A 115343-nucleotide genomic window follows, 5' to 3' on the forward strand; every position below is an offset into this window, starting at 1 on the left:
AAATTCAGTTGAAGAACATTTTTAGAAAATTGGACCCCAAATTTGTAATGTAACATCTTTTCATATTTGTCATAATTTTGAGCCATTGTCATCATTTTTCGTCTGTAATTTTCATTAGGAGACATATCTAATGTCAATAAATCTAAAAGACCATCATTATTAATATCTGCAAAATCTGATCCCATAGACGAGAATGAGGTATGACTGAAGTAAGACTCAATCTCATCTTCAAATACATTGCCTCCTTTGTTTATTAATAATCTATCAGACATCATATAATCGTTACACACATAGATGTCGGGTTTGAAATCATTGTTGAAATCACCAATTACAGCACTCAAACCAAAAGCATCATTTAAAACGCCTGCTTTTTCAGAAATATCTATAAACTTGCTGTTTTTGTTTTCGTAAAGGCGATCCGTTTTATTATCATATGATTTAGGTTTAGCTATTACGATTTGTCCATCTTCATTTTGAGTAACTTTTAAAGTGTTTGATTCGCGCATATTACTTGAGTGATTTAAAACATATACGTCTAAATCATTATCACCATCAGAATCAAAAAAATAAGCTTGAACCGAATAACCACTATCATCTAAACCATAGTGTTTTGCACTTTCAGTAAAAGTTAGGTCACCATTATTAATATAGAGTAAGTTACTTCTATAAGCTGTTTCACTTAATGCAGATTTACAAACATAAATATCTAAAAAACCGTCATTATTAACATCTACCATGGTTACTCCAGTTTTAAAACCAACGCCACCATTGACATGAGCTGAATTAGTAATGTCTTTAAATTTAAAATCACCTAGATTTAAATACAGTTTATTTTCAACAGTATTTCCAGAGAAATAGATATCATCTAAACCATCATTGTTAATGTCACCAATAGCAACTCCACCACCATTGTAGAGGTATTCATAGAGTAAAAAATTAAAAGTTTCGGTTTCTACAATTTTATTTTTAAAAAGAATATTTGTTTCAGAAGACTCTAAAAACTCAAACAATGCAGGCTCAGATGTAAAGCTAGTATTTTCAATTTGAGTATTTATGGCGTTATTTTTTTCGTTTTTTTTACAATTTAAAAAAAAAATAAGACCACTTAAAACAATGACAAGTCTGAGATGATACACGATGTTATGGTTTAAGTTTTTTTAATATGAGATTAGCTATATAAGTACCTTGCTTTCCACCTTCTTCTACACCTTGCCTATAATGTATTCCGCCATAAAAGCGACTCAAATTAACTTGATGAGCAGCTTCCTTAAAGGAAGGGAAAGAACGTTCTTCTAAGCCAAATCTTAATTGTGTATGGTCTGTAAAGGCGTAGTTTTCTCCAAATATATGTGTCAAAATTTCCGCTGCTGAAGCTGATGTAGCACTATGTCCACTAGTGTATTCAGGAAAAGGAGGTGTTTGTAAAATAGGATTCCAATCGGGATCAATGTACTCTTGGATATAGGTAACAGGTCTTACTAAATCGGTTTTATACTTTACATGCCATGATCCAATAATAGCATCAAACATAGCTGTAGAAGTCAACGTATATGCTTTAGTTGCTGTATAATAATCTGACTGATCTTTGTTTGTAATCTGACTTATAATATTAAGCCAATGACCTGGAGGCGTGAACTTATGAATAGTAGTTACCATATGGCCTTTGTGTATAGTTAATATAGGATTACAGTCCCAAAACCAAGCAATTTTACCTTTGTCGTCAGTCGTATTTAGAGATTCATCATATACTTCATACACCATTCTATAGAAGTCAGAATTTTTATTGGTATCATATGCAGGAAGTGGTTTAGGCTTATAGACATTAGCACTATCAATAACTAATGTTCTAATATTATCCCAATAAGGTTCTAAAGCACTCGTGTAATCTGGAGGCGTTTCTCTCCAATTTTCAGGTTTTTTGGTACTGGTAAAATGAGGGTAGGTTCGGGTTATAGTATACATGTCTTTATCGATCCAATCACTAAGTTGTGTGGTAATATTTAATGCATATGTTTCAGAGTTTTTTATAAGTTCTTCAGTCAACCCTTTTTCTAAAGCTGTATCTTTTAAGTTCTTGCTAAGATCATTAAAAAATTGCTCAGAGTAAATTAGTTTTTTTCCAATTGAAGAAAAAGCAAGTAATGCTGAAAGTTTTGCATCTACTTCAGTATTTACCGGAATAGTAAAATGATTTAGACCATTTATTTTAGAAGTAATTTCTGGTAAACTGTCACGATACACACTTTGTAAAGTAATATAATGTGCAAGATGTGCATATGCATAAATTCTACTTGCTACAGGAGGAGTGAAAGCATCTTCCATGACACTTTCTAGCAATACCTTATTTGCATAATTTAAATCGTCTATATGAAATACGTCTAAAGGCTGTTGTTTAATCTCTTTATTACAAGAAATCAATAGTATGGAAGCAATTAGTGTAAGGAGTTTCAATATCATGATTACTTGCAATATAGAAAGTTTATTGTAAATATCACAAAATTAGTTATTCGTTTTTATGCTCATATTTTAAAACATTAACGATGTTTATATAATAAACTTGATTGCTATAATTCCAATTAAAATTAGAAGAACAGTAACTATTGCTAACCAGAATACAAGATTTGGTGAGTTTTGTAGCGTAATAGGAGTAGTATCTTCAATTAATACTAGACCTATCTAATATTGAGGCGCAATAGTTCTTCCGCTTGCTGTGGCAAAATAATCTAATTTTGCTTTTTGTAAAGCTTCGTCTTTTGGCAAACCTTTTTTGATATAACCATAAAAGTTTTCAATGATTTGAGCACTTGATTGCTCATCAATTTTCCAAAGACTTGTGAGAATACTTTCGCTTCCAGCATAATTAAAAGCATGTGCAAGTGAAATCAGTCCTTCGCCTAATAGGTTGGTTTTTCCGTTTCGCAAGCTTTAAGGATGGCTAAATTAGACGATAAATTCTCATTATAAATTTCATGGGTGTAAAGCGAGTTATCTTCCGAAGAAATAGAATCTGTAATGGCTAACTCATAAACAGGAACTTCAAAACCTGTAACAAGAACTTCACGGGTTTCACCTGCTTCAGGAAAACTATTTATAATCCAATCTCTGGCATTTATAGTTAATATTATAGTCTCAGGTTCTGTTACAAAAAAGAAATCGGTTAGAGAGGTTCCACCATTTCCATCATAACTAGTCTCAGGATCTAAGTCAGTAAAGTTGTAAGTCAAAGAGGTTCTTCCAGTTGAAATTAATTGATCATCTAAATAAATAGAGTAGGTGACTGCATCATCATCATCATCAATAGCTTCAGTCCATTCAATATTTGCACCATCCATACGAGTTTCTAAAATGGCAACCGAGAACGGTCTTAGTACTATGTTATTTGGGTTGTTATTATCATCATCTTCCGAAGAACAATTAAATAATAAAAGTGTTAATGCGAATACGTAAATGAGATTTTTCATCTGTTGAGTTTTAGGATTATATATTGAGACATCGAAACATTATTAAAATGTCATCATAATTTTTTCTTCGGAAGTTTTTAAAACTTCCATTTATACTCAAGTTTGTATCTTTGCAATATGAGTAAAGCCTTAACATTACAAGAATTACATAACTTAGCAATGAACCATGTTGGGAAAGATTTAGAACAACGTGGTTTTGAGTTTATAGCCATTAATAGTAAGTTGAAAAAACATCCACAATTTGTTTGTATAGATAAGAATAGCCAATATTTTTTTGTGATTGTTAGAGCTGTAAAGCTTCCAGATAATCCTAATAATTATGATGTAGTTTGGATGGAAACCTTCAAGAAACATGCTTTTGAAAAGGATGCTAAAGTTTTATACGCAGGCGTAGGTATTGGGAATCCAAATGGTGAACATTTACCAATTTATTTAAACGAAGAATACCTTATAGAATACAACGGAATTCAAGTTTTAGATATCCCATTAAATTAAGCAGTTTGAGCTGTATTTGAGGAGCTAATTATTTAAGAATGATAAATTCACAACGTCTATTTATAGAGTGTTCCACCTCAGTACAATTATCACCACAGTTTACTAAAGGTAGAGTCTCTCCAAAACCTTTAGATTGCAATCGTGTCTTATTGACTCCTTTTGAAACAATATAATTTAAAGTGGCTTTGGCGCGATTATTAGATAATACTAAATTATAACTATCGCTACTTCTAGAATCTGTATGAGCTCCAAGTTGAATCTCCATTCTAGGGTATTTAAGGAGAAGATTAGCTAAAACATCTAATGTGTTTGCTGCTTCTTGCTTAATATCCCATTTATCTAAATCAAAATAAATATTTTCTAATTCTATATAAATATAACCGTCAGTTTTGGTCACTACAATTTCTTCGGCATCATCATAAGATTCAATTTCTAGTTCTAAATCAAACTCAATTTTCCCTTCTTCATTAGTGTTAAGGTCTTCAATAGTAGGTATATAAAAACTTCTATGGCCTTCAATTTTATAAGATGTATTAGGCTTGGTTTCAAATTTATACATCGCATCATCTCCAACGACAATCTGTTTTACGATGCTCCCATCTTCATTCAATAAAGTAACTAAAGATCCAGGTAAAATCTCTTTTGAGTTTTTATCGCGTACTTGTCCTTCTACGAAATATGTTTGTACGTTTGGTTCTCTGGTAAATGCGTATAAACGATCTTTTCCATCTCTATTTGATGAGAGGAATCCTTCTTCAAGAGAATCTTTCAAAACAAGGCCAAAATCATCCATTCCAGAATTTATCGTATGTCCAAGATTTAACGCCTCTTCAAATTTTTTGTCTTTATTTTTTGACATAAATAAGTCTAAGCCACCTAGTCCATTGTGACCATTAGAAGCAAAATAAAGTGTTTCTTCATCTGTAATAAATGGGAATTGTTCTCTTTGTTTAGTGTTTATTACGCTTCCTAAATTTATTGGATTACCATAGCCAATGTTGTTATAAATGTCAACATAAAATATATCAAACGAGCCTAAAGAACCTGGCATATCACTAGAGAAGTATAATTTAGTATTATCTTTATTTAAAACAGGATGTTGTGTAGAGTACACGTCACTTGAAAAAGGTAATACTGTAATATTTGCCCATGTGCTGTCAACTAGTTCAGCACGATAGATTTTAACCACTGCAATTTTTTCTTCACCAATTTTTATACGTTTTTTATTCGTTCTAGAAAAGTACATCGTTTTTCCGTCACTACTAAAAGTCGCGTTGCTTTCGTGAGTCTTACTATTTATTTCTTCGGAAAAAGGCTCCACGTTTTCGAGGTTTTTGTCTTCTGAAACTGTAGCTTGGTATAAATCTAAATACGGATTTTCATTCCATGCATATTTTGGGTTTTCTACATTTCTTGCAGAAGCAAATACAACCTTGTCTTCAAAATAAGTAATTCCAAAATCACCAACATTTGAACCGCTTTTCACCTGGTTGATTGTATAATTATAGGGGACTAACGATTTAAGATCTTCTATGAATTGAGGCGTATTTTCTGGGAGTTTTGAGTATTCGCTCATTATTTGATCTCCAGTATCATAATCTTCAATACCTTTTAGAGCATTTGCATATCTAAAATAAACTTCAGAAGATAGACTGTCTTTATAATTGGTGAATAATTTTTTATAGGCATCACTAGCCTTCTTCATATCAAAATTAAAGTAATAAGAATCTCCAAGCTTTTCAAGGGACTCTGGACTATCATCTAATTGCTTGTAAATTGCTGCAGCTTCAATATAAGCTTTATTAGCAAAGAGTTTGTTAGCGTATTTTAGACTTTTCTTTTGTGCGAAACCAAAACTGCAAACACACAATAGATATATAAGAATGTAATATTTGTTCATAAATTATGAGTTTAGAAAAATCTTGGTGATTTATCGTATCCGTTACCTAATTTTCCAATGTCAAAAAGTAAAATAATTTCATGTGATCCTGAATTAAATTTACCAAGGTTTGAGAGTGTATAGTCATAAGCATACCCAATGCGTAATGAGTCAATAACTTTAATATTAAATAAGCCACTTATAGCATCGTCAAAACGGTAACCAATACCAATTTCAAAAAGATCATTTATTAAAACATTAGTTGTTAAATCTAATGATATTGGCGCGCCAGAAACTGCTTTTGCCATCAAAGCTGGTTTTATTTTTAATCTTTCATTGATGTCGTAAACATATCCTGCAGTAAAAAAGAGATGTGTTTCTTCTTTTCTTGATGTTACAATACCACTATCGTTATCTAAATGTTCAGACTCTAATAAATTAGGAGCAGATAATCCTACATAAAATTGTTTTCCGAAGTAAAAAGCACCAATACCAATATTAGGAGATGTTTTACTCAAGTTATTTGCAAATGCAGGATCTGGTAAATCATCAGAATAAACAAACCCATTAAAGTTGGTGCTAAAAAATGTGGCACCAGCTTTTACACCAAAAGAAAGTTTTGTGTTTTCACTGAGAGGAATGGCATAAGCAAAATCGACAAATAAATTGGTCTCTTTTACAACATCGCCAATTTGATCGTGTATTGCAGAAATTCCACCTTCCATTCTGTTACCTATTGTGGTGTGTGCAAAAAACGTACTTGTTGTTGGACCACCAACTGAACCTACCCATTGAGAACGATGTAATAGTCCCAGGTTTATTAAGTCTGGATCGTCTGTTGCATATCCAGGATTAATAACGCTCATATTATACATGTACTGTGTATATTGAGCATCTTGTTGTGAATACACAAGTGTACCTATAAGTAGGATGATGATTTTTATGCTATATGTTAGGAATCTTTTAGTCATATTATTTTGAAATTACTACCTGCTTAAATATACTCTTCCTTGGATTGGGTTTCTGTTACCATCATTAAATTCTAGAATAAAGAAGTATACACCAACTGGTAGTTTGGAGTCTCCGAGAGTTATACCTTTTTCTGAAGTACCATCCCAATCTCGAGTGTTAATATCGCCTTTGTATAAAATGTTTCCATAGCGATTATAAATTTCTAAAGTGAAATTAGGATATAAATCTCTTAAATTTTCTATTGTAAATTCATCATTTATAGTATCGTCATTAGGGGAAAATCCGTCAGGAATTATAATGTCTAAAGGACAATTTTCAAATATTACTGTTACTTCTAATCTATTTGTGCTTTCACATCCATCATCTGATAAAGCAGACGCATAATAAGTTTGACCATCTACTAAGGACTCGTCATTAGTATAACTATTGCCATTATTAGGAGCATCATACCAAGTAATATCTTCTGTATCTATAATGTTACTTGATAGATTTTCTATCGTTGGTTCATCTTGGAGACAAAAGATGTTTCCATTTTCAATAAGCTCAGGTGTTAGACTATTAAGAACCGTAAAATTAGAGGTCAAAATTGCTGAAACATCTGCGCTACAAATTGAACCTACATTGGTAATTGAAGTTATTGTTACTGTTGTTAATCCTACACTTGTTAATAGATTTGCTGGGATATTAAAAAGAGAGGCTCCACTAAGAATATCAATTGTTATGGTGTTATCAGATTGATTTGTTCCAGATAAATTATAGGTTAGAGTATATGGACCATCAATCAGAAGGGTCGCATTTATAATTGATATATCATTTGAAAGCCCTAAACAGATGTCTTCAGATGAAATTTCTAAGCCAGTTGCATCTGGACTTGATTCTATTGTTACTGTAACTGTAGAGTTATCTGACTGGTTGCAGGCTATTGGACCATTGACTGTATAGGTATATATTCCAGCGATGTCTATGTTAGGGTCAAAAAGTCCAGTTCCGCTAGCAAGCGCAGGACTCCAAGTTCCACCAGAATCAGGATTACCATTTATATAATTAAACAAATTCTGAGCACCATCGTCGATACAAATTACAGCGTTACTATCTTCTCCAGCGTCAGGAGGAAGAATAATAGTAACGGTTACCGTTGCAGATTGATCACCACAAGGAGAAGTTCCTGTTAATGTATATGTGTAAGTACCATTGACATCTACGTTAGGATTAAAAAGCCCAGTTCCACTAGCGAGCGCAGGACTCCATGTTCCACCCGTTTCCGGAGTGCCACCAAGTAATGTAAATAAGTTTATTGCTCCACCATTATTACATAAATCTGCTACAGCATTAGTTCCAGGATCTCGAGGAGTATTTGTTGTTACTGTAACCGTTGCAGAAGAATCTTCACAAGGAGGATTTGCAGGAATTGTATAAGTGTAAACACCAGATGTATCTGTACTAGGATCAAAAAGACCAGTTCCACTAGCGAGTGTAGGAGACCAAGTTCCACCAGTTTCAGGAGAACCACCAAGTAGTGTGAATAAATCTATAGGGTCACTATCAGTACATAAATCTACAGCACCATCAATTCCAGCATTTGGAGTAGGAATAAAATCTACGGTGACTGTTGCAGATTGATCTTCACAAGGAGGTGTTCCTATTAAGGTGTAAGTATAAGTTCCAGCAGCATCTAAAGCAGGATCGAAAAATCCTGTTCCACTAGCGAGTGCAGGAGTCCATGTTCCACCAGTTTCAGGAGAACCACCAAGAACTGTGAATAAATCTATAGGATCATTATTTGTACATAAATCAACAGTTGCATTAGTTCCAGGATTTGGAGGAATATTAGTTGTTACTGTAACCGTTGCCGAAGAATCTTCACAAGGAGGATTTGCAGCAATTGTATAGGTAAAAACACCGGCTGTATCTGTACTAGGATCAAAAACTCCAGTTCCACTAGTAAGTGCAGGAGACCAAGTTCCACCAGTTTCAGGAGAACCACCAAGTAATGTGAATAAATCAATTGGATCACTATCTGTACATAAATCTATAGCACCATCAGTTCCTGCATTTGGAGTAGGAATAAAATCTACGGTAACTGTTGCCGATTGATCTTCACAAGGAGGTGTTCCTATTAAAGTATAAGTGTAAGTTCCAGCAGCATCTAAAGCAGGATCGAAAAATCCTGTTCCACTAGCAAGTGCAGGAGACCAAGTTCCACCCATTTCCGGAGAACCACCAAGAACTGTAAATAAATCTATTGGATCGTTATTTGTACATAAATCAACAGTTGCATTAGTTCCAGGATTTGGAGGAATATTAGTTGTTACTGTAACCGTTGCAGAAGAATCTTCACAAGGCGGATTTGCAGCGATTGTGTATGTGTAAACACCAGCAGCATCTAAAGCAGGATCGAAAAATCCAGTACCACTAGAAAGAGCAGGAGACCAAGTTCCAACAGTTTCAGGAGAATCACCAAGTATTGTAAATAAATCTATAGGATCATTATCTGTACATAAATCTATAGCACCATCAGTTCCTGCATTTGGAGTAGGAATAAAATCTATAGTTACCGTTGCCGATTGATCTTCACAAGGAGGTGTTCCTATTAAGGTATAAGTGTAAGTTCCAGCTGTATCTAAAGCAGGATCGAAAAATCCAGTTCCACTAGCAAGTGCAGGAGTCCATGTTCCACCAATTTCTGGAGAACCACCGAGAACTGTAAATAAATCTATTGGATCGTTATTAGTACATAAATCCACTGTTGCGTTTGTTCCAGGATTTGGAGGAATATTCGTTGTTACTGTAACCGTTGCAGAAGAATCTTCACAAGGCGGATTTGCAGCGATTGTGTATGTGTAAACACCAGCAGCATCTAAAGCAGGATCGAAAAATCCAGTACCACTAGAGAGAGCAGGAGACCAAGTTCCACCAGTTTCAGGAGAATCACCAAGTATTGTAAATAAATCTATAGGATCATTATCTGAACATAAATCTATAGCACTATCAGTTCCAGCATTTGGAGTTGGAATAAAATCTACGGTAACTGTTGCAGATTGATTTTCACAAGGAGGTGTTCCTATCAATGTATAGGTGTAAGTTCCAGCAGCATCTAAAGTAGCATCGAAAAATCCAGTTCCACTAGCAAGTGCAGGAGTCCATGTTCCACCAGTTTCAGGAGAGCCACCAAGAACTGTAAATAAATCTATAGGGTCGTTATTTGTACATAAATCTATTGTTGCATTAGTTCCAGGATTTGGAGGAATATTAGTTGTTACTGTAACAGTTGAAGATGCATCTTGACATGGCGCATTTCCGGAGATTGTATAAGTGTAAACACCAGCTGTATCTGTACTAGGATCAAAAAGTCCAAGTCCACTAGCGAGCGAAGGAGACCAAGTTCCGCCAGTTTCAGGAGAACCACCAAGTAGTGTAAATAAATCAATTGGGTCATTATCTATACACACATCTAAGACACCATCTGTTCCTGCATTTGGTGGAGGAATTATGGTAATGGTAACTGTTGATGTATTACTACCACAAATCGTTGCTGAATCCACTTCATATGTGAAAATATATGGTCCACCATTAACAGTTAACGAAGTAATATCTAAAGTTCCAATACTACCATTTGTAGTAGGTAATGGTCCACTCCAAGAGCCATCAGTATCAGGGTTTCCTAATAAGCTATCAATTAAATCAACAGACAAAATCGTATTGATATCTGTTTCGCAAATTTCTAAGGTTCCATTTGCTCCAGAGTTAGCTGGAGTGTTTATGATGACAGTGACTTCAAGTCTGCTGTCACTTTCACAAGGTGGATCTACAGAGGTTGCAAAATAGTTTTCTCCATTAATTAACGGTTCTGTTAACTCTAAAGGTATAACAGATCCTAAATTAGCATACCAATTATTAGATCCTATAGCTACTAAGTCTGCAACAGTTGGTATTTCATCAGAGCAAAATTCTTGAATAAAATCACCAGTTGGTACAGGAACCAAACCAATGTTAACTAATACAGATAATCGTGATGTTCTACAGTTTGTATCTGGGTTTTCTTGATCTGCATAATATATCGTATTATCGTTTAGAATTGTCGTAGGTGATAAGGCAGTTCCATCTGAAGGGACACTATACCATTGTACATTATTTCCAATTGCATTTAAATCTGAAATTGTAGCGTCATTCATGTCATCTACGCATACTCCTTGAAAATTTAGTCCTAAAGGAGCACCATAAATTAAAACATCTACTCGTTCTCTTGTACCACAAGTACCAGAATTATCATCTGCATAATAATCCTCTCCAGAGATTAAGCCTTCTGTGTTTCCTATTGGTGTTGTTGAAATTGGTGTATCATACCAAACGACACCATTACCATTGTCTGTTGCAACTAAATCAGATATAGTTGGTCCATCCAAGTCACAAAAACTTTGATTCGTATTTGTAATTGTAGGACATTGAGAATGAATTTGTAATATACCAAATACAAGTAAAATTAATGTAATTAGCTGTTTATGGCTAAATTTGATAGATTGTTTTAGCATAAGAAAGGGGATACTTTTAAGTAGTAAATCTACTAATTAATTAGCAATATCTAAATTATTAAACTCACGAATGATAATTTCATGATTATCATAAACCCCATTATCATTTTTTATGTAATAAAATTTAAGTAAAAAATACTCAGTTTTGACTGTTTTTACAGACTCTTCAAAACTCATGTCTTGAGATAATCTTAACATTGTGTCAAACGTTATATCAAACCCTTGAAGTGCCTTATTTGTTGGGTCAATATTATATTTTAGTTTGTAATCATCAAAGTATTGTAACGTTTGTGCGGTATTTGTAATTTGATTTATATCTGGATAAATTAGTTTTAGTATGCTAAATCTTTTAGATGAAATTTGCTGATTATTAGGTAATAAAGAAGATTCTAATACCACTAGTTGAATGTCATAATTTGATACTTGACCTAATAGAAATGTTGTAGAACTTAAAAATACTCCGTTTTTGTTACTATCAATAATGATGTAATTTGTTGTGTTTTTGTCTAAACTAGAAATGATACTCTCATTAGAAAACTCACCATTCTCATTAGTTATAATTATTTTAGCGTTAGGTGAATTTTTAGTAATAAATGATCTACTCTCAATATTATCACTATCACTTATAACAATAATATTACCTTTTTTGTCATTTAAGTATTGCAACGTTTTCAATTTTTGGGCATTTACACTTGGTATTGCTTGATAAATTGAATTCATATTGTAAGTGAGATATTCTGATTTGGTAGCAATTACAGGAATAGATTTAGACGTTTTTAGCATCATTGCTGTTTCAATGTCTTTATTGAAATTAGAAGTGATAATGGCATCAAAAGATTCTAGATCAATATCTTGAAATGTTTTATTAATTAGATTGTTATCAATTTTTATTAAGCTTATTTCAGTTTCTATACCCAACTTACTAAGGCTGTCTATAGCTGTTAAAGCTCCTTTATAAAATTGAATATCGTTTCGTAAATCTGGATTTGAAATCGCTTCGTAATTACTTGTGTTTTTTGTGTAATAAGTGAACTCTAAATCATTAAAAGATAATAGCATTAATACTTTTTTGTCTTTCACATTAGTAATCGATGTGCTTAAGTTTGTATATGAACTATTAGTTTTAGGTTCGCTAGTGTTACTAGAATTAATGAGTTTTGTATTTGGATCAAAACTTGTAATTGGCATTTTTATTATGGTCCCAACAATTACAGATTCTGATAATTTAGGATTTAATTCTAGAAATTCAGGTATGGTCATGCCTGCTTTTTTGGAGAGACCATAAAGTGTTTCTTTAGGCTCAATAACATAGTTTTTGTAAGCAATATTACTGTTTTGATTGTTTGTAATGGATGAGGTGGTTGTAGGGATCGAGTCAACTGGATTGTTGTTTTCGGTTAATTCAGGATCAATTAGAACATTTGTTTTAATCTCATCTATTTTTGTTTCTACATTGTCTTGTATTGAATCAGTAGGAGTTTGTATGGCTACAGTATTACTATTCTCTTTTGTAGTTTCAGTTTTAACTTCTTCTTCTTCTTCTTCTAAATTTGGTTGTTGTTCTACTGTGTTATTTTGGACAACAGTGCTGTTTTCAGTTGAAGGTATTTTTATTGTAATTCCGTAACGTAGCATATCTACAATCTGAGGATTCAAACTTTCAAGATTGGCAATAGTCGTATTGAATGTTTTTGCTAGGCCAAATTTGGTGTCTCCTTTTTTGACAAAGTATTCTGTTTTGTTTTCGAGAGGCGTATTAGAGAATCCTTGGTTTGGTAGTTTAACCTGTATCCCAATAGACATCTTCTCAGGGATTATTGAAGAATTAGCACTAATTAGCGATGCTAAATCAACAGAATACAGTTTTGAAATACTATAAAAAGTATCACCTTTGACAACCACGTGAGACTTATTTGTCTTAGTATTTTCAGGAGTGGAAGTGTACTCAGGTTGCGATTGAGATAAATAATTAGAATTATTTATATTAAGAACATGACCAGCTTGTAAAACTAGTTTTATATGAGGATTTTGGTTCTCTAAAGAGCTAATGGTAATCCCAAACTTTTTTGAAAGACCAAATTTAGTATCACCTCTTTTTACTTTATAAACAAAAGAACTACCGGTTTTTACTGGGCTTTGTTCCTCATTTTCTTGTGCATTTGATGTTTCTTCGGAAATTGGAATCTTTAAAATTTCGTCAATGTAAATTACTTTAGCAGCATTTGGGTTTAATTCAAGAATAGCATTGACAGATACACCATATATTTTGGATAACTGGTAAACAGTTTCTCCTTTTTTAACGGTATGGTTTTTAGTTAATGTTTGAGCATTTCCGTAGAAAAAACAGAACGAAAAAAACGTCAAAGACATGAAAAAAACTCTAGTCATTCTACAAGGGTTATAACTTCGGATTACTGATTTATAATCAAAAAAATAAAAATAATATTTTTTTTTACTTAAAAACGCTTAGAACGAGGCGTTATGAGCATGTTATTAACAATCGTTAGTTAATAAGAAGTGATTTGTTTAGATTAAATTTGCTTAAATCTCTAATTCAACAATCTTTTATGCATAGAATTTTTTATTACGTAGTCCTTTTTTTATGTCTTTTATCTTGTAAAAAAGAGACAAAATCAAATACTCAAAGCTCTATAAATATAAAGTTATCTGGACCTGTTTTTGGAACTTCATATTCTGTTATTTATGACTCTGAAATAAATTATTCTAAGCAATTTGATAGTTTGTTTGAAGTTGTAAATCAATCGATGTCTACATATATTCCTACTTCAGAAATTTCTAAACTCAATAGAAATGAAGCTTATAAGATAGACAATCATTTTCAGAATGTTTTTTTAGCATCAAAGGAAATCTACAATGAAACTAATGGTGCATTTGATCCAACAATTGGTAACGTAGTTAACACATGGAGTTTTGGTGCAGATAAAAATAAATTCCTAACAGATAGCATTACCATTGACAGTCTAATGCAGTACGTAGGTTTGAATAAAGTGAGTATAATTGAAGGGAAAGTATCAAAATCACCTAATACATATTTAGAGTTTAATGCTATTGCTAAAGGCTATGGAGTAGATGTTATTGGAGAATTTTTAGAGACAAAAAATATAGAGAATTATCTTGTTGAAATAGGAGGAGAGATACGTGTTAGGGGTGAAAACAAAGATAAAAATAGCTCATGGAAAGTTGGTTTAGATGAACCTCGTTTTGATGGTGAGCAATCTGTATATAAAGCGATAAGTCTAAGAGATGAAGCCATGGCAACATCAGGTACATACAGAAAATTTAAAATTGATGAGAATGGAAATCGCTATGCGCACATTATAGATACAAAAACAGGTTATCCTTCTAAAACTAATATTTTAAGTGTATCTGTATTAGCAAAAGATTGTATGACTGCAGATGCTTATGCAACCGCATTTCAGGCTATGGGAATAGATAAAGTAAAAACATTTGCAGAGCGACATTCTGAATTAAAAGTGTTTATTATTTTTGAGAATGAAGCAAAAGAGTTTGAAACCCTTTCATTAAATAACTTTCCACAATAGAAACAACGACCTTCAGCAGTTAAAAACACACTTTTAAAAGCTTATAGGCTTACAATTTGTAATTTATTGTAGTTTTATCTACAATTTTTAAATGTTGAAGAAAACACTACTTTTTATTGTATTGCTACTAGGCTTGCATTTTTTGTTTGCGCAAGAACCTGTGTCTATTCATCTTACTGAAAAAGATGGCTTACCAGATATTGAGTTTTATAATGTTTTAGAAGATAGTAAAGGGTTTATTTGGTTAGCTTCAGATACGGGTTTATATCGTTATGATGGCAAAACGTATACCCAATATACTAACGCAGAAAAACGAGGCCTATCCGTTTTTGGACTTTTTGAAGATACACAAGGGCGTATATGGTGCACTAATATTTCAGGACAGTTCTTTTATGTTGAAAACAGCCAACTCATCACCTTTATAGATTTAAAAGAGGAATTAAAAGGGCAGTTGGGAAATTACAGTATACAAGACAATAAACTTTTAATTACGACAAGTTATTCGTTATATATTATTGATTTAATTACCAAGAAAATTCTTTTAAGAGAACTTCATGGAATTGGTGGGGCAAGATTGATGCCTCTAGATACGGGCTACATGTTGATTAGTTTTGATGCTGTAAAAATATTCAATAATGATTTTAAGGAGACCAATCAGTTTTTGCTTAATATCCACTATCGTGGCTCTAAAGGTATGACTACAGCACAAGGTCAAACTCAAGTTTTTAAACTAAATGAGATTTTATTTTTTTCTCAACAATTTAAGTATAAAAACATGTTTAGAAGTATCAACCTAAATACAGGCACTACGGATGCTACAATAGGATTAGAACTTCTGAAAAATAAAAGGATTATTAGGATAAAGATCATAAAGGACAATATGTGGGTGTTAACCCATACCGGAATTTATATTTATGAAAACGATAAAAATGAATTCACACTTAAAAACCAAATATTAGAAGATGAAATCGTTACTGACGTTATCATTGATAAAGATCAAAATTTTTGGGTGTCCACACTTACTAATGGTGTTCATTTAATTCCGAATATAGAGGTTATAAAACATAAATTACCTGAAAACAGCGATGATATTATGGCTATCGATAAGGTGAATGATTCGCTTGTGTTTTTTGGTTCTAAAAGTGGAGTCGTAGGGTTTTTAAACGTTGATGCTTCTACTTATAAAGCATCTGCTAACCTGGGTAATAAAGTCTCTGCAATACAGTATAATTCTAATATTGGATATAGTTATGTAAGTATCGACGATGGTGCTTATTTTGTAAATAACAAGACATTAGAAACCATAAAAAAATATGAATTTCTTGGTGTGAAAAGTTTTTCTCGTGTTAATGAAACGATGACACTTTTTGGGACGTATAGCCAATTGGCTTTTTTGAATAATAATGCAGAGTTAGTTAAAACATTTTCTGATAACAAGCGGATCTATACAACCTACTACAGTGAAAATAGCAATACTATTTTTATTGGGTATGTCGATGATTTATTAGTTTTAGATAACGATTTTAAGTCCACTACAATACGCTATAACGAGAAAGAGATTTTAGCCATTTCTATTACGGAAACTGCAGATGGCATCGTTTGGGTGGGAACGTTTAAAAATGGAATTTTTGCAATAAGGGATAATCAAGTTATTGCGCATTACACTACAAAAGAAGGCTTGTTGTCTGATCAGATTAAATATTTAAAGGCTGATGAAAATTCGGTTTGGATAGCGACACCAAAAGGTTTGCAAGTGTTTAATACGGATAGGAAGGATTTTAAAAATTTAAACAAGACAGATGGTATTTTGTCTTACAAAATTTCTGGAATTGAAGTCTTAAACAATCGTGTGGTTTTGTCTTCAAACAAGGGTGTTTTTTCTTTTGATAAAGAGAAGGTGTTTAAAAAGACGTCGCAACCCGAAATTTATTTTAATGATATAAAAATTAATGAAGAATCGACTGATCTAGGAACGGATTATGATTTAGATTATAATCAGAATTCAGTACAATTTAGTTTTAATGTCAATGGTATTTTATACAATATAAATAAAACGTATCAATACCGTTTAGTTGGTTATAATAATAACTGGATTACCACAGATTTAGGTGTGAATACCGTGAAATATAGTAGCCTACCAGTGGGGAAATATACATTTCAGGTAAGGCCAACATCGATTAATGAGGGGACTGAGAGTAAAGTTAAAAGCATTAAGTTGAATATCAAATTACCATATTGGAAAAAGTGGTGGTTTATTTTAGCCTACAGTTTATCTTTTATAGGTCTCATTATTTTGTATTACAAAAGGAAATTAAAAAAGAAGGAAATAGCGAAAGAATTAGAGATTAAACAACTCTCTTTAGATAATGAGTTAATCGCTTTAAAACTAGAAAATTTACGCTCGCAGATGAATCCGCATTTTATATTCAATGCGTTAAATTCGATACAAGAATATATTGTTTTAAACCAAAAAATATTAGCAACTATATATTTGGGAAAGTTCGCAGATTTAATAAGAACTTACTTAAACCATAGCACCAAGGGGAAGATTACCTTACAAGAAGAAATTGATTGTTTGGAAATGTATTTAGAATTAGAGAAGTTACGTTTTGAGGATAAATTACATTATAGCATTTCAACATCTTGCAGTTTAAAGCCAGACGAAGCTAATATTCCTACCATGCTTATTCAACCCTATGTAGAAAATGCTCTAAAACATGGATTGTTACATCGTAAAACAGATCGGAATTTAAAAATCAATTTCTTTATAAATGATGAATCAAAAACAGTACGATGTATTATTGTAGATAATGGTGTTGGTAGAGCACAAGCTGAAAAATTTAAATCGAGAAGTCGTAAAAGTCATCCGTCTTTTGCTACTAAAGCTACTCAAGATCGATTAGCATTATTAAACTACGGAAAGGAAAAACAAGTTGGTGTCATTATTACCGATCTGTTTGATAAAGATATACCAATAGGTACACAAGTAGATATTACAATTCCGTATACCACAGATTAATCATAAAAGGAGCTCTTATAAAATAAACAGATATGAACGTAGTAATTATAGACGACGAACCTAAAGCAAGAAAATTGCTTAAAATATTAATAGAGGAGAATTGCCCAAAAGTCACTGCTATTTTTACAGCCGAAGATTTGTTAAGTGGTATTGAGATAATAAAAGAAAAACAGCCACAAATTGTATTTTTAGATATTGAAATGCCTGAGCATTCTGGTTTAGAAATTTTTGATTTTATAGATGAAACGCATCGTAATTTTGAAATTATATTTACAACTGCTTACAGCGAATACGCTGTTAAGGCTTTTGAGCTTTCTGCAGTAGATTATTTATTAAAACCGCTACGATTAGATAAGCTTAATGACGCCATTGAGAAAGCGATTGTTAACATCGGGAAATCTCATATTAATATAAAATTAGATGAGCTTCAAAAAAGTTTAAAAACATCTAATTTCAAAAAAATAGCACTTCCGGTGGCAGATGGAATCAAATTTGTCAATTTTGAAGATATTATTCTTTTAAAAGCAGATGGTATGTACACTAAGGTTAATGTTTTGAATACTTCGGAAATTTTAATTAGCAAGCCACTTAAGCATTTTGAAGAATTATTGGATACCATTCCTATGTTTTATAGACCGCATCGCTCGTACTTAATTAACTTAAAGTATATCAAGGAATATTATAAAAAAGATGGAGGTTACATTATAATGGACAACAATGAAAGTGTATCTATTTCAAAAGATAAAAAAGAAGAGTTTTTAACTATCGTTCAAAATATAGGGTAGTTTTCTTTTAGAAACTCAAAAGAGCATTTCAGAAATTGACTCTATTTTATTCTAGCTTCATAGTAGACCTTTGTTTTCATAAATCTAAAAACAGAACCTATTATGAAAACAAAATTACTTTACGTATTCTTATTTATTAGCACATTTGCTTATGCCCAATTTCCAACAAACGATTTAATTGCTTGGTACGACTTTGGTGATGGGTTTTTGTTAGTTGATGGCGCAAATGGACAAGACTTCACCCAAACAGGTAATGCACTAACAGAAATTAATAACCGTTTTAGTGACCCATCAACAAGTGCCATAGATTTAAATGGCGATTATTTAACTAGACCAGATATAGCAATTAGTGGTAACACAGGATTAGATTTTGCTGTCACTTTTTCTTTTTGGTTAAAATCTAATACTAATACCAATGATGTTAAAACTGTTATTGATGACAGTACAAGAGATACTAGTATTGGTTTTGATGGTAATGATGTTGGGTATTATATCTTTTATAGAGATGGTAAAATAAGCCTTTCAAGTAGGTTTTACACAGCTAGTCCTGGTGTTAGTTCTCCTGTGCCAGAAGGATATGGCCATGCTCACCCACAAGTAATATCAGATGGTAATTGGCATCATATAGTAGTTTTATATAACCCAACATTTATTAGTGGGATCCAAAGAATAAATTCAAAAATCTATATAGATGGTGTTGTAAATTCTAAATCTGTTAACAATGGTACTTCATCATTTACTACCTCGCCAAATCAAGCAGGTAATGTAACGATTGCTAATAGTAGGTTTAATCATTTAGCCTTAGCTAATCAATATACAGATGTAATTGATGATATTTTAATTTATAATAGAGCATTGACTCCTGCCGAAGTGACTTCAATAGGAAATTATAATAATTACTGTTTTACACCCTCTTCATCTATCCTAAGTGTTTCGGGAATTACAGGAACAGAGGCAAACATTGATATGGTTAATAATAGTAATACTTTTGACCTTGCCTATCATAAAGCTTCAGAATCATTTTCTAATGCAATAATTATTTCAGGTATTACAAGTGCTACACCAACTTCTCAAGCTAATTTAACAGGTTTAGACATATCTACAGATTATTTAGTTTATGTTAGAGAACAATGTGCCAATGTTACTGATTGGTCTCAAGCTGTAATGTTTAGTACAGTAAGACCTTATGGTAAATTATATGTTAATCAAAATGCAACTGGAGCGAACAATGGATTATCTTGGACAGATGCTTTTACCAATTTGCAAAGTGCATTGACAGAGGTTATTGCAGGTGAAGAAATATGGATTAGTTCTGGAACTTATACACCACATGCATCAAATCGAGGTATATATTTTGTCATAGATAAAGAAGACTTAAAACTCTATGGAGGTTTTGATGGTACAGAAATGCAATTAGCAGATCGTACAATTGGAGTAAATGAAACCATTTTATCTGCAGATTTGCAAGCTAACGATGTTAATGTCTCAGATTACCCAGGAAACTATGCTAATACCACAAGAAATGCAGATAATAGTTATCGTGTTGTAAACATTACAGCAGCAGGAAATAATTTGCTTTTAGACGGATTAACTATTAGTGATGCTCATAACAATGCTAATGCAACAACGAGAGGAGCAGCTATAGCAAAAGATAAAACGATATCACATTTAACTTTAAGAAACTGTATTGTAAAAAATAATGTGAGTAGAAATGATAATGCAGGTTTAGTTGCAGAGTTTGAGTTGAATAATACATCAGGAACAAGAGGTGAGTTAATTATAGAGAATTGCCAGTTTGTTAATAATATGTCGCGATGGGCAAGTGGTATTTATAGTTTTGTAAGAGGAAATACTAATGTTGATATAACTGTTGCAAACACATTGTTTGATGGTAACATTGCAGCAGATCTTAGTAGTACTGTAACTGGTATTAGCGGAAGTGCTTCATGGTTTAGAGTATTAACTAACGGATCAAATATTACTTTGAATCTAACAAATAATACCTATGTCAATAACATAGATTTAGGAACAGCACAATCTGTAAATAACTTTAGTCGAGCAACCGTAGCGATAAGTAAAGCAGCTGGAATCTCTAGTGTGTTCAATGCTTCAGTTAATAATTGTATTTTTTGGGAGAATACAACTGCAGGAGGAGTCACTACGAGATCTATCACAGACCAATATACATCTCCTGCAAATTCATTAATAATTAATAATTCTTTAGATCCACTAAGTTTTAATGATGATAGTATTACAAGTACTAATACCATAATTAATTCTAATCCATTGTTTACTAATTCTGCAAATAATGACTACACATTAACTTCTATCTCGCCAGCAGTAGATACAGGAGATAATGTTTATGTTTTAGGAGCTACAGATTTATTAGGTAATCAAAGAATTCTCAATTCTACAGTAGATATGGGTGCTTATGAGTTCGATTCATCAACTTTAGGTGTTCATGATATGAGTTTAGGAGAAAACGATATAAAACTCTATCCAAACCCAACGAGTTCTATATTAAATATTGAAATGAATACGATTCTGAAAAATGCAATAATATTTAATATACAAGGTCAAAAAGTTATTGAAAGTGTATCAAATCAATTCGATGTTTCTAGACTATCAAATGGTCTGTATATTATTAAAATTGAAGATGAGAATGGTAGTGTTTCAACAAAACGATTTATAAGGGAATAGGGTCTAGTTTAGTTGTTGTTACAAATCTCGTAAGTGTAATACTTACGAGATTTTTTTGTTTAGAAGTTGAAACTAGAATTTCAGAAATTCAATCCATTTTACTAAGGCTTCATACACGACATTTGCTTTCATGAATTTAAAAATTCAACCTATTATGAAAAAAATAATGATAACGGTTGCATTGATTTTTACCGCAACCATAGCGCAAGCTCAAAAAAACCTTTATGAAGCTATTGAAGCTAATGGGGAAACAGCAACCTACGAAGGTTTTTCTGGAATATCTATAAATGACGATGGTACCATAGGTATTGTAAGAGGAAAACCAACAGTAACTATAATCGTAACAAAACTAGCTGCAGGACAACCTGTAGGCTTTGAGGCTACACCAGTTTCTGAAAATTATGGTAGTTTTGGTATGTCAGAAATAAGCGATTATGGGAGAGTAGATAGTTACCCAAATGTAATGACTATAAAGAATACTCATAAAAGAGGGTTGGATGGTTATATGGTCATTGACGATATGTTATTTGAGATTAGTTATATACCAAGTAACGGTATTCCAAAAGTTGAAGATGTTACTGCTGTATATGTCATGGTTAAAGATCGTACAGGAGAAAAAGATGACTCCGGAAAGAAGAAAGGTGGTTTTTTAGGAAGAATGAAGGCTAAACTAGAATTCTCAGGACAGTCACCAACATATAAGTATATTCAAACGGTAAATATCAAAAAAATATTCAATGAGTACGTTACTGCTATGAAAGCTAAACAAGCGAGTCCAAAAACTTCAAAAGATAGAACAGATATTGCAAGAATTAAGCGTGCTAGAGAAGCTGGGGACGAAGAAATAAAACGTTATAACGATTCTATAAAAGCAACACCAGAGTATAAAGATCTAAAGAAAAGAATAAAACAAAATGAGGTAAATTATCAAGCGTCTAAGTCAAAAAACACGGTAACGCTTCGTAACAATTCAAGCAGTGCAATTTATGTAGGTACTGATGGTAGTGATAATCCTGGAACAAGAATAAGTGCAGGTGGTACTGCTTCATGGGATTGTGGACGCGATGGGTATTTGCAAAGAATCACTAAATCTGGAGGAAGTAATGCTTATAGCTCTACAAAAACTAAAGTGTATAGGTCAAATTCAGGCTGTGGATCCACAATAAATATCAATTAGATACACGATAATAAGTTTGAGTTACTCAATTATATTTTAAAAAGAAACTGAATAAGGTGATAATGTTTAAGGTAAAATACTTGTATAGTGAAAATCTAGAATCAAGTTAAAAGCATTTATCATTTTCAAAATGTAAAGAATAAGTTTTGAGAGTTAAAGTCTAAAAAGTTTTTCAAAATATATAGTGTCTTTAAAAATGCTATTAATCTATTTTATAAAAAGTTGATCTAAAATTATTTAGTTCAGCTTTTTTTCTTCGGAAACATCTACTCTAAATACAATCCCATCTTATTGTATGATAGTGTTATAGACCGTTTAAAGAAATAAAATGTCACTTTGCCGAAAAATCTGACGTATAATTTAAATTCCTGCAAAAGAGTAGTAGTTTAGGGTCTAATCAATTGACACAATACCTTTTAAAAGGTATTGTGTCGTCTAGACTAAACTATTTTATTTGCAGTATGAAAACCATCCTCACCATCCTATTCGTAATTTTTAATGTCATAAATATTAACGCTCAAACAGATCTAGAAATAGGTTCAGTACATCTAGATAGAGCAGAACAAAGTTATTTAGATAATAACATGCGTGAAGCACGCAAGCATTTTGACAAAGCCATCTTATACATAAAAGAAATTACAGATAGTCGTGTAGCTCGTTTAGGTACTCTATTGAGTTATGATATTAAGGATTATACAAAAGCCAAAATATTAGCAAAACGCTATTTTGAATTAGAGAAAGACAACACTAAAGATAGTTATAAAGAAATGTTAGTGCTTTATGTAACTATAGATGATGATATAAAATTGAGAGAAATTGAAGAAGAACGTTTGAGATTAGAGCGTATTAAATTAGAGAACGAAAAACGTCATTTAGATTCTATAACCAATCTTTGGACACAAAAATCTAGTGCCTTCTTGCTAGATATTGATGATGTAAAAGCTTTTAACAAGTATAATTTAGCAATATATAGAAAAGCAGGAAAACTAGGTTTAATTGATGATCGAGGTACTATCATAATAGAAGCAAATACCTATGAATACGCTATAGATCATGACGGTTATATATTATTTACAGATGATGAAATGAAACCTACTCGAGTATTTTGCTACAATATCAGTACTAAAGAAGGGTATCAATTACCAAGTGTAACACAGTTTGACAATCAAGCTTATGATTATGGTAAATTCATGTTGCCAAGAACAAACGGTCTATTGGTTACTTATCCTACAAACACAGCAAATGTTCTTGTATTTGACTTAAATACAAAGCAGTTTCAATCTATCGAAGATAAAAAAGAAATGCTAAAAACGTTAAAAAAGAATGATATCATAGATAAGTATAATAAAGAATTACAGATAAAAATAGAGAAAGATTGGTTTGAGTTAGGAAATACTGTTGGTGGCGGAATTCACGCCATATACAATGAGAAAAACGAGTTACATGGGTTTTTAAGTACTTCAGAAGGTAAAATATATAGCTCAAATTATTACAGCCATTTAGGGGCTTTTTGTGACGGTAAATTTCAAATCATAGAAAACGGAACTAGTGGTTGGATGGATGCTGAAGGTTTGAAGTTTGATTCAAAACCCAATGAAAGTGGGAACTATTCTGGTAACTCTAAATATGTGAAAGTTAAAGCAGGACAATTTAAGATTTTAGAAAAAAATAATGATAGCGAAATGCTGATTTTAGAAGATGAAAAATTGTTGTTGCTCCAAGATTTTATTGAGAAACATTCAGTAAAAAACTAAATTTTATTTGAAAACAGCAAGGTGTAATCTCACGTTTTGCTAAACAATATTTTCTTCGGAAATTGTAACAGTGTAATCTGCCTCGTCAATTTTTAAAATGATTCAATAAAACGTATAAAATATGCTTTTTTTAAAATGCATTAATCAGTAAAATCAACCAACCAATAACCAAAAGTAAACCTCCTATTGGAGTAATAGGTCCTAAAAATCGAAGCTTTTTTCCTTTAGCGTCAGATAAGATTAAACCATAAATACTAAAAGAGAATAATAAAATCCCAATGGTAAAGCACCAATAAGTTGCAGAGCTTATAGTGCTAGAGTTAAAACCTAAAGCGATTAATACTATGGCGTGATACATTTGATATTTTACACCAACTTCAAAACTATGCAATTGATCGTTAGATAAAATTTTCTTTAAAGCATGAGCTCCAAAAGCACCAAATATTACAGATAACATACCAAAAAAGGCACCTGTAGCAATTATAATTTGTTGTGTCATTATAGTAAGTTATTCTATTTGTAAACCACAGGTATGATTTCTCCTTTAGCTAAACAGTATTTTTCAATTTGTTCTTCGGAAAGTTTAGATGTATAATCCACTTCATCTACTTTAAAACCAATACTACGAAGCTTATCAAAATAATCACGACCATAAACGCGAACATGATCATATTGACCAAAGATTCTCGCTCGCTCCTTTTGATCTGTAATTGAATTGTCCTCAAAAGTTTCAGCACGAGATAAATCTTGCGGAATTTGAAAAACACCCATTCCGCCAGGTTTCATAACACGATATAATTCTTGCATGGCTTTTGTATCATCAGGAATATGTTCTAACACATGATTACATAAAATGATATCGTAACTGTTATCCTTAAAAGGCAAATCACAGATATCTGCTTTTACATCTGCAATTGGAGATAATAAATCAGTTGTGGTATAATCTATGTTTTTAAGCTTTCTAAAACGTTTTAAGAAACACTGCTCAGGAGCAAAATGAAGTACTCGAACTGGAGAATTCCTTTCGAATAAATTTTCCGAAGAGAAAAAATCGGTTTCATTTTGTATATACAACCACAATAATCTATGTCGTTCTAAACTTAATGTAGAAGGCGAGAGGACATTATTGCGCTGATTTCCGTAGCCATAAGGCAAAAAAGATTTAAAACTCTTGCCATCAATTGGATCTGTAAACTTATCTCCTCTTAAAAAAAATGCTAGAATTGGACGAGCAACATAACTCAGCCTTATTAATAAAGGTCTAGGAATTGTGTTTAAGATAAATTTAAAGAGTTTTTTCAATGGCTATAAACTAGTTTTGAGAAGGAACATGATTTTTAAATTCAACTTCCTCATCGCTAGTAATACCAAGAGCTTCATGAACGTAATCAAACGTTGATAAAATCTCAGGTTTACCATTAATAAGTGCAATGTCATGTTCAAAATGTACACTAGGTTTACCGTCTTGAGTGACGATTGTCCAACCATCTTTAAGTTGTCTTACTTTGTGAGTTCCGCCATTTATCATTGGCTCGATAGCAACTACCATTCCGTCAATAAATTTCTTACCACGACCTCTACGACCATAGTTTGGCATTTCTGGATCTTCATGCATCTTACGACCCAAACCATGACCTACAAGTTCTCTAACAACACCATAGCCTTGAGCTTCACAGTACTGCTGAATAGCAAAACCTACATCGCCAACACGGTTTCCAGCTTTAAATTCTCTAATACCAACGTATAAAGATTCTTTAGTGATTTGAACCAGTTTTTTCGTTTCTGGAGCAACATCTCCAATTTCAAAAGTGTAAGCATGGTCTCCATAAAAACCATTCATTAATGCGCCACAATCTATAGAAACAATATCTCCATCTTTAAGAGGTTTGTCTGTTGGTAATCCATGAACTACAGCTTCATTAACACTGCACAATAATGTCGACGGACAATCATACAATCCCAAAAATCCAGGTAATGCACCTTGAGCTCTAATGAAATCTTCTGCTAGTTTATCTAATTGCATTGTGGTAACGCCTTCTTTAGTCTCTTTAGCAAGCATGCCTAAAGTTTTAGAAACAACTAATGCGCTTAGACGCATCAATTCAATTTCTTCTTTTGTTTTTACTATAATCATGTTATTTCTTTAAAAATGAAAAGAACCCCTTTTTTTGTTTAGGAATGTTCATGTTGGGTTCTTCGTTAGTGATGAGTTGATATACTTCTCCCCAGCCTAAGATGCCACCAATGTTTCTATCATCTATGTAAATATCTGCATAGATTTTTCTACTCACAGAATTGTCATATTTCTCCTCAGGAAAACTTTGGTTAACTGCATAAAATGTGATGTCATTTTCTTTACAAAAAGCGACAGCTTCATCCAGTTTTGAACCACATCTATAGGTCCAAAGAATGATTCTATGGCCATCTTGTTGGAGACGTTTCATAGTTTCAAACGCAAAAATACGAGGTTTCCCAACTTTTGGGTAAGCATCTTCAACTATGGTTCCATCAAAATCAATTGCTATGACAAGTTTATCTTGAAAATTCATTAGTGAGTTTTTGTTAGGTGCAAAAATACAATTTTTCGATTTTAATTAAACCAAAGAATGTTGAGTCATCTTGTCTGGTTGTTCAACTCCCATTAGTTTTAATATCGTTGGAGCAATATCACCTAAAATACCATCCTTGATTGTTAGTTTTTCGTTATCAATTAAAATCACAGGCACAGGATTAGTTGTATGTGCTGTATTTGGAGATCCATCTGGATTTATCATTGTTTCGCAATTACCATGATCTGCTATTAAGATAGTTGTGTAATTATGATCTAGTGCAGTTTCAATAACTTTTTTAACACATGTGTCAACAGCTTCACAGGCTTTTATTGCAGCTTCCATAACTCCTGTATGACCAACCATGTCGCCATTTGCGAAATTTAAGCAAACAAAAGCGACATCTCCTTTTTCAAGTTCAGGAACAAGAGCATCTGTCAATTCAAAAGCACTCATCTCTGGTTTTAAATCGTAAGTAGCCACTTTTGGTGAGTTTCTTAACAGTCTAGTTTCTCCTTTAAAAGGTTTCTCTCTTCCGCCAGAAAAGAAAAAAGTAACATGAGGATACTTTTCTGTTTCCGCAATTCTAATTTGTGTTTTGTTATTTTTCTCTAAAACTTCACCTAAAGTTTCGGTGAGGTTATCTTTATTGAAGACGACGTTTATACCTTTATATGAAGCATCATAGTTAGTTAGAGTCACATAATGTAAATCTAACTTATGCATATTTTGTTCATGGAAGTCGGTTTGTGTTAACGCTTCAGTTAATTCACGACCACGATCTGTTCTAAAGTTAAAAAAGATAACAACATCACCATCTTTAATTTTGGCAAGCGGTTGATTGTCATCACCAACCATGATAATTGGTTTGATGAACTCATCGGTTATGCCATTATTGTAATTGTTTTCAATACTATGGGTTGCATTTTGAGAATGTTCGCCTTCGCCATTTACTAAAGCATCATAAGCAAGTTTTACACGTTCCCAACGTTTATCTCTATCCATTGCATAATATCGACCAGTGATAGATGCAAGTTTGGTGTTCGTGTTTTTGATGTGAGTTTCTAAGGATGAAATAAATCCAAATCCAGATTTAGGATCTACATCTCTACCATCTGTAAAGGCATGAACGTAAGACTTTTTAACTCCGAAGTTATTAGCAGCATCCACCAATCCAAATAAATGATTGATATGAGAATGAACTCCTCCATCACTTACAAGACCTAAAAAATGAACTGGTTTATTATTGTTTTTTGCATATTGAAATGCATCAACAAGTGTTTTCTCATCTTTTAATGTATCGTTTTTAACTGCTAGATTTATTTTTACTAAATCTTGATATACAATACGACCAGCACCAAGATTCATGTGTCCAACTTCGCTATTTCCCATTTGACCTTCTGGTAAACCAACATGTAAACCATCAGTTCTCAACGTAGCGTGAGAATAATTGTGATAAAGTGAATCTATAAAAGGCGTTTGCGCATTATCAATAGCAGATACTTTTGGGTCAGGAGACATTCCCCAACCATCAAGAATCATTAATATAACTTTCTTGTTCATTAGAATGAGTTTTATGAAAAATCAAAGATAAAAGTTTAATACTGTTTATAAGTAATTGATGTTATAAAATGTAAGTATTTATGATTTAATTAATAGAAAATGGGTCTAATCGTCTTATCCGTAATTTAATTATGATAGCATTAACGTATTTATTTACAAATAGTTAAAAAAATGTTATTAAATGTTTTTTGTGTAACATTTCAAAAGTTATGTCGTCTTTATAATATGAACTGGTTTAAATCTGTTCAAAATCAAAAAACATTAATCAATTAATTTAAAATCTTTCATCATGAAAAAATCAGCAGTAATTATCGCAATCGCATTAGGGTTTTTATTTACAACCTTACATGCATCAAACAGCATTATGCCAACTTCAACTTACGAAACCGTAACTAAAAGATTGGTAGATCCATTTTGTATCTCTATTGTAAAAGGAGATTTAGATACTGTAAAAAAACTTATTGAATTAGGACAAGACGTCAACAAAAAATCTAATGGTTTAACACCTGCAATGTATGCTGCTAAGTATAACAGATTAGATATTTTAAAACTCTTAGTAGATAAAGGAGCCAAGTTAGACGTGAAATCAGCAAAAGGTATGACAGCAGAGAAGTATGCCGAATTATCTAATGCAAAAGATGCATTAGCCTACATTAAAGAATTAGATTCTTAACAAAATAGGTTTCTTTTTAGAAACAAATATTTGAGTTAGTTAGTTTGAAAACGCATCTTTTTAAGATGCGTTTTTATATTTTTGGATAGACTCTCTAATTTTTTCTATTCTGTTTTCTGGATCTGGATGCGTACTTTGCATTTCTGGAACGCGATTTGGTCCTGCAGCTGCTTTTAAAATTTCCATGACACCAATCATTTCTTCAGGATCGTAACCAGCTTTAAGCATGAATTTAACACCCAAATCATCACTTTCTAATTCATCATCACGACCATTAGTTAATAAAGTGTTTTGTCCAATACCACTTACCAAACCTCCAGCATCTGCTCCAACAGAACCTGCAGTTGCAAGTCCTTGCCAATATTCACTTTCTGCTATACGCTCAGCACTATGACGACCAAGAACATGACCAATTTCGTGTCCTAAAACACCTGCAAGTTGATCTTCGTTATCTAATTTAGAAAACAAGGCATAGGTGATAAAAACTTGTCCGCCAGGTAATGCAAATGCATTTATAGTATTGGGATCTGCAAGCAAATGAAATTCATATTTATAAGGTGTATTTCTTGCTATACTATTATCAACTAGTTTGTTTCCAACGTTATCAACCATAGCTTGATATTCGTTATTAGGATGTAATCCGCCATGTTGTTGTGCCATTTGTGGAGCACTGGCAAGACCAATTTGAATTTCCTCATTAGAAGACATAGAAATGGTTTGCATACGACCAGTATATGGATTTTCTTCTCTTTGACTACAACGTTTTACGACAAAAAACAGGGCGATGGCAACTCCAATAAGTAGTCTTATTTTAAAATTCTTTCCTCTCATGATTGTATTAATTAATGTTTTTAAATTTACAAAAGTTCCGGATTTATATCCAAAATATTTTGGTTGAGGTAATTAGTAATAAATTCTTCGGAAAAATGATCACATCCCATTAATTGCTCTGAAATGATAATATCTATCAAATTTAATTTTTGATACGCTTGCAAATATCCTTGTGAAAGCGGTTTGTAACTATAATGCCAAGGTTCATATTTAAAACCTTTTCTATTGGTTTCATTCGTGTAAACTAAATAGAAACCAAAGGTATTAGCATGAGCATCCATCCAAGTTTTAAATTTTGAAAAACAACCAGTGCCATCAAAATGTTTAGGATTCAAAACACTACTAGGTTGCGCAACATTTCCATCTATTAAATCAATGTCTGTTGCCCAATGATGTCTTGATGTTCCAGGTATTGTTGAGTATTCTATTATTTTCTTAATGCTTTCTTGAGCGCTTAAATCGTTATTAATATTTTGTTTGTATTTACGTTCCCAAATTCTATTTTGATGAGCGAAGTTCCTATAACTAGACACAACTTTTATATTAATGTCACTTTTTAAAGCCTCTTTACTCATTTTTATAAACGCATCATAAGCCTCTTGTCGCAATTTGTAACCATTGCCAAACAACTCAGGATTACCTTTGCCAATCAATTCATCATAAGAAATATTGGTTTTAGAATCTTGAAATGCAATCTGCGGAAAAACTGCTAATCCCAATCCAAATGCTGTTGTCCCTTTTATAAATGTGCGTCTCTTCATAATACTTTTGTCATTACATAATGCGTGCCAACTTTATCTATTTCAAAAGGCTGTCCTACGGTTTGGTATTCATTTTTTTGATAAAAGCGTACTGCAGTTTCTCTGGCATTAAACCAAATTCTCGCTATATGTTTTTCTTTTAAAAGATGTTCGCCATATCTTAAAAGGTGTTCTCCAAATTGTTGACCTTGAAATGTTTTTAAAATTGCCATGCCACGAAGCTGATATTGTTTTTCTTCGGAAAATTGCATATTACAATTTTTAAGAAAAGTAGCAATCCCAATGAGTTTCTCATCAACATACAAACCAAGGTGAATGGTGGTTTCTAATTCATCATCTGTAAATTGACAGTCTTCAATTGGTCGTCCTTCTCTTAAAACGGGATGTCTAACAGCATAAGTTTCTTTTGCTGAAATTTCTCGAATATAAAAATCGTTAGTATGATTATCTGTTTTCATGGGGTTTTACTAAATCACAGAATCAAACTTAAACAAAATTATTTAACTTCACTCTAAAATTAACGCCATGTCATTCCAATTCAAAATTCTCGAAAATTCTCGTATCAATGAGATTATTCCTTTAGTGCAAGAGCTTACGAGTTTTAAAGTTTCCGAAGAACTATTAAAAGAACGTTTTGCAGAAATGATCACTCAAAATTATGAGTGTGCTGTCATTTTTGATGACGAAAACTTAATAGGAGTGAGCGGAATGTGGTTTTGTACACGACATTATGTTGGTAAAAGCGTAGAAATTGATCATGTTTATATAGATGATGCTTATCGTAGTAAAGGGCTTGGAAAAAAATTTCTCAATTGGATCTATGAGTATGTGAAAACTAAAGGCTGTAACACAGTAGAGCTCAATACTTATGTGCACAATTATCCGTCGCATAAATTTTACTATAATGAAGGTTTTGAAGCTTTAGGTTATCATTTTTTAAAGAAGTTTTGATTTTGTGCTTGTAAAAAAGTAAAGTTATACTATATTTGCGCCCGGAATGCGAGAGTAGCTCAGTTGGTAGAGCGTCAGCCTTCCAAGCTGAATGTCGCCAGTTCGAACCTGGTCTCTCGCTCAAAAAGCTTTATCTTAACAGATGAAGCTTTTTTTATGGATACAACTTAGATTAGAAGTGAAAGTTAAGGTGAGAAGTTAATACAGAGAAAAGTCGAAGTAAACCTGCTTTCTAGCTCAAAAAAAATCCTCATCAATGCGATAAGGTTTTTTTTGTTTATAACGAATTTTAGTACAATTTTAAAAAGGAAATTACTTCAGTTCACTCAATAAACTTCCCGTCTCAATTTCGTAAGGAGCTTTATTATATTCAAAAATGCGAGCATCTAAGTTGCCTTTTAAAGTAATCGTATCACCTTTGACTTCTAGCCAACTTCCTTCTCTAATTCCAACAACAGGTTGTGTATTAAATTTATGAAACTCCTTAATTCTTGTTTCACGTGTTTCTCCCATATGTTTACTGGTTGGGTCTGGATCTAAATAATGTGGATTGATATTAAAAGGCACAAACCCAAAGGTTTTAAAACTTGGTGGATACACAATTGGCATATCGTTGGTTGTGTTCATTGTGAGTCCGCAAATATTACTACCAGCACTTGTGCCAAGATAAGGGGTTCCATTTTTCACTTCGGTTTTTATAATATCTATCAAATTGTTTCTATACAATTGATTTACTAAAACAAATGTGTTACCACCACCTGTAAAAATACCTTTAGCATTTTCTATAGCTTCTTTTGGGTTATTAAATTCATGAATCCCAATGACTTTTTTATCAATTTTATTAAAAGCGATGTTTACTTTGGCTGTATATTCATCATGAGTTATTCCTCCAGGTCTTGCGTATGGGATGAATAAAATTTCTGAGGTATTTTTAAAAAACTCACGAAGTTCTTCCAATAAATAATCTAGTGATTCTCCACCATGAATTGTTGATGTACTTGCTATAATAATATTTCTCATTGGTTACAATTTTTTGTAAATTTATGTAAAGCGTTAATTTAACAAAAGTTTAGTTGGGCTTTATTAAAAAATTAAGTTTTCAAATCCTTTATTTACATATCTAAACCAAAAACTATGAAAAAATTACTACTCTTATTTTTACTTTCTGTGTCTTTTACAATGACCTCACAAATATCAAAACGTATAAAGGTTGATGGTAAAATTATTGTTGAAGGTCAAGATGTTGATGCAATTACAGTCTTCAATACATCTTCTAATAAAGGTGTTATTACAAATGTCAATGGCGAATTTACAATAGAAGTTGGTTTAAATGATTTAATAGAGTTTAGAGCATTACAGTATCAAAATTTTGATTTACGTGTTACAGAAGCCATAATGCAATCCAAGCGTATGCGCGTGTTTTTAATTGAAGAAATTAATAAACTTGATGAGATTTTGGTCTTAACAAAAGGATTATCTGGCGATTTGCCAACAGATGTTTCAACAGTAAAGACCTTCAATCCTAAATTAGATGCGCTTTACTTCGGAATTAAAAAAAGCGACGAGTATGAGTTTACAGATGATCCACGTTCTGGTATTGAAAATGAAGTGATGCATTCTCAATCTACAACTATGGTTAATGGTTTAAATATAGTGAATGTTGTAGACCAATTATTATTGCCTTTATTTAGGTCTAAGGTTGAAAACAAGAAGACTGTTGGTGTACCAGATGTACCAGTAAGCTCTATAAAATACTATTTTGGATCTGAGTTTATCATTGATAATTTTAATATTCCAGCTCATCGTGTTGAGGAGTTTATAAGATTTGTACAAGATGATGTAGATTTTGATTACACACATTTGAATTACGGTAAAGAATTAGAGTTTTTAGAAGTTCTAAACACAAAAAGTAAAGAATTTTTAAAAATGAATAGTGATAAAGATTAAGTGTTTCCTTTTTTTATTAATTGTCCTTTTTTCTTCGGAAATATCTGCTCAAACAAAAGATATCAAAGGAAAGATTATTGCTGATGGTGATCTCGATAGGATTCATGTTATTAATAAAACAGTGAGTAAGTTTACAATTACAAACGATTTAGGTGAATTTGTAATACCTGTAAAACAGAATGATACACTTGTGATTTCAGGAGTTCAATATGTGCCAAAAGAAATTCTCATCACAGATATTATAATGCAAACTAAAGCGGTTACTATCAATCTTGAAGATAATATTAACCTATTGGATGAAGTTGTAGTAGGTAAGATTTTAACAGGAAACTTAATGACAGATGTTGAAAATAGCGATGCCAAAAGAGAAATGAATTTCTATGACATAGGCATTCCTGGTTACACAGGTCCTAAAAAGACGCAAAGTGAAAGACGTTTGTATGAAGCGCAAACTGGAGGTGGAATAGTTCCTTTAAACCCGTTAATTAATTACATAACTGGTCGTACTAAACGTCTTAAAGAACAGATTGCACGAGAGGAATTATCAATAGCTATTGAAGAAGCTAAAGCAAAATTCTCTAAGTTAATTTTTGAGCATGAAACGTTTAGTGAAGTAATGCAAAATGAATATTTCTTGTTTTGTGGAGATGATCCAGCTTTTATAGAATTGAGTGACTTGGGTAATGATATTAAGATGCTACAGTTTTTAAAAGATAAATTAGAAGCCTTCAAAGTACATGTTGAAAACGATTAGGAACATATTATTTCTTTTTATCATGCTATTGACGTGTCTATTCAATGATGCGCAAACTATTAATTTGAAAGGTAAAGTTATAGCAAGTTCAGATTTAGGGAGTATCCATATCCTCAACATTACCGCTCAAGAATTCACAGTTACTAATGATAAAGGAGATTTTGTAGTACCTGCAAAATTAAATGACACGATCCTTATTTCAAGCATTCAATACATACCTCAAAATATTGTTATTACAGAAACCACTTTAAAACTACAATATCTTACCATAAATTTAGAAGATAGAGTTAATGAATTAGATGAGGTCGTTGTTGGTAAAATACTAACAGGAGATTTGCTTTTAGATATTGGAAATAGTGATGCAAAGCGTGACATTAATTTTTACGATGTTGGGATTCCAGGTTATGTAGGGAAACCTAAAACTCAAAAAGAGAGAAAATTATACGAAGCAGATGCAGGTAAGACTTTTGTGATTTTACCATTGTTTGTTGGAATTAATATTCATAAAATTTTAAATAAAATTTCTGGACGTACCAAAAAGTTAAAAAGCGCAGTAAAATTAGAAGAGCAAGTCACTTGTATGAATAAAGTGAAATCTGAATTTTCAAACATGTTATTTGCAGATTACGAGATAGAAGAACATTTAAAAACCGATTTTTTCTACTACGTTGCCGAAGATCCTAAATTTGAAATCCTTTGTAAAGCAGATAATGATTTTGAAATGTATGAGTTTCTACTTCAAAAACTCTATATGGATGAGACAGAGAATATAGAACTTAAAGACTAATTGAATTAGAATTTATTAACACTTTTTAAGAATAAAAATTTTCTTAAAATAGCTACATTTACAACTTATTGATTGATATGAATTCTATAAAAGTCACTTTATTAGCGCTTGCTTTTCCGTTATTTTTATCTGTTGCACACAAATATTATGTGAGTGTAACACAGATTGAGTACGTGAAAGAGAAAAAATCTGTTCAGATAATTACAAGAATAGATGCAGATGATCTGGAGCGTGCCTTACAAGAACGTTTTGATAAAAACATAAATTTAACAACCATTGATGAAAAATCTACAGTTGATGAATACATCAAAAAGTACCTAAAACAAAAACTTCAAATTAGGATTAACACAAAAGAAGTTGCTATTAATTTTGTTGGAAAAGAATATGAAAACGATCAAGTTGCTTGTTATTTAGAAATCGAAAATATTACTGCTATAAATACTATTGAAATAAGTAATACAGTTCTTTATGACTTGTTTCCGAAGCAAAAAAATATAGTTAAATCTAAAATAAATTCTAAAGTAAACAATCTGATTTTTACTAAAGAAGATACAAATCAATACATAAATTTTAAATAAATTACCTTTTTAATAATAGCTATGAGAATACTAAAATCCCTTTGTTTGGCAATTGCATTTATCTCTTTAAATGTAGTGGCTCAAGAGCAAGAAGCGCGAAAGTCTAGTCACACTAATCAGAATAAGTTTAAGCAACTTTATGATGAATTTGCAACGCCTAATATGTTTAGAACAGGGTCTGGAGCACCAGGACCAGCATATTATCAGCAACAAGCAGATTATAAAATGGATCTTGAAATCAATGATGAAACAGCAGTATTAAGTGGATACGAAACCATTACTTATACTAATAATTCTCCTGATGAATTAACGTATTTATGGGTTCAATTAGATCAAAATGTTAGAGCAAAAGATTCACCTTCAAAAGATATTAATTCAAGCACAATAACACCTGCGCAATCTGCTTCTAGATTTACGTCATCTTACATGAGTGAGAGTTTTGATGGAGGTTTTAATATAGAAAGTGTTACGAGTACAGACGGTAAAGCATTATCACATACTATTAACCAAACTATGATGCGTGTAGAATTGCCAAAAGCAATGAAAACAGGAGATAAATTTTCTTTTGACATCAAATGGTGGTATCAAATAAATAATCATGTTACAGATGGTGGACGTTCTGGTTATGAATTATTTCCTGACGGAAATAGAAACTACGTGATTGCTCAGTTCTATCCAAGAATGGCAGTTTACAATGATGTAGAAGGATGGCAAAACTCACAGTTTTGGGGACGCGATGAATTTGCATTACCATTTGGTAATTTTGAAGTAAACATTACAGTTCCTGCAGATCACCTTTTGGATGGTACAGGAAGATTAATGAATAGAAAGGATTTGTTTTCTAAAGATATGATGAAGCGTTATGAAAAGGCTAAAAAGTCTTATAACGAACCTGTCGTAATATCAACTCAAGCAGAAGCAGAAGCAAGAGAAAAAGGACGTTCTAAAAAGAAAAATACTTGGAAGCTTTACGCAGAAAATGTAAGAGATTTTGGATTCGCAACCTCTAGAAAATATATTTGGGATATGATGGCTGTTAAGCTTGGAGATAGAGACGTTATGGCTGTGTCATTATATTCCAAAGAAGGAAACCCATTATGGGAACAATGGTCAACAAAAGCAGTAGCAAGTACACTTAAAACGTACTCTCGTATGACATTTGATTACCCTTACCACAAAGCAATTTCGGTTCATGCTAAACGTCAAGGAATGGAGTACCCAATGATTTGTTGGAATTATGGTCGACCTGACGAAAATGGCAAATATGATGATCGTACAAAATACGGTATGATGAGTGTGATTATTCATGAAGTAGGACATAATTTCTTTCCAATGATTGTAAACAGTGATGAGCGTCAATGGACATGGATGGATGAAGGATTAAATACATTTATGCAGTACGTGGCAGAGCAAGATTTTGGAGCATGGAATCCTGGCGCCTTGTCAACTGGAGATGCATCATATCCATCACGTCGTGGACCAGCAAAAAACATCACTAAATATATGGGTGGTAATCAAGATAAAATTGCTCCAATCATGACAAAAGGTTTAAACACGTATCAGTTTGGAAATAATGCCTACGGAAAACCAGCGACCTCATTGAATATATTGAGAGAAACAGTAATGGGACGTGAGTTATTTGATTATGCTTTTAAAGAATATACACATCGTTGGATGTTTAAGCACCCAACACCTGAAGACTTTTTCCGTACTATGGAAGATGCCTCAGCATTTGATTTAGATTGGTATTGGAGAGGATGGTTTTACACTACAGATTGGGTAGATATCGGATTGAAGGATGTGAAAAAATATTATGTATCATCAGTACCAAATCAATACGCTAAAAACTATGCAGCAACTAACAATAGAAATTTAGATGATTTAAATTGGGTGTATCTTGTTGAAGAAGGTAGTGAAGAGTTTGATGAAAAGTTACGTGAAGGTACATCTGCTGATAATTCTCCTACTTTAAAAGAGTATATGATGGATAATTTTTCTGCGGAAGAACGTAAAACTATTAAACAACCAAAGTACTTCTATAACATTACATTTGAAAAACCAGGTGGTTTAGTGATGCCGATCATTGTAGAATTTACTTATGCAGATGGTACAACAAAAACTGAAACATATCCTGCACAAATTTGGAGATTTAATGATAACGAAGTAAGCAAAGCAATCGCTTCAGAAAAAGAAATTGTATCCATAAAAGTAGATCCAAAATTAGAAACAGCAGATATTGATACATCAAATAACTCTTGGCCTAAAGAGGTTAAAGAGAGTGATTTTGATGCATTCAAGAATAAAGTTAAAGGCTAATGTTAGTCTAAACTAGTCTATAAAAAGAGCTGATAGAAATATCGGCTCTTTTCAGTATAAATAAAAAAAATATAATCACAATTAGTAAACAACTCGTTATATTTGCATCGTGATACAATTAGCAACATTCTTATTTATTGGTACTCCAGAGGTTATTTTCATACTCCTCATTGTGGTTATGGTTTTTGGTGCAGATAAAATTCCAGAAATTGCTCGTGGTATGGGTAAAGGAATGCGTATGCTTAGAGACGCGACAAGTGATATTAAATCTGAGATTTCTAAAACTGCCGAAAAACAAGGCATTGATACAGATGTTACTAAAAATATCACAAAAGAAATCAATAAGGTCAAAGATGACCTAGAAGACTTTACAGGCTCTGTGAGTAGAGGTCCGAAATTGTAATATTCCTATTTTTCAACCATTTATTTTGATAAAATCGTAAAATTGAGTGCGATTATTTTTTAATAATTTAATATATTTAGAAAATCATTAACCATTCTAAATCATATTCAATGAAAAAAATGTACTTAAAGGTATTGCTGCTTCTTGCAATTACCATGGTATCTTGTTCTAAAGAAGATGCCATAATTGAAACAGAATCTCAAGAGATTCAATTCCCAACAGACCCATTAACAGTCCAAGAAATCAATAATCGAATAAGCGAAACTATAAGAGCTACTGGAGATTTTGATTGGAGTAAAGAAGATGCTCATTTTCTATGGAGTGCAGTTGTACATGGTCAAAATGTATTGACAATTGGTTATGGGAATGAAGGCCAGAGTTTTAGTGAAACTAGAGATACAGAATTAGAAGCTAAAAAAAATAACATACTAAATATCGTTCTAGATAAAGAAAAAATTGATAAAAGTGACCTCAAAATTGTTGAGCAAGATATTTTAACAGTTATTGATGTAGGTGTTGAAAATATAGCTACCATTATTGCTTTGAGAAAAAGTGGTGATGTACGTTATTTAGAGCCAAATGGATATAATCTATTTACTTATAATGAGGACCAACAGCGATCAAGTTCAGGATGTGATAAAAATGGAGACTCCATTAATTCATCACATTACAGTACAGTAAGTCCTAATAATGCTCAAGTGTCATGGCATTTTGATGAGCATAATATTCAACAAGCTTGGGGATTATCTACAGGATCTGGAGTTACAATTGGATTGATTGATACTGGAGTTTCAGCATCACAATCATTATTAAATTCATCTGGTTTTAATGATGGATATTCGACAGGTCGTTTTGTTCAAAAATATGGAACATTTATAGATTCTAATTGGTGGTGGTCTAGTAATTATGATGGTCCACATGATAAATGTGGTCATGGTACTGCTATGGCATCAACAATGGCTTCTCCTAGAAATGATAACAGTATGCCAGTTGGTGTTGCTTATAATTCAAATTTGGTTGCTTATAGAGCTACAGAAGATGTTTTATTAAATGATTATCATGAACGTAAAGGAGTATCTAAGGCTTTAACGCAATTAGGTAATAGGAGTGATGTTAAAATTATTTCTATGTCAATAGGCTATGTATGGTCAATAGGTAATATTAAAGATGCAGTGAAATATGCCTACAGTAAGAATAAGCTAATTTTTGCAGCTGGAGGAACTTCAACAAGTTTCACAAATGGTTTTGGTGTTATTTTTCCTGCAACGATGAGTGAAACAGTTGCGGTTACAGGTGTTGATGATGGTAGTAATTATGATCGTTGTGAAACGTGTCACAGTGGTAATAAAATTGATTTTACTATTATAATGGAAGGTGATAATAATACTAGTAAAGCGCCTCCGGTTTTAGGATTTTATAATGGTGATAGACGTTATACAGGAGGTTCATCTGTAGCAACAGCGACTACTGCAGGAATTGCAGCATTAGTTTGGTCAAGACATCCAAGTTGGAGTAGAACTCAAGTTTTAAACAGATTGAAACAATCGGCAGAATTCTATCCAAACAAAAATAGTAGTTTTGGTTATGGTAATATTGATGCTTTACAAGCAGTTCAGTAGAAAAATAATCATAAATAAATTGAAAAGACCTCATTACAAAGCTGTAATGAGGTCTTTTTTTATAATGATAATTGTAGATTTGAGATGAGCTTTATATTTTTCTACTAATTGTAAGACCATCTCTAATTGGAAGTAAAACTGTTTCAATGCGCTTATCATTTTTTAAAAGCGTATTAAATTCTAAAACTGCTTTTGTAGAATTGTCTTTCTTGTCTAAAGGCTCAATGACTTTTCCATGCCATAGCACATTATCAGATAGAATAATGCCTCCAGGATTTAGTTTGTCAATGATTAAATTAAAGTAGTTGACATAATTAGGCTTATCAGCATCAATAAATACTAAATCAAAAGTTTGATTAAGCTTAGGGATGATATCCAAAGCACTTCCTAAATGTTGATGAATTTGTAATCCGTATCCAGATTTATCAAAATATTTGCGCTGAAAATCTTCTAATTCTTCATTGACATCAATAGTGTGTATTTCTCCATCACTTTGTAATCCTTCAGCTAAGCAAAGTGTCGCATAACCAGTAAAAGTGCCAAGTTCTAAAATAGTTTTCGGACGAATTAACTTTGAAATCATACTCAATACACGACCTTGGTATGGTCCACTAAGCATAATTGGTTGCAATATTTTTTGATATGTTTCTCTTGTAAGTTGTTGTAATAACTCAGGTTCTTCTTCAGAATGAGCAACAATATAATCATCTAGTTTTTCAGGTAAAAAGTACATAAAGAATGTTTAACCTATAATTTTATTAAATAGAGTTTTAGCTATAAGAGCAATGGCCAATACTATTAAAATAATAACTGGAACAATGGCTCTAAATTTCATATAATTTGTAAAGCTATCCCAAAAGGAATCTTTTTTCATTATCCCAATATACGTTTTACTAATTTATCTTTAGCTGCTTGGTCATCACCACAGAGCCATTGTATTACATTGTCTTCCCAGATCGCATCACGTTCGGTTTCTGTAATAATTTTACGCTCAATTGCTAAGTCTAATATTTTACCAGGATAAGAAGATTGTTTTTCGCTTTCCATTTCACCCAAAGGATATGGATCATCGAGTCCCATTAATACTTGTTTTGAACCTTGATTTCTAATCAGTAATTCCAAACCACCTGTATCATGAACCAATGTGTCAAAAAAGATATTTTTATGACCAACCGCTTTTCTTGGGTGACTTTTGCCTTCAAATAAATCTGGTCTCCCATCAAAACCTTGAATACGTCGTCCTAAATTTATTTGTGCTAATTGTCCGCCATGAGCAAAGCAAGTACGCATATTTGGATATTTATCTTGATAACCATTTAAAGTTAAAAAGTGATAAGCATCTGCACATTGTGCTAGCATCCATATGAGATGAAAACGCCATGATGTATTTTCTAATTTGATAAATTTCTCACCATCATAAGGATGGATCTCAACTGCTAAATTATATTTATTAGCTAATTCAAAAATCGGTTCATTTTCCTCATCAAAAATACATCGCCAAGTACCAATAGTATCCATGTAATGGGTTGGTAAGCATAGGAGTTGCATTCCTAACTCTTCTACACAACGCTCAATTTCCCAACAAGCACCTCTTACAAATCCAGGATGCACTACAAAACCACAAGTAAATTTACTAGGATTTTCTCGTTGTACTTTCGCATTAAAATCATTCTGAAAACGTAACGCTTGCTTCATTTCTTCCACGCGTAAACCGTTTCCGTAGAGCTGAGATAAATTGAGTACAACAGCATGGTCAATTTTAAAATTTTCCATCCAAGCTAGTTTCTCATTTAAGAAGAAACTAGAATCTGTAATAGGACGATTCCAATCTTTTTGAAGCATAAACTTCCTGTCTTTGTCAACCCAGAAAATCCCTTTATCTTGCATAAATTGTGGGATTTCCTCAGGATAAGGAAGTAAGTGAGAGTGACCGTTTATTCTAAGTTTGCGTTTTTCCATGTGTGCGTAATTGCTAGCCTTTAGACGTAGCAATATTTAGTTGTTTATATTTATTTCTGTTCATTTTGCCTTGATGCAAAACGAACCAAAAAATCAAGACCAAGCCAAGGAATTTTGCAGTTTTTTAAACTGAAAACCGATTTAAAAATTCTGCGTCGAACTTTGTTCTCCTGTTCTCGGAAATTTTCTTCATCTATTCTTCGCTTTGGCGTTCAATTCTCCGAATTGATTTGGGACATGAATTTTTAAAATGTTTTACTCTTATCCCAATGTTAATTTTGGCTAACAGCTAATCATTTACTCAATCTGAACCTTCTTTGGTGGTTGCATAATGTCACCACAATTTGGACACGTACGTTTATCTTGATCTCCATAATATTTATCAAATATTTTTGGCATATCAGTTTCAATATTTTTCACAGTAAAATCCTCTTCGTATAATTTAGTTGTGCAATTTTCGCAAAACCATAGTAAGGCATCCTGCACACCTTTTTCTCTTGGATATTCAATAACCAATCCTACTGTATTTGCGCCACGTTGAGGAGAATGCGGTACTTTAGGAGGTAATAAAAAGATGTCACCTTCTTTGATATGAATGTCTTTAGGAGTGCCTTTATCAATCACTTTTAGAACCATATCGCCTTCCACTTGATAGAAAAATTCTGGAGTTTCATTGTAGTGATAGTCTTTTCTGTTGTTGGGTCCACCAACGACCATAACTATGAAATCACCATCTTTCCAAACCACTTTATTTCCAACTGGTGGTTTTAATAAATGACGGTTTTCTTCAATCCAAGCTTTAAAATTTATAGGTGGAAACAATTTACTCATAGTTCAATATTTTGGGCGTTACCCTAAAAAGGGTCAGGCTTTTCACTATATCTTTTTTTGCCATATATGGCAGCAAAAAAAGGATGTCGTTGCAATCCTTAACGCAAATTCGTCAATTCAATAAAATTAAGAATAATAAATGAATTTTTAGCATCTGTCATTCCGCACTTAATGAAGAATCTTCTTTAATGAGATCCTGAATCAAGTTCAGGATGACAAAAGGCTTTCAATTATATTTTTTTGATGTTTACAAACTCTTCGTTCTTCCTCCATCAACGGGTAAATTAATACCATTTATATATCCAGCACGCTCACTCGCTAAAAATGTGATAGCATCTGCTAATTCCTCTGGCTTTGCAAAACGTTTTGCAGGTACAGCACTTTTCATAGCATTCGCAGATTCTTCTTCTGTGTTTCCAGATTTAGCCGATTTATTTTTAATAATTTCAGCTAGACGATCTGTTCCAGTTGCTCCAGGAAGCACATTGTTAACTGTAATTCCAAATTGTCCTAACTCATTAGCTAATGTTTTACTCCAATTGGCAACAGCACCTCTAATCGTATTACTTACACCTAATCCATCCAAAGGTTGCTTAACCGATGTTGAAATCACATTGATGATACGACCAAAGCCTTCACTTTTCATAAACGGAACAACCGCTTGTGCCAACACATGGTTACATTTTAAATGTTGCGTAAACGCAATTTCAAATTCATCTATTTCTGCAGAAAAAACGGGTCCAGCTTTCGGTCCACCTGTGTTATTTACTAAAATATGAAAACCATGATTAGCTTTTATGTAAGCTTCTACTTTTGCTTTCAATTCCATAGGTTTAGAAAAATCTGCAATGATGTAATCGTGGTTTCTATGCTGAGGTAACTCAGCAAGTGTCGCTTTTAATTTCTCTTCGTTTCTTGCAATTAAGGTAATTATGGCACCTTCTTCAGCTAATGCTAAAGCTGTTGCTTTTCCTATTCCTGCGGTACTTCCGCAAACTAATGCGTGTTTATTGTTTAGTTCTAAGTTCATAACATTTCCTGCGAAAGCAGGAATCTTTTTAATGTGATTCTGAAACAAGTTCAGAATGACGTTTTATTAATAATATTTTTTTTTCAATTTATTAGATTCCTGCATTCGCAGGAATTAGTCAGTATTTAATACAAACATTCTTAGCCTCAGTAAAAAAGCGTAAGGCTTCAAAACCACCTTCGCGTCCAACTCCACTTGCTTTTACGCCTCCAAAAGGTGTGCGTAAATCACGAAGCATCCAGGTATTTACCCAAACGATTCCTGCTTGTAACTGGTTGCTCATGCGCATGGTACGTTTTAGATCGTTTGTCCAGAGTGTTGCTGAGAGTCCGTATTTGACTTTGTTAGCCATTTGTAATACTTGATCTTCATTAGTAAATGGCATAATGGTAACTACAGGTCCAAAAATTTCTTCTTGGTTGACTCTACATTCGTCACTTTGTACTTCTATAACTGTAGGTTCTAGATAATATCCGTTTTCGTAATCTGTTATAGTTACTTCATTTCCACCACATAAAACAGTTCCGTTTTCATCTTTAGCAATTTGGATGTATTCTTTTACTTTTTCTAAATGTGGTTTAGAGACTAATGCTCCAATATTGGTGTCTTTTTCAGACGGATGACCAACTTTAAGTGCTTTTACTTTGTTGACAAAATCGGTTTTAAATTTTTCATATATAGAGTGTTCTACAAAAATCCGACTTCCGCAGAGACAAATCTGACCTTGATTAGCAAATGATGATCGAACCGTTGTAGCCAACATATCGTCATAATCACAATCTGCAAAAATGATGTTTGGGTTTTTTCCACCTAATTCTAAAGATAATTTTTTAAACATTGGAGCTGCTACTTTAGCAATATGTGCTCCTGTTGCTGTTCCACCTGTGAATGAAATGGCTTTGATGTCTGGATGCTCAATAATGGCTTGACCGGTTGAACCTCCAAGACCATAAACAATATTTAAAACACCTTTTGGTAAACCTGCTTCATTACAAATTTCTCCTAAAAGATAGGCAGTCATTGGTGTGACTTCACTAGGTTTTGCGACGACGCAATTTCCTGCTGCAAGTGCTGGAGCGATTTTCCAAGTAAATAAATAGAGTGGAAGGTTCCAAGGTGAGATACAGCCAACAACTCCAATAGGTTGACGCAAAGTGTAATTTATGGCTTGTTGGCCAATACTTTCATGAGATTCACTAGCAAATTGAGTGATTGCATTTCCGAAGAAACGAAAATTACTCGCTGCTCTTGGGATATCAATCTGCTTGGCTAATGACACAGGTTTACCATTATCTTTACTTTCGGCTTCTGCAAAACGCTGTAAGTTGGCTTCTAGTAATTCGGAAATTTTAATAAGAATACGACTACGTTCATCTAAAGTGGTTTGAGACCAACTAGGAAAAGCAGATTTTGCAGAGATGTATGCATTCTCTACGTCTTCTTTGGTTGAATCTGGTATTTGTCCATAAATTTTACCATTAGAAGGGTTGTAGTTATCCAGCCAATTATCTTGGATTGGATTATGGAAGTTTCCGTTGATGTAGTTTTTTATGTTCATATTTGAACTTTTGGTTCGTGACGACAAGTTAAAGGTTATTTGATTTAATTCTTAATTTAATGTTTACAGAGTTTGATCATAATTTATTTCTTCTAAATAAGACTCTATTGTGATTTTTAAAACTTTAGCTTCATCGATGTTGCTTGTATTATAATCTATATAATCTTGATAAAATATTTTTTGGTAGGTCAAAATATTCTTAAATTTTACTTGTGTTAATAGACTTCTTGCTACACTAGGATTAACTAAATTTTTTTCAATAGGGATTAATTTGAAGTGCCATTAGAATTCCAATAATGACAAGAATAATTTCTCCAATAGCGTAAAGTAGATATTTACTGAATTTGTTTTCAGAAAGTAGTGATTTACGAATATGTCTGAAGAATTTAATCATTTGCAAAAATTATCTCATCCAACTACTTATTTCTAAATTGAATATCCAGCCTTTATTTGTTTTTTTATAAATCATAGATTTACCACTAAATTCTTTATAATCAACTTGAATATAAGCTAAATCAAGAGTTTTATTAAAAATAGGTTTTAATATTTGAATATAATTATGTTTTTCTATAAGATTAAATATAGCATCTAATGAATCTTGTGAAACAAGTTTTTTTTCTATTAAACTGTCTTCAATAAAAGATCTAGATATTAATCTATCATAATCAACTGTTTTAAAACCTGCTTTTACTAAATCATCCATGTTTAATGGATTTAATTGAATTTGGTCATGTACAAATATTGTGTCTTTGGTATTTAAATATTTTGAAATCAATTCTACTTGTGAGAACCACCTTGTTTTTTTGTCTTTAGTTATTGGTAGTTGTGTATTTGTAAACTTTTTTTCAAATACATAAGCATTACTGTAAAAATCAGAAAAAATTTGTGTCGTATCCTTTGATATAGCGGATAAAAATTCTAACTGAATATCTTTAGTGATTTTAGTTTCTGAAATTTCTTTTTCAGTGTTTTCACTACAACTTAAAAACACGGTAATTATTAAAACGAAACAAAATACTTTTAAAAATCGTATCAATTTATTAGGATTTTTGTTCAAATCTATGAGATTCCTGCCTTCGCAGGAATGACAGTTACTGTTTCCTATAAGCCATCACCTTAATCTCAACAACCAAATCTGGATGTGGTAATTGGTGCACTGCAACTGTGGTTCTTGTAGGTCCAGTTTCTTTTTCAAAAAATTCTGCATATGCTTTATTATAGCCTGCAAAATCATTCATGTTTACTAAAAAAGAAGTCACATCTACGACGTCTTTTATGCTTGCTCCAACTTTTTTAAGATTGGTATCAATATTTTTTAAAACTTCTCTAGTCTGCACTTCAGCATTGAGGCGTTTTGTACCCATGTCGTCAATGATGTCAACTCCAGCAATGGTGTTGTCTGCTCTTCGAGAACTTGTGCCTGAAACGAAAATGAAATCGCCAACTTGTTTGACATGTGGATAGGCTCCTCTTGGTGTTACTTTAGTTCCTTCGTTCATTATTTTTTTATTTTGTCATCCTGAACTTGATTCAGGATCTCATAATTTAATTTTTTTGTCATTCCTGCTTTAACAAGAATGATAAATTAACTTAATCCAGCAATTTTATCATCTTCTAAAATCGCTTCGGTTTCTGTTTTTACTTTGTCTAAAATATCTTTAAGATCATCTGCAATTGAAATGACTCCATCTGCTAACATATTTAATATGGCTTTGTCTTGTGCTCGCCCTCTCAACATAGCTTCTCTATAACCTATGTTTTCATTAAAGGTAACTAAACTATATTTTGAGGAGTAATCTTCAGGGAATTCCTTTTCTAAAGCCATCTCTATTTTACGTTTTTCTTGAAATATGGCTTGACCAACATGATCTTTCATTTCATGAAAATTATCAATAGCTAAATCTGCAATAGCATCTGTGTCTTTCTTTCTTGTTTTCTCGTAGGTTGTGAAAATGGTATCCCAATCTGCATCTTTATGAGTGTCTAAAACTTGATCAAATTCTACAACATCCTCAAAAGAGGCGTTCATTCCTTGTCCGTAAAATGGCACAATAGCATGAGCAGAGTCTCCCATCAACAATGTATTGCCTTTATAATGCCAAGGTGAACATTTTACCGTTCCTAAAGGTGCTGTTGGGTTTTCAAAGAAATCTTCAACTAGGTTTGGCATCAATTCTAGTGCGTCTGGAAATTCTTTTGTGAAGAACTCAGTAACAATTTCTGGAGTTGTGAGGTTATTGAAATTATATTCTCCTTCAGCAAAACTTAAAAATAAGGTTACTGTAAAGCTTCCGTCTAAATTTGGAAGCGCAATGACCATAAAGTCGCCTCTTGGCCAAATGTGCAATGCATTTTTATAGGTTTTGTAGTCTCCATTTTCCGTAGGAAGAATAGATAATTCTTTGTAACCATGAGTGAGATAGTTTTGAGAAAAACTAAACAAGAATTTCTTACCTAAATAGTAGCTTTTGCGCAATGCAGAGCCTGCACCATCTGTTGCAATAATTGCATCTGCATCTTCTATAAACTCGTCTTTAGTTGTGTAATCTTGAAAATGTGCTGTGGTGTTTTCAAAATCTACCGATTTGCATTTTTTATTGAAGTGGATGGTAACATTATCATGTTTTTCAGCTTCTGTTAATAGTAAACTATTGAGTTCGCCTCTAGAAATCGAATTTATATATTCATAATCACGACCACTATAGTTTGATAGAAACGTATTGCCCTCTTTATCATGAATCATGCGACCATTCATTGGGATGCAAAGCTCTTTTACTTTTTGTTCTAAGCCAACAAGTTTGATGGCTTTATTACCACGATCTGAAAAAGCTAAATTTATGGATCTTCCTGCGGAAATATCTGTTCTACGTAAATCGGGACGCATTTCGTAGACTGTGACGTTGTAACCTCTTTGTCCTAATCTTAATGCGAGGAGGCTTCCGCAGAGTCCTGCGCCAATGATTAGTATGTTTTGTTTTTTGTTATTCATTTAATTTACTTTTAAGATATTGAATTTCTTCATAAGTTAATCTAAGACGACTTAAATTTAAATTCCTGTTTTTATTCTCTTTGTCTACAAAATGAAGAATTGAAGAAGCTGAATTAAATTTGATTATTGAAAAATCCAAGTATTCTGATTTTTTTATCAGCTTATCATCTAATAGGAGAACTATTTTATTTTCTGTAATAACAAAAAAATCTTTTCCTCTATTAAAAAATATACTTAAAAGTCCTAAAAACTGATAGTTCCAGAAACTAATGTCAGATTTCTTTATTAGCTTGAGTATTATTTTCTCGTTTGATAAAACGGAAGATATATAACTCAAATTATTCATTCAAAATAGTCTTCAATCGCTCTACAAGTTCATATACATCCACAAATGAATTATAGAGTGGGACAGGAGCGCATCTAATGACATCCGGTTCTCTCCAATCTGTTATAACTCCTGCTTCTGTAAGTTTATCGTGTAAGTTTTTGTCTGCGTTTTTAACTTGTATTGAGAGCTGACATCCACGTTCATCAGGATTGCTTGGTGTTATGATTTTAATATCTGAATTATTGAGTTCATTGATTAGGAACTCGAAGTAACCTGTGAGTTGTTTTGATTTTTCACAAAGTTTATCAAAACCTGCTTTTTCAAATACATCTAAAGAGGCACGAATTGCTGCCATTGATAATATTGGCGGATTGCTGAGCTGCCAACCTTCTGCACCTGCTAATTGATCAAATTCATCACGCATTCTAAAACGTGTTTTTTTATTGTGTGACCACCAACCTGTAAAACGATTTAAGTCTTTATTGTTTGCATGACGTTCATGAACAAAAGCTCCAGATAAGCTTCCTGGTCCTGAGTTTAAATATTTATAACTGCACCAAACTGCAAAATCTGCATTAGAGTCGTGAAGATTTAGTTTTACATTTCCTGCGCCATGAGCACAATCAAAACCAACCATGCAACCATGTTTGTGACCAAGTGCTGCAATACGTTTTAAATCAAAAAACTGACCTGTATAATAATTAACACCTCCAATCATGACAAGTGCTATCTCGTCTCCATGTTGCTCAAGTATGTTTTCTAAATCATCATAATTTGCTAATTCTTCACCTTTGCGAGCTTTCCATAGTATTAACCCGTCATTATCATCATAACCATGATGACGTAATTGAGATTCTACTGCATATTTATCACTAGGGAAGGCATCTGCTTCTATTAAAATTTTATAGCGCTTAGGTGTTGGTTTGTAAAAGCTCACCATCATAAAATGAAGATTTGCTGTTAAAGAATTCATCACAACAACTTCTAATGGTTTTGCACCTACGATATCTGCCATAGTTTTGGTTAGAAACTCATGGTAATGTAACCAAGGATTTTTACCATGTGTATGACCATCTACTCCTAGATTTGCCCAATCTTCTAGTTCTTGATTGATGTAACCTTTTGTGATCTTTGGTTGAAGACCTAAGGAATTTCCAGTCATGTAGATGAGCTCTTTTCCTTGTGAATCTTTAGGAATGTGGAATTGTTGTCTGTAGTCTGATAATTCGTCTAATATGTCTTGTTGCTTTGCATAATCAAGACCAAGTTTATAGTTGGACAAAGTGAGTTTGTTTTCGGTTGCTAACAAAAATAGCATAATTATATGATATTTCCATTAATCAAATAAAGTAGAAAGAAATAGAGAATTAAAAAGGAATTAAATAATTTTGTGCTTATATTACTAATGAATTTATTGTGAATAATTATTTTTTAAATGCTAAAAAAACTCTGGTTATCCTATCACCAATGGTATATTAAGTATAGTGGTTTTTCGAACCAAAGCGAAAAAGATACCTTATCTTTTTTTAGAGATAAATTGTTTGTTTCAATTTTAATATTAACACTTGCGTTAGGTTATTTTTCTTATTTCCCTAGTACAGGTATGGCTATTTTATTAGGCAAATGGTCTGTGGTCTACATTAATACTTTAGCTGTTTTGGTTGTGACAATTTTGTTTTTTAATAAACAAATGACTTTGAAAACAAAGAAAATAGTGTTTTCTGTAAATTTCTTCGTTTTGTCTTTTGTTCTAGTTATAGATTTAGGACTCAATGGTAATGGGACTCTTTTGCTTTTTTTACTTAGTATTTTAATGACGCTTTACAGTGGAACAAAAGCAGGTGTGATTTCTGTTTTAGTAACTACTGTTTTTTATATAATTATTATATGTGTTTATTATTTTGAATGGGTTGATTTACGCTTTTTTGAAGAATCATCATTTGAGGTCGTTCTTATTGTTTTTATTAACAATGTACTTTTTAGTTTACTTACAGTTTTCTCAGTTTCATTTTTAATAGACCAATTACACAATGCTTTATTAAAAGAAAGTCAATTGCAAGAAGAACTTCTAGAGAAACATAAAAATGTAATAAAAGCCAAGGAGAGAGCAGAACAATCAGATAAGTTAAAGTCTGCTTTTTTAGCAAATATGAGTCATGAAATTAGAACTCCAATGTATGGTATCCTAGGTTGTGCAGAACTTTTGAAATCATACAATCTAGAAGATGAAGATTATAAGGAATATGTGAGTGTAATTGAATGTAACGGAAAAGAGCTATTAGATATTATTACAGATATTTTGAGTATCTCAAAAATAGAAACAGGCTTAATGAACATTACAAAAACTGAATTTAATATTAATGAAAGTATAGATGATGTTTATAAAATGTTTTTAGAAGATGCCGAAACAAAAAACATCCATTTTACCTTAAATAATTTTATCTACAAAAGAGATTTTATTGTAAATTCAGACCAGAATAAGTTTACTGAGATACTAAGACATTTGATTAAAAATGCTATAAAATATACCTCAGAAGGAGATAGCATTACCCTTAGTTGTAGTTTAGATGGTAGTAATACTTCTCAACTAAGATTTCATGTAAGTGATACAGGTATTGGTATTCCTGCAGATAAAGTAAAAACTATTTTTAACTCTTTTTATCAAGTAGATGTTGCTAATAGAAGTACGCTTAATGGCTCTGGTGTTGGTTTGTCTATATCAAAAGCTTACGTAAAGATGTTAGGAGGAGATTTGGAATTAGAAAGTATAGAAGGTGAAGGTGCTTCTTTTTGGTTTAGCATCGATATTGATTTACAAAATGACTAAAACAACGGTCTGTCTCTAAAATTTTAGAAAAAATAAAGCGCTTCAACTAAGTAGATGAAGCGCTTTGAATATATATAGGCGCATAGTGCGGAATATTCTTATAAGATATATACGTCTATAAGTCGATGTTTGGATGTTCTAATTACAAGAAACAGCAAACTTTAGTATTTTTTTAAGATTTAGAAAAAGTCTTAGTTAATCTTAATATTTGTAAAGTAAAGATTGAAATTACCATCAGCCATTTTATGTTCTGTAGCTATTTTAATTCCGTTAAAGTCTTCGTAGTTTTCAAATGTTGTTGCCATAGTTTGTTCTTCACTATTTCCTTTTCTATAAACCCATTCTTTAATTAAAAAATCATCGCTATAGAAGATGTCGTATGCGTCTCCAGGTGTGTATCCACCTTCGTTACCATAGATTAAAGTGATTTTATTTAATTCAGTTTTAGAGATAGGAGCTAATTCTTTTACTGGCTCTGATATGATTGTGCCTTCATCCCAAATTAGTTGAAAAGGAACTAATAACCAGTATTTATCATTGATGAAACTTTTGTCAATGTTTACAAATTTGGCGTCAATTGTGGTCGTTCTTGTATACATTGATATAGAATCTTTGTTGATAGAGGATACTACATAGTCTTCTTTTGGTTGCCAGGACCATGTTCTTTCAAAATGGTTATCACCTCGATCAACATTAAATGTGAACTTAATTTCGTTTATATTTTTCCAGTTTTCAAACCCATGAGCGTGAGCAATATTTTCTGCAGTGGTTAATTCCTTTTTTTCTTCGGAAATCGTCTCAGATATTATCTGTTGGTTTTTTGTATCCGTTTTACATGAAGCTAAAAGAATAAAGAGGCAAAAGATTGTTAGTAGTCGAGTCATTTGTTTTTTTGCAAAGGTATGAAAGTCTGTATGTTTCCGAAGAAATTATTAATTTAGAGTTTTAAATATGAAGTTATGAGTAAAGATCATTTTGAAGTCAATAGGGAAACATGGAATGAAAAAGTAAAAGTACATTCTAAAAGTGACATGTATGATTTGGAAGCTTTTAAAAATGGGAAGTCGTCGTTGATGCCATATGAGCTCAATGCTCTAGGCGATGTTAAAGGGAAATCTTTATTGCATTTACAATGTCATTTTGGTCAAGACACTTTGAGTTGGAGTAGGATGGGAGCAAAATGTATTGGTGTTGATTTGAGTGATGAAGGTATTGCATTAGCTAAATCTTTAAATAAAGAAATGAATTTAGATGCAGAATTTGTTCGATGTAATGTGTTAGATACTTCAGCGCACGTTAATGATACTTTTGATATTGTTTATACCAGTTATGGTGTGATTGGGTGGTTGCCAGATTTAAAACCTTGGGGCAAAATGATTGCAGAACGTTTAAAAAAAGGAGGGACGTTTTATATGGCGGAGTTTCATCCTATTGTTTGGATGTTTGATTATTTAGAGAATAAACCTGTCATGAAATATGGTTACATGCAAGATGAAGTTATTTACGAAGAATATGAAGGTACTTATGCAGACCAAAACTCAAAAATGATTACTAAAGAGTATTGCTGGAACCATGGTTTGAGCGAAGTGATCAATGCACTTGTAGACGCTGGACTACAAATAGAATATTTAAACGAGTATGACGAAAGTCCTTATAACGTATTACCAGATCTAGTAGAAACTACATTTGGCAATTTTGTGACTAAGGATAAATTATATCCTTTGATTTTTGAAATTAAAGCGACTAAACTTTAATGATTATTCTTTAAAACTTCTGGCATTTTTGCTTTAAACCTATTTAATCTTGGTACAGATACACTTCTTATATAACCTTGGTTTGGATGGAGTCTTTCATAATTTTGATGATAATCTTCACCAACCCAAAATTTTTGAAATGGATAAACTTCTGCAGCTATAGTAGCATTTAATTCTTTAGCCAAAGCAGCTTTTTTCTCTTCAATTATTTTCTTTTGAGTATCATTTTGATAAAAAATGATAGAACGGTATTGGTAGCCTTTATCTGGACCCTGGCCATTGACTTGAGTTGGGTTTTGAGATGCAAAATAAACATCTACAAGTGTTTTGAAGCTTACTACTTTAGGGTCGTAAATAATTTCTACAGCTTCTGCGTGATCTTTTATACGACCATAACTGTTAGATTCGTAGGTTGGGTTTTTTGTGTGTCCGCCAGCATAACCACTTATTGATTCATCAACACCGTTAACGCTTTCAAAAACAGCTTCTACACACCAAAAACAACCACTTGCAAAATAAGCTTTGGCTTTTCCGTTTTCTAAAGGTACTTCTATTGGATCTGCATCAATGACTGCCTGTTGTTTGTTATTGACTTGTGCATTGTTTTGACAACTAAATAAAAGAGCAATAGCTAAAGTTGATAGAAAATTTTTCATAGGATTCTTTATTTTATAGTAAGTCGTATAAAATTAAGTAACCTTAATTTTTAGTATGTGAAAGTTTTATTAAAATAAAAAGCCTTTATCAATAGATAAAGGCTTTTAAAATATATAATCTTAATGGATTAAAGTTTTGCAAACATTTTTTCCATTTTTGCTTTTTCTTCTTCTGCTAATTGCGCATCAACAAGAATTCTTCCACTATGTTCATCTGTGATTACTTTTTTACGAGAACCAATTTCTACTTGAACTTGTGGTGGAATAGTAAAGAATGAACCTCCAGATGCACCTCTTTCAATTGGTACAACAGCTAATCCGTTTTTTACATTATTTCTAATACGGAAATAAGCTTTAACTAAACGCTCGTCTAATTTCTTTTGGAAATCTTCAGATTTTTTCATTAACGCTTCTTCCTCTTTTTGAGTTTCTGCTAAGATAGCATCTAACTCATTACGCTTGTGCTTTAAGTGAGTTTTACGATCTTTAAGACGAGACTTAGTTTCATCAATCACAACTTTTTTCTGATCGATTTGAACTTTAAATTCTTTAATGTGCTTTTCAGCCAATTGAATTTCTAATTCTTGAAATTCAACTTCTTTAGTTAAAGAATTGTATTCTCTGTTATTTCTAACATTCTTTTGTTGTTCGCTATATTTCTTAATCAAAGATTTTGCTTCTTCCATTAAGTTCTTTTTTGATTTAATTTGATCATCAATTAAATCGAGATTTGTAGCTAGTTTTTCAAGTCTTGTATTTAAACCTTCAACTTCATCTTCTAAATCTTGAACCTCTAAAGGAAGTTCTCCTCTAACGTTTCTAATTTCGTCCACTCTAGAGTCGATTAATTGTAAGTCATACAATGCTCTTAATCTATCTTCTACAGATGCTTCAGCTTTTTTTGCCATAATTATAAATACTTTACCGGATTTGTATTCGTCGTTGATAAAACGATTGCAAAATTAGTGATTTTTTTCGAGAGATACTCCACTAAAAAGCTTTTTGTGAACTGTTCGCTTTCATAATGTCCAATATCTGCTAGAATAATCTTGTTTTCTGCGGAAAAGAAATCGTGATATTTCAAATCTGCAGTTATTAAAACGTCTGCTCCTGCTCGTTTTGCAGCAGAAATCGCGAAACTTCCAGAGCCTCCCAATACTGCAACTTTTTTAATTTTTTGTTTTATAATTTCTGAATGCTTTATACAAGACACATTCATTTTTTCTTTTACAAACTCTAGGAATTTTAGAGTGTCTTGGGCATTTTTTAGCTCTCCAATTATTCCCATCCCAATATTTTGATCATAATTATCAAGAGTTGCGACTTCAAAAGCAACTTCTTCATAAGGATGATGCTCAAAAAGGGTTTTAAGTAATTTTGATTCTATATGCTTATTAAAAGTAACAGAGATTTGCACTTCTTTTTCTTCATGAAGCTCTCCTTTCTTACCAATTGTTGGATTAGAATTCTCATTTCCTCTATAAGTGCCTTTTCCTTCTGTGTTAAAGCTACAGTTGTCATAATTGCCAATATTACCAGCACCTGCTTTAAAAAGTTGAGATCTTAGAGCGTTTGCATTTCCGAGGGGAACATAAGTGGTTAATTTTTTTATGGTTCCTTTCTGCGGAATTAAAATTTTCTTGTTTTCTAGTCCCAATGTGTTGCAAATAATATCATTTACACCTTTTATAGCATTGTCCAATGCAGTATGAATGGCATAAATAGCAATGTCATTTTTGATGGCTTTTAATACAGTTCTCTCCACATAATCCTTTCCTGTAAGAGATTTTAAACCTTTAAAAATGATTGGATGAAAACTCACTATGAGGTTGCAATTCTTCTCAATGGCTTCATCGACAACCAATTCTAAAGTATCTAAAGTGACCAAAACACCAGAAATTTTCGTGTTTCTATCTCCAACTAATAATCCAACGTTATCAAAATCTTCGGCATAATTTAAAGGAGCTAAAGCTTCTAAGTGATTTATGACATCTTGAACTACCATATATTTTTTGTGTTGAGTTTAAAAACAAATATAAATGATTGAACTCATTTAAACTTTTTCAAATAGCTAAAAAATTGCTCTTTTGTGCCTATTTCTTGTCTTTTTCTATTTCCGTAGTGGTACTATGCGACTAAAAAATGATTTCAAATAAACAAAAAAGTGCTAATTTTCGCTATAATTCAAAAAATCTAAATGAGTTCATTAACTTCGTTCTAATGAAGCTACTCAGAAAAATACTTTTTCCAATCGTTCCTGTTTATTATATCGTGACTTGGTTGCGAAATAAATTCTATGATTTGGGTTGGAAACCTTCTAAATCCTACACTATTCCTATAGTATGTGTTGGTAATTTGAGTACAGGTGGTACTGGAAAAACACCAACCATTGAGTATTTGATACGACTCTTGAAAGATGAATTTAAAGTCGCAACATTAAGTCGTGGCTATAAACGAGAAACTAAGGGGTTTATTCTTGCAGACGATCATGCTACTGCGACATCGATAGGAGATGAGCCTTATCAATTTTATAGTAAATTTAAAGATGTTACAGTGAGTGTTGATGCAAATAGGCAAAATGGGATTGAGCAACTCTTAAAATTAAAACTACCAGATGTTATTCTTTTAGATGACGCTTTTCAGCATAGAAAAGTTAAAGCGAGTTATAGTATATTATTGACTAGTTACAGTAATTTATATTGCGATGATATCGTTTTGCCTACTGGAAATCTTAGAGAGCCAAGATCTGGTGCTAAACGAGCAAATGTTATATTGGTAACAAAATGTCCTTTGAGTTTATCGTCTTCGGAAAAAGAAAGTATTAAGAAAAAGCTTCAACCTTTGACAGAGCAGAAGGTTTATTTTAGTTCGATTTCATATTCTGAAACTATTTTCAGTGCAAATGAAACATCAACATTTAAACAATTTGATGGTAGAAAAATAACAGTGGTTACTGGTATTGCTAATCCGTTGCCATTTTTAGAATATTTAAAATCTAAATCGATAGATTTTGAACATCTAAACTTTAAAGATCATCATGAGTTTTCTACTTCAGAAATAGAACAATTTAAGCAAAAGGAAATCATTCTAACTACAGAAAAGGATTATGTGAGATTGCAGGATGATTTTAAATCTGAGCCTTCGCAATTATGGTATTTGCCAATTTCATTTAAAATTGATAATAATGAAGCATTTGATGCTCAAATAGAATCACATATCAATAACTTTTGATTTTTAAAAAGTAGCAGTTGAGTTTTGACTAGCTGCTAATACTTCATATAGTTTTTTCTCAAAGTCTTCTTGCTTAAACGGTTTTGATATGATATCATCAAATCCAGCTTCATCAAATTCATGCATTTTATCTTCTAATGTTACAGCAGTAAGTGCAAAAATAGTGAGTTCTTTATCGAAAGTTCTAATGATTTTTGTGGCTTCGAGACCACTAATTCCTGGCATATGAATATCCATTAAAACAATATTGTAGCTATTTTCTTTAACTTTTTCTACAGCTGCTTCACCATTATCTACAATATCACATTGTAGGTTCATCTTATTAAGAATTTTTTTGGTGATCATTTGATTGATCTTATTGTCCTCGACAATCAAGATTTTAATGTTGCTAATGTCCAATTTACTAATGTTTTTAGAATAGTCTTCTTTTACAATTTTAACAGTTTCTGGAGCGTAGGTTAATGGGATTTCAAAAAAGAATGTTGTTCCTTTTCCAAGTTCACTTTTTAAGTAGATTTTTCCTTTTAATATTTCAATAAGACCTTTAACGATAGATAGACCTAAGCCAGTACCACCATATTTTCTATTGATTTGTATCGAGCCTTGGGAGAAGCTCTCAAACATGTTATCTTGTTTTTCTTTAGAGATACCAATACCATTATCTTCAATTTCAAAGCGAAGAATATGGTCGTCTCCTTTATTTTCTATACTATAAACTCTAACCCAAATATCACCATCTTTTGTAAATTTAATTGAGTTACCAATTAAATTTATAAGGATTTGAGAGATTTTAAGGTTATCACCAATAAAGGTTTCTGGTATGTCTTTTTGAAATTCATAATGCATCTTGGTATTGTTTTCCAATGCCGAATTATTTAAAGCAGAACATACATTTTCAACCTTAGTTTTAAGATTAAAAAGTATAGGGTCTAATTCTACTTTATTCGCTTCAATTTTATTGATTTGAAGGATGTCATTAATAAACGTTAATAAGTAGTCGCCAGAGAATTTTAAAGACTTTAAGTGTGGTATTTGTTTCTCACTTGGTTCTTCTTCTAATAGCATGTTTGTTAAACCTGTAACTGCATATAAGGGTGTTCTTAATTCGTGAGTTACAGTAGATAAAAAGTTTGCTTTGGTTTTTGATGCTAATTCTGCTCTTTTCATTGCTTCAATTAAATCATCATTTTTCTCCTGAAGCATGTTATTAGATTTGAGTCTAATATTATTATTTTTGTAAAGTGCTAAAGTAAGTAGGGATAAAATCGTGATTAAAGCGATACTTAGTATTGTAGTGATTTTGGCTAAATTACTATCAGATTCTTGCTTTTTAACTTGATCTTGTAAATCCTTAAATTTTGCAGCATTGTAGGCTTGAGTGTAATCTGTTTGTGTTGTAGGTGAGATGTTTGCGCGCTCAATAACCAATATTGAATCTGAAATCTTTGAATGTTTTTCAAGATAGCTGTGAGCTTTTTCAAAATCTTTTGTCTTAGTGTAAATGTCACTTAAGTTTAAATAAGCTTTATCAATATTATCTATTTGATTGTTTGATTTGGCAATATCTAAACCTTCAAGTGCAGATTTTATTGCTTGATCATTACTACCTAGATGAGCTAAAGCTTTACTGTTGTAAATTAAAGCTCTAGACAAGATTTGAGATTGATCATTCTTTTTAGCTAAAACAATTGTTTTTTCAAATAATGATTTTGCTGTTTTATATTCTCCTAATTTAAGATATACTTTCCCCTCATTGAGTGTGATTTCGGGAATTTTATAGCTTAAATCATTTTCTTCAAAAAGGTTTTTTTGCAGAGTGTAAATATTCTAAGGCATCTTTGTACTCTTCTCTTCCAGCATGAAGTGCACCTTTTATACTATAAGTAATCGCTAGATTTTTATTATCTTCTATTTCTCTTTGAATCTCAGCAGCTTTTATAAGTGATGCCAGAGATTTGTCAAATTCATTAATGGTAAATTGTAATTCACCAATTTTGGCTAGAATAATACCTTGACTTTTTTTGTCTTTATTGTTAACAGCAAGCTCTAAAGCTTTTTTGAGATTCTCTTTTGCGTTGAAATAATTACCTCTATTTATGTCAAATTCAGATTGTTTTATTTTATTTTCTATGCGAAGTTTTAACACGTCAATATCTTCTATATCATCATTTTGCGCAATTATTGCGCAAGAAAATAATAAGAAAAAAGCAAGTATGGAATATTTGGTAGGGGACATATTAAACCACTTTATTTGGACAAATATAAATATTTATTCGATAAACCACACTATTTCATCGATAAATTGCATATCAAATCAAGGACTCTACTAGAATATCCAGTTTCATTATCATACCAGCCAACAATTTTAACCATGTTACCTATGACAGATGTCATTTGAGAATCAAAAATGCAAGAGTGTGGGTTGCCAACAATATCAATAGATACAATTGGGTCTTCAGTATATTCAAGAATATGTTTTAAGTGCATATTAGCAGCTTCTTTAAAAGCGTTGTTGATCTCTTCTATGGTCACTGTTTTTTCAACATTAAATGTAATGTCAGTTAATGAACCATTTGCAACAGGAACTCTTATGCCACATCCACCAATAACATTTGATAATTCAGGGAAGATTTTCGTGAGCGCTTTTGCAGCTCCAGTTGTTGTTGGTACTATAGATTGACCTGCAGCTCTAGCACGTCGTAAATCTTTATGTGGCTGGTCATGTAAACTTTGATCTGTTGTATAGGAATGTATCGTTGTGATATAAGCCTGTTTCACACCACATAACTCTTTTATTACAGAAATCATTGGTGCAGCATTGTTTGTTGTACACGATGCATTAGATATAATTAATTCCGTACCATCAATATCTTTATCATTAACGCCTAGAACGACAGTTTTAATATCGTCTCCAATAGGTGGAACAGATAGAATAACTCTTTTAGCTCCATTGGTAATGTGATGTTTTAGTTCTTCGGAAGTTTTAAACTTTCCGGTAGCTTCAACAACAAAATCTACATCAAAAGGAGTCCAGTCAATTAAACTTGGATGATTATGATTGAGAAGTTTGATGGATCTACCGTTAAGGATGATAGTATCTTCCGAAGAAGAGATCTCATGTTTTGAAACACCATGAATGCTATCGTATTTTAATAAATGACTAAGCGTTCTAGCATCTGCGAGATCATTTATAGCAACAACCTGCATGTCATTTCTATCTTGAATTAGTCTAAAAACACGACGACCAATACGTCCAAATCCATTTATAGCAATGCGAATCATTAATTGATATGTTTTTGAGCTTTGTACGAAGATCTTACTAAAGCACTACTTTCTACATGACGAAATCCTAAATCAAGTCCAATTTCTTTATACTCTTCGAATTGATCTGGTTGGATAAAAAGTTTTACTGGTAAATGTTTTTTTGAAGGTTGTAAATATTGTCCAATAGTAACTACATCAACATCATTTGCTCTTAAATCGTGGAGTGTTTCTATGACTTCTTCGCGAGTTTCACCTAAACCTAACATAATGCCAGATTTTGTACGCCTTTGTCCTTGTTGCTTTAAATATTTAAGCACACCAAGACTTTTATCATATTTAGCTTGTATGCGAACTTCACGGGTTAAACGTCTTACGGTTTCAATATTATGAGATACGACTTCTGGAGCAACATCAATAATTCTATCAATATGTTGTTCTATACCTTGAAAGTCTGGGATTAGAGTTTCTAGTGTAGTTTCAGGATTCATACGTCTCACTGCTTTTACAGTTTCGCTCCACATGATGCTCCCCATATCCTTGAGGTCATCTCTATCAACACTAGTTAAAACTGCGTGTTTGATACTCATGATTTTTATTGAGCGAGCCACCTTTTCTGGTTCATCCCAATCTACAGTTTCTGGACGTCCTGTTTTAACACCACAAAATCCGCAAGAACGTGTACACACATTCCCTAAAATCATAAATGTAGCAGTACCTTCTCCCCAACATTCACCCATATTTGGGCAACTACCAGAAGTGCAAATGGTATTTAATTTGTACTTATCGACAAGTCCTCTTAATTCTGTATATTTTTTTCCTGTAGGTAATTTGACACGCAACCATTTTGGTTTTGGTTGACGTTCAATAACAGGTTTTGATGCGGTTTTTGTATCCATCTATATATTTTATAGATGACAAAGATACGAAGTATAAAGTTAATTTGGTGTAGATAGGATTGTGAGATATTAGATGTTAAAAATCTATTCACCTATTTTTTTTAGACTAAAATTCATTGTCTTTTTTAATAATCTCTGCTAACAATTTTTTTGCACGTAAAAGTTTAACTTTCACATTATTCATAGGCTCTTTTAAATGTTCTGAAATTTCTTTGTAGCTTAATTCTTGAAAATATCTTAAGTTGATGACTTCCTGGTAATGAGGTTTTAATTTTTTGATGTCTCTAAGTAGTTTTGCCAGATTTTGTTCTGTAATAATTTTGTCTTCTGGAGTAGGTGACTCATCAATAATTGAAAAGTAGTCATTATTATCATCAGAATTTGAGTGACTAGTAATGCTCGATTTTTGTTTTCTAACTAAATCAATATGAATATTCTTTGATATGGTAACCAGCCATGTAGAAAACTCATAATTGTCATTATAAGTGTCTATTTTGTCAAATGCTTTTGAGAAGGTTTGAATGGTGATGTCTTCTGCATCATTTTCATTCTCAGTACGTTTTAATTGAAACCCATAAACTGTATTCCAAAACTTGTCTAGCAGGAAATTAAAAGCGATTTGATCATTTTGTTTTGCTTTTTCTATCGCGTTTTTTACTTCCAATGGTTTGGTTTTGATGAGAGATTTTTTATAAATATAAAGAATTGAATAATAATTAAAAATAATTCTAAGATTGGAGTGAAAATGATCAAGCTTTTTTCGTCAAGTTTTGCAGATATGGAATAAAGTGTTGTGTATTGAATGATAAATCGTAACAATACCAATCCCAAAACTAATTGCCACTGATATAAGTAAATTAATAGAAGGATAGCCAAAACCCAAAATAGTAATTGAGAACAATAGAATAAAGAGAGTAAGACTTTATGTTTTAGTTTATAGTGAGAAGCAGTGCTCACATGTCTTCTTTTTTGTAGAAACCAAGATTTAAATGTTTTCTTCGGAATAGACTCTGTAAAACTACCTTTTGAAATACAAATTGCTGTGTTTTTTGGCGTTGCCATTTGATTTACGAATAAATCATCGTCACCAGATTTGATTTTCATATGACTCATGAAACCATTTGCTTCAAAAAAAAGTTCTTTTTTGTAGGCTAAATTTCTACCTACAGCCATATATGGTAATCCAATAGTTGTATATGAAAAATACTGCACTGCAGTCATAAAGGTTTCAAACCTAATAAGTAGATTGAGGAAAGATCCTTTGATTTTTTGATAAGGTCCATAACCTATAATAAGTGCTTTTTCTGTGTCAAACCTCGCACTCATTTCGCTTATCCAATGTTTAGTCATTGGTTTGCAATCTGCATCTGTGAATAATAAGGTATTATATTTTGCAGCTTTAATACCTAATGTAAGCGCATATTTTTTGTTACCCCAAAATTTTTCTACAGGCTGGACATTAACAATTTTTATGTTTTCATAGTCTTTTTTGAAAGCTTCCATGACTTTCAAAGTTTTGTCAGAAGAGTTGTCGTTTATTAAAACAATTTCAAAATTTGGATAAGACTGAGATACTATAAAAGGTAAGTTTGTTCTTAAATTTTCTGCTTCATTTTTTGCACATATGATGACAGAAACAGGTGGATTGGAATTAGAAACTTTTTTTTGTTTTATTGCAGCAAATTTTCCGAAGATAAAGCCATAGAAAATAACTTGTACGAAAACAACTGCAATAAAAAAATAGAAGAGTACCTCAAAAATGAACATTAACTATTACGAGTGTTGAGGTTCGTCACAGTTTTCAAATTGGTCTGGAGATTTTCCGCAGAAACCACAAGCTTCACCTTCTTGATTAAGCATAGGGTTTTGGCTAGCACAAGTGCCAGCAAATTTACCGTCTTTTTTAGCCCAAATTTTAATAGCAATTCCTGCCACACCTAAACCTAAAAGAAGTAATGTAATTAATAAGAGTTTCATCTGTGTTTAATTATTTGTGCAAAGATAAATATTTTGAATGTTATTAAGTAGTTTATTTAGTGAGTAATTGATAGCTTAAATATTGAATGTGACTTTTAAAGTTGTTTAAGGGTCTTATGGGTAATGAATTAAATTATTAACTAATTAATATTATTTATTATGAAAAAATTATTAGCAGAGTTCTTCGGAACATTTTGGCTTGTATTTGGAGGTTGTGGTAGTGCTGTTTTTGCTGCTGCTTTTCCAGAATTAGGAATTGGATTTGCAGGTGTTGCATTAGCATTTGGTTTAACAGTATTAACAATGGCATTTGCTGTTGGGCATATTTCAGGTGGTCACTTTAATCCAGCTGTTTCATTAGGATTATGGGCAGCAGGAAAGTTTCCTGCAAAAGATTTGATTGGTTATATTATAGTTCAAGTTGTTGGTGCTTGTGTAGCTGCAGGAGCATTATATTTGATTTTATCTGGAAAATCTGGTTTTGTTGATATTGGAGGTTTTGCTTCTAATGGTTATGGTGAGTTATCTCCAGGTGGTTATAGTATGACATCTGTTTTAGTAGCAGAGTTTTTATTAACTATGTTTTTCTTGTTAATTATTTTAGGAAGTACTAATGTTAGAGCACCTAAAGGGTTTGCTCCAATTGCTATTGGTCTTGGTTTAACATTAATACATTTAATTAGTATTCCAATTTCTAATACATCTGTTAATCCTGCTCGTTCAACTAGTCAAGCTCTTTTTGCTGGTGGAGAATTTACTGCGCAGTTATGGTTGTTTTGGTTAGCTCCAATTGCAGGTGCTATTGTAGCAGGACTTATCCATAAAGCATTTTTTGATAAAGAATAAATTATAATATTTTACACACAAAAAAAAGCCACTTTTGATCATTCAAAAGTGGCTTTTTTTTAAATAATTATTGTTAATTATTTTTAGTTTTTAATTCTATCTCAGCTACAGCTTCATCATCACTAGCATTTGCTTCACTGTTTTTCTTAGATACAATTCTTAGACTTAAACCAAGCGCATTTTCCATATATGGTAGATTTTGCATCTTCTTATCTGAAGGGTCTAATATACCTAGACTAACAAACTTATCTTCAATTTGAGCATAAACCTCAACAAACTCACCTTTTTCTAAATGAGGTAAAGACACCACATCAATCATAGATGTTTTTTCTACTGCATTAATGTAAGCAACAGTTTTTAAGTTTTTTGCACGTGCATTTCCTCTTAAAACATATTTCTCAGTTTCAGGATTGTTAAGTTTCAAGAACTGACGCATCACATCATCAAGTTTTTGATTATTAACATCAATATCACTTCTTAAGTCAAAAATTTCATCTACAACAACTTGATTTTCTTTAAGTAATTCTTGATTTTGCTCATACATCATATATGAAGTGCCAGCAAAAAGTAGCGCTACGATACTTGCAGCAATACTGTACCAAGGTGTTTTACGATGAGAAGTCTCCATTTTAATTACAGGAGTTTCGTCTTCCTTAATTTCATTTAGTATGTTATCTAAGATGAATTTAGGAGCTTCTACCGCATCAGCTTTAGCTAGTGTTTCAAGATGGCTTTGTAATCTTAAATACTCGCTTTCCACTTCTGGATAGGTTTCAATGTAATGTTCTACTTTCAGACTTTCTGAAGCAGAAGTTTCATCTAGTATATACTTGTCAAGTAAACCAGATTGAAAAAAGGTATGTAATTTTTTTTCCATTTTTAATTTGTTTCTGGATTGTAAACCTTTTTAAGTTCTCGCAATCCAATTTTTAATCTAGACTTAATAGTACCTAACGGAATGTCTAGTTCTTCACTAGCTTCTTGTTGGGTCATCCCTTCAAAAAACAATGCTTTTAAAACTATTTGATACTTATCATCTAAACGCGCAACATGGTCTTTTAAATCTAATACATCTTGATTTAAATTGACTGTTGGTAAGATATATACGTTTGATTTATCGATTTGGACTTCTTTTTCAAATCTATTATTAAAACTCCTTAATTTATCAATTGCAGTGTTTTTTGCAATCCGGTATAGCCAGGTGAATAATTTTGCTTTTTTAGAATCATATTTTTTGGCGTTTTTCCAAACTTTGACAAATGTTTCTTGAAGTGCATCTTGAGCTATTTCCTCATTTATTGTCACTTTTAGAATAACACCATAGAGACTGTCTGAATAATTTTCATAAAGAAGATTAAGTGCTTTTTTATCACCTTTTGCAAGTAATTCTACTATTTGTTGTTCTAAAGGAGTGCTCAAAAAATTAGAATTTAAAATATATTAAAAAAATGAATTTTAAAACGTCCAAAATTAAATTTCAATCGTATATAATTATAAGACAGTAAAATTAGTGAAATAATACTAAAACAAAATTTAATCCATTATCATATAATTTCTATGGAATAGAAAGTTTTTCTTCATATAAGAAAATTGATTAATAGCATTTTCAAGATTATTCTATAGTAAATATTAGCCTCATTAAATTGAGGCTTTTTTTATATAATATTAACTTCAGCTTCAATATGAATTCCAAAAATTCTAGCTACAGTATCTTGAATTAGTTTTGAAAGTTCTAAAATTTCCTTTCCAGTTGCTCCTCCATAATTAACTAGTACTAAAGCCTGTTTTTTATGAACACCATAGTTTCCAAATGTTTTTCCTTTAAAGCCAGCTTGTTCAATAAGCCAACCTGCTGGAACTTTTATTTCGGTTTCAGAAACTATATAATTAGGTGCATCAGGAAAATTCTCTTGGAATTTTAAGAACTCTTCTTTTGAAATCACTGGGTTTTTAAAAAAACTACCAGAGTTTCCAATCTCTTTTGGGTTTGGTAGTTTGCTTTCACGAATTGCAATAACTGCTTTAGAAACATCTTGAATTGTAGGTTGATCTATATTCATGTTTTCTAATTCCGAAGTTATGATTCCGTAGTTAGTATGCAAATGGTGTTTACCAATACTCAAATTAAAAACAACGCTTAGAATAATATATTTTCCTTTAGCATGTTGTTTGAAAATTGAGTTTCTATAATCAAATTTACATGCTTCGTTTGTAAAGGTTTCAATCTCTAAAGTTTCTAAATTAAGAGCATCGCAAGAGTGAAAAGTATCTTTTAATTCAACACCATAAGCTCCTATATTTTGAATAGGACTCGTGCCAACATTACCAGGAATAAGGGATAGGTTTTCTAAACCACCAAAATCTTTTTCTAAGGTCCATAATACAAATTCATGCCAATTTTCACCAGCTTGAGATTCGATTAATACTTCAGTTTTGGTTTGCGATATTATTTTTTTTCCTTTGAGATTTAAATGTATAACTAATGCGTCTATATCTTTAGTGAGTAACATATTGCTTCCTCCTCCTAATATAAATTTCTGCGGAAATTCTTCCGAAGAAAAAATTGTTTTTAAATCTTCAACCGAGTCGACCGATACAAAGTGTTTCGCTTTTGCATCAATCCCGAAAGTGTTGTAGGATTTTAAAGATATGTCGTGTTGAATCTGCACTAGTCTTTATATACTTTTAAGGCTTCTTTTAAAATGTTTACAGCCTTTTTTAAACTGTCTGTATTTAAAACGTAAGCAATTCTAATTTGGTTTAAACCAACACCAGGAGTGCTATAAAAACCAGCTGCAGGAGCAACCATAACGGTTTCGCCATCAACGTCAAATGATTCTAATAACCATTGTGCGAAGGCGTCACTGTTTTTAATTGGTAACTGAGCAATGCAATAAAAAGCTCCTTTAGGGTTTGCAACTTGCACACCGTCAATTTTGTTTAACTCTTCTATTAATACGTTACGTCGTTCAACATACTCTTCAATAACATCATCAAAATAACTTTGTGGTGTTTGTAATGCTGCTTCACTCGCAATTTGTGCTAATGTTGGCGGACTCAATCGCGCTTGTGCAAATTTCAAAACGGTTTTAATAAGATCTTTATTTTTAGATACTAAACAACCAATTCTTGCACCACACATGCTGTATCGTTTTGATACAGAGTCAATAACGATAGCATAATCGTCTAGCCCTTCTTCTTGTAGAATAGAGTAATGCGTTGCGCCATCATAAGCGAACTCTCTATACACTTCATCTGCAATTAAAAACAAATCATGTTTTTTTACGATATTGGCTAATTTTTTTATTTCTTCTTTGGAATATAGGTAACCCGTAGGATTGCCCGGATTACAAATAAGGATCGCTTTTGTTTTTGGTGTAATTAGTTTTTCAAATTCTTCAATTGGAGGTAATGCGAAATTATCTTCAATTTTAGATATTACCGGAACGACTTTAACTCCAGATGATGTAGAAAATCCGTTGTAATTTGCATAGAATGGTTCTGGTATGATAACTTCATCACCTACATCCATAACACTTCCAAAGGCAAATAAAAGCGCTTCACTACCACCTGTAGTAACAATAATATCATCATGTTTTACATGAATATCGTTTTTTGCATAATAATCTGCAATTTTAGTACGGTAGCCTTCAGAACCTTCTGATCGTGTGTAAGCCAAAATATCTAATGAATGTACTCTTACAGCATCTAATGCTACTTGAGGTGTTTTGATATCTGGTTGACCTATATTTAAATGATAAACCGTTTTGCCTTGTTTGTAAGCATTCTCTGCATAAGGAACTAGTTTACGAATAGGAGATTCTGGCATTGATAATCCCTTCTTAGAAATTTTTGGCATGTTCGTGAGTTTAAGATTGTAAAGTTCTGAAAATAATCTTAAATTTTATTTAAAATCAAGGTAAAAAACAAACTATAAAATAAAGATTTGTAACTTGTTGTTCACACTTATGGTTTTTAATAGAAAAATAGACGCATTTACTTTACTCTTATTATTTAGTGTTATGTTTTCATTTGGGCAAGGTAACTTTGAGTTACCAGGAAAACAGCAAGATAAAATTAGATTTGAACTTATTAATAATCTTATTGTAATACCAGTAGAAATAAATGGTGTTAAACTATCTTTTTTGTTAGACACAGGTGTTAGTAAGCCTATTTTATTTAATATCACTAATACAGACTCTCTTCAAATGAACAATGTAGAGACCATATTTTTACGTGGATTGGGAGCTGGAGAAACAGTTAAAGCTCTTAAATCAAAAAATAATTTTTTAAAAATTGGTAATGCAATAAATATTAATCAAGAAATTTATGTTGTATTTGACCAAGAAATTAATTTTACACCCAAATTAGGTATTCCTGTTCATGGTATCATTGGTTATAATCTTTTTAAGGACTTTATTGTTGAGATTAATTATAGATCTAAAGTCATTAAGTTAAATAGGAGAGAAGATTATACCTATAAAACTTGTAAAAAATGCGAAACATTTACGCTCTCATTCCATAATGATAAACCTTATATTGATGGCGAAGTAATCTTGGGAGAAGATACTTTACTAGTAAAGTTATTGATAGATACAGGAAGTAGTGATGCTTTGTGGTTATTTGAAGATGATAGTCATGGTATTACTGCTGTAAACAATAATTATTTTCATGATTTTTTAGGTAGAGGATTAAGTGGTAATGTACATGGTAAGCGTTCTAAAATTAGTGCTTTTAAGCTTAAGAATTTCACATTAAATAATGTAAATGCAGCTTTTCCAGACTCCTCAGCAATTAAGCATGCAAAAAGAATAGAAAATAGGAATGGAAGTTTATCTGGCGAAATTTTAAGACGTTTCAATGTTATATTTGATTATGAAAACGCAAAAATGACGCTTAAGAAAAATGCTAATTTTAAAGACAAATTTCGTTACAATAGAAGTGGTATTGTTTTAGAGCAACATGGTTTTAGAATGGTTAAAGAGTCGGTGAATAAGAAAAGTGTAGATAATTATGGTAGATCAAACGATGATAATATCACGATATCTAATGTAGAAACTTATCGTATGGGTTTAAAACCGGCTTATACTATTATTGAAGTTAGAGAAAATTCACCAGCAGAAAAAGCGGGTTTACTTAAAGAGGATATAGTTGTTTCTATCAATGGTAAGAAAGCGCATGAGCTTAAATTACAAGAAGTGATACACTACTTTAGAGGTAAAGTTGGTAAAATGGTTAGGCTAAAAATAGAACGAGGTGGACAAATAATAAATGTAGAATTTAGATTAGAAGATGTATTCAAAAAAAAAGAACTCCCAAATTAGAGAGTTCTTTTTAATATTATTTTAGGTAAGGATTTTATTGCTCCATTACACTTTTATTAGTTTTTTCTAAAACGTTAGTTTTACTTGAGTCAACAATCAAACCTTTTATTTTTAATGCTACAGTAGGAGTATCTGCATTAGAAGATACTGTGATAGTCTTTCTAATTGGATTTACTCTTTTCGTATCATACTTCACTTTGATTTCACCAGATTGACCTGGCATAATTGGTTCTTTTGGCCAATTAGGAACAGTGCAACCACAAGTGGATTTTGCATTAGAAATAATAAGTGGTGCATTACCTGTATTTGTAAATTCAAATATTCTTAGTCCATCTGCACCTTTTTCTATTGTTCCGTAATCTATTACGTCTGTTTTAAATTCTATTTTTGCTACTTTCTCTTGAGCCATTGCTCCAAAGCTAATAAAAGCTACACATAAAATTGCTACTAATTTTTTCATCATTTTAATTTTAAAATTGATACTATCAAAGCTACTTACTTTTTGTCATTCTGCAAAATAAATTAGTTGTATGACCTTTTAATTAACATTAATTAGGTTTTTAGTCATCATTATTTCTCGTATTCATTTCGCTAAAAAGGAAATATAAGTACTTTTGTAAGTTATAAAGCAAAAACAATACCAAAGCATGGAAATTCCATCAAAATATTTAGCAAAAGCAGTAGAGAACAAGTGGTACGACTACTGGATGTCTCATAATTATTTTCATTCTACACCAGATGAGAGAGAACCGTACACCATTGTAATTCCGCCACCAAACGTGACAGGAGTCTTACATATGGGACACATGTTGAATAATACGATTCAAGATGTACTCATTCGTCGTGCGCGTTTACAAGGAAAAAACGCATGTTGGGTTCCTGGGACAGATCATGCATCTATTGCTACAGAAGCTAAAGTAGTAGCAAAACTAAAAGCTCAAGGTATTGATAAAAATGACTTGACTCGCGAAGAATTCCTGGAGCATGCCTGGGAATGGACTGAAGAATATGGAGGTGTCATTTTAGAACAATTAAAAAAATTAGGTTGCTCATGTGATTGGGATCGTACTAAATTTACGATGGATGATGATATGAGTGAAGCTGTAATCAAAGTCTTTGTTGATTTACATAACAAAGGTTTGATTTACAGAGGATATCGTATGATTAATTGGGATCCTGAGGCTAAGACAACCTTATCTGATGAAGAGGTGATTCATGTAGAAAAACAAGGATTGCTCTACTACTTAGAATATAAAATAGAAGGTAGTGATGAGAAATTAACGATTGCTACAACGCGTCCTGAAACTATTTTTGGAGATACTGCAATTTGTATCAATCCAACCGATGAGCGTTTTACACATTTAAAAGGTAAAAAAGCAATTGTTCCTATCTGCGGAAGGGTTATTCCTATCATAGAAGATGAATATGTTGATTTAGAGTTTGGGACAGGTTGCCTAAAAGTAACACCTGCACATGATGAAAATGATAAGGTTTTAGGAGATAAGCATCAATTAGAAGTTATTGATATTTTTAATGATGATGCGACTTTGAATAGCTTCGGAATGCACTTTGAAGGACAAGATCGTTTTGTCGCAAGAAAAGCGGTAACGAAAGAGCTTGAAGCTTCTGGTGTTTTGGTAAAAACTGAAAATCATGTTAATAAAGTAGGAACATCAGAACGTACAAAAGCAGTTATAGAGCCTCGATTAAGTGACCAATGGTTCCTTAAAATGGAGGATTTAGCAAAGCCTGCTATTGATGCAGTTCTAAAAACTGGTGAAGTAAAGCTGTTTCCGAAGAAATTTGAAAACACTTATAGACATTGGATGGAGAATATTCGCGATTGGAATATCTCACGTCAATTACTTTGGGGACAACAAATTCCTGCCTATTTCTATGGTGACGGAAAAGAAGATTATGTTGTTGCCGAAAATATTGAGGAAGCACTTAAGCTTGCAAGAGTAGCAGCTAATAACGAAAAGCTGACAATTGAAAACTTAAAACAAGATACAGATGCGCTAGACACATGGTTTAGTTCATGGTTGTGGCCAATGAGTGTTTTTGACGGAATTAGAAATCCTGAAAATGAAGAAATTAAATACTATTATCCAACAAATGATCTAGTAACAGGTCCAGATATTTTATTCTTCTGGGTAGCGAGAATGATTGTTGCAGGTTATGAATATAGAGGAGAAAGACCTTTTGAAAATGTCTATCTCACAGGTTTAGTAAGAGATAAGCAAAGACGAAAAATGTCTAAGTCTTTAGGGAACTCACCAGACGCATTAAAACTTATTGAGCAATATTCTGCCGATGGAGTTCGTGTAGGGTTATTATTAAGTTCTGCAGCAGGTAATGATTTGATGTTTGACGAAGCACTTTGTCAACAAGGAAAAGGCTTTTCTAATAAAATATGGAATGCATTTAACCTTACTAATCTTTGGGAAATTGACGAAACTATAGAACAACCTAATTCTAGTAAAATAGCTTTAGAATGGTATGAAGCTAAATTTCAAAAAGTACTTGTAGAAATAGAAGATCACTTTAGTAAATATAGGCTTAGCGACGCATTGATGTCTATTTATAAATTAATCTATGATGATTTTTGTGGTTGGATGTTAGAAATGGTGAAACCTGCATATCAACAACCAATTGATGTTGTAACGTATAATAAAGTGATGTCTATTTTTGAGGAAAATCTTAAAATAATTCATCCTTTCATGCCTTTCTTAACCGAAGAAATTTGGCAATCTATAAAAGAGCGCTCTCCAGAAGAAGCTTTAATTATAGCAAAATGGCCTGAAGCTAAACCAATAAATGAGACATTAATTTCAGAATTTGATTTTGCTTCGGAAGTGATTACAGGAATACGTAACATTAGAACTCAAAAGAACATTGCTTTTAAGGATGCGATAGGATTTTCTGTAGTAAATAATGAAAATGCTGCTACGACTTTTGATGAAGTGATATCTAAACTAGGTAATTTAGAAAGCTTTGAATATGTAACAGAACCTGTTGAAGGTGCTTTGACATATCGCGTGAAATCTAACGAGTACTTCATCCCAATGGAAGGAAGTATTGATGTAGAGGCAGAGATTGCAAAATTAACCGAAGAGTTAAACTATACTGAAGGTTTCTTGAAATCTGTTCAAAAGAAACTCTCAAATGAGCGTTTCGTTGCAGGAGCACCAGAACAAGTTGTTGCATCAGAAAAGAAAAAGGAAGCAGATGCTTTAGCTAAGATTGAGACTATTAAAAGTAGTTTGGCGAGTTTGAAGTAACTGATTTAAAATTATTAAAAGTTCAACCTACAAGGTTTTTAAAACCTTGTAGGTTTTTTTATGTTCAATTACCACTCATTAATTTTATTACTATCTAATTTCACAAAGATAAATAGTAAGATTGTGAAGCCCCAGAGTCCAGAACCTCCATAACTAAAAAAGGGGAGAGGTATTCCAACAGTTGGGATTAATCCCATTACCATTCCTGTATTTATCGTAAAATGTATAAATAAAATGGAAGCGACACCATAACCATAAACCCGACTAAATTGTGATTTTTGATCTTCAGCAAGAAAAAGGACTCTTATAATTAATGCCATAAATAGGATGACAACAAAAGTGCTACCTAAAAAACCCCATTCTTCTCCAACTGTACTAAAAATATAATCTGTATGTTGCTCTGGTACAAATTTACCAGTGGTTCTTGTGCCTTGAAGAAATCCTTTACCAGTCAATCCTCCAGAGCTAATCGCTTGCTCAGATTGGATGAGGTTATAGGCTTCTTCTTTTTTCATTCGTTCTAGTTTTACTGGGTCTTTTTCCAAGCGTAACCAAAGGCTGATTCTGTTTTGTTGATGCGGTTTTAAAACATGATCATAAAACATGCGTACACCAGCAGAGAAAGAAGCGCAAACCAATAATATTACCACATATTGAATAATAGATGCGCGTTTTTTTCTTCGGAAAAAGTAAATCCCCAAAATTATTAAAGCTGCAACTAAAGCTGTAATTAGTATTCCGAATTTTAAGGCAAGAACAGCTAAAACTATAGCAGATATAGCAATCGCTAAATATATTTGCTGAAGTCCCTCACGATAAAACACAAAGAAAAAGGATGCGTAAACAATAGTACTTCCTGCATCATTTTGAAGTAAGATCAATATGGCAGGTAAAATGATAATACCAACCGCTTTCAATTGGTCTTTTATGGTATTCATGTCTGTTTGTAAATCGCTCATGTATTTAGCGACAGCCAAAGCAGTAGCAAATTTGGCAAACTCACTAGGTTGTATAGTCATGCTTCCAATTCCGTACCAAGAACGTGCACCATTGACATCCTTTCCGAAGATAAACAAACCAACAAGCGCCAACATGGCGACGACGTAAATCACACTAGCAAACCGTTCATAAAATTTAGCTTCTACTGATAGAATTAGTATGATGAGAACAAATGTAAGTCCCATAAAAACAGCATGTTTTCCATACAATTGGCTCATGTCAAAATAACTTCCTATTTCGCCTTCATGAGATGCAGACATAATATTGAGCCACCCAAAACCAACAAGTAGTAAGAACAACACAATAGTAATCCAGTCAAAACTATAACCTCTATGATGCTCTCTATTATGCATGTTTATAATTTAGGTTTGTTGACATTTATATTAATAGAGTTGTCAAGATTATCATCTTTTGGTTCTTGTACTTTGTCTACAATTTGTAGCGTGCTTTCTCCATTAATTTTAAAAGGTTCTCCAGAATATGGTTTGGCATATTCGTTTTCTAAACTATGCGTGAGAATCCAGTTTTCTAAGTCTGTTCTAGTAATATCTTTATTAATATACTTCTCAATCATTAAACTAGCCATACGTCCAGCAAATCTGCTTCCCCAATATCCATTTTCTACAAATACTGCTATTGCAATTTTCGGATTATCTTTTGGAGCAAAAGCCACAAAAATAGAATGATCTGTTAGTTGTGTTTTTACACTGTCAATTTTTATAAAGTTTTCAGCTGTTCCCGTTTTTCCGCAGATCTCAATTCCAGGAATACGAAGGGAAGCAGCAGTACCTTTGTTATATACATCAAACATACCTTGAACTACGGGTTCAAAATGTCGTTTATCTATAGTTGTTTGTCTTTTTGTTGTAAATTTATTTGGGATGGTGTCACCTTCAATCTCTTTTATGATATGAGGAGTGTAATAGTAACCGCGATTTCCAATGGCAGCAACCATATTAGCAAGCTGGATTGGAGTTGCTTCAACTTCTCCTTGGCCAATGGCATTAGAAACTATATATGTTGAGCCCCAACGATTGTCACCATAAGCTCTGTCATAATAGTTGCCATCTGGAATTCTACCTTTTTGACCAACAGGTAAATCGTAACCTAAAAAATCTCCTAAACCGAAGCTCTTTGCATGATCAGCCCAAATATTCATGCCTTCTCCTGCGTCTTGGTATTTATCAATTGTTTTACGATAGGCAGTTACAAAATAAGCATTACAAGATTGGGCAATCCCAGCATTCATATCTACAGGACTTTTGTGATGGTGACAGCCAGTAAGTTTTCTGCTTCCATAATAATAACCTCCTCTGCATGTTACTTTTTCTGAAGGTTCCATAACGCCTTCTTGTAAGGCAATAAGTGCGTTGATAACTTTAAAAGGTGATCCAGGAGGATATTGTGCTTGTAATCCTCGATCCCATGTTGGTCTTGAAATAGTATCTAAGTATAATCTTGAAAAATTCTTATTACGTTCTCTACCAACTAATAAATTTGGATTATAACTAGGTCCAGTTACAAGTGCTAAAATTTCTCCATTACTAGGATCTATGGCGACAATACCTCCACGTTTATTAGTCATTAAAAGTTCACCGTATTTTTGAAGCTCAGAGTCTATAGTGATTTTAATGTCTTTTCCTGGTTGAGGTAAGGTATCATAAGTGCCATTTTTATATGGACCAATGTTTTTATTGAATCTATCTTTTTGAATAAACTTAATACCTTTTTTTCCTCTAAGTACATCTTCATAAGAGAGTTCTATACCTTGTTTACCAATGAGGTCACCTAATACATAGTAAGGTTGCTTTTCAATAATTCGTCGGTTAACTTCTCCTAAATCACCTAAAACATTTGCTCCAATAGAGGTTTGATAGTCTCGTAATGATCTTTTCTGAATATAGAAACCATCAAATTTTCGCATTTTTTCTTGAAGTACTGCATAATCTTTTTTAGATAATTGTGGTACAAATGGTGATGGTAATCGTGGTGAGTAATTTTTAGCTCTATTGTATTTCTTTATGAAATCTTCTTTTGTGATTTTTAATAGTTTGCAAAACTCTAAAGTATCTAAAGGCTCAACTTCTCTGGGAATAATCATAACATCGTAAGATGGCTGATTAGCTACTAATAATTTCCCGTTTCTATCATATACGTAGCCACGTTTTGGGTAGTCAAACTCTTTTCTAATAGCAGTGTCATCGTACAAACTATACGTTTCTTTATTGTAGACTTGTAAATAAAATAAACGAGAAATAAATATGAGCCCTACGATAATGACCGTTAATAAAAGTAAAATTTTTCTCATCGTTGTTTAGTACTGAAAAGTATAGAAATTAGTGCACACAGTATAATAGTGAAAATACTAGAAAATAACGTCTTTTGTAATACTAAAATTATGTTAGAAATGTTAAAAATTTCTAATGTAAACATAATGAGATGATGGATGAAAACTAAGATGGAAAAATAGATAAGTCTATTACCAAATTCTGTATTGTTAAATTTAATGGTTTGGTGCTCGTAAACCATCCCAAAAGCAAATTTTAAAACAGGTGGTCTTATAAATGCAATAGTAACGCAAGCTGCAGCATGAACTCCTCCAGAATTAGAAAATAAATCCACAAATAATCCCAACATAAAACTTAAAAAGATAAAGAGTGTACGGTTATTATTTATTGGAAATAATAAAATAAACAAGATATAAGGATATGGATTAATCGTGCCCATAAAGTTGATGTTACTAAACACAAGTACTTGTGCTAGTATTAATACAACGAATCTAATGATGCTATTTAAATTAACGCTATTCATCAATTGGGTTTTCTAAAAGCTTAATTTCTTCTGTATCTAAATTCTCTATAATATAGACATGAGAAAGATTTGTCATATCATTAAATAACTTTACTTGTATCGTGTAAGTGTCACCACTTATGTCTAAAGCGAATGAATTAATGGTGCCTATTAATATGCCTTTTGGGAATATTGTTGATTGGCCTCCAGTGATAATCGTATCGCCTTCCTTAACAGGAGCAAATTTTGAAATGTCTGTCAATTGAACTGTTGTTGCAGGCGATTTGCCATCCCATTTTAGTGACCCAATATGATTAGATGATTTTAATTGTGCGTTTATTCTACTTTTAGTATTTAAAATAGATAACACTCTAGAATAACTATTAGATGTGTTATCAATAATTCCAACAATACCATTAGAAGTAATAACACCTAAATCCTCTTTAATGGCATCATTTTCTCCTTTGTTTAAAGTCAAGTAGTTTTTAGTTGAGGCGTAATTATTGTTGATGATTTTTGCAGATTGAATTTTATAACGACCATTGTAAGTCACACTATCTATTGATGAACTTGCTATTGTAATAGTATCGCTAGAATTTAAAATTTGAGAACGCAATCTGTTATTTTCTTCAATAAGAATATCGTTTTGTTCATTCAAATCAAAATAATCTGAAATACCACTCGCACTTTCATAAATACCACCAGTTAAAAAATTGGCAGAGTTTATAAACTTGCTTTTATGATAAGAATGTGATTGTATTGTTAATCCCAAAGAAATGACAAACAGCAAGAGAAACAAAAGGAACGTCTTGTTTCTAATGACAAAGTTTATGATTTGTTGCATGCTAGGTTGTTAATCTGGGTTATTTAATCAATACGCTTTTGAATTTTGCTAGATTTTTTAGTGCGATTCCTGTACCACGAACAACTGCTCTTAAAGGGTCTTCTGCAATATAAACTGGTAAATCTGTTTTTTGAGATAAACGTTTATCTAAACCTCTTAACATAGATCCACCACCTGCTAAATAGATTCCAGTATTATAGATATCTGCAGCGAGTTCTGGAGGTGTTTGAGATAAAGTTTCCATTACAGAATCCTCAATTCTTAAAATAGATTTGTCTAATGCTTTTGCAATTTCACGATAAGAAATCTGAACTTGTTTAGGTTTACCAGTTAATAAATCACGTCCTTGAACGCTCATTTCTTCTGGTGGCATATCTAAATCTTCGGTAGCAGCACCAATTTGAATTTTTATCTTTTCCGCAGTACGATCACCAACATACAAGTTGTGTTGCGTACGCATGTAATAAATAATGTCATTTGTAAAAACGTCTCCTGCAACTTTAACAGATTTGTCACAAACAATTCCGCCAAGAGCAATCACTGCAATTTCTGTTGTACCACCTCCAATATCAACAATCATGTTTCCTTTTGGTTGCATAATGTCAATACCAATACCAATAGCAGCTGCCATTGGCTCATGTATTAGATATACTTCTTTACCATTGACACGCTCACAAGATTCTTTTACAGCTCGCATTTCTACTTCTGTAATCCCTGAAGGAATACAAACAACCATTCGCAATGCAGGCGTAAATAATTTCTTTTTTAATGCAGGAATATTCTTGATAAACATACTTATCATTTGCTCAGAAGCATCAAAATCTGCAATTACACCATCTTTCAAAGGTCTAATTGTTTTAATGTTTTCGTGAGTTTTACCTTGCATCATGTTGGCTTCTTTACCAACTGCAATTATTTTTCCAGAAATTCTATCTCTTGCAACTATGGATGGACTATCAACAACAACTTTGTCGTTATGGATAATTAGTGTATTTGCGGTTCCTAAATCTATGGCTATTTCTTCGGTTAAGAAATCAAAAAATCCCATGTGTTATTCTAATATTATGAGGGTGTTATTTTATTCAGTTTTTGACGTGTTGTAAAAGTAGTAAAACTTACTAAATATTTACGGTTTATTTTTACTTCAATTTATATGAATGTTAAGCGGTTAACTTTTTATAGTTAAACGTTTACTTTTTGGTTTTGGATGTTAACGATAGATTAAAAGAATAAAATTTATGAAACCTCCTTTTTCTTCGGAAATTTTAAGACTCACAAAAAAGCTTTTAAATAAGAGCATTTTTTTTTACTTCGGAAGAACAGAAATTAAAAATTCACGTCTAACCATGATAGTTTCATGGTTAGACGTAAAGTGTTGTTAGTTATTTTGAGAAGAGATTCTCGCTTTAGTGGGAATCTTAATGCTTAAAATGACGTGTTCCAGTCATGACCATCGCAACATTATGTTCATTACAATAGTCAATCGTTAATTGATCTTTAATTGAGCCTCCTGGTTGTATTACAGCAGTGATTCCTGCATGATCAGCAATCTCTACACAATCTGGAAAAGGGAAAAATGCATCACTTGCCATTACAGCACCTTTTAAATCAAAATTAAAAGATTGTGCTTTATGGATGGCTTGGTTAAGAGCGTCAACACGACTTGTTTGTCCTGTACCACTTGCACATAATTGTTTGTTTTTTACTAAAACAATTGTATTAGATTTGGTGTGTTTGCAAATTTTAGAAGCAAATATTAAATCATCTAACTCATTTTGAGTTGGCTTTGTGTTCGTTGCTTGTTTTAAGTCTTCTAGGCGATCTGTTTTGTTGTTTCTATCTTGAACTAAAACTCCGTTAAGACAAGTTCTTACAGTTGTTTCTGCAAATTCTGTGTCTTTTAAAATTAAAAGAATTCTATTTTTCTTTCCTTTTAAAATTTCTAATGCTTCTTCAGAAAAAGATGGTGCTATAACCACTTCACAAAATAAGGTGTGAATCTTTTCGGCAGTAGCTTTGTCAATTTCTGTATTAGCGATTAAAACACCTCCAAAAGCAGATACCGGATCACCAGCTAATGCATCTACATAAGCTTGGTGTATATTGTCACGTTGTGCAAAACCACAAGCATTATTGTGTTTTAGAATAGCAAAAGCAGGCTCTTCTCCTTTAAATTCGTTCATTAAATTTACAGCTGCATCAACGTCAAGAAGGTTGTTGTAACTAAGTTCTTTTCCGTGGAGCTTCGTGAATAAATCATCGAAATTTCCGAAGAAAAAACCACGTTGATGAGGATTTTCTCCATAACGTAATACTTGACCTTTAGTTTCACTAATTTTAAGTGACGCAATACTATGATCTGCATTGAAATAATTAAAAATTGCAGAGTCATAATGAGAAGAGACATTAAAAGCTTTGGCAGCAAATTGTTTTCTGTCATCTTCAGAAGTCTCACCATTTTTCAATTTCAGAAGTTCTAAAAACTCAGAATAATCATCAACAGACGATACGCAAATCACATCTGCATAATTTTTTGCAGCAGCGCGAATAAGAGAAATACCTCCAATATCAATTTTTTCAATAATATCTTGATTCGAAGCTCCAGAAGCTACTGTTTTTTCAAAAGGATATAAATCTACTATAACGACATCTATTTGTGGAATATCGAAATCAATCATTTCGGCAACATCGCCATCATGATTTTGACGGTTTAAAATACCTCCAAAAACTTTTGGGTGTAATGTTTTTACGCGTCCGCCAAGAATTGAAGGGTAGGATGTTACGTCCTCAACAGGAACGACGTTTATGCCTAAGTCTTTGATGAATTTTTCTGTACCACCTGTAGAATAAATGGTCACATTTTGTTCGTCTAATTGTTTTACGATTGGTGCTAATCCGTCTTTACTAAAAACTGAAATTAAGGCAGATTTAATTGTTTTGTTGTTGCTCATTTTAAAGTTGTTGTCGTTGTGTTGTGAATTTTTGTTGTTTTGTAAAAATTAAAGCCCAAAAATACATAATATCAAAGGCTTATTTGGGTTGAAAATGCAGTTTGTTTCAATTTTTTGTAACAATAAATTGTTGAAAACGTCCTATCTTTATATTTCCAGAACCAAACTGGAACATCAAACCAATTTTATGCTTGTTTATCTTAGGTTATTTAAAGAGAGTTTTTCGTTTGCTATCAACGCATTGCGTAATAATAAGCTGCGTACATTTTTGTCGCTTTTGGGAATTACCATTGGTATTTTTTCCATCATTGCGGTTTTGGCAGCTGTAGATTCTTTAGATAAAAGTATTAAAGATCAATTGAGTGGTCTAGATAAAAATACAATGTATTTAACGAAGTATTCTTTTGGACCTACAGAAGTGCCTCGTTGGCAACGTGAGAGTTTCCCGCAGGCTGAGTATGCTGATTATGAGTTTATAGAACGAAATGTGCCAGATATTGAAGCTATTGCTTATGTGATTTTCGGTGGTAATGAAAACATAAAGTATGAAGGTAATACAGTTTCTGGAGTTAATATTACACCAGTTTCTAATGGTATTTACGATATTGAAAATCTTAAACTTTCCGACGGTAGATTTTATAACGAATCTGAATCCAACTCAGGATCAAACGTCATGGTTATTGGTAGTGGTACAGCTGAGAATCTCTTCGGAAATATAAATCCAATTGGAAAAACCGTTAGAGCCTACGGTAGAAAAATGACTGTTATTGGAGTACTCAAAAAAATGGGTAATGGCTTAGGTGATTCTCCTGATGAGAAAGCCTTTGTGCCAGCAAATTTTGTAAGACGTTTTCAAAATGGTGGGTCAGATGGTTTACCAGGAGCAGTTATTATTAAACCTAAAAAAAGTGTTGATATGGGAGCGTTTGAAGCGGTCCTAAAACAAAAATATAGAGCTTATAGAGGACTTAAAGCTGATGAGCCTGATAATTTCTTTGTAAATAAGTTATCTGGTCTAACCGATTTTGTTGATGGCATTATTGGCTTTCTAAATGGAGCAGGTTGGGTGATAAGTGGTTTTTCTTTACTAGTTGGAGGATTTGGGATTGCTAATATCATGTTTGTTAGTGTGCGAGAAAGAACGAACCTTATTGGGATTCAAAAATCATTAGGTGCTAAGAATAAGTTTATTTTGCTTCAGTTTTTATTTGAAGCAGTAATTCTTTCTGTGTTGGGAGGGTTGATTGGTATTATTATGGTCTGGTTGATTTCTTTAGCAGCAAATGCTGCATTAGATTTTGAGTTCGTGCTGTCATTCTTCAATATCTTTCTTGGTTTTGGACTTTCAACATTAATCGGTTTGATTTCTGGAATAATACCAGCAATTTCAGCATCTCGATTAGATCCAGTTGAGGCTATAAGGACTGGTATGTAAATTAGTTTACAGATGCAGTCTCAGTTTTCAGTGCTTAAAAATGATCTTTAAGTGATAAATAAAAATTTTAAGAAAAGATTTTGGACATTTTTTAAGTGGGTCACTCTATTCTTACTAATTGCTTTTCTACTAACAATTTTCATGAGCGAGACTACTTATGGAATGAATAGAACTATAGGTTGGTCTTGGACATTTAGAAATCCTCAATTTTGGTTTGGTGTAATTATTTTTTTTATAGTGCTATTCATTATAATTACTATTGTCACAGTAGTAATTATGAAATTAACACAACTGATTAAGAAATTATTTTCGACCGAGTAAACTTTGGGCAATTACGCCTTTGTGTGAATATTATATTTAGATAATAGTAGAAACCAATTCACATACAAATTCTAAAAATCGTTCATCTTCCGAAGAAAAAGGGTTAAGAGTACTGGAGTCTATATCAATTTGACCTACATTTTCTCCATTTACAAAAATAGGAATCACAATTTCTGCTTTTACAGTAATGCTACAAGCAATATAGTTGTCTTGCTCTTCAACGTCTGGTACGACGAAATTTTTATTTGAAAGCGCTACTTGTCCGCAAATTCCTTTTCCGAAGGGGATAATAATATGATCTGTAGGTTCTCCAACATAAGGTCCTAGTTTTAACTCATTTTTGTCTCCATTTTTAAAATAGAAACCTACCCAATTATAGTAATCTACATGGTTTTCAAGAAGTTCGCATATTAATAATAAACGTTGGTTAACCGTTTTGGTAGTATCTGCTACTAGGTTTTTAACCTGAGGTTTTAGGGATTCAAAAATCATAGCTGTAAAAATTTTGGTAAAAGTATTTAAAAAGTGCTATTTCTAGATTCATTTTGTATAATTTTAACTGAAAGTAATTTATTGTTTTATTTGAAAGCACTTCTACATAAATATAAATCTGTCGTAAAGTTTATATTAACCTTTCTAACGGTTTATATTGTACTCACTATCTGTTATAAATTGTATTTAGACGTTTCTGATGGTTCTAAATATTATCCAGATTACTTAACGAATCTTGTTGCAAAGCAAAGTGAATCTCTAATCAATACTTTTGGCTATAATGCTGAGATTGCTCCGCATCCAGATGAACCTTCAATGAAAATGTTGGTCAATTCAAAATTTGTAGCAACAATAGTAGAGGGTTGCAATTCAATAAGTGTGATTATTTTATTCATATCGTTTGTAATAGCTTTTGCAGGAAAATTCAAAGCGACTTTTATTTATATATTGACTGGAAGTGTCCTTATATATATTGTGAATCTCATACGAATAGCCATTTTATCTATAGGCTTGTATAATTATCCTTGGAGGCAGGATATTTTTCATAAGGTTATTTTTCCAATGATAATCTATGGTATGGTTTTCTTGCTTTGGATGTTTTGGGTGAATCGGTTTTCAAAAAAGAAAAAGCAACATGCGTAATCCAATCACTTATATATTGCTTTTGGTTTTGTTTGGATTATTGGTTTTAATTCGTGTTTTTGAAAACGAATTATTTTACGATCCATACTTGTCATTCTTTAAAAATGACTACCTAAGTATGGACTCTCCAAGACGGGAAATATTAAAATTGTCATTATTTACAACATTACGATTTGTGTTAAACTCAGCGATTTCATTAGGGATTATTTTTATATTCTTTAGAGATAAGTCAATTCTCAAGTTTTCATTAATGGTTTACATAATCGCTTATGTTATTTTGATGTTATTCTTTTTGTATTTCGTCACATCTCCAAGGCAAGAGGATTACTATTTGTTTTTTAACTTTAGAAGATTTTTGATTCAACCAATTTTATTATTGCTACTAGTTCCAGCATTTTTTTATCATAAACTTAAAACTTAAACTGTTAATCAAACTGTAATTTTATAAGGGTTAATTTCTTTTTTTTTAACTTTGTAATTAATTATGAAGCAAGTATTCCATAAAATAATGTCTTTTGCAATGGCTTTTGTAGTGTTATTCTCTACAATGTCGTTCACTATGAATATGCATTATTGTGGAGATACTTTAGTAGAAACTGCGGTTTTTAAGAAAGCTAAAGGTTGTGGTATGGAAATGCAAACACCTTCAACCGAAGGTTGTTCTATAATCAAAAAAAACTGCTGTAATGACGAACAATCAGTTGTTGATGGTCAAAACGAATTACAACTACAAGTCGATCAAATTTCTTTTGAGCAGCAAGTATTTATAGCTTCATTTGTCTATACTTATATTAACCTTTTTGAAGGTTTAGATAATAATGTGTCTTCTTACGAAGCATATGAACCACCACTCGTCACAACGCAAATCTTTAAGTTAGACGAGACCTATTTAATCTGATTTTTAAAACAAAAGACTCTATTATCCAGTGATTTATATCATTAGGATGGTTTTCTGTATTCGGTGTTTTCTTAACACCAATGTCTAATTGTTTTAAACATCAAACTTCATGCTAAATAAAAGCATCAAATTTTTAATAGAAAATAAACTCGTAGCAGTTTTATTACTCGTCCTCTTTGTAGGTTGGGGAACTGTAAATGCACCTTTTAATTGGGATACCGGATTTCTACCAAGTAATCCAGTAGCAGTAGATGCTATTCCTGATATAGGTGAAAACCAACAAATTGTTTTCACCAAATGGGATGGTCGTTCACCACAAGATATCGAAGATCAGATTACGTATCCGCTAACCACTTCGCTATTGGGAATTCCTGGAGTAAAAACCATTCGTAGTTCTTCTATGTTTGGCTTCTCTAGTATCTACATCATTTTTGAGGAAGATATAGAATTTTACTGGAGTCGAAGCCGAATTTTAGAAAAGTTAAACTCGCTACCTAGTAACTTATTACCAAACGATGTAAATCCTGCTTTAGGACCTGATGCCACAGGTTTAGGTCAAATATATTGGTACACACTTGAAGGTAGAGATGAAAATGGAAACGTAACTGGTGGTTGGGATTTACATGAATTAAGAAGTATTCAAGATTACTATGTGAAATACGGATTGTCTTCTGCAAGTGGTGTCGCTGAAGTAGCTTCTATTGGTGGTTATGTTCAAGAATACCAAGTAGATGTTAATCCAGAATTAATGCGCCAATACAATATTAGTTTAAATCAAGTTGTAAAAGCGGTTAAAAGTAGTAATCAGGATATTGGTGCGCAGACATTAGAAATCAATCAAGCCGAATATTTAGTGAGAGGTTTAGGCTACGTAAAATCTGTTGAAGATATTGAAAATGCTGTGGTGACTTCAGAAGATTTTACTTCAATTAAAATTAAAGATATTGGTAAGGTTACCTTAGGTCCTGCTGCACGAAGAGGCCTATTGGATAAGGAAGGTGCCGAAGTTGTTGGTGGTGTTGTAGTTGCAAGATATGGCGCAAACCCTATGGAAGTCATTACCAATGTCAAAGCAAAAATTAACGAGCTTAAAGGCGGTTTGCCATCTAAAGTTTTAGCAGATGGACGCACCTCTCAATTAACTGTGGTTCCTTTTTACGATCGTACAGAACTGATTGTAGAAACCTTAGATACGCTTAACGAAGCATTGACATTAGAGATATTAATTACCATTTTGGTGATTATAATTATGGTTTTTAATTTAAGAGCTTCCATTTTAATTTCAGGATTATTACCAGTTGCAGTCTTAATGGTTTTTGTTGCCATGAAACTATTTGACGTAGATGCCAATATTGTTGCGCTTTCTGGTATTGCTATTGCTATTGGAACTATGGTCGATGTTGGCGTCATACTTGCCGAAAATATGATTCGACACCTCGATGATGATGCTTTAAGACTTCGCGAAGATGGTACAGCATACACTATAAATGAGGTTATTTATAACGCTACTGCAGAAGTTTCTGGAGCTATATTAACTGCAGTTTTAACTACCATTATCAGTTTTGTACCTGTATTTACGATGATTGGTGCCGAAGGAAAATTATTTAGACCCTTAGCCTTTACAAAAACGATGGCTTTATCAGCATCTTTGGTTATTGCCTTGTTTTTAATTCCACCATTTGCAGCGTATTTATTCAGAAAAACAACATTAAAAAATTCATTTAGATATTTTTTAAATGGCATTTTAATACTTGCGGGAATTGCAATTATTATTTACGGGTTTTGGTTAGGTTTACTCTTAGTGGCTTTCGGAATCACTGGTTTATTAGGTGTTTTAGGTAAAATAGATAAGAAGAAAATCAACCTCATAAATATTATTATTTCCTCGATTGCAATTGTTTTTCTACTTGCCGAATATTGGAGACCATTAGGTTTTAACCGCAGTATCATTGTCAATCTTATTTTTGTCGCTATTATTTGCTTCGGAATTTTAGGTGTGTTTTCTGTTTTCAGAAGGTATTATAGTCAGATTCTAAAGAGGGCTCTAGCCAATAAAGTATTGTTTTTAATAATTCCTGCGACCGTTCTTATATCTGGATTTTGGATTATGAAAAATACAGGAAAAGAGTTTATGCCTTCCTTAAATGAAGGGTCGTTTTTATTAATGCCAACGTCCTTGCCTCATTCTGGTGTTGAAGAGAACAAACGTGTGCTTCAGCAATTAGACATGGCGGTTGCTACTATTCCAGAAATTGAAACTGTAGTCGGAAAAGCTGGTAGAACAGATTCATCTTTAGATCCTGCGCCTTTATCTATGTATGAAAACATGATTCAATATAAATCGGAATATATGCGCAATTCCAAAGGAAAAAGACAGCGTTATAAAGTGAATGCTGATGGGTTGTTTGAATTGAAAGATAATGTCATTCCGACAGAGCGAGGCACGAGTGACGAGGAATCTCATCAAGAGATTTTTCACGCTGTTCAGAATGACAAAAAAACACGTTTTATTCCTTCTGGAACATCTATTAAAGCAAATCAACTTATCGAAGATAACAATGGTGAATATTACAGAAACTGGCGACCAGAAATTAACAGTCCAGATGATATTTGGAATGAAATTGTAAGAGTCACCAAATTACCAGGCGTGACGTCTGCGCCTAAATTACAACCTATAGAAACCCGACTGGTAATGTTACAAACTGGGATGCGTGCGCCAATGGGAATTAAAGTAAAAGGTCAAGATTTAAAACAAATTGAAGCTTTTGGATTACAATTAGAAAGTCTTTTAAAACAAGCGGAAGGCGTTAAAATAGAAGCTGTTTTTGCCGATAGAATTGTTGGAAAACCCTATTTGCTAATTGATATTGATAGAGAAAAAATAGCACGTTACGGTATTTCTATCGAAGATGTACAAAGTGTTCTAAAAGTGGCCATTGGTGGTATGTCATTAACCCAAACCGTTGAAGGACGAGAACGTTATGGCGTTAGAGTGCGTTATCCAAGAGAGCTTCGTGGTAATCCAGAGGATATAAAAGACATTTATATTCCTGTAGAAACGGGTAGTCCTGTTCCTTTAAGTGAATTGGCAACCATTAAATACGAGCAAGGTCCACAAGTCATAAAAAGTGAAGACACCTTTTTAGTTGGGTATGTCTTGTTTGATAAATTGGATGGTTTTGCAGAAGTTGATGTTGTAGAAAATGCACAAGCCTTGTTTCAACAAAAAATAGAATCTGGAGATCTAATTGTTCCAAAAGGTATCAGTTATAAATTTACAGGTACTTATGAGAATCAATTACGAGCAGAAAAAACATTGTCTGTTGTTGTTCCATTGGCATTAGCCATCATCTTTTTAATACTTTATTTTCAGTTTAAATCTGTAACCACATCGTTAATGGTATTTACCGGAATTACGGTTGCGTTTGCAGGTGGTTTTATAATGATTTGGTTATATGGTCAAGATTGGTTTTTCAATTTTAGTTTGTTTGGCGAGAATATGCGAGACCTCTTCAACATGAAAACCATCAATTTAAGTGTCGCTGTTTGGGTTGGTTTTATTGCACTATTTGGTATTGCTACAGATGATGGTGTGGTTATGGCAACCTACTTAACGCAAACTTTTGATCGCGAAAAACCTTCTGACAAAAAAAGTATTAGAGCTGCTGCTTTACATGCTGCAGAAAAACGTATTCGTCCGTGTTTAATGACTACAGTGACTACCATTTTAGCGTTGTTACCTGTTTTGACATCTACAGGAAAAGGTAGCGATATTATGATTCCTATGGCAATTCCAATATTTGGAGGAATGGTAATAGACATTACTTCCTACTTTATTGTCCCGGTTTTATATAGCTGGAGAGAAGAGTTTAAATTAAAAAGAGCAAACAAATGAATAGAATAATTTTAATACTGATAGGTCTTTTAACGGTTAGTTTTTCTAATGCTCAAGAATTAGAGAAACACATAGAAGAGGCTTTAAATAACAATCCTGAAATTCAAAAATTCGAGATGCAGTATAGCATTGCTGCCGAAAAAGTGAATGAAGTTAACACGCTTCCAAACACCGATTTTAGTGCTGGCTATTTTGTAAGTGAACCAGAAACACGCACAGGAGCACAACGTTTTAAAGTTTCAGCAAAGCAAATGTTGCCTTGGTTTGGGACTATTACTTCACGCGAAAATTATGTAAGCGCATTGGCTGATGCAAAATATGAAGACATTGTAATTGCTAAACGAAAGCTTGTTGCTTCGGTGTCGCAATCGTATTATAATCTTTACGCTAATAAAGCAAAACAAGAAGTTTTAAACGAGAATATTAAATTATTAGACACCTACGAAACATTAGCTTTAACCTCTGTTGAAGTTGGTAAAGCATCTGCAGTTGATGTATTGCGATTGCAAATGCGTCAGAATGAAATGCAACAATTATTAGACATCTTAAGTCAACAATTTTTAGCAGAGCAAACTAATTTTAATAAGCTACTAAATCGGGATAAAACTATTGCTGTAAATGTTGTAAATGCATTGCATATGCCTTCAGAAGATTTTGAAATAAATTTGGAAAATTTAGTATTACATCCAGAATTGTTGAAGTATGATAAACTGTTTGCTTCCGTAGAAAAATCAGAACTAGTAAATCAGAAAGAAAGCAATCCAATGATTGGTTTTGGTTTAGATTATATCGCCATTTCAGAAAGACCAAATATGAATTTTAATGATAACGGAAAGGATATAGTTATGCCAATGGTTTCGGTTTCCATTCCAATATTCAATAAAAAATACAAATCGCAAACCAAACAAAACGAATTACAACAACAGGAAATTGAATTCCAAAAGCAAGAACGATTTAATAGTTTAGAAACTTTGTTAGATAAAGCTATTAATGAAAGAATTTCAGCAAGAATAAGTTACAATACGCAAGCTAAAAATTTAAAACAAGCTAAAGATGCTGAAACTATTTTAATAAGAAGTTACGAAACAGGAACCATAGATTTTAATGATGTATTAGATATTCAAGAATTGCAATTGAAGTTTCAAATAAATGAAATAGAGTCGATTAGAAACTATTATGTGCAATCGACAATTATTAATTATTTAAGCAACTAGAAATGAAAAAACTAAAATATATAATAGTACTACTGTTAATTGCGATGCAATTTTCATTCGCACAATCCAAAGAAGGAAATGTAGATAATCTTCCCGTAAAAGAATATACACTAACCATAAATAAAAAAATGGTTAACAAAGTAGATAAAGAGGTTATGGGAATGACTATTAATGGAACTATTCCTGGTCCTGTATTAGAATTTACAGAAGGAGAATATGCTGTAATCTATGTTAAAAATAATATGGATGTGGAAACTTCTATTCATTGGCATGGGCTGTTATTACCTAACTTTTATGATGGAGTTCCTTATTTAACGACACCACCAATTGCTCCTGGTGAAACTTTTAAATATGAGTTTCCCTTAAAACAATCCGGAACCTATTGGTACCATTCGCATACAATGTTGCAAGAACAAAGTGGTGTTTATGGATCTTTCGTGATTAAACCTAAAGAAAAAACGTTGGATTACGACAAGGAATTGGTATTAATGTTATCCGATTGGACCAACGAAAAACCAATGAATGTTTTACGTAATTTAAAACGAGGGAACGAATGGTATAGTATGAAAAAAGGAACTGCCACACCATTAAATCAGGTAATCTCTAGAGGCGCATTTGGTGCGCAGTTAGATTTTTGGAGACAACGTATGGAAGGTGCAGACATTGCAGATGTCTACTATCCAGCATTTTTAATAAATGGAGAAGAAAGGATTGAATATCCAGATTTTAAGCCAGGAGAAAAAGTAAGGTTACGAATTATTGATGGTGCTGCATCATCTTCATTTTGGATGACTTTTGGAGGGGAAACACCAATCTTGATAGCTTCAGATGGACTCGTTGTAATTCCTGTAAAAAAGAACAAAACCTTTATAGGTGTTGCTGAAACCTATGATTTTATAGTAACCATTCCAGCCAAAGGAAAGTTAGAATTTAAAATTACAGCCCAAGATGGCTCTGGTACAGCTTCTGCGTTTTTAGGAAATGGCAACATACTTCCTGCTATGGAAGTTACAAGACCTGATAAAATTGGCATGATGCAAAAAATGGCAAAAATGAATATGAAAATGGGAGCACATGCCTTGAAATTTCAACCAAGAAAGGATGAACGCTATGACATGAAGGCGGAATATGGAATGCAAATGGATAATATGTCTGTAATGGATATGAGTAAACCAAAAGATTCTATGGGAATGGATAAAATGAAAGACATGAAAATGGATCACAGTAAAATGTCCATGGATAAGCGAGCAGATTCTAGTATGAATATGAAAGCTGATGATATGAAAATAGATGGTATGCAAGACATGGATATGTTTTCTGAGTATAATTATGATTATCTAAGATCTCCAAATAAAACAACGTATAGTAAAGACCTTCCTGTTAGAGATATACTTTTAAATCTAACGGGTAATATGAACCGTTACATATGGAGTATTAATGGTGTGCCATTATCGGAAGCAGATAAAATAAAAATTAAGTCTGGTGAAGTTACTAGGATGACTTTTAACAACTTAACGATGATGCATCATCCAATGCACCTTCACGGACATTTCTTTAGAGTGATTAATAAAAATGGAGAATACTCACCTTTAAAACATACAGTAAACGTGCCACCAATGCAGGAAGTTACCATTGAGTTTTATGGAGATGAGTATGGAGATTGGTTCTTTCATTGTCACATATTGTATCATATGATGAGTGGAATGACACGTATTGTAAGTTATGATACACCTCGAGATAAGCGCTTGGAAAAATTTCCTATAACTAAGTTGATTAAAGAAGATACGCATATGTATTCTTGGGGCATGTTAGATGCAGCATCACATATGACTGAGTTTAATTATGTGATTTCAAATATTCGTAACCAATTTAATGTAACAGCCGAATACGGTTGGAACGAAAACCTAGAGGCCGAGTTTACTTACGAACGCTATTTACACGATTATTTAAGAGTATTTGGAGGTGTAAATTTTGAAAATGAAATGGAAGATTCGTTAGACGATATTGAAACCACTGCTGTTGCGGGAATTCGTTATCTAACGCCTTATTTATTCCAACTTGACGTACGTATGGATAGTAAATTAAGACCACAAATAAGTTTCAGTAGAGAAATTATGATTTTCCCAAAAACAGCCATTTTTGGGAATTATGAATATCAAGCCGATTTTGGTTGGTTAGACGACCTACCTTCTGGAGACAATTTTAATAAAGAAGTCACTTGGAGTGTTGGAATAGAATATTTTTTATCCAAAAACTTTTCACTTATGGGAAGTCATGATAATCGTTTTGGAACTGGTGGAGGATTATCAGTTCGATTTTAAACAAATAATAATTATTAAATAAAAAAACAATGAAGAATTTAAAAGTAACAACAGGAATTTTAGCAATAGCAATAGCATTAGTAACACTAACAGTAATGTCTTGTAAAGATACTAAAAAAGAACATAGTAATGAGGATAGTCTTCATACTGAAATGAGTGCTGATGAAAATCATTCAGCAATGAATCATGACAATAGCAATGGGCATCATGATAATGAGAACAAAGAAATGACAATGAATGCTGATCAAGATGGCAACTCAGAACTCATACTTAAAGATTATTTTAATCTTAAAAATGCTTTGGTCGCAGATGATAATTCAAAAGCAAAAGAACTTGGAGGTAAATTAGCAAAAAGCCTTGTTAATTTAGATGTTTCTAAATACACAGACGCTCAAAAATCGGAACTAAACGAAATTATTGAAGATGCTGTGGAACACGCAGAGCATATTTCAGAAAGTCCAATGGCACATCAAAGAGAACATTTTAAAATTTTAAGCAAGGATGTAACGGATATGGTTACAATTACAGGAACAGCAAATACTTTATACGAACAGTTTTGCCCAATGTATGATAAAGGTAGTGCTTGGTTAAGTATGAGCGAAGAAGTACGTAACCCTTATTATGGAAGTAAAATGCTAAAATGTGGAAAAGTACAGAAAGAGATTAACTAAATGAAAACTGTTAAAAACATAGTGTTGGTTTTAATGGTTGCTTTTGTGGGAATACAATTTATTCCCACAAAACGTAACCAAAGTGATACCGTTCCAGTAACCGATTTTATGTTAGTTAACAAAGTTCCAAATAACATAAAAAGCATGTTACAAGTATCATGTTATGATTGCCATAGTAACAACACAAATTATCCTTGGTATAATAAAATGCAACCTATTGCTTGGTTTTTAGAAGGTCATATAAATGAAGGTAAGGCTGAACTTAATTTTAGTGAATGGGACTCTTTATCAAACCGAAGAAAATTAAGTAAGCTTCGGTCAATTATTAAACAAATTGAAAGTGACAAAATGCCTTTAGAGTTTTATATATCGATTCATAAAGATGCAGAATTTTCAGAAGAAGAAAAAATAACTATTATCCAATGGATGACACAATTAAGAGACAGTTTATAAATCATATAATATTATGAAACACAATTATCATATACATGGAATGACTTGCAACGGTTGTCGCGGTCACGTAGAAGAAACACTTTCAAAAGTAAAAGATGTTTCAAAAGCTACTGTTGATTTAGAAAAAGCAGAAGCAATAATCGAAATGGTATCACATATCCCCTTAGAAACCTTTCAGGAGGCTTTAAAAAATGATGGTGGTCGATACAGCATACATAATTTAGGAGACCATAATTATGCCAAGGAACATAGTACCACTTCCGCGGAAATAAAAAAAAGCAAAGGAACAGGAACATTTTACTGCCCAATGCATTGCGAAGGTGAAAAAACCTATGATAAAGCTGGTGATTGTCCTATATGCGGAATGGATTTAGTCGAAGAACAAAACCTATCAAATACCAAAGCAGATCAATGGACGTGCCCAATGCATCCTGAAGTTATTAAAGACGAACCTGGAGCGTGTCCCATTTGCGGAATGGATTTAGTGCCATTGGAAGCAGATGCTTCAGCAGAAGATAAAATCTATAATAAACTATTAAAAAAGTTTTGGATTGCAGTCGCTTTTACTGTGCCCATATTTTTAATAGCCATGTCAGAAATGTTAAACAATAATCCATTATATACCATTTTAGAGCAAAAAACATGGAATTGGATTCAGTTTGTATTATCTATTCCTGTTGTGTTTTATGCCACATGGATGTTTTTTACACGTGCTTGGACTTCAATAAAAACAAGAAATTTTAACATGTTTACGCTTATCGGAATAGGTTCTGGTATTGCTTGGTTATTTAGTGTATTCGCTATGTTATTTCCAGACGTATTTCCTATAGATTTTAAAACCGCAGATGGCAATGTTTTTGTGTATTTTGAAGCTGCAACAGTGATTCTAACCTTAGTATTATTAGGACAACTATTAGAAGCTAAAGCGCATAGTCAAACTAGTGGTGCAATAAAGGAATTGCTGAAATTAGTACCAGCAACCGCAACATTGGTAACAGAAGGCGAAGACAAAGTTATTGCAATTGATAAAATTGAACGAGGCAATTTATTACGTGTAAAACCTGGAGAAAAAATACCTGTAGATGGTAGTATTGTTGAAGGACAGAGTAGTATTGACGAATCTATGATTACCGGAGAACCTATTCCTGTAGATAAAGTGGTAGCCGATAAAGTAACCTCAGGAACGATAAATGGCACAAAGTCGTTTGTGATGAAAGCTGAAAAAGTAGGTTCAGAAACTTTGCTTTCTCAAATTATTCATATGGTTAATAATGCAAGTCGCTCTAAAGCACCAATTCAAAAACTTGCAGATAGAATTGCCAAATATTTTGTTCCTACCGTATTACTAGTTTCTATAATTACCTTTATTCTTTGGGCAGTCTTTGGGCCAGAACCAGCGTATGTATTTGCATTTGTAAATGCCATTGCTGTATTAATTATTGCTTGTCCTTGTGCATTAGGATTAGCAACACCAATGTCTGTTATGGTTGGTGTTGGTAGAGGTGCACAATCTGGTGTGTTGATTAAAAACGCAGAAGCTTTAGAGAAAATGAATAAAGTAGATGTGCTTATTGTAGATAAAACAGGAACGATTACAGAAGGAAAACCATCTGTTGAAAAAGTGATTGCTGTTACTAAAATTGAACAAGAGCTACTACTCGGCTACATTGCTTCTTTAAATCAATATAGCGAGCACCCTTTAGCAGAAGCTATAGTAAATTATGGCAAATTAAAAAAGGTGCCCATTACTAAAGTAAACGATTTTGAAGCAGTAGCAGGAAAAGGCGTTATTGGTGCCATTGATGCTAAAAAAGTGGCCTTAGGTAATGCTAAATTATTAGAGCAATTCTCTATTTCTATTTCAGAAAATTTAGCCAATGAAGTAATTGCAGAGCAAGAACAAGGAAAAACAGTGTCTTACATAACTGTAGAAAATGAAGCTGTAGGTTACGTGACCATTTTTGATGCCATTAAAAAAACAAGTCAAGAGGCTATAAAACAACTTCAGGACAATGGTATTGAGGTAATTATGCTTACTGGTGACAATAAAAACACAGCCAAAGCAGTCGCAGAACAATTAAAACTAAAACATTATAAAGCAGAATGTCTTCCAGAGGATAAACTAAACGAAATAAAAAAATTGCAGCAGCAAGGGAAAATAGTTGCTATGGCTGGAGATGGTATTAATGATGCACCAGCTTTAGCACAGTCGGAAGTTGGTATTGCAATGGGAACAGGAACCGATGTTGCTATTGAAAGTGCTACAATTACTTTAGTTAAAGGAGATTTACAAGGCATTCTAAAAGCTAAAAATTTAAGTCATGGTGTGGTTAAAAACATACAACAAAACTTGTTTTTTGCATTTGTTTATAATGTTATCGGTGTACCAATTGCAGCAGGAATATTATATCCATTTTTTGGGTTGTTATTATCTCCAATGATTGCAGCATTAGCAATGAGTTTTAGTTCAGTATCAGTAATAGCCAATGCGTTACGTTTAAGAAATATTAAAATTTAACTATTAAGTCAAATAATTATGGAAAATTCAAAACAACACACAAACAAAGGGAATTACAAAACATTTTTTTTAATGTTAGTATTATCATTTGTAGCCATGTATATCACAATGTACTTAAATACCTATGCTATTGATCATGTCTATTTTAGCTTAACACGTTTTTACATGGTATGCTTAGGAATTTCAACAATGGCGGTTATTATGCTATTATTTATGTTGAAAATGTATAAAAATAAAAAAAAGAACATCGCGATTTTAATTGGAAGCTTAACGCTTTTTATTGCCTCATTAAGTTTAGTTAGAGCTCAAGCACCAATAGTTGGAGATGTACTTTGGTTAAAAGGTATGATTCCTCATCACTCAATAGCCATTTTAACTAGTGAGCGTGCAGATATTCAAGATCCAGAAGTGAAAAAATTGGCTAATGATATTATTAAAGCACAACGAAAGGAAATAGAAGATATGAAAGCAATGATAAAACGTTTAGAAAATGAAAGATAATAAAGTAGTTATATACATTAGTTTACTAGCCATAGGTCTTTTATTGGGTTGGTTTATTTTTGGTGGATCATCAAATACAGAAACTGAACACAATCATAAAGAGGTTGCTGAGACTAACCAAATGTGGACATGCTCCATGCATCCTCAAATTATGCAACCAGAACCTGGCGATTGCCCAATATGTGGAATGGATTTAATTCCAGCAGAAAGCAGTGCCGAAGGTTTATTAGCAGATCAGTTTAAACTTACTGAAAATGCTATGGCTTTGGCTAACATACAAACATCCATTGTAGGCGATAACACTTCTAATATGGATACAGGTTTCGTTTTATCTGGAAAAATTACAGAAAATGAAAATGAAACAGCTACAATGCCAGCACATTTTAATGGAAGAATAGAAAAACTATACATAAAATCGTTAGGAGAACAAGTTAAAAACGGACAAGCTTTTGCAAAAATATATTCTCCAGAACTTATTGCTGCACAGCAAGAGTTAATTACTGCATATAAACTAAAAGCATCTCAGCCAAAATTATATAATGCGGTTAAAAATAAGTTTAAAAACTGGAGGATTCATGGCTCTCAATTAGATGAGGTGGAACAAACAGGACAAGTAAAAACAAGTTTTACTATATACTCTCATGTATCTGGTGTAGTTACAGAAATTGCTGTAAATGAAGGCTCTCATATCATGGATGGCAAGCCGATTTTTAAAGTTTCAAATTTAAAAACAGTTTGGGCAAACTTTGATGTCTATGAAAATCAAATCAGCCAATTTAAAAAAGGTCAAGACGTAATAGTGACTACTAATGCCTATGCTGATAAAGAGTTTAAAGCTAAAGTAGAATTTATAGATCCCATTTTAGATACTAAAACAAGAACCGTAAAATTAAGAGTTGTACTGAGTAATAAAGATGGTTTATTTAAACCAGGAATGTTTGTTGAAGGAAAAATAAAAGGAAGTCCTTCTTCGAGTAAAGAAGAAGTTTTATCTATACCAACAACTGCTGTTTTATGGACGGGAAAACGCTCTGTAGTCTATATTAAGTCGAATCCAAATGAACCTGTTTTTGAAATGCGTGAAATTACTTTAGGCAATCAAATTGGTGATAATTATCAAGTTTTAGAAGGTTTAAACAGTGGTGATGAAGTGGTAACCAACGGAACATTTACAGTAGATGCTGCTGCACAATTACAAGGCAAAAAATCTATGATGAATAGGGAAGGTGGTAAAGTTATGACTGGACATGAAGGACATCTTGGGATGGAAACAACTGCTTCAGTAAATAATGAAAAGCTTTCCAATAAAAATGAAAGAATAAAAGTCTCAAAAGATTTTCAGAATCAATTAAAAGTAGTCTTTAATGATTATATAAAATTGAAAGACGCTTTAGTTAAAGATGATCTAAACAACGTTATAGTAGAATCAAAACAAGTATTGACTGATTTATCTAAAATAGACATGAAACTATTAACAGATAAAGAAGCACATATGCATTGGATGTCCATTGAAAAAGAAATAAGAACAGTAGCTACTTCAATTTCAAATACATCTAAAATTGAAGAACAAAGGAGTTATTTTAAAAACCTTTCTTCTCATTTAACAAATGCAATTGAAGTATTTGGAATAAACGAAAAAGTGTATCATCAATTTTGTCCAATGGGAGATAACAACAAAGGCGCTTATTGGTTAAGTAAAAAAGAAAAAGTAATCAATCCATATTTTGGTGGTGCAATGCTAAGTTGTGGCGAAGTAAAACAAGTAATCGAATAATTAATAATTTAAATTTAATACAATGAATTTTTTAAAGAAAAATAACGAACAGAAAATGATTAAGATGAACAACGTGAGTAAAAAAGTAATTTTTAGTGCAGCTGTAATTATGGCTATTGGTTTAACAAGTTGTAAAAACGGAGCTAAACAAGAAAACGAAACAACAACCGAAGTATCTAAAGAAATGGCTAACGCAGATATTTCTTTTGGAGTAAGAGGAAATTGCGGTATGTGTAAAAACACAATTGAGAAAGCAGCAAATGCTGTTGATGGTGTTGATAAAGCAACTTGGGATGTAGATAAAAAGAAAATTGATGTATCTTTTAATGATACTAAAACAGATGCTATGGCTATTCATAATGCAGTTGCATCATCGGGTTATGATACCGAAAAAGTTTCTGGTGATTTAGAAGCTTATGATGGTTTACCAGGATGTTGTAAATATGATCATGAAATGGTAATGAATAAAGAATAAGAATGTATTATGCTGAAATTATATTACAAGTATAATTCACCTATTTTATCTTGTTTATATTTTTTCTGTATTTCGTTAAGAATCCAAAGATGGAAGGCTAAAATTTGTTTTTCAACTTTGGATGATTTTTGATGTAACCTTGTTACAGATTTTTTTAGCACAAGCATTTTTTTCATTATAAACTTAAACTGTAATTTTATTAGAGCTAATTTCTTTTTTTTAACTTTGCAACATGTTAAAACAAGTTTTACATAAACTATTTTCTATCGCAATGGCGCTTTTGCTTTTGCTGTCAACAGCCTCTTTTACTGTTGTGAAAAGTTTTTGTGGAGACGTTTTAATTGATACAGCTGTGTTTCAAAAAGCAGAAAGTTGCGGTATGGATATGGTAATACATACAGAAACAACAATAACAAAAGGATGTTGTAAAGAAGAGATTGAAGTTGTTAAAGGTCAAGAGGATTTAAACTTGAATACTCATAAGTCTATTGATTTTAATCAAAAACTTGTTCTAACCTCTTTTGTTTACACATACTTGTCTCTTTTTGAGAGTTTACCAAAACAAATTATTTCTCATAAAAATTATTCTCCTCCCAATTTGATTGCAGACATACAAGTTCTCGATCAAGTATTCCTTATTTGATATTATTTATTTCTAAGATTCATTAGCGACCAATTTTTGGTCTAAAGATTAATTTTTCATAAATAAAATGACACACACATATATAGTTACAGGAATGACCTGTAATGGTTGTAAAGCTTCGGTAGAAAAAGTTTTAAATACTCTAGACCAAGTAAAAGATGTATCTATAAATTTAGAAACTCAGGAAGTTGAAATTTCAATGAAAAGTCATATTTCTACGGAAATTTTAAAACAAGCATTACCGTCTAAATATTCACTTTCAGAAAAGAAAAACAAGAATGTCTTTGCTTCAGTTTCCGAAGAAAAAATAGGGCAGAAGAGTGAGTTAAGACAATTATTTCCTCTCTTTCTTATTTTTGGATATATCTTATTGGGTACTCTTTTGATGAATTACAATTCTTTTAATATCGAAAATTTTATGCTCGATTTTATGGGATTATTCTACATTATCTTTAGTTTCTTCAAACTGTTAGACTTAAAAGGATTTCCAGAAAGTTTCAAAATGTATGATCCTCTAGCAAAGTTAGTACCTGCTTATGGTTGGGTTTACCCGTTTATAGAACTATCATTAGGTGTTCTATTTTTGATGCGTATTCAAATTCCATTGGCTTTAATTGCAACGTTAATTATTCTAGGAATCACAACCGTTGGAGTTACAAAAACACTTTTAAATAAAAAGTCAATTCAATGTGCTTGTTTGGGTACTGCATTAAAGTTGCCTATGACCAAAGCCACATTTATCGAAAATAGTATTATGATTATAATGGCAATTATAATGCTTGTAAAAACCTACAATTAAAATGAAAAAAATAATATATATCATAATGATGATGCCATTATTTATGTTTTCTCAGGAGACCATAGAAGGCATTATTACAGAAAAAGTTGATGGAAACAAAATGTTTCCATTAGCAGGAGCTAATATATTTTGGCTAGACACATCAATAGGTGCTGTTACAGATATTGATGGGAAGTTCAGTATTCTTTATGAACCAAGTTATACAAAACTAGTCATAAGTTATGTTGGTTTTAAAACAGATACGATAACAATTACAAAGCCTAAATACATTAAACATTTGTTAGAAGCCACTGGAGATTTAGATCAAATAGTATTAACCGCAAGAAAGCGAGCTACTTCAAGATCTTACATGAGTGTACAAAATATAATGACGATAAGTAGTGATGAACTTTTAAAAGCTGCGTGTTGTAATTTATCTGAAAGCTTTGAAACCAATCCATCCATAGATGTTAATTTCTCTGATGCTGTCACAGGCACACGTCAAATTAAAATGTTAGGATTGACTAGTAAGTACATTTTAATTACTACAGAAAACATACCCTCTATTAGAGGTGCATCTCAAGCTTACGGATTAAGTTTTATACCAGGAACTTGGGTAGAAAGTATCCAAATTACCAAAGGAGCAGGAAGTGTCGTTAATGGCTTTGAAAGTATCGCAGGACAAATCAACGCAGAGCTTCAAAAGCCCTCAAAAGATGATAAATTTTTCTTGAATCTATATGGAGCAAGCAGTCAGCGTTTAGAACTTAACACACATTTTAATACTAAGGTGAGTGATAAGTGGAGTACAGGTTTATACGTTCATGGTAATACCCATCAAGAAAAACATGATGTTAATGATGATGGATTTTTAGATATGCCATTGTACAACCAAATCAATGTGATGAATCGTTGGCAGTACACTAACCCAGAAAAAGGATTTGTAAGTTTTATAAACGTACGTTATCTTAATGACGCAAAACAATCTGGTCAACTTGATTTTAATCCAGATACAGACCGTTTAACCACCAATGCTTGGGGAAGTGAAATTGATACAGAGCGTTTTGAAGTCTCAGCAAAGCTAGGTTATGTTAATCCTGAGATTCCTTGGCAAAGTATGGGTGTTCAATTTGCATTTAGCAGTCATAATCAAGAATCTTATTTTGGTTTAAATCAATATAATATTAATCATAATAGTATATATTCTAATGTGATTTATAACTCGATTATTAGTGATTCTAGACATAAAATTAAAACGGGTTTAGGCTTCACATACGACCATTATGATGAGTTTGCTCTTGGGAATGATTTTGAGCGTAGCGAGCGTTCTGCAGGTGCTTTTTTTGAATATGCTTATGATGATTTAGATAAGTTAACTATAACTGCAGGCTTGCGCTTTGATACGCACAATTTATTAGGTGAGTTTGTGACGCCACGTTTGCATGCACGATACACACCTTGGGATAAATCAGCATTTCGCGCGTCAATAGGTAGAGGAAAACGAAGTGCTAATATTTTTGCTGAAAATCAAAACATCTTTGCAACATCAAGATCAATTAATATTCTAAATACAAGCGGAAACATCTATGGTTTAGATCCAGAAATTGCATGGAATTATGGAGTATCATATCTTCAAGGTTTTAATCTCTTCGGAAGAAAAGCAGACGTGACTTTTGATTTCTATAGAACCGATTTTGAAAATCAAGTCGTTATTGATTGGGAAAATCCGCAGGAAGTAAATTTTTATAATCTCGAAGGTGATAGTTATGCTAATAGTTTTCAAGTAGAATTGAATTACAACGTGTTTGAGCGTTTTGATTTTAGAACAGCTTATAAATATTATGACGTGCAAACTACTTATGCTTCTGGGAAAGTAGCAAAACCACTAATTCCTAAGCATCGATTTTTTGCAAATGCATCTTATGAAACTGGAATTAAAGAAGGACAGACATCACATTGGAAATTTGATGTCACTTACAATTGGTTGAGTGAACAACGTTTTTCATCAACATTGTCCAACCCAATAGAATATAGATTACCAGAAAAATCACCAACTGTAGGAACCTTGAACGTTCAAGTTACTAAAGTGTTTTCTCCAAAATTTGAAGTATATTTAGGTGGTGAAAATGTTACAAACGTGAGACAAAACAATCCTATTTTGGGTGCAGATGATCCTTTTGGTTCAAATTTTGATACTACCTTTGTGTATGGTCCAATTTTTGGAAGTATGTATTATGCAGGATTACGATTTAAAATAAAATAAAGATTAACGCTCTGTCACTTCGAGCGTAGTCGAGAAGCTTTTTTAGGTCTCGACTACGCTCGACCAGACAGAAAAAAAACAAATTATGAAAAAAATAGTTACAGTACTAGTGTTATTAATAACCACAATAACTTTCGCTCAAAACAAAAACGAAAGAGCTTCAATGGAAGTTGATGGTGTTTGTTTAATGTGTAAAGAGCGCATTGAAAAAGCTGCCATAAGAACTAAAGGAGTGAAATCTGCAATATGGAATGTAGATACTCACGAGCTCAAATTAATTTATGATGCACGCAAAACAAATTTAGATTCAATTAGTAAAAAAATAGCATCTGTTGGTCATGATACAAAAAAAATAAAAGCTACAGATGAAGAATATGCAACTGTTCATCCATGTTGTATGTATCGAGATGATGAAGTAGTTGATGATCATAAAAATTAAAACACTTTAGAACATAAAAAAGAGCCTTTGATAATTATCAAAGGCTCTTTTCATATAGTTTAAACACATGAGTGAATAAATCATCTGTGGCGATTCGCCACTACATCATTCCTGGCATACCGCCACCCATTCCTCCTGGCATTCCACCTCCAGCAGATTCCTCTTTAATATCCACTAAAGCACATTCTGTAGTTAGAATCATTCCTGCAACAGATGCAGCATTTTCTAATGCGATACGTGTTACTTTTTTAGGATCAATGATTCCTGCTTTAAGCATATCAACATACGTTTCAGATTTAGCATCAAAACCGAAGTCTTTCTTGCCTTCTAACACTTTATTGATAACTACTGAAGCTTCACCACCTGCATTTTCTACAATGGTTCTTAAAGGTGCTTCTATAGCTTTTGCTACAATTTGAATTCCTGTTGTTTCATCAAGATTCTCTGTTGTGATTTTTCCTAAAACAGCTTTTGCTCTTACTAAAGCAACACCTCCTCCAGCAACGATACCTTCTTCTACTGCAGCTCTCGTTGCATTTAAAGCATCATCAACACGATCTTTTTTCTCTTTCATTTCAACTTCACTAGCTGCACCAACATAAAGTACTGCAACACCTCCAGCTAACTTAGCTAAACGCTCTTGTAGTTTTTCTTTATCGTAGTCACTAGTAGTTGTATCTATCTGTGCTTTGATTTGATTTACTCTTGCTTTGATATCTGAAGATTTTCCAGAACCATTAACAATAGTTGTGTTGTCTTTATCAATCATTACTGATTCTGCTGTACCTAACATTGTTAAGTCTGCATTTTCTAGAGAGAATCCTCTTTCTTCAGAAATTACAACACCTCCAGTTAAAATAGCGATATCCTCAAGCATTGCTTTACGACGATCTCCAAATCCAGGTGCTTTTACAGCAGCAATTTTTAATCCACCACGTAATTTATTAACTACTAAAGTAGCTAAGGCTTGGCCTTCTACATCTTCTGCAATAATTAATAACGGACGACCAGATTGTGCAACTGGCTCTAATATTGGAAGTATTTCCTGTAAGTTAGAAATTTTCTTATCAAATAATAAAATGTACGGATTCTCAAGATCTGCAATCATTTTATCAGAATCTGTTACAAAGTAAGGCGATAAATATCCTCTGTCAAACTGCATCCCTTCAACAACATCAACGTATGTTTCCATACCTTTTGCTTCTTCAACAGTAATTACACCTTCTTTTCCTACTTTGCTAAACGCTTTAGCTATTAGCTCACCAATAGTATCATCATTATTTGCAGAAATTGCAGCTACTTGCTTAATCATTGCAGAGTCGCTTCCTACTTTTTTAGCTTGCTTTTCAAGATCTTTTACAATAGCTAGTACTGCTTTGTCAATCCCACGTTTTAAATCCATTGGATTTGCACCTGCAGCAACATTTTTTATACCTTCTTTTACGATGGCTTGTGCTAGAACGGTAGCAGTTGTTGTACCATCACCAGCTAAGTCATTAGTTTTTGAAGCTACTTCTTTTACCATTTGAGCTCCCATGTTTTCAAGCTCGTTCTCTAATTCTATTTCTTTAGCAACAGAAACACCATCTTTTGTAACCTGAGGAGCTCCAAATGAACGACCAATAATTACGTTACGACCTTTTGGGCCTAATGTTACTTTTACTGCATTTGCTAATGCGTCAACACCACGTTTTAATCCGTCACGTGCTTCAATATCAAATTTTATATCTTTTGCCATTTTTTTAAGTTTTGTCATTCCTGCGAAAGCAGGAATCTATTTTGTTTATAGTTAATTTTAATTGGATTTCAAATCACACTTCGATTACGCTCAGTGTAAACAAGAAATCAAAGTGAATTAAACAATCGCCAATATATCACTCTCACGCATGATTAGGTAATCTTTACCTTCTAGTTTTAATTCTGTACCTGCATATTTTCCGTAGAGTACAGTGTCACCAGATTTCACTGTCATTGGCTCATCTTTTGTGCCTTTACCAACAGCAACAACTTTTCCTTTTTGTGGTTTTTCTTTAGCGTTGTCTGGAATGATTATTCCTGAAGCTGTTTTAGTTTCAGCTTGCACAGGCTCTATAAGAACTCTGTCTGCTAATGGTTTAATGTTTAAGCTCATTTGTTATGTAAGTTTTTTAATTAAATATTTATAGTTGATTATGATCAACGCATTAGAGATATGCTAAAAATGTGCCAATAGCATATAACTGACAAAGTTGCAGAGGTATCACGTTTCCGAAGTAATAAGAATACAAAACTAGTTATTGAGCAAAAAAAAATGCCAACTAAATATAGTTGGCATTTTGTATGATATATAAATTAGTGTACTAATCTAATGAATCTGCAGGTGTTGCTATATTATCTACTGCAGTATCAACAGGAGTTGATAATGGAGCAGTTGTAGTTGTATCACTACCATTGATTATTTTAGAATCTTCAACACCTCCTGCACCAGGAATTGCAAAGTTAGATGCTAAAATTAATGCTAATAATAAAGTTGCTAAAGCCCAAGTACTTTTGTCTAAAAAGTCTGTTGTTTTTTTAACACCTCCAACTTGTTGGGTACCACCACCACCAAATGAAGAAGATAATCCTCCTCCTTTAGGGTTTTGAACCATAACGACTACAACTAGTAAAAATGACACTAGTATGATTAAGATTAAAAAGATTGTAAACGTATTCATTATTTTTGTGTATTATTTTCTTGTAATTCTTTTACTGCTTTAATTTGGTCTGCAAAGAAACCACTTTTTTCTGGATATTTCAAACTTAATATTTTATAAGATTGAATTGCCTTTGCATAGTTGTTTTGTTCTAAGTAAATTCGGGCGAGTGTCTCTGTCATCAATCCGTCGTGAGCAACTTTGTCGCTGGTATCTGTATTGACTTTTTTTAATTCTTTAGTAGGAACTATTTTTGGATTGTTCTCTAAAAACTTATCAATGAGGTCAAAGTTTTTATTGACTGATACCGATTTTTTAGCTTGTAAATTATCTTTGTTTTTAACTATTTTTTCTTCGGAAATATTAGCATCTATTTCATTTTCGTCTCTTTGAATAGGTTTAAAGCTCGTGATTTTTAGCCACTCTGTGAACGAGTGTGTTTCTGCTTTTCCAAATTCTAAAGGTTTGCCAATTTGAAGAATGTCTTCTGGTGTTTCTTCTAAAATTTTAGAGTCAATATCTGTAATAACTAGTTCTGGAGTAGTATTTTGAAGAGATAAAAAGTGAGCAACATCTTCTGTGTTTATTTTTTGCTCAAATAAGTTTGGGTCTAGAACTCCTTTTGTATTTTTTATATGTTGTTTTAGTGCATCGTCAATTGTTACACTTTTATTAACTGAAATATCATCCAAATCATTAACTGTTAGGTCTTTGAGGTGTTCTGAGTTTTGCTTGATAATTTGAGATATTTCGTTTTGATTGAAAATTTCCGAAGTAATAAAATCAAACAAAATACTACGATCTGTGGTATAAGCTGCTGTGATTTTTAATTCTTGATTGTATTTATAGCTTCCTGTATTTTTTAATCCTTTGAGATATAATGCTCTTGCAGATTGAAAATATGGATACTGAATACTTAAATCATGTAATTCATTAGTTTGAGCATCTGTAATGTGCTGCGGATTTTGAAGTATGTGTGTAAAATTTGATTTATTCATCTACCACTTTGCTAATGTTGCATTAAAAATATCTTGTGTTAGACGATCAAAAATTTCTTCGTGAGCGGTATCTTTTTGAGCGCCAATTAATTGTGAGCTTCCGTCGTAATCAAAAAAGAATGAGAAGCGTTGTTCAAATTCTTCGTCTGGATTGTCTTTGTCATACATTCTTACATTTACACTAATGGTTAATCTGTTTTGTGCAGCTGTACTATTAGATTGAGCAGTTGTTGGTGAGATGCGATACTCTGTAATTTCACCTTCATAAACTAGATCTCCATTGGTATTTGTTAGACTTAAATTGGTTTGATTAATAATTAAATCTTGTAATGCAAGCGTAAAATCTCTGTCTAAACCTGGCTCAATTAAATTAGCAGTATTTTGAAAATAATTAACCTGAAATGTTTCAGCCTTTAAATCTTGAACTCCTGTAAAAGAATACGGTCCACAACCTAATAGGAGTAGAGTTATTGATAAAGTAATAATATATTTAATGCTTTTCATAGATTAATAGGTGTTAGGTCGTTTCATTGTAATGTAGGCGTAAATATAACCTGCGTTATCTGCTACATCAAAATCTACATTAATTAAACGATAGCCTTGATAATGTTTTTCATTTACTAGATCTTCAGCTTCTTGTCTTATGGCTTCAGAACTATTTCTTGTAAACGATTTCTTTATCAAAAATATTTCTACTGCTTTCATAAATTTATCTTAAAGATCATATTGCTTAATTTTTCGATACAATGTACGCTCACTAATCCCTAACTCAGCAGCAGCAAGTTTACGTTTGCCTTGATGACGCTCCAGAGATTTTTTAATCAATTCTAGTTCTTTGTCATGTAAAGACAAGGTTTCTTCCTCTTCAATTTCTTCAGCAAAATGATATTTATCTATAGTTTGGTTTTTATCATCAGGATCAAAATGGTCTTCGGTTTTTTCTGGAATTCGCATGACTTCTAAATCCTCAAACTCTTCGGTATAATTGTCTTTTTGAGGTTCTCCGTAAATCTTTTCAATTAAGCTTTCATTATCTTTTTCGACTTCGGAAACGTTGCCACTCTTCATCAATTCCATTGTTAACTTCTTGAGATCATTCAAATCACTTTTCATATCAAAAAGCACTTTGTAAAGAATTTCTCGTTCGTTACTGAAATCACTATCAGACTTTGTTTTATTGATAACTGCAGGAAGATTATTACTTCCGTCAGGTAAATATCCTTGAAGTGTTGATGCGCTAATGGTACGGTTTTGTTCTAATACCGAAATTTGCTCAGCCACATTTCGCAACTGACGAATATTACCATTCCAACGGTGTTTTTGTAGAATAGGTACAGCATCATCTTCTAGTTTGATTGTTGGCATTTTATACTTCAAAGCAAAATCACTAGCAAACTTTCTAAACAATAAATGAATGTCTTCTTTACGTTCTCGAAGTGGTGGAATATTAATATCTACAGTACTCAATCTATAGTAAAGGTCTTCTCTAAATTTTTCTTTCTTAATCGCCTCAAACATATTCACGTTTGTTGCAGCTACGATTCTTACATCGGTTTTTTGAACTTTACTTGAACCTACTTTTATAAATTCTCCATTTTCTAAAACACGCAATAAACGCACTTGCGTTGTTAACGGTAATTCTCCAACTTCATCTAAAAAAATAGTACCACCATCTGCAACTTCAAAATAACCAGAACGTGTTCCAGTAGCACCTGTAAATGCTCCTTTTTCATGACCAAAAAGTTCACTATCAATAGTTCCTTCTGGGATAGCACCACAGTTTACTGCAATATATTTACCATGCTTACGATGGGATAATTGATGTATGATTTTAGGGATGCTCTCTTTACCAACTCCACTTTCACCAGTAACTAATACCGAAATATCAGTTGGTGCAACTTGGATTGCTTTTTCAATCGCTCTGTTGAGTTTAGGGTCGTTTCCAATAATTCCGAAACGTTGTTTTATGGCTTGTATGCTTTCCATTTTTAATTCTTTGTTCTAAATTTAATATCCAACTGCCTCACCAATCAAAGTAGCACTAGTACAATCTAACACCTTAACTTTTACCAAATCTCCAATCTTATAATTTTCCTTCGGAAAAACTGCAACAATATTCTGTGATGTTTTTCCAGACCATTGCTCGTTTGATTTTTTAGACTCACGTTCAATGAGGACTTCAACTTCGGTATTTATATATTGTTCAATTTGTTCTGCTCCAAGCTCACGTTGTAATTGTACGATTTCTGCGAGGCGTCTTTTTTTAATAGCTTCAGGAACATCATCTTCCAATTTACGCTCAGCCATGGTTCCTGGACGTTCAGAATACATATACATAAACCCAAAATTATACTTTACGTATTGCATTAAACTTAACGTGTCTTGATGGTCTTGTTCCGTTTCCGTAGGAAAACCAGCAATCATATCTTGGCTAATAGAACATTTTGGGAGGATGCGTCTAATATTGTCAATCAAATCAAAGTACTCTTCACGTGTATGTAAGCGATTCATTTCTTTTAAAATACGATTACTTCCACTTTGCACAGGTAAGTGAATGTGTTTACAGATATTATCATACTTCGCCATCGTTTCAATCACATCAAGCGTTAAATCTTGCGGATTAGATGTAGAAAAACGAATTCGCATTTGAGGTTTCGCTTTTGCACACATTTCTAATAATTGCGGAAAGTGAACAGCAGTTGCTTTTTGCATCTCACTGGCTTTAACGAAATCTTTTTTGAGTCCGCCACCATACCACAAATAACTATCTACATTTTGACCTAAAAGCGTGATTTCCTTATAGCCTTTATTCCATAGATCATTAACTTCTTCTATAATACTTTGCGGATCTCGACTACGCTCACGACCTCTTGTAAAAGGGACAACACAAAAGGTGCACATATTATCGCAACCACGAGTGATAGATACAAGTGCAGAGACACCATTGGTGTTAAGTCTTACAGGAGAAATGTCTCCATAAGTTTCTTCTTTAGATAAAATAACGTTGATAGCATCTCTACCATCATCAACTTCTGCTAAAAGGTTTGGTAAATCTTTATAAGCATCTGGACCAACAACAAGATCTACAATTTTTTCTTCTTCTAAAAATTTAGTTTTCAAACGCTCAGCCATACAGCCAAGAACACCAACTTTCATTTTAGGATTGGTGCGTTTTACAGCATTATATTTTTCTAAACGTTTTCTTACAGTTTGTTCTGCCTTATCACGAATAGAACAAGTGTTAACTAAAACTAAGTCTGCTTCCTCTAAGTTTTGAGTCGTATTGAAACCTTGGTCAGCAAGAATGGAGGCTACAATTTCACTATCGCTAAAATTCATAGCACAGCCATAACTTTCTATAAAAAGTTTACGTGTGTTGCCTTCTTTTTGTTCTAAAACAAGGTTGTTACCTTGTTTGTTTTCATCAATCGTTTTGTCCATATATATTGTGCAATTCCAAAACTTTGGGAGGAATCAATTTGATTTTTTGCTTTCAATAAGCATGCAAAGATAGTATAATTTAGAGGACTGTGACAAAGTGTCATAGCAGATTTTGTTTTGAGTATGAGTTTTATTTTGCTTTATTTGATAAAATTAACCAAGCAACAAAAATTATGTTATTCGCAGAAATTCAACAAAAAATCAAATATGCCAAACAGCTTGATTTTGGTAATCTTTTAAATGAAAGTATTGAACTTTTTAAAAAAGTGTGGCTTCAAGGGTTGCTTATGTTACTCATTATAGTTGCTTTTGTTATTCCGTTTATGATTGTTATATATGTGCCAATGGTGTTTTTTAGTATTGCAGATACTGAGAGTCCAGGTTTTTTTGGCGGTTGGGAAGCTATTGCTGTTATTTTCTTTGTTACTGCATATCTGCTTTTTGTATTTATTATGTTGGTCGTTACTTTTGGTTTAAAGGTTGGTCTTTTTAGAATCATGCGTCAAAAAGATATGGGTATAATAGGTAAGGATGATTATTTCTTTTTTCTTCGGAAACCGTACCTTTCAAAAACTATCAACTTATCATTAGCCTATTTTGGGATAAGTTTATTAGCAATGTTATTATGTATGTTTCCATTAATTTATGTGATGGTTCCTCTCAATTTATTGGTTGTTATGTATGCTTTTAATCCTGAAATATCTAACTCTAATTTAATTAAAGCGAGTTTTGATTTAGGAAATAAAAAATGGTTTATCACTTTTGGGATAACACTTGTGGCTGGTTTTATGGCTCAAATGGTTGGTATGTTAATGTGTGGAATTGGTATTTTAGCAACTGCATCTTTTGCTGCTATCCCTTTGTATTTAATCTATAAAGAGGTTATTGGTTTTGATGAAGATGTAGCTGAACTTAAACAAATAGGAAATGATTAAAATTTTGACGCAACCTTTTAAATTATTTTGCATCTAATAATAAATTATACGTTATGAAATTATCTAAAATTATAACTGCCTGCTTTTGTTTTACACTTTTATTAATGAGCACACAATGTGATGATGACGATGTTGTTAATGTGCCTTGTGATCAAACTGCAATCGTAGATTCTGGATTTTATGAATCTGTAGAGTCTCATGTTTACGAGGTTGGTGATGTTTATTTTAATGATAATTGTTTGACTATAGAGATTTCGGCTAGTGGTTGTGATGGTAATTCTTGGAGTATGGTGTTGGTGGATTCTGGTAATATTGCAGAGTCTTCGCCAGAACAACGTTATTTAAAGTTTGTTTTAAATAATGATGAAGTGTGTTTGGCAATTGTATCTCAAGTGCGTTCTTTTGATTTAACACCAATCCAAGTAGCGGGTAGTAGCGAGATTATTTTGAATATTGAAGGTTTTCCTGAACCAGTGATGTATTCTTATTAAAATTTCTTCTTTTTTAATTAATCATTAGAATAAATATTACAAAGGCACAAATACCTAAGCTTATTAAAATGGTGTATAAAATCTTATGCTTCAATTTTCTGGCTTTAGCATTTATTACAATTTGTTTTTTAATTGCTGCTAATTCTGTTTTAGAAACAGTTTTGAATTTTGTGTTACTTATAAGTTTATCTTTTTTTGAATAAATGGTTTGCCTATTATTTTCCTTGAATTTTCCTTTTTTGGATGGTCGTTGAGCTCGGTTTTGTTTCATCCTGCTAATCATATCCATTACATGACCTGATCCAAAACTCATAATATTATGCTCTTTTTTAATATCATTGATGCGTGTTCTTGATGTTTTTTCAATGCCTTATTCATAGATAAAAGTACTGCTTTACGTGATAAAATACATTTGAAATTTAGTAAAATTAGGTACATAACTTTTTTTTGACATACATTTGCAATCTCAAAAAATCATATATGCCGAAGAATTTAGTCATCGTAGAGTCACCAGCAAAAGCCAAAACCATAGAGAAATTTCTTGGTAAAGATTTCAAAGTGGAATCTAGTTTTGGTCATATTGCAGACTTACCTTCAAAAGAATTAGGAGTTGATGTAGAAGGTGATTTTGATCCCAAATATCAAGTTTCTAAGGACAAAAAAGATGTCGTTAAAAAATTAAAAGATCTTGCTAAGAAAGCTGATATTGTTTGGTTAGCAAGTGATGAGGATCGAGAGGGTGAGGCGATTGCGTGGCATTTAGCAGAAACTTTAGGTCTAGATAAAGCAAAGACAAAACGAATCGTTTTTCATGAGATTACGAAGAGTGCAATCTTAAAAGCAATCGAAAACCCAAGAGATATTGATTATGATTTAGTAGATGCTCAACAAGCACGTCGTGTTTTAGATAGAATCGTAGGTTATGAATTGTCTCCTGTATTATGGAGAAAAGTAAAAGGCGGTTTATCTGCAGGACGAGTTCAATCGGTTTCTGTGCGATTAATTGTAGAAAGAGAACGACAAATCATAGATTTTAATGCCGAAGCATCTTATAGAATTGATGCAGAGTTTTCTAATGAAGACGGACAAACATTCAAAGCAAAACTTCCGAAGAACTTTAAAACTAAAGAAGAAGCTTATAAGTTTTTAGAATCTAATGCAAATGCAGATTTTAAAGTCGCAGATCTTCAGAAAAAACCAGCGAAAAAATCACCAGCAGCACCATTTACAACATCTACATTACAACAGGAAGCCTCAAGAAAATTAGGCTATTCGGTAAGTAGAACGATGCAAAATGCACAGCGTTTATATGAAGCTGGTTTGATAACTTATATGAGAACTGATAGTGTTAATTTATCTGATGATGCTCGAAAAGGAGCAAAAGAAGAAATTGAAGATGCTTATGGTTCAAAATTTAGTAAGTCTAGACAATATAAAGGAAAATCTAAAGGAGCTCAAGAAGCTCACGAAGCGATTAGACCAACAGACTTCAAGAAACATTCTGTAGATATTGAGCGCGACCAAGCTAAATTGTATGATTTAATTTGGAAACGTGCCATTGCATCACAAATGAGCGATGCGCAATTAGAACGTACCAATGTGAAAATTGATGCGTCAACACATAAAGAAACATTTACCGCAAATGGAGAGGTAATCACTTTTGAAGGATTTTTAAAAGTCTATTTAGAAGGTACAGATGATGAAGACACAGAGCAGGAAGGCATGTTGCCAGCAATGAAAGTCAACGAGACTTTGCTTAATAGTTATATTACTGCTACAGAGCGTTTTTCTCGTGCACCATATAGATATACAGAGGCTTCTTTGGTAAAACAATTGGAGGAGCTTGGTATTGGTCGTCCGTCAACTTATGCGCCAACAATTTCTACAATTCAGAATAGAAACTATGTAGAAAAAGGAGCTAATGAAGGTGTTGAGAGAGATTATACACAACTATTACTTCAAGATGGAAAACTGACTGATAATAAATTAACCGAAAAAGTAAATAGCGATAAAGGGAAGTTGATACCAACAGATATTGGTATGATTGTGACTGACTTTTTGGTAACTCACTTCGGAAATATCCTAGATTACAATTTTACAGCTAAGGTGGAAGCAGATTTTGATGAAATCGCAGAAGGTAAAGAGGATTGGAAAAAAATGATGAAAGAGTTTTATAAGAGCTTTCATCCTATAGTAGTTGATGTTCAGGAAAATGCCGATAGAGAATCTGGAGAACGTATCTTAGGTAAAGATCCAAAATCAGGCAAACAAGTGAGTGTGCGTTTAGGGAAATTTGGACCAATGGTGCAAATAGGAACTGTTGACGATGAAGAGAAGCCAACTTTCGCAAGTTTATCGCCAGATCAACAGTTGACAACGATAACTTATGAAGAGGCAATGGATCTTTTTCAGTTGCCTAAAAGTTTAGGAAACTATGAAGACGAACCTATTGAGGTTAATAACGGACGTTTTGGGCCTTATGTGAAGTTTGGTAAGGCATATGTATCGCTTCCAAAAGGAACTAATCCTTTGGATGTGGAAATGGATCAGGCTATTGAGCTCATCAAAGAGAAGCAAAAAGCAGATGCTCCAATATATATGTATAAGGATTTACCAGTTCAAAAAGGTAAAGGACGTTTTGGACCATTTATAAAATGGAACAGTATGTTTATCAATGTCAATAAAAAATATGATTGGGATAACTTATCTGATGATGATATTGTAACATTGATTGAAGATAAGATTCAAAAAGAAATAGATAAAGTCATTCACAATTGGGAAGACGAAGGGATTCGTGTTGAGAAAGCAAGATGGGGAAGACATAATATTATTAAAGGTAAAATAAAAGTAGAGCTTCCAAAAACGGTTGATGTCACAAAGATGACCTTAGAAGAAGCTAAAGCAGAAATAGAGAAGAAAGCACCTAAGAAAAAAGCTGCTGCTAAAAAGAAAGCTCCTGCTAAGAAAAAGACTGCAACTAAAAAGAAAACCACTACTAAAAAATAGTAACTCATGAATTTTAATTTTTTGTCTCCTGTCTCTGATACGGTTTTAGCTCATAACGAGTTATTAGCTGAGCAAGCTCTAGGTAAAAAAATAAAAATACATTCTGCTCAAAACGGAATTCCTGATCTAGATGGTGTTAAAATGGCTATCATAGGCGTTCAGGAAAACCGTAATGATGTTAATTACATGGGTGAGGAGTTAAACTTTGATACCATTAGAACGTCATTGTACGCATTGTTTCCAGGGAATTGGCATACTACAATTGCCGATTTAGGTGATATTCCTGCTGGTGCAACATTAGAAGACACATATTATGCGTTACGTACTATTATTTCAGTTTTAATAGAACGTAAAGTGATACCTATTATAATAGGAGGTAGTCAGGATTTGACGTACGCTAATTATCGTGCGTATGATACGATGGCACCTATGATTAATATCGTTAATGTAGATTCTAATTTTGATCTTGGCGATGCTTCCGTAGAAATGAAAAATAATAGTTTCCTCGGAAAAGTGATTTTAGAACAACCTTATAATCTATTTAATTACTCTGTTATAGGTTATCAAACCTATTTTAATTCTCAAGAAGAAATTGATTTGATGGAGAAGCTTTATTTTGAAGCTTATCGTCTAGGAGAGGTTACTCACGCTATTAGTATGGTGGAACCAGTAATGAGAGATGCACATATTGTGACGATGGATTTAAAATCTGTTAGAGCTGCTGAAGTAGGTGCTAAACAAAAATTTTCTCCAAACGGTTTTGACGGTAAGGAGATTTGTTCTATTTCCAGATATGCAGGTATAAGCAATAAAGTGTCTTCATTTGGTATTTATGAATTTAAATCTACCAATGAATTAGATGCGACACCTATGTTGATATCTCAAATCATTTGGTATTTTATTGAAGGAGTCAATTGTAGAGTCAATGATGATGATTTTGAGAATGAAAATAATTATCAAAAGTATAATGTACTTATTGAAGATGATGAACTTATTTTTTACAAAAGTATAAAAACGGGACGTTGGTGGATAGAAATTCCTTTTTTACCAAATGTTAATAATAAATTAAAAAAGCATACGTTATTACCTTGCACGCATGATGATTATAAAGAGGCAAGTCACGGTAAAATACCAGAACGTTGGTATAAAGCGTATAAAAAGAATAGTTTTTAGTATCTTTATACATTAATATTTAACATTTCTTTAATCGACGAAATGTTAACTTTTTGGGATAAAGTGCAAAAAAGATTAAAAAAAAATTGGATTTTACAATATATATAAATATGTTTACATCCTCAAAATTGTTAAGCACAAGAATTAACACATAATTACAACTAAATAATTTAACCTCAAGTTTCTATGAATATTAAGAAGTTTGCCTTATTAACAACTGTTTTAGCCCTAATGGTTAGCTGTAACTCTGGTGACAGAGGACAACTCGTAGGCGTTAAAGGAAAGAAGTGGCACCCAGAAAAACCTTATGGTATGACACTTGTACCAGGTGGTGCATTTATAATGGGAAAATCTGATGATGATTTAGCAGGAGTAGAAGATGCTCCAACTAGAACTGTAACAGTAAGAGCCTTTTATATGGACGAAACCGAAATCACTAATAGTGAATATCGTCAATTCGTAGAATGGGTAAGAGACTCTACACTAAGAA

At 32.5% G+C, this 115343-nt stretch carries 105 protein-coding genes and 1 tRNA gene (2 of these 106 only partly in view); 45 read left to right on the top strand and 61 right to left on the bottom strand.

Annotated elements, in window-relative coordinates; translation table 11 throughout:
* The 4 genes from IM744_RS14820 to IM744_RS20720 form a co-directional block, all read right to left on the bottom strand.
* On the bottom strand, positions 1-1136 hold the 5' portion of the coding sequence (locus IM744_RS14820; RefSeq protein ID WP_194508937.1) for a VCBS repeat-containing protein. The gene continues 2221 nt to the left of window position 1, outside the view; 1136 of the gene's 3357 nt are visible here — the first part of the coding sequence; its start codon is at positions 1134-1136; its stop codon lies off the left edge, out of view.
* A 4-nt stretch (positions 1137-1140) separates the two neighbouring features.
* Positions 1141-2457, bottom strand: a complete 1317-nt coding sequence (locus IM744_RS14825; RefSeq protein WP_194508938.1) for a vanadium-dependent haloperoxidase — start codon at positions 2455-2457, stop codon at positions 1141-1143.
* A 219-nt stretch (positions 2458-2676) separates the two neighbouring features.
* Positions 2677-2922 (bottom strand): CHAT domain-containing protein, encoded by a 246-nt coding sequence (locus IM744_RS20715; RefSeq protein WP_241738342.1) that lies wholly within the window; start codon positions 2920-2922, stop codon positions 2677-2679.
* The gene (locus tag IM744_RS20720) at positions 2895-3461 is read right to left on the bottom strand and encodes a hypothetical protein (RefSeq protein ID WP_241738343.1); all 567 of its coding nucleotides are present in this window, start codon (positions 3459-3461) and stop codon (positions 2895-2897) included. Before IM744_RS20720 ends, IM744_RS20715 begins: the two co-directional genes overlap by 28 nt.
* A gap of 117 nt (positions 3462-3578) precedes the next feature.
* Here IM744_RS20720 and IM744_RS14835 point away from each other — a divergent pair, with 117 nt between their 5' ends.
* Complete coding sequence (locus IM744_RS14835; RefSeq protein WP_194508939.1) at positions 3579-3956, top strand: Na(+)-translocating NADH-quinone reductase subunit F; 378 nt, start codon at positions 3579-3581, stop codon at positions 3954-3956.
* A 28-nt stretch (positions 3957-3984) separates the two neighbouring features.
* Here the strand turns inward: IM744_RS14835 and IM744_RS14840 are convergent, their stop codons facing one another.
* The 4 genes from IM744_RS14840 to IM744_RS14855 all read right to left on the bottom strand — a co-directional run bounded on the left by IM744_RS14840 (position 3985) and on the right by IM744_RS14855 (position 13724).
* Complete coding sequence (locus IM744_RS14840) at positions 3985-5856, bottom strand: OmpA family protein (RefSeq protein WP_194508940.1); 1872 nt, start codon at positions 5854-5856, stop codon at positions 3985-3987.
* Between the two features lie 11 nt (positions 5857-5867).
* Positions 5868-6806 (bottom strand): PorP/SprF family type IX secretion system membrane protein, encoded by a 939-nt coding sequence (locus tag IM744_RS14845; RefSeq protein WP_194508941.1) that lies wholly within the window; start codon positions 6804-6806, stop codon positions 5868-5870.
* 15 nt (positions 6807-6821) lie between these two features.
* Positions 6822-11210: a gliding motility-associated C-terminal domain-containing protein gene (locus tag IM744_RS14850; RefSeq protein ID WP_194508942.1), complete on the bottom strand. Its 4389-nt coding sequence runs from the start codon at positions 11208-11210 to the stop codon at positions 6822-6824.
* Between the two features lie 162 nt (positions 11211-11372).
* Entirely contained in the window at positions 11373-13724 is a 2352-nt protein-coding gene (locus tag IM744_RS14855) for a muramidase family protein (protein ID WP_194508943.1), read from the bottom strand.
* Positions 13725-13903: 179 nt separating this feature from the next.
* Here IM744_RS14855 and IM744_RS14860 point away from each other — a divergent pair, with 179 nt between their 5' ends.
* From IM744_RS14860 to IM744_RS14885, 6 genes are all read left to right on the top strand, one after another.
* Positions 13904-14899 carry an FAD:protein FMN transferase gene (locus tag IM744_RS14860; protein WP_194508944.1) on the top strand — a complete coding sequence of 332 codons (996 nt, stop codon included), beginning with the start codon at positions 13904-13906 and terminating at the stop codon, positions 14897-14899.
* Positions 14900-14990: 91 nt separating this feature from the next.
* Complete coding sequence (locus IM744_RS14865) at positions 14991-17918, top strand: sensor histidine kinase (protein WP_194508945.1); 2928 nt, start codon at positions 14991-14993, stop codon at positions 17916-17918.
* Between the two features lie 32 nt (positions 17919-17950).
* Complete coding sequence (locus IM744_RS14870; protein ID WP_194508946.1) at positions 17951-18703, top strand: LytR/AlgR family response regulator transcription factor; 753 nt, start codon at positions 17951-17953, stop codon at positions 18701-18703.
* A 102-nt stretch (positions 18704-18805) separates the two neighbouring features.
* Positions 18806-21403 (top strand): T9SS type A sorting domain-containing protein, encoded by a 2598-nt coding sequence (locus tag IM744_RS14875; protein WP_194508947.1) that lies wholly within the window; start codon positions 18806-18808, stop codon positions 21401-21403.
* A gap of 154 nt (positions 21404-21557) precedes the next feature.
* Positions 21558-22580, top strand: a complete 1023-nt coding sequence (locus tag IM744_RS14880) for a hypothetical protein (RefSeq protein WP_194508948.1) — start codon at positions 21558-21560, stop codon at positions 22578-22580.
* A gap of 461 nt (positions 22581-23041) precedes the next feature.
* Positions 23042-24334: a hypothetical protein gene (locus IM744_RS14885; protein WP_194508949.1), complete on the top strand. Its 1293-nt coding sequence runs from the start codon at positions 23042-23044 to the stop codon at positions 24332-24334.
* Between the two features lie 130 nt (positions 24335-24464).
* On the opposite strand, the gene IM744_RS14890 is transcribed toward IM744_RS14885, so the two are convergent.
* The 5 genes from IM744_RS14890 to gpmI are packed head-to-tail and all read right to left on the bottom strand — an operon-like array spanning position 24465 to position 28446.
* On the bottom strand, positions 24465-24833 hold the full coding sequence (locus IM744_RS14890; RefSeq protein ID WP_194508950.1) for a DUF423 domain-containing protein: 369 nt from the start codon (positions 24831-24833) through the stop codon (positions 24465-24467).
* Positions 24834-24847: 14 nt separating this feature from the next.
* Positions 24848-25636, bottom strand: a complete 789-nt coding sequence (locus IM744_RS14895; RefSeq protein ID WP_194508951.1) for a class I SAM-dependent methyltransferase — start codon at positions 25634-25636, stop codon at positions 24848-24850.
* 10 nt (positions 25637-25646) lie between these two features.
* Positions 25647-26468 carry a type I methionyl aminopeptidase gene (gene map / locus IM744_RS14900; RefSeq protein WP_194508952.1) on the bottom strand — a complete coding sequence of 274 codons (822 nt, stop codon included), beginning with the start codon at positions 26466-26468 and terminating at the stop codon, positions 25647-25649.
* Position 26469: 1 nt separating this feature from the next.
* A complete protein-coding gene (locus IM744_RS14905) occupies positions 26470-26883 on the bottom strand; it encodes a BT0820 family HAD-type phosphatase (RefSeq protein WP_194508953.1) in 414 nt (137 codons plus the stop codon).
* A gap of 45 nt (positions 26884-26928) precedes the next feature.
* Positions 26929-28446, bottom strand: coding sequence for a 2,3-bisphosphoglycerate-independent phosphoglycerate mutase (gpmI, locus tag IM744_RS14910; RefSeq protein WP_194508954.1), 1518 nt, complete (start codon positions 28444-28446; stop codon positions 26929-26931).
* Between the two features lie 289 nt (positions 28447-28735).
* On the opposite strand from gpmI, the gene IM744_RS14915 reads away from it, so the two are divergent.
* On the top strand, positions 28736-29119 hold the full coding sequence (locus IM744_RS14915) for an ankyrin repeat domain-containing protein (RefSeq protein WP_194508955.1): 384 nt from the start codon (positions 28736-28738) through the stop codon (positions 29117-29119).
* Between the two features lie 60 nt (positions 29120-29179).
* On the opposite strand, the gene IM744_RS14920 is transcribed toward IM744_RS14915, so the two are convergent.
* From IM744_RS14920 to IM744_RS14930, 3 genes are read right to left on the bottom strand one after another with little or no spacing between them, the layout of a single operon-like run.
* Positions 29180-29950: a M48 family metalloprotease gene (locus IM744_RS14920; protein ID WP_194508956.1), complete on the bottom strand. Its 771-nt coding sequence runs from the start codon at positions 29948-29950 to the stop codon at positions 29180-29182.
* A 26-nt stretch (positions 29951-29976) separates the two neighbouring features.
* Positions 29977-30711: a M15 family metallopeptidase gene (locus IM744_RS14925; RefSeq protein WP_194508957.1), complete on the bottom strand. Its 735-nt coding sequence runs from the start codon at positions 30709-30711 to the stop codon at positions 29977-29979.
* A complete protein-coding gene (locus IM744_RS14930; protein ID WP_194508958.1) occupies positions 30708-31169 on the bottom strand; it encodes a GNAT family N-acetyltransferase in 462 nt (153 codons plus the stop codon). Before IM744_RS14930 ends, IM744_RS14925 begins: the two co-directional genes overlap by 4 nt.
* A gap of 67 nt (positions 31170-31236) precedes the next feature.
* Here IM744_RS14930 and IM744_RS14935 point away from each other — a divergent pair, with 67 nt between their 5' ends.
* Together IM744_RS14935 and IM744_RS14940 are read left to right on the top strand one after the other, a co-directional pair.
* The gene (locus tag IM744_RS14935) at positions 31237-31662 is read left to right on the top strand and encodes a GNAT family N-acetyltransferase (protein ID WP_194508959.1); all 426 of its coding nucleotides are present in this window, start codon (positions 31237-31239) and stop codon (positions 31660-31662) included.
* A 48-nt stretch (positions 31663-31710) separates the two neighbouring features.
* Positions 31711-31783: transfer RNA gene (locus IM744_RS14940), tRNA-Gly, on the top strand.
* 191 nt (positions 31784-31974) lie between these two features.
* Here IM744_RS14940 and pepE read toward each other — a convergent pair.
* Entirely contained in the window at positions 31975-32682 is a 708-nt protein-coding gene (pepE, locus tag IM744_RS14945) for a dipeptidase PepE (RefSeq protein ID WP_194508960.1), read from the bottom strand.
* Positions 32683-32796: 114 nt separating this feature from the next.
* On the opposite strand from pepE, the gene IM744_RS14950 reads away from it, so the two are divergent.
* The 7 genes from IM744_RS14950 to IM744_RS14980 all read left to right on the top strand — a co-directional run bounded on the left by IM744_RS14950 (position 32797) and on the right by IM744_RS14980 (position 40066).
* Positions 32797-33609: a hypothetical protein gene (locus tag IM744_RS14950; RefSeq protein WP_194508961.1), complete on the top strand. Its 813-nt coding sequence runs from the start codon at positions 32797-32799 to the stop codon at positions 33607-33609.
* Complete coding sequence (locus IM744_RS14955) at positions 33596-34363, top strand: carboxypeptidase-like regulatory domain-containing protein (RefSeq protein WP_194508962.1); 768 nt, start codon at positions 33596-33598, stop codon at positions 34361-34363. The genes IM744_RS14950 and IM744_RS14955 overlap by 14 nt, the downstream gene beginning before the upstream one ends.
* A gap of 64 nt (positions 34364-34427) precedes the next feature.
* Positions 34428-35150: a hypothetical protein gene (locus tag IM744_RS14960; RefSeq protein ID WP_194508963.1), complete on the top strand. Its 723-nt coding sequence runs from the start codon at positions 34428-34430 to the stop codon at positions 35148-35150.
* Between the two features lie 77 nt (positions 35151-35227).
* Entirely contained in the window at positions 35228-35728 is a 501-nt protein-coding gene (locus tag IM744_RS14965) for a DUF6702 family protein (RefSeq protein WP_194508964.1), read from the top strand.
* A 21-nt stretch (positions 35729-35749) separates the two neighbouring features.
* Positions 35750-38044, top strand: a complete 2295-nt coding sequence (locus IM744_RS14970; protein WP_194508965.1) for a M1 family metallopeptidase — start codon at positions 35750-35752, stop codon at positions 38042-38044.
* Between the two features lie 109 nt (positions 38045-38153).
* Positions 38154-38447: a Sec-independent protein translocase subunit TatA/TatB gene (locus IM744_RS14975; RefSeq protein WP_194508966.1), complete on the top strand. Its 294-nt coding sequence runs from the start codon at positions 38154-38156 to the stop codon at positions 38445-38447.
* 110 nt (positions 38448-38557) lie between these two features.
* Positions 38558-40066, top strand: coding sequence for a S8 family peptidase (locus tag IM744_RS14980; protein ID WP_194508967.1), 1509 nt, complete (start codon positions 38558-38560; stop codon positions 40064-40066).
* A gap of 91 nt (positions 40067-40157) precedes the next feature.
* Here the strand turns inward: IM744_RS14980 and IM744_RS14985 are convergent, their stop codons facing one another.
* The 12 genes from IM744_RS14985 to kynU all read right to left on the bottom strand — a co-directional run bounded on the left by IM744_RS14985 (position 40158) and on the right by kynU (position 50043).
* Complete coding sequence (locus IM744_RS14985; RefSeq protein WP_194508968.1) at positions 40158-40799, bottom strand: O-methyltransferase; 642 nt, start codon at positions 40797-40799, stop codon at positions 40158-40160.
* A 9-nt stretch (positions 40800-40808) separates the two neighbouring features.
* Positions 40809-40940 (bottom strand): hypothetical protein, encoded by a 132-nt coding sequence (locus IM744_RS20805; RefSeq protein WP_262893000.1) that lies wholly within the window; start codon positions 40938-40940, stop codon positions 40809-40811.
* On the bottom strand, positions 40940-42025 hold the full coding sequence (locus tag IM744_RS14990) for an amidohydrolase family protein (protein ID WP_194508969.1): 1086 nt from the start codon (positions 42023-42025) through the stop codon (positions 40940-40942). Before IM744_RS14990 ends, IM744_RS20805 begins: the two co-directional genes overlap by 1 nt.
* 297 nt (positions 42026-42322) lie before the next feature.
* A complete protein-coding gene (locus IM744_RS14995; RefSeq protein WP_194508970.1) occupies positions 42323-42856 on the bottom strand; it encodes a 3-hydroxyanthranilate 3,4-dioxygenase in 534 nt (177 codons plus the stop codon).
* A gap of 247 nt (positions 42857-43103) precedes the next feature.
* The gene (locus tag IM744_RS15000) at positions 43104-43886 is read right to left on the bottom strand and encodes an SDR family oxidoreductase (RefSeq protein WP_194509150.1); all 783 of its coding nucleotides are present in this window, start codon (positions 43884-43886) and stop codon (positions 43104-43106) included.
* Positions 43887-44004: 118 nt separating this feature from the next.
* Entirely contained in the window at positions 44005-45444 is a 1440-nt protein-coding gene (locus tag IM744_RS15005) for an aldehyde dehydrogenase (protein ID WP_194508971.1), read from the bottom strand.
* A 256-nt stretch (positions 45445-45700) separates the two neighbouring features.
* Positions 45701-45838 carry a hypothetical protein gene (locus IM744_RS15010; protein ID WP_194509162.1) on the bottom strand — a complete coding sequence of 46 codons (138 nt, stop codon included), beginning with the start codon at positions 45836-45838 and terminating at the stop codon, positions 45701-45703.
* A gap of 9 nt (positions 45839-45847) precedes the next feature.
* Complete coding sequence (locus IM744_RS15015; protein WP_194508972.1) at positions 45848-46480, bottom strand: hypothetical protein; 633 nt, start codon at positions 46478-46480, stop codon at positions 45848-45850.
* A gap of 55 nt (positions 46481-46535) precedes the next feature.
* On the bottom strand, positions 46536-46943 hold the full coding sequence (locus IM744_RS15020; protein ID WP_194508973.1) for a RidA family protein: 408 nt from the start codon (positions 46941-46943) through the stop codon (positions 46536-46538).
* Between the two features lie 86 nt (positions 46944-47029).
* Complete coding sequence (locus IM744_RS15025) at positions 47030-48433, bottom strand: FAD-dependent oxidoreductase (RefSeq protein ID WP_194508974.1); 1404 nt, start codon at positions 48431-48433, stop codon at positions 47030-47032.
* Entirely contained in the window at positions 48426-48779 is a 354-nt protein-coding gene (locus IM744_RS15030; RefSeq protein WP_194508975.1) for a hypothetical protein, read from the bottom strand. The genes IM744_RS15025 and IM744_RS15030 overlap by 8 nt, the downstream gene beginning before the upstream one ends.
* Complete coding sequence (gene kynU, locus IM744_RS15035) at positions 48772-50043, bottom strand: kynureninase (RefSeq protein WP_194508976.1); 1272 nt, start codon at positions 50041-50043, stop codon at positions 48772-48774. Before kynU ends, IM744_RS15030 begins: the two co-directional genes overlap by 8 nt.
* 153 nt (positions 50044-50196) lie before the next feature.
* Here kynU and IM744_RS15040 point away from each other — a divergent pair, with 153 nt between their 5' ends.
* On the top strand, positions 50197-51588 hold the full coding sequence (locus IM744_RS15040; RefSeq protein ID WP_194508977.1) for a sensor histidine kinase: 1392 nt from the start codon (positions 50197-50199) through the stop codon (positions 51586-51588).
* Positions 51589-51779: 191 nt separating this feature from the next.
* Here the strand turns inward: IM744_RS15040 and IM744_RS15045 are convergent, their stop codons facing one another.
* Positions 51780-52472, bottom strand: coding sequence for a hypothetical protein (locus tag IM744_RS15045; RefSeq protein ID WP_194508978.1), 693 nt, complete (start codon positions 52470-52472; stop codon positions 51780-51782).
* A gap of 75 nt (positions 52473-52547) precedes the next feature.
* On the opposite strand from IM744_RS15045, the gene IM744_RS15050 reads away from it, so the two are divergent.
* A complete protein-coding gene (locus tag IM744_RS15050; RefSeq protein ID WP_194508979.1) occupies positions 52548-53342 on the top strand; it encodes a class I SAM-dependent methyltransferase in 795 nt (264 codons plus the stop codon).
* Here the strand turns inward: IM744_RS15050 and msrA are convergent.
* From msrA to IM744_RS15065, 3 genes are all read right to left on the bottom strand, one after another.
* A complete protein-coding gene (msrA, locus tag IM744_RS15055) occupies positions 53339-53998 on the bottom strand; it encodes a peptide-methionine (S)-S-oxide reductase MsrA (protein ID WP_194508980.1) in 660 nt (219 codons plus the stop codon). The genes IM744_RS15050 and msrA overlap by 4 nt on opposite strands.
* A 128-nt stretch (positions 53999-54126) precedes the next feature.
* A complete protein-coding gene (locus IM744_RS15060) occupies positions 54127-54906 on the bottom strand; it encodes a zinc ribbon domain-containing protein (RefSeq protein ID WP_194508981.1) in 780 nt (259 codons plus the stop codon).
* Between the two features lie 2 nt (positions 54907-54908).
* A complete protein-coding gene (locus IM744_RS15065) occupies positions 54909-56003 on the bottom strand; it encodes a Nif3-like dinuclear metal center hexameric protein (RefSeq protein WP_194508982.1) in 1095 nt (364 codons plus the stop codon).
* 215 nt (positions 56004-56218) lie between these two features.
* On the opposite strand from IM744_RS15065, the gene lpxK reads away from it, so the two are divergent.
* A complete protein-coding gene (lpxK, locus tag IM744_RS15070) occupies positions 56219-57229 on the top strand; it encodes a tetraacyldisaccharide 4'-kinase (protein WP_194508983.1) in 1011 nt (336 codons plus the stop codon).
* Positions 57230-57232: 3 nt separating this feature from the next.
* On the opposite strand, the gene IM744_RS15075 is transcribed toward lpxK, so the two are convergent.
* From IM744_RS15075 to IM744_RS15100, 7 genes are all read right to left on the bottom strand, one after another.
* Positions 57233-58882 (bottom strand): ATP-binding protein, encoded by a 1650-nt coding sequence (locus tag IM744_RS15075; RefSeq protein ID WP_241738344.1) that lies wholly within the window; start codon positions 58880-58882, stop codon positions 57233-57235.
* A gap of 142 nt (positions 58883-59024) precedes the next feature.
* Positions 59025-59465, bottom strand: coding sequence for a hypothetical protein (locus IM744_RS20725; RefSeq protein ID WP_241738345.1), 441 nt, complete (start codon positions 59463-59465; stop codon positions 59025-59027).
* Positions 59466-59515: 50 nt separating this feature from the next.
* A complete protein-coding gene (gap, locus tag IM744_RS15080; protein WP_194508984.1) occupies positions 59516-60511 on the bottom strand; it encodes a type I glyceraldehyde-3-phosphate dehydrogenase in 996 nt (331 codons plus the stop codon).
* Positions 60511-61389 (bottom strand): lipoyl synthase, encoded by an 879-nt coding sequence (lipA, locus tag IM744_RS15085; protein ID WP_194508985.1) that lies wholly within the window; start codon positions 61387-61389, stop codon positions 60511-60513. The genes gap and lipA overlap by 1 nt, the downstream gene beginning before the upstream one ends.
* A gap of 106 nt (positions 61390-61495) precedes the next feature.
* Positions 61496-62053 (bottom strand): RNA polymerase sigma factor, encoded by a 558-nt coding sequence (locus tag IM744_RS15090; protein ID WP_194508986.1) that lies wholly within the window; start codon positions 62051-62053, stop codon positions 61496-61498.
* Positions 62044-63156 carry a glycosyltransferase gene (locus IM744_RS15095; RefSeq protein ID WP_194508987.1) on the bottom strand — a complete coding sequence of 371 codons (1113 nt, stop codon included), beginning with the start codon at positions 63154-63156 and terminating at the stop codon, positions 62044-62046. The genes IM744_RS15090 and IM744_RS15095 overlap by 10 nt, the downstream gene beginning before the upstream one ends.
* Before the next feature lie 6 nt (positions 63157-63162).
* Positions 63163-63366, bottom strand: a complete 204-nt coding sequence (locus tag IM744_RS15100; RefSeq protein ID WP_194508988.1) for a membrane or secreted protein — start codon at positions 63364-63366, stop codon at positions 63163-63165.
* Positions 63367-63525: 159 nt separating this feature from the next.
* Between IM744_RS15100 and aqpZ the strand changes: the two genes are divergently transcribed.
* Entirely contained in the window at positions 63526-64212 is a 687-nt protein-coding gene (gene aqpZ, locus IM744_RS15105) for an aquaporin Z (protein WP_194508989.1), read from the top strand.
* Positions 64213-64285: 73 nt separating this feature from the next.
* Here the strand turns inward: aqpZ and IM744_RS15110 are convergent, their stop codons facing one another.
* The 4 genes from IM744_RS15110 to IM744_RS15125 form a co-directional block, all read right to left on the bottom strand.
* Positions 64286-65089, bottom strand: coding sequence for an RNA polymerase subunit sigma-70 (locus IM744_RS15110; protein WP_194508990.1), 804 nt, complete (start codon positions 65087-65089; stop codon positions 64286-64288).
* Positions 65090-65091: 2 nt separating this feature from the next.
* Positions 65092-65631: an RNA polymerase sigma factor gene (locus IM744_RS15115; RefSeq protein WP_194508991.1), complete on the bottom strand. Its 540-nt coding sequence runs from the start codon at positions 65629-65631 to the stop codon at positions 65092-65094.
* 236 nt (positions 65632-65867) lie between these two features.
* A complete protein-coding gene (gene murB, locus IM744_RS15120) occupies positions 65868-66881 on the bottom strand; it encodes a UDP-N-acetylmuramate dehydrogenase (RefSeq protein WP_194508992.1) in 1014 nt (337 codons plus the stop codon).
* Positions 66881-68071: a pyridoxal phosphate-dependent aminotransferase gene (locus IM744_RS15125; protein WP_194508993.1), complete on the bottom strand. Its 1191-nt coding sequence runs from the start codon at positions 68069-68071 to the stop codon at positions 66881-66883. Before IM744_RS15125 ends, murB begins: the two co-directional genes overlap by 1 nt.
* Before the next feature lie 109 nt (positions 68072-68180).
* Between IM744_RS15125 and IM744_RS15130 the strand changes: the two genes are divergently transcribed.
* Positions 68181-69536: an aspartyl protease family protein gene (locus IM744_RS15130; protein WP_241738346.1), complete on the top strand. Its 1356-nt coding sequence runs from the start codon at positions 68181-68183 to the stop codon at positions 69534-69536.
* Between the two features lie 34 nt (positions 69537-69570).
* On the opposite strand, the gene IM744_RS15135 is transcribed toward IM744_RS15130, so the two are convergent.
* The gene (locus IM744_RS15135) at positions 69571-69996 is read right to left on the bottom strand and encodes a DUF1573 domain-containing protein (RefSeq protein ID WP_194508994.1); all 426 of its coding nucleotides are present in this window, start codon (positions 69994-69996) and stop codon (positions 69571-69573) included.
* Positions 69997-70183: 187 nt separating this feature from the next.
* Here IM744_RS15135 and IM744_RS15140 point away from each other — a divergent pair, with 187 nt between their 5' ends.
* The gene (locus IM744_RS15140) at positions 70184-72817 is read left to right on the top strand and encodes a valine--tRNA ligase (RefSeq protein WP_194508995.1); all 2634 of its coding nucleotides are present in this window, start codon (positions 70184-70186) and stop codon (positions 72815-72817) included.
* Positions 72818-72885: 68 nt separating this feature from the next.
* Here the strand turns inward: IM744_RS15140 and rodA are convergent, their stop codons facing one another.
* The 6 genes from rodA to purH all read right to left on the bottom strand — a co-directional run bounded on the left by rodA (position 72886) and on the right by purH (position 80401).
* Complete coding sequence (gene rodA / locus IM744_RS15145; protein WP_194508996.1) at positions 72886-74169, bottom strand: rod shape-determining protein RodA; 1284 nt, start codon at positions 74167-74169, stop codon at positions 72886-72888.
* 2 nt (positions 74170-74171) lie between these two features.
* Complete coding sequence (mrdA, locus tag IM744_RS15150; protein WP_194508997.1) at positions 74172-76124, bottom strand: penicillin-binding protein 2; 1953 nt, start codon at positions 76122-76124, stop codon at positions 74172-74174.
* Positions 76121-76627, bottom strand: a complete 507-nt coding sequence (locus tag IM744_RS15155; protein ID WP_194508998.1) for a rod shape-determining protein MreD — start codon at positions 76625-76627, stop codon at positions 76121-76123. The genes mrdA and IM744_RS15155 overlap by 4 nt, the downstream gene beginning before the upstream one ends.
* Positions 76620-77450 carry a rod shape-determining protein MreC gene (gene mreC, locus IM744_RS15160; protein WP_194508999.1) on the bottom strand — a complete coding sequence of 277 codons (831 nt, stop codon included), beginning with the start codon at positions 77448-77450 and terminating at the stop codon, positions 76620-76622. The genes IM744_RS15155 and mreC overlap by 8 nt, the downstream gene beginning before the upstream one ends.
* Before the next feature lie 19 nt (positions 77451-77469).
* Positions 77470-78498 carry a rod shape-determining protein gene (locus tag IM744_RS15165; protein ID WP_194509000.1) on the bottom strand — a complete coding sequence of 343 codons (1029 nt, stop codon included), beginning with the start codon at positions 78496-78498 and terminating at the stop codon, positions 77470-77472.
* Positions 78499-78868: 370 nt separating this feature from the next.
* On the bottom strand, positions 78869-80401 hold the full coding sequence (purH, locus tag IM744_RS15170; protein ID WP_194509001.1) for a bifunctional phosphoribosylaminoimidazolecarboxamide formyltransferase/IMP cyclohydrolase: 1533 nt from the start codon (positions 80399-80401) through the stop codon (positions 78869-78871).
* 187 nt (positions 80402-80588) lie between these two features.
* Here purH and IM744_RS15175 point away from each other — a divergent pair, with 187 nt between their 5' ends.
* Positions 80589-81836, top strand: coding sequence for an ABC transporter permease (locus tag IM744_RS15175; protein ID WP_194509002.1), 1248 nt, complete (start codon positions 80589-80591; stop codon positions 81834-81836).
* Between the two features lie 357 nt (positions 81837-82193).
* Here the strand turns inward: IM744_RS15175 and IM744_RS15180 are convergent, their stop codons facing one another.
* The gene (locus tag IM744_RS15180; RefSeq protein ID WP_194509003.1) at positions 82194-82649 is read right to left on the bottom strand and encodes a GAF domain-containing protein; all 456 of its coding nucleotides are present in this window, start codon (positions 82647-82649) and stop codon (positions 82194-82196) included.
* Between the two features lie 90 nt (positions 82650-82739).
* On the opposite strand from IM744_RS15180, the gene xrtF reads away from it, so the two are divergent.
* From xrtF to IM744_RS15260, 16 genes are all read left to right on the top strand, one after another.
* Positions 82740-83291 carry an exosortase family protein XrtF gene (gene xrtF / locus IM744_RS15185; protein WP_194509004.1) on the top strand — a complete coding sequence of 184 codons (552 nt, stop codon included), beginning with the start codon at positions 82740-82742 and terminating at the stop codon, positions 83289-83291.
* Positions 83284-83712, top strand: coding sequence for an exosortase F system-associated membrane protein (locus IM744_RS15190; protein ID WP_194509005.1), 429 nt, complete (start codon positions 83284-83286; stop codon positions 83710-83712). The genes xrtF and IM744_RS15190 overlap by 8 nt, the downstream gene beginning before the upstream one ends.
* A 63-nt stretch (positions 83713-83775) precedes the next feature.
* Positions 83776-84189 (top strand): HYC_CC_PP family protein, encoded by a 414-nt coding sequence (locus IM744_RS15195; protein WP_241738347.1) that lies wholly within the window; start codon positions 83776-83778, stop codon positions 84187-84189.
* A 109-nt stretch (positions 84190-84298) separates the two neighbouring features.
* Positions 84299-88084 carry an efflux RND transporter permease subunit gene (locus IM744_RS15200; protein ID WP_194509006.1) on the top strand — a complete coding sequence of 1262 codons (3786 nt, stop codon included), beginning with the start codon at positions 84299-84301 and terminating at the stop codon, positions 88082-88084.
* Positions 88081-89298 carry a TolC family protein gene (locus tag IM744_RS15205; protein WP_194509007.1) on the top strand — a complete coding sequence of 406 codons (1218 nt, stop codon included), beginning with the start codon at positions 88081-88083 and terminating at the stop codon, positions 89296-89298. Before IM744_RS15200 ends, IM744_RS15205 begins: the two co-directional genes overlap by 4 nt.
* 2 nt (positions 89299-89300) lie before the next feature.
* The gene (locus IM744_RS15210) at positions 89301-91619 is read left to right on the top strand and encodes a multicopper oxidase domain-containing protein (protein WP_194509008.1); all 2319 of its coding nucleotides are present in this window, start codon (positions 89301-89303) and stop codon (positions 91617-91619) included.
* Positions 91620-91648: 29 nt separating this feature from the next.
* Entirely contained in the window at positions 91649-92290 is a 642-nt protein-coding gene (locus IM744_RS15215) for a DUF3347 domain-containing protein (RefSeq protein WP_194509009.1), read from the top strand.
* Positions 92291-92743, top strand: coding sequence for a heme-binding domain-containing protein (locus IM744_RS15220; protein ID WP_194509010.1), 453 nt, complete (start codon positions 92291-92293; stop codon positions 92741-92743). It begins immediately after the preceding gene.
* 13 nt (positions 92744-92756) lie between these two features.
* Positions 92757-95261, top strand: coding sequence for a heavy metal translocating P-type ATPase (locus tag IM744_RS15225; protein WP_194509011.1), 2505 nt, complete (start codon positions 92757-92759; stop codon positions 95259-95261).
* Between the two features lie 18 nt (positions 95262-95279).
* On the top strand, positions 95280-95762 hold the full coding sequence (locus IM744_RS15230) for a DUF305 domain-containing protein (protein WP_194509012.1): 483 nt from the start codon (positions 95280-95282) through the stop codon (positions 95760-95762).
* Positions 95752-97536, top strand: coding sequence for an efflux RND transporter periplasmic adaptor subunit (locus IM744_RS15235; RefSeq protein WP_194509013.1), 1785 nt, complete (start codon positions 95752-95754; stop codon positions 97534-97536). Before IM744_RS15230 ends, IM744_RS15235 begins: the two co-directional genes overlap by 11 nt.
* A gap of 22 nt (positions 97537-97558) precedes the next feature.
* Positions 97559-98011 carry a heavy-metal-associated domain-containing protein gene (locus tag IM744_RS15240; RefSeq protein WP_194509014.1) on the top strand — a complete coding sequence of 151 codons (453 nt, stop codon included), beginning with the start codon at positions 97559-97561 and terminating at the stop codon, positions 98009-98011.
* A 232-nt stretch (positions 98012-98243) separates the two neighbouring features.
* Entirely contained in the window at positions 98244-98654 is a 411-nt protein-coding gene (locus tag IM744_RS15245; RefSeq protein WP_241738348.1) for an HYC_CC_PP family protein, read from the top strand.
* 67 nt (positions 98655-98721) lie between these two features.
* Positions 98722-99453, top strand: a complete 732-nt coding sequence (locus IM744_RS15250) for a heavy metal translocating P-type ATPase (RefSeq protein ID WP_194509015.1) — start codon at positions 98722-98724, stop codon at positions 99451-99453.
* A gap of 1 nt (position 99454) precedes the next feature.
* A complete protein-coding gene (locus IM744_RS15255) occupies positions 99455-101695 on the top strand; it encodes a TonB-dependent receptor (protein ID WP_194509016.1) in 2241 nt (746 codons plus the stop codon).
* Positions 101696-101780: 85 nt separating this feature from the next.
* Positions 101781-102134, top strand: coding sequence for a heavy-metal-associated domain-containing protein (locus IM744_RS15260; RefSeq protein ID WP_194509017.1), 354 nt, complete (start codon positions 101781-101783; stop codon positions 102132-102134).
* 100 nt (positions 102135-102234) lie between these two features.
* On the opposite strand, the gene groL is transcribed toward IM744_RS15260, so the two are convergent.
* From groL to miaB, 8 genes are all read right to left on the bottom strand, one after another.
* Positions 102235-103872, bottom strand: a complete 1638-nt coding sequence (gene groL, locus IM744_RS15265; protein WP_194509018.1) for a chaperonin GroEL — start codon at positions 103870-103872, stop codon at positions 102235-102237.
* A gap of 117 nt (positions 103873-103989) precedes the next feature.
* Positions 103990-104265, bottom strand: a complete 276-nt coding sequence (groES, locus tag IM744_RS15270; RefSeq protein WP_194509019.1) for a co-chaperone GroES — start codon at positions 104263-104265, stop codon at positions 103990-103992.
* 208 nt (positions 104266-104473) lie between these two features.
* Positions 104474-104830, bottom strand: coding sequence for a preprotein translocase subunit SecG (secG, locus tag IM744_RS15275; RefSeq protein WP_194509020.1), 357 nt, complete (start codon positions 104828-104830; stop codon positions 104474-104476).
* Positions 104830-105807: a hypothetical protein gene (locus tag IM744_RS15280; protein ID WP_194509021.1), complete on the bottom strand. Its 978-nt coding sequence runs from the start codon at positions 105805-105807 to the stop codon at positions 104830-104832. The genes secG and IM744_RS15280 overlap by 1 nt, the downstream gene beginning before the upstream one ends.
* On the bottom strand, positions 105808-106311 hold the full coding sequence (locus tag IM744_RS15285; protein WP_194509022.1) for an LptE family protein: 504 nt from the start codon (positions 106309-106311) through the stop codon (positions 105808-105810).
* 3 nt (positions 106312-106314) lie between these two features.
* Entirely contained in the window at positions 106315-106512 is a 198-nt protein-coding gene (locus IM744_RS15290) for a hypothetical protein (RefSeq protein WP_194509023.1), read from the bottom strand.
* Between the two features lie 9 nt (positions 106513-106521).
* The gene (locus IM744_RS15295; RefSeq protein WP_194509024.1) at positions 106522-107793 is read right to left on the bottom strand and encodes a sigma-54 interaction domain-containing protein; all 1272 of its coding nucleotides are present in this window, start codon (positions 107791-107793) and stop codon (positions 106522-106524) included.
* Positions 107794-107814: 21 nt separating this feature from the next.
* Positions 107815-109248 carry a tRNA (N6-isopentenyl adenosine(37)-C2)-methylthiotransferase MiaB gene (gene miaB, locus IM744_RS15300; protein ID WP_194509025.1) on the bottom strand — a complete coding sequence of 478 codons (1434 nt, stop codon included), beginning with the start codon at positions 109246-109248 and terminating at the stop codon, positions 107815-107817.
* A 173-nt stretch (positions 109249-109421) separates the two neighbouring features.
* Between miaB and IM744_RS15305 the strand changes: the two genes are divergently transcribed.
* Both IM744_RS15305 and IM744_RS15310 read left to right on the top strand, forming a co-directional pair.
* Complete coding sequence (locus IM744_RS15305; RefSeq protein WP_194509026.1) at positions 109422-110183, top strand: hypothetical protein; 762 nt, start codon at positions 109422-109424, stop codon at positions 110181-110183.
* 53 nt (positions 110184-110236) lie between these two features.
* A complete protein-coding gene (locus IM744_RS15310) occupies positions 110237-110674 on the top strand; it encodes a hypothetical protein (RefSeq protein ID WP_194509027.1) in 438 nt (145 codons plus the stop codon).
* A gap of 13 nt (positions 110675-110687) precedes the next feature.
* Here the strand turns inward: IM744_RS15310 and IM744_RS15315 are convergent, their stop codons facing one another.
* Positions 110688-110987 carry a hypothetical protein gene (locus tag IM744_RS15315; protein ID WP_194509028.1) on the bottom strand — a complete coding sequence of 100 codons (300 nt, stop codon included), beginning with the start codon at positions 110985-110987 and terminating at the stop codon, positions 110688-110690.
* A gap of 167 nt (positions 110988-111154) precedes the next feature.
* On the opposite strand from IM744_RS15315, the gene topA reads away from it, so the two are divergent.
* The 3 genes from topA to porK all read left to right on the top strand — a co-directional run.
* Positions 111155-113680, top strand: a complete 2526-nt coding sequence (gene topA, locus IM744_RS15320) for a type I DNA topoisomerase (RefSeq protein ID WP_194509029.1) — start codon at positions 111155-111157, stop codon at positions 113678-113680.
* A gap of 6 nt (positions 113681-113686) precedes the next feature.
* Positions 113687-114853 (top strand): formimidoylglutamase, encoded by a 1167-nt coding sequence (locus tag IM744_RS15325; RefSeq protein WP_194509030.1) that lies wholly within the window; start codon positions 113687-113689, stop codon positions 114851-114853.
* A gap of 192 nt (positions 114854-115045) precedes the next feature.
* Positions 115046-115343, top strand: the beginning of a protein-coding gene (porK, locus tag IM744_RS15330; RefSeq protein ID WP_449421302.1) for a type IX secretion system lipoprotein PorK/GldK. Its footprint extends 1067 nt past the window's final position; only the first 298 of its 1365 coding nucleotides appear in the window; it begins with the start codon at positions 115046-115048; its stop codon lies off the right edge, out of view.

Source organism: Psychroserpens luteus (assembly GCF_015319355.1).
GTDB classification, from domain to species: domain Bacteria; phylum Bacteroidota; class Bacteroidia; order Flavobacteriales; family Flavobacteriaceae; genus Psychroserpens; species Psychroserpens luteus.

Excerpts from the sequence above, each read along its gene's own strand:
- IM744_RS15200 (WP_194509006.1), top strand. The coding sequence starts at position 84,299 with ATGCTAAATAAAAGCATCAAATTTTTAATAGAAAATAAACTCGTAGCA.
- miaB (WP_194509025.1), bottom strand. The coding sequence starts at position 109,248 with ATGGACAAAACGATTGATGAAAACAAACAAGGTAACAACCTTGTTTTA.
- rodA (WP_194508996.1), bottom strand. The coding sequence starts at position 74,169 with ATGCATAATAGAGAGCATCATAGAGGTTATAGTTTTGACTGGATTACT.
- lpxK (WP_194508983.1), top strand. The coding sequence starts at position 56,219 with ATGAAGCTACTCAGAAAAATACTTTTTCCAATCGTTCCTGTTTATTAT.
- IM744_RS15325 (WP_194509030.1), top strand. The coding sequence starts at position 113,687 with ATGAATTTTAATTTTTTGTCTCCTGTCTCTGATACGGTTTTAGCTCAT.
- IM744_RS20805 (WP_262893000.1), bottom strand. The coding sequence starts at position 40,940 with ATGAAAAAAGATTCCTTTTGGGATAGCTTTACAAATTATATGAAATTT.
- IM744_RS14875 (WP_194508947.1), top strand. The coding sequence starts at position 18,806 with ATGAAAACAAAATTACTTTACGTATTCTTATTTATTAGCACATTTGCT.
- IM744_RS15045 (WP_194508978.1), bottom strand. The coding sequence starts at position 52,472 with ATGACTCGACTACTAACAATCTTTTGCCTCTTTATTCTTTTAGCTTCA.
- IM744_RS20725 (WP_241738345.1), bottom strand. The coding sequence starts at position 59,465 with ATGTCCCCTACCAAATATTCCATACTTGCTTTTTTCTTATTATTTTCT.
- IM744_RS15155 (WP_194508998.1), bottom strand. The coding sequence starts at position 76,627 with ATGAATAGCGTTAATTTAAATAGCATCATTAGATTCGTTGTATTAATA.
- IM744_RS15060 (WP_194508981.1), bottom strand. The coding sequence starts at position 54,906 with ATGGCAAAAAAAGCTGAAGCATCTGTAGAAGATAGATTAAGAGCATTG.
- IM744_RS15050 (WP_194508979.1), top strand. The coding sequence starts at position 52,548 with ATGAGTAAAGATCATTTTGAAGTCAATAGGGAAACATGGAATGAAAAA.
- IM744_RS15210 (WP_194509008.1), top strand. The coding sequence starts at position 89,301 with ATGAAAAAACTAAAATATATAATAGTACTACTGTTAATTGCGATGCAA.
- IM744_RS14985 (WP_194508968.1), bottom strand. The coding sequence starts at position 40,799 with ATGTACTTTTTACCTGAAAAACTAGATGATTATATTGTTGCTCATTCT.
- IM744_RS15285 (WP_194509022.1), bottom strand. The coding sequence starts at position 106,311 with ATGAAAAGCATTAAATATATTATTACTTTATCAATAACTCTACTCCTA.
- IM744_RS14965 (WP_194508964.1), top strand. The coding sequence starts at position 35,228 with ATGAATTCTATAAAAGTCACTTTATTAGCGCTTGCTTTTCCGTTATTT.
- IM744_RS14915 (WP_194508955.1), top strand. The coding sequence starts at position 28,736 with ATGAAAAAATCAGCAGTAATTATCGCAATCGCATTAGGGTTTTTATTT.
- IM744_RS14870 (WP_194508946.1), top strand. The coding sequence starts at position 17,951 with ATGAACGTAGTAATTATAGACGACGAACCTAAAGCAAGAAAATTGCTT.
- groL (WP_194509018.1), bottom strand. The coding sequence starts at position 103,872 with ATGGCAAAAGATATAAAATTTGATATTGAAGCACGTGACGGATTAAAA.
- IM744_RS14970 (WP_194508965.1), top strand. The coding sequence starts at position 35,750 with ATGAGAATACTAAAATCCCTTTGTTTGGCAATTGCATTTATCTCTTTA.
- lipA (WP_194508985.1), bottom strand. The coding sequence starts at position 61,389 with ATGGATACAAAAACCGCATCAAAACCTGTTATTGAACGTCAACCAAAA.
- IM744_RS15255 (WP_194509016.1), top strand. The coding sequence starts at position 99,455 with ATGAAAAAAATAATATATATCATAATGATGATGCCATTATTTATGTTT.
- secG (WP_194509020.1), bottom strand. The coding sequence starts at position 104,830 with ATGAATACGTTTACAATCTTTTTAATCTTAATCATACTAGTGTCATTT.
- map (WP_194508952.1), bottom strand. The coding sequence starts at position 26,468 with ATGATTATAGTAAAAACAAAAGAAGAAATTGAATTGATGCGTCTAAGC.
- IM744_RS14860 (WP_194508944.1), top strand. The coding sequence starts at position 13,904 with ATGCATAGAATTTTTTATTACGTAGTCCTTTTTTTATGTCTTTTATCT.
- IM744_RS15295 (WP_194509024.1), bottom strand. The coding sequence starts at position 107,793 with ATGGAAAGCATACAAGCCATAAAACAACGTTTCGGAATTATTGGAAAC.
- IM744_RS15215 (WP_194509009.1), top strand. The coding sequence starts at position 91,649 with ATGAAGAATTTAAAAGTAACAACAGGAATTTTAGCAATAGCAATAGCA.
- IM744_RS14855 (WP_194508943.1), bottom strand. The coding sequence starts at position 13,724 with ATGACTAGAGTTTTTTTCATGTCTTTGACGTTTTTTTCGTTCTGTTTT.
- IM744_RS15205 (WP_194509007.1), top strand. The coding sequence starts at position 88,081 with ATGAATAGAATAATTTTAATACTGATAGGTCTTTTAACGGTTAGTTTT.
- IM744_RS15305 (WP_194509026.1), top strand. The coding sequence starts at position 109,422 with ATGTTATTCGCAGAAATTCAACAAAAAATCAAATATGCCAAACAGCTT.
- IM744_RS15140 (WP_194508995.1), top strand. The coding sequence starts at position 70,184 with ATGGAAATTCCATCAAAATATTTAGCAAAAGCAGTAGAGAACAAGTGG.
- IM744_RS15100 (WP_194508988.1), bottom strand. The coding sequence starts at position 63,366 with ATGAAACTCTTATTAATTACATTACTTCTTTTAGGTTTAGGTGTGGCA.
- IM744_RS14840 (WP_194508940.1), bottom strand. The coding sequence starts at position 5,856 with ATGAACAAATATTACATTCTTATATATCTATTGTGTGTTTGCAGTTTT.
- IM744_RS15235 (WP_194509013.1), top strand. The coding sequence starts at position 95,752 with ATGAAAGATAATAAAGTAGTTATATACATTAGTTTACTAGCCATAGGT.
- IM744_RS14885 (WP_194508949.1), top strand. The coding sequence starts at position 23,042 with ATGAAAACCATCCTCACCATCCTATTCGTAATTTTTAATGTCATAAAT.
- IM744_RS15315 (WP_194509028.1), bottom strand. The coding sequence starts at position 110,987 with ATGAGTTTTGGATCAGGTCATGTAATGGATATGATTAGCAGGATGAAA.
- IM744_RS20720 (WP_241738343.1), bottom strand. The coding sequence starts at position 3,461 with ATGAAAAATCTCATTTACGTATTCGCATTAACACTTTTATTATTTAAT.
- mreC (WP_194508999.1), bottom strand. The coding sequence starts at position 77,450 with ATGCAACAAATCATAAACTTTGTCATTAGAAACAAGACGTTCCTTTTG.
- IM744_RS14825 (WP_194508938.1), bottom strand. The coding sequence starts at position 2,457 with ATGATATTGAAACTCCTTACACTAATTGCTTCCATACTATTGATTTCT.
- IM744_RS15180 (WP_194509003.1), bottom strand. The coding sequence starts at position 82,649 with ATGATTTTTGAATCCCTAAAACCTCAGGTTAAAAACCTAGTAGCAGAT.
- IM744_RS15125 (WP_194508993.1), bottom strand. The coding sequence starts at position 68,071 with ATGCCAAAAATTTCTAAGAAGGGATTATCAATGCCAGAATCTCCTATT.
- aqpZ (WP_194508989.1), top strand. The coding sequence starts at position 63,526 with ATGAAAAAATTATTAGCAGAGTTCTTCGGAACATTTTGGCTTGTATTT.
- IM744_RS15030 (WP_194508975.1), bottom strand. The coding sequence starts at position 48,779 with ATGAATAATTTGAGTTATATATCTTCCGTTTTATCAAACGAGAAAATA.
- IM744_RS14890 (WP_194508950.1), bottom strand. The coding sequence starts at position 24,833 with ATGACACAACAAATTATAATTGCTACAGGTGCCTTTTTTGGTATGTTA.
- IM744_RS15290 (WP_194509023.1), bottom strand. The coding sequence starts at position 106,512 with ATGAAAGCAGTAGAAATATTTTTGATAAAGAAATCGTTTACAAGAAAT.
- IM744_RS15240 (WP_194509014.1), top strand. The coding sequence starts at position 97,559 with ATGAATTTTTTAAAGAAAAATAACGAACAGAAAATGATTAAGATGAAC.
- pepE (WP_194508960.1), bottom strand. The coding sequence starts at position 32,682 with ATGAGAAATATTATTATAGCAAGTACATCAACAATTCATGGTGGAGAA.
- IM744_RS14925 (WP_194508957.1), bottom strand. The coding sequence starts at position 30,711 with ATGAAGAGACGCACATTTATAAAAGGGACAACAGCATTTGGATTGGGA.
- IM744_RS15260 (WP_194509017.1), top strand. The coding sequence starts at position 101,781 with ATGAAAAAAATAGTTACAGTACTAGTGTTATTAATAACCACAATAACT.
- IM744_RS15040 (WP_194508977.1), top strand. The coding sequence starts at position 50,197 with ATGCTAAAAAAACTCTGGTTATCCTATCACCAATGGTATATTAAGTAT.
- IM744_RS14950 (WP_194508961.1), top strand. The coding sequence starts at position 32,797 with ATGAAAAAATTACTACTCTTATTTTTACTTTCTGTGTCTTTTACAATG.
- IM744_RS15010 (WP_194509162.1), bottom strand. The coding sequence starts at position 45,838 with ATGATTAAATTCTTCAGACATATTCGTAAATCACTACTTTCTGAAAAC.
- IM744_RS15005 (WP_194508971.1), bottom strand. The coding sequence starts at position 45,444 with ATGAACATAAAAAACTACATCAACGGAAACTTCCATAATCCAATCCAA.
- IM744_RS15000 (WP_194509150.1), bottom strand. The coding sequence starts at position 43,886 with ATGAACTTAGAACTAAACAATAAACACGCATTAGTTTGCGGAAGTACC.
- purH (WP_194509001.1), bottom strand. The coding sequence starts at position 80,401 with ATGAGCAACAACAAAACAATTAAATCTGCCTTAATTTCAGTTTTTAGT.
- gpmI (WP_194508954.1), bottom strand. The coding sequence starts at position 28,446 with ATGAACAAGAAAGTTATATTAATGATTCTTGATGGTTGGGGAATGTCT.
- IM744_RS15250 (WP_194509015.1), top strand. The coding sequence starts at position 98,722 with ATGACACACACATATATAGTTACAGGAATGACCTGTAATGGTTGTAAA.
- IM744_RS14880 (WP_194508948.1), top strand. The coding sequence starts at position 21,558 with ATGAAAAAAATAATGATAACGGTTGCATTGATTTTTACCGCAACCATA.
- IM744_RS15280 (WP_194509021.1), bottom strand. The coding sequence starts at position 105,807 with ATGAATAAATCAAATTTTACACACATACTTCAAAATCCGCAGCACATT.
- IM744_RS14835 (WP_194508939.1), top strand. The coding sequence starts at position 3,579 with ATGAGTAAAGCCTTAACATTACAAGAATTACATAACTTAGCAATGAAC.
- IM744_RS14865 (WP_194508945.1), top strand. The coding sequence starts at position 14,991 with ATGTTGAAGAAAACACTACTTTTTATTGTATTGCTACTAGGCTTGCAT.
- IM744_RS15220 (WP_194509010.1), top strand. The coding sequence starts at position 92,291 with ATGAAAACTGTTAAAAACATAGTGTTGGTTTTAATGGTTGCTTTTGTG.
- gap (WP_194508984.1), bottom strand. The coding sequence starts at position 60,511 with ATGATTCGCATTGCTATAAATGGATTTGGACGTATTGGTCGTCGTGTT.
- IM744_RS14935 (WP_194508959.1), top strand. The coding sequence starts at position 31,237 with ATGTCATTCCAATTCAAAATTCTCGAAAATTCTCGTATCAATGAGATT.
- IM744_RS15110 (WP_194508990.1), bottom strand. The coding sequence starts at position 65,089 with ATGGAAAAAAAATTACATACCTTTTTTCAATCTGGTTTACTTGACAAG.
- IM744_RS15095 (WP_194508987.1), bottom strand. The coding sequence starts at position 63,156 with ATGTTCATTTTTGAGGTACTCTTCTATTTTTTTATTGCAGTTGTTTTC.
- IM744_RS15165 (WP_194509000.1), bottom strand. The coding sequence starts at position 78,498 with ATGGGATTTTTTGATTTCTTAACCGAAGAAATAGCCATAGATTTAGGA.
- msrA (WP_194508980.1), bottom strand. The coding sequence starts at position 53,998 with ATGAAAAATTTTCTATCAACTTTAGCTATTGCTCTTTTATTTAGTTGT.
- IM744_RS15020 (WP_194508973.1), bottom strand. The coding sequence starts at position 46,943 with ATGAACGAAGGAACTAAAGTAACACCAAGAGGAGCCTATCCACATGTC.
- IM744_RS14920 (WP_194508956.1), bottom strand. The coding sequence starts at position 29,950 with ATGAGAGGAAAGAATTTTAAAATAAGACTACTTATTGGAGTTGCCATC.
- groES (WP_194509019.1), bottom strand. The coding sequence starts at position 104,265 with ATGAGCTTAAACATTAAACCATTAGCAGACAGAGTTCTTATAGAGCCT.
- IM744_RS14990 (WP_194508969.1), bottom strand. The coding sequence starts at position 42,025 with ATGGAAAAACGCAAACTTAGAATAAACGGTCACTCTCACTTACTTCCT.
- IM744_RS15195 (WP_241738347.1), top strand. The coding sequence starts at position 83,776 with ATGAAGCAAGTATTCCATAAAATAATGTCTTTTGCAATGGCTTTTGTA.
- IM744_RS14905 (WP_194508953.1), bottom strand. The coding sequence starts at position 26,883 with ATGAATTTTCAAGATAAACTTGTCATAGCAATTGATTTTGATGGAACC.
- IM744_RS14980 (WP_194508967.1), top strand. The coding sequence starts at position 38,558 with ATGAAAAAAATGTACTTAAAGGTATTGCTGCTTCTTGCAATTACCATG.
- IM744_RS15065 (WP_194508982.1), bottom strand. The coding sequence starts at position 56,003 with ATGGTAGTTCAAGATGTCATAAATCACTTAGAAGCTTTAGCTCCTTTA.
- IM744_RS14845 (WP_194508941.1), bottom strand. The coding sequence starts at position 6,806 with ATGACTAAAAGATTCCTAACATATAGCATAAAAATCATCATCCTACTT.
- IM744_RS15135 (WP_194508994.1), bottom strand. The coding sequence starts at position 69,996 with ATGAAAAAATTAGTAGCAATTTTATGTGTAGCTTTTATTAGCTTTGGA.
- IM744_RS15190 (WP_194509005.1), top strand. The coding sequence starts at position 83,284 with ATGCGTAATCCAATCACTTATATATTGCTTTTGGTTTTGTTTGGATTA.
- IM744_RS15245 (WP_241738348.1), top strand. The coding sequence starts at position 98,244 with ATGTTAAAACAAGTTTTACATAAACTATTTTCTATCGCAATGGCGCTT.
- IM744_RS15025 (WP_194508974.1), bottom strand. The coding sequence starts at position 48,433 with ATGAATAACAAAAAACAAAACATACTAATCATTGGCGCAGGACTCTGC.
- IM744_RS15175 (WP_194509002.1), top strand. The coding sequence starts at position 80,589 with ATGCTTGTTTATCTTAGGTTATTTAAAGAGAGTTTTTCGTTTGCTATC.
- IM744_RS15225 (WP_194509011.1), top strand. The coding sequence starts at position 92,757 with ATGAAACACAATTATCATATACATGGAATGACTTGCAACGGTTGTCGC.
- IM744_RS15130 (WP_241738346.1), top strand. The coding sequence starts at position 68,181 with ATGGTTTTTAATAGAAAAATAGACGCATTTACTTTACTCTTATTATTT.
- IM744_RS15230 (WP_194509012.1), top strand. The coding sequence starts at position 95,280 with ATGGAAAATTCAAAACAACACACAAACAAAGGGAATTACAAAACATTT.
- topA (WP_194509029.1), top strand. The coding sequence starts at position 111,155 with ATGCCGAAGAATTTAGTCATCGTAGAGTCACCAGCAAAAGCCAAAACC.
- mrdA (WP_194508997.1), bottom strand. The coding sequence starts at position 76,124 with ATGAGAAAAATTTTACTTTTATTAACGGTCATTATCGTAGGGCTCATA.
- IM744_RS14995 (WP_194508970.1), bottom strand. The coding sequence starts at position 42,856 with ATGAGTAAATTGTTTCCACCTATAAATTTTAAAGCTTGGATTGAAGAA.
- IM744_RS15310 (WP_194509027.1), top strand. The coding sequence starts at position 110,237 with ATGAAATTATCTAAAATTATAACTGCCTGCTTTTGTTTTACACTTTTA.
- IM744_RS14930 (WP_194508958.1), bottom strand. The coding sequence starts at position 31,169 with ATGAAAACAGATAATCATACTAACGATTTTTATATTCGAGAAATTTCA.